Origin of the sequence: Bradyrhizobium sp. Mp19 (assembly GCF_029952935.1) — a bacterium.
Classification (GTDB): Bacteria; Pseudomonadota; Alphaproteobacteria; order Rhizobiales; family Xanthobacteraceae; genus Bradyrhizobium; species Bradyrhizobium elkanii.
The window spans coordinates 165,736-280,610 of sequence record NZ_JASAUT010000006.1; the positions used below are offsets into that span (position 1 = coordinate 165,736).

At 63.8% G+C, this 114,875-nt stretch carries 106 protein-coding genes and 1 tRNA gene (2 of these 107 only partly in view); 29 read left to right on the forward strand and 78 right to left on the reverse strand.

Annotated features, from left to right (window positions below; translation table 11 throughout):
* The 25 genes from rplO to rpsL all read right to left on the reverse strand — a co-directional run.
* Positions 1-204 carry the 5' end (the start) of a 50S ribosomal protein L15 gene (gene rplO / locus QJT82_RS10390; protein ID WP_028339310.1) on the reverse strand. Its footprint begins 282 nt before the window's first position, so 204 of the gene's 486 nt are visible here — the first part of the coding sequence; its start codon is at positions 202-204; its stop codon lies off the left edge, out of view.
* 21 nt (positions 205-225) lie between these two features.
* A complete protein-coding gene (rpmD, locus tag QJT82_RS10395) occupies positions 226-417 on the reverse strand; it encodes a 50S ribosomal protein L30 (protein ID WP_028335461.1) in 192 nt (63 codons plus the stop codon).
* Positions 418-456: 39 nt separating this feature from the next.
* Entirely contained in the window at positions 457-1,032 is a 576-nt protein-coding gene (gene rpsE, locus QJT82_RS10400) for a 30S ribosomal protein S5 (RefSeq protein ID WP_016843761.1), read from the reverse strand.
* 58 nt (positions 1,033-1,090) lie between these two features.
* A complete protein-coding gene (gene rplR, locus QJT82_RS10405) occupies positions 1,091-1,450 on the reverse strand; it encodes a 50S ribosomal protein L18 (protein ID WP_016843760.1) in 360 nt (119 codons plus the stop codon).
* Positions 1,451-1,461: 11 nt separating this feature from the next.
* Positions 1,462-1,995, reverse strand: a complete 534-nt coding sequence (gene rplF / locus QJT82_RS10410; RefSeq protein ID WP_028339311.1) for a 50S ribosomal protein L6 — start codon at positions 1,993-1,995, stop codon at positions 1,462-1,464.
* Positions 1,996-2,009: 14 nt separating this feature from the next.
* The gene (rpsH, locus tag QJT82_RS10415; RefSeq protein ID WP_018272133.1) at positions 2,010-2,408 is read right to left on the reverse strand and encodes a 30S ribosomal protein S8; all 399 of its coding nucleotides are present in this window, start codon (positions 2,406-2,408) and stop codon (positions 2,010-2,012) included.
* A gap of 15 nt (positions 2,409-2,423) precedes the next feature.
* Positions 2,424-2,729 carry a 30S ribosomal protein S14 gene (rpsN, locus tag QJT82_RS10420; RefSeq protein ID WP_016843757.1) on the reverse strand — a complete coding sequence of 102 codons (306 nt, stop codon included), beginning with the start codon at positions 2,727-2,729 and terminating at the stop codon, positions 2,424-2,426.
* Between the two features lie 46 nt (positions 2,730-2,775).
* A complete protein-coding gene (gene rplE, locus QJT82_RS10425) occupies positions 2,776-3,333 on the reverse strand; it encodes a 50S ribosomal protein L5 (RefSeq protein WP_016843756.1) in 558 nt (185 codons plus the stop codon).
* Entirely contained in the window at positions 3,326-3,640 is a 315-nt protein-coding gene (gene rplX, locus QJT82_RS10430) for a 50S ribosomal protein L24 (protein WP_016843755.1), read from the reverse strand. Before rplX ends, rplE begins: the two co-directional genes overlap by 8 nt.
* Entirely contained in the window at positions 3,640-4,008 is a 369-nt protein-coding gene (rplN, locus tag QJT82_RS10435) for a 50S ribosomal protein L14 (RefSeq protein ID WP_011473865.1), read from the reverse strand. The genes rplX and rplN overlap by 1 nt, the downstream gene beginning before the upstream one ends.
* Before the next feature lie 75 nt (positions 4,009-4,083).
* Positions 4,084-4,332: a 30S ribosomal protein S17 gene (rpsQ, locus tag QJT82_RS10440; RefSeq protein WP_016843754.1), complete on the reverse strand. Its 249-nt coding sequence runs from the start codon at positions 4,330-4,332 to the stop codon at positions 4,084-4,086.
* A gap of 10 nt (positions 4,333-4,342) precedes the next feature.
* Positions 4,343-4,549, reverse strand: coding sequence for a 50S ribosomal protein L29 (gene rpmC, locus QJT82_RS10445; protein ID WP_016843753.1), 207 nt, complete (start codon positions 4,547-4,549; stop codon positions 4,343-4,345).
* A 5-nt stretch (positions 4,550-4,554) separates the two neighbouring features.
* A complete protein-coding gene (gene rplP / locus QJT82_RS10450) occupies positions 4,555-4,968 on the reverse strand; it encodes a 50S ribosomal protein L16 (RefSeq protein WP_016843752.1) in 414 nt (137 codons plus the stop codon).
* A 30-nt stretch (positions 4,969-4,998) separates the two neighbouring features.
* Complete coding sequence (gene rpsC, locus QJT82_RS10455; RefSeq protein WP_016843751.1) at positions 4,999-5,700, reverse strand: 30S ribosomal protein S3; 702 nt, start codon at positions 5,698-5,700, stop codon at positions 4,999-5,001.
* Between the two features lie 20 nt (positions 5,701-5,720).
* On the reverse strand, positions 5,721-6,107 hold the full coding sequence (gene rplV, locus QJT82_RS10460; RefSeq protein WP_016843750.1) for a 50S ribosomal protein L22: 387 nt from the start codon (positions 6,105-6,107) through the stop codon (positions 5,721-5,723).
* A gap of 10 nt (positions 6,108-6,117) precedes the next feature.
* On the reverse strand, positions 6,118-6,396 hold the full coding sequence (gene rpsS, locus QJT82_RS10465; RefSeq protein ID WP_028335459.1) for a 30S ribosomal protein S19: 279 nt from the start codon (positions 6,394-6,396) through the stop codon (positions 6,118-6,120).
* A 12-nt stretch (positions 6,397-6,408) separates the two neighbouring features.
* Positions 6,409-7,242, reverse strand: a complete 834-nt coding sequence (gene rplB, locus QJT82_RS10470; protein ID WP_028339312.1) for a 50S ribosomal protein L2 — start codon at positions 7,240-7,242, stop codon at positions 6,409-6,411.
* Between the two features lie 12 nt (positions 7,243-7,254).
* A complete protein-coding gene (locus QJT82_RS10475) occupies positions 7,255-7,554 on the reverse strand; it encodes a 50S ribosomal protein L23 (protein WP_028339313.1) in 300 nt (99 codons plus the stop codon).
* Positions 7,551-8,171, reverse strand: a complete 621-nt coding sequence (rplD, locus tag QJT82_RS10480; RefSeq protein ID WP_028339314.1) for a 50S ribosomal protein L4 — start codon at positions 8,169-8,171, stop codon at positions 7,551-7,553. The genes QJT82_RS10475 and rplD overlap by 4 nt, the downstream gene beginning before the upstream one ends.
* Position 8,172: 1 nt before the next feature.
* Entirely contained in the window at positions 8,173-8,892 is a 720-nt protein-coding gene (gene rplC / locus QJT82_RS10485) for a 50S ribosomal protein L3 (RefSeq protein WP_028339315.1), read from the reverse strand.
* 54 nt (positions 8,893-8,946) lie between these two features.
* Positions 8,947-9,255, reverse strand: a complete 309-nt coding sequence (gene rpsJ / locus QJT82_RS10490) for a 30S ribosomal protein S10 (RefSeq protein ID WP_002712302.1) — start codon at positions 9,253-9,255, stop codon at positions 8,947-8,949.
* Between the two features lie 86 nt (positions 9,256-9,341).
* Entirely contained in the window at positions 9,342-10,532 is a 1,191-nt protein-coding gene (gene tuf, locus QJT82_RS10495; RefSeq protein WP_028339316.1) for an elongation factor Tu, read from the reverse strand.
* Positions 10,533-10,572: 40 nt separating this feature from the next.
* Positions 10,573-12,645 carry an elongation factor G gene (gene fusA / locus QJT82_RS10500; protein ID WP_028339317.1) on the reverse strand — a complete coding sequence of 691 codons (2,073 nt, stop codon included), beginning with the start codon at positions 12,643-12,645 and terminating at the stop codon, positions 10,573-10,575.
* Positions 12,646-12,674: 29 nt separating this feature from the next.
* Positions 12,675-13,145 carry a 30S ribosomal protein S7 gene (rpsG, locus tag QJT82_RS10505; protein WP_021081660.1) on the reverse strand — a complete coding sequence of 157 codons (471 nt, stop codon included), beginning with the start codon at positions 13,143-13,145 and terminating at the stop codon, positions 12,675-12,677.
* A 15-nt stretch (positions 13,146-13,160) separates the two neighbouring features.
* Entirely contained in the window at positions 13,161-13,532 is a 372-nt protein-coding gene (rpsL, locus tag QJT82_RS10510) for a 30S ribosomal protein S12 (protein ID WP_006611834.1), read from the reverse strand.
* 700 nt (positions 13,533-14,232) lie between these two features.
* Here rpsL and QJT82_RS10515 point away from each other — a divergent pair.
* Positions 14,233-15,441, forward strand: a complete 1,209-nt coding sequence (locus QJT82_RS10515; RefSeq protein WP_035631065.1) for an NAD(P)/FAD-dependent oxidoreductase — start codon at positions 14,233-14,235, stop codon at positions 15,439-15,441.
* A 48-nt stretch (positions 15,442-15,489) separates the two neighbouring features.
* Here the strand turns inward: QJT82_RS10515 and QJT82_RS10520 are convergent, their stop codons facing one another.
* From QJT82_RS10520 to rplJ, 6 genes are all read right to left on the reverse strand, one after another.
* A complete protein-coding gene (locus QJT82_RS10520) occupies positions 15,490-17,538 on the reverse strand; it encodes an ABC transporter ATP-binding protein (protein WP_028339318.1) in 2,049 nt (682 codons plus the stop codon).
* A 225-nt stretch (positions 17,539-17,763) separates the two neighbouring features.
* Complete coding sequence (locus QJT82_RS10525; protein ID WP_028339319.1) at positions 17,764-19,824, reverse strand: FAD-dependent oxidoreductase; 2,061 nt, start codon at positions 19,822-19,824, stop codon at positions 17,764-17,766.
* A 180-nt stretch (positions 19,825-20,004) separates the two neighbouring features.
* Positions 20,005-24,207 carry a DNA-directed RNA polymerase subunit beta' gene (gene rpoC / locus QJT82_RS10530; RefSeq protein ID WP_028339320.1) on the reverse strand — a complete coding sequence of 1,401 codons (4,203 nt, stop codon included), beginning with the start codon at positions 24,205-24,207 and terminating at the stop codon, positions 20,005-20,007.
* A 127-nt stretch (positions 24,208-24,334) separates the two neighbouring features.
* On the reverse strand, positions 24,335-28,453 hold the full coding sequence (gene rpoB / locus QJT82_RS10535) for a DNA-directed RNA polymerase subunit beta (protein WP_028339321.1): 4,119 nt from the start codon (positions 28,451-28,453) through the stop codon (positions 24,335-24,337).
* 441 nt (positions 28,454-28,894) lie between these two features.
* Positions 28,895-29,272 (reverse strand): 50S ribosomal protein L7/L12, encoded by a 378-nt coding sequence (gene rplL / locus QJT82_RS10540; RefSeq protein ID WP_028339322.1) that lies wholly within the window; start codon positions 29,270-29,272, stop codon positions 28,895-28,897.
* A gap of 53 nt (positions 29,273-29,325) precedes the next feature.
* A complete protein-coding gene (rplJ, locus tag QJT82_RS10545) occupies positions 29,326-29,844 on the reverse strand; it encodes a 50S ribosomal protein L10 (protein ID WP_028339323.1) in 519 nt (172 codons plus the stop codon).
* Positions 29,845-30,463: 619 nt separating this feature from the next.
* Here rplJ and QJT82_RS10550 point away from each other — a divergent pair.
* The 3 genes from QJT82_RS10550 to sigJ are packed head-to-tail and all read left to right on the forward strand — an operon-like array spanning position 30,464 to position 32,241.
* Positions 30,464-30,841, forward strand: a complete 378-nt coding sequence (locus QJT82_RS10550) for a hypothetical protein (RefSeq protein ID WP_264641796.1) — start codon at positions 30,464-30,466, stop codon at positions 30,839-30,841.
* A 16-nt stretch (positions 30,842-30,857) separates the two neighbouring features.
* Positions 30,858-31,379 carry a hypothetical protein gene (locus QJT82_RS10555; RefSeq protein WP_155258367.1) on the forward strand — a complete coding sequence of 174 codons (522 nt, stop codon included), beginning with the start codon at positions 30,858-30,860 and terminating at the stop codon, positions 31,377-31,379.
* Positions 31,357-32,241 (forward strand): RNA polymerase sigma factor SigJ, encoded by an 885-nt coding sequence (sigJ, locus tag QJT82_RS10560; protein ID WP_028339325.1) that lies wholly within the window; start codon positions 31,357-31,359, stop codon positions 32,239-32,241. The genes QJT82_RS10555 and sigJ overlap by 23 nt, the downstream gene beginning before the upstream one ends.
* Positions 32,242-32,249: 8 nt before the next feature.
* On the opposite strand, the gene QJT82_RS10565 is transcribed toward sigJ, so the two are convergent.
* From QJT82_RS10565 to QJT82_RS10595, 7 genes are all read right to left on the reverse strand, one after another.
* Positions 32,250-33,206, reverse strand: coding sequence for a 2-hydroxyacid dehydrogenase (locus tag QJT82_RS10565; RefSeq protein WP_028339326.1), 957 nt, complete (start codon positions 33,204-33,206; stop codon positions 32,250-32,252).
* Between the two features lie 154 nt (positions 33,207-33,360).
* Positions 33,361-34,053 carry a 50S ribosomal protein L1 gene (gene rplA, locus QJT82_RS10570; RefSeq protein ID WP_018272150.1) on the reverse strand — a complete coding sequence of 231 codons (693 nt, stop codon included), beginning with the start codon at positions 34,051-34,053 and terminating at the stop codon, positions 33,361-33,363.
* A gap of 6 nt (positions 34,054-34,059) precedes the next feature.
* Complete coding sequence (gene rplK, locus QJT82_RS10575) at positions 34,060-34,488, reverse strand: 50S ribosomal protein L11 (protein ID WP_028339327.1); 429 nt, start codon at positions 34,486-34,488, stop codon at positions 34,060-34,062.
* Between the two features lie 131 nt (positions 34,489-34,619).
* Positions 34,620-35,153, reverse strand: a complete 534-nt coding sequence (gene nusG / locus QJT82_RS10580; RefSeq protein WP_016840553.1) for a transcription termination/antitermination protein NusG — start codon at positions 35,151-35,153, stop codon at positions 34,620-34,622.
* Between the two features lie 20 nt (positions 35,154-35,173).
* Entirely contained in the window at positions 35,174-35,365 is a 192-nt protein-coding gene (secE, locus tag QJT82_RS10585) for a preprotein translocase subunit SecE (protein WP_016840554.1), read from the reverse strand.
* Between the two features lie 349 nt (positions 35,366-35,714).
* Positions 35,715-36,977, reverse strand: coding sequence for an ATP-binding protein (locus tag QJT82_RS10590; protein WP_196238130.1), 1,263 nt, complete (start codon positions 36,975-36,977; stop codon positions 35,715-35,717).
* A gap of 71 nt (positions 36,978-37,048) precedes the next feature.
* Positions 37,049-37,795 carry a response regulator transcription factor gene (locus tag QJT82_RS10595; RefSeq protein ID WP_051447755.1) on the reverse strand — a complete coding sequence of 249 codons (747 nt, stop codon included), beginning with the start codon at positions 37,793-37,795 and terminating at the stop codon, positions 37,049-37,051.
* A gap of 204 nt (positions 37,796-37,999) precedes the next feature.
* Here QJT82_RS10595 and QJT82_RS10600 point away from each other — a divergent pair, with 204 nt between their 5' ends.
* Positions 38,000-38,908 (forward strand): DUF3313 domain-containing protein, encoded by a 909-nt coding sequence (locus tag QJT82_RS10600; RefSeq protein WP_028339330.1) that lies wholly within the window; start codon positions 38,000-38,002, stop codon positions 38,906-38,908.
* Positions 38,909-38,913: 5 nt separating this feature from the next.
* Here QJT82_RS10600 and QJT82_RS10605 read toward each other — a convergent pair whose 3' ends face one another.
* Together QJT82_RS10605 and QJT82_RS10610 are read right to left on the reverse strand one after the other, a co-directional pair.
* Positions 38,914-40,527: an acyl-CoA synthetase gene (locus QJT82_RS10605; protein ID WP_028339331.1), complete on the reverse strand. Its 1,614-nt coding sequence runs from the start codon at positions 40,525-40,527 to the stop codon at positions 38,914-38,916.
* A gap of 60 nt (positions 40,528-40,587) precedes the next feature.
* Entirely contained in the window at positions 40,588-41,352 is a 765-nt protein-coding gene (locus QJT82_RS10610) for an FCD domain-containing protein (RefSeq protein ID WP_018272155.1), read from the reverse strand.
* Between the two features lie 184 nt (positions 41,353-41,536).
* Between QJT82_RS10610 and QJT82_RS10615 the strand changes: the two genes are divergently transcribed.
* Positions 41,537-42,742, forward strand: coding sequence for an ABC transporter substrate-binding protein (locus QJT82_RS10615; RefSeq protein WP_028339332.1), 1,206 nt, complete (start codon positions 41,537-41,539; stop codon positions 42,740-42,742).
* Positions 42,743-42,806: 64 nt separating this feature from the next.
* On the opposite strand, the gene QJT82_RS10620 is transcribed toward QJT82_RS10615, so the two are convergent.
* Positions 42,807-42,882 (reverse strand) — tRNA-Trp (locus QJT82_RS10620).
* A gap of 169 nt (positions 42,883-43,051) precedes the next feature.
* Between QJT82_RS10620 and QJT82_RS10625 the strand changes: the two genes are divergently transcribed.
* Positions 43,052-44,275, forward strand: a complete 1,224-nt coding sequence (locus QJT82_RS10625) for a serine hydrolase domain-containing protein (protein WP_028339333.1) — start codon at positions 43,052-43,054, stop codon at positions 44,273-44,275.
* Positions 44,276-44,412: 137 nt separating this feature from the next.
* Here QJT82_RS10625 and QJT82_RS10630 read toward each other — a convergent pair whose 3' ends face one another.
* Both QJT82_RS10630 and QJT82_RS10635 read right to left on the reverse strand, forming a co-directional pair.
* Positions 44,413-45,180, reverse strand: coding sequence for an SDR family oxidoreductase (locus QJT82_RS10630; protein WP_026192903.1), 768 nt, complete (start codon positions 45,178-45,180; stop codon positions 44,413-44,415).
* 76 nt (positions 45,181-45,256) lie between these two features.
* Positions 45,257-45,964: a histidine phosphatase family protein gene (locus tag QJT82_RS10635; protein ID WP_028339334.1), complete on the reverse strand. Its 708-nt coding sequence runs from the start codon at positions 45,962-45,964 to the stop codon at positions 45,257-45,259.
* 139 nt (positions 45,965-46,103) lie between these two features.
* Between QJT82_RS10635 and QJT82_RS10640 the strand changes: the two genes are divergently transcribed.
* Positions 46,104-46,889 carry an SDR family oxidoreductase gene (locus tag QJT82_RS10640; RefSeq protein ID WP_028339335.1) on the forward strand — a complete coding sequence of 262 codons (786 nt, stop codon included), beginning with the start codon at positions 46,104-46,106 and terminating at the stop codon, positions 46,887-46,889.
* Positions 46,890-47,320: 431 nt separating this feature from the next.
* Positions 47,321-48,490 carry an acetylornithine deacetylase gene (gene argE / locus QJT82_RS10645; protein WP_028339336.1) on the forward strand — a complete coding sequence of 390 codons (1,170 nt, stop codon included), beginning with the start codon at positions 47,321-47,323 and terminating at the stop codon, positions 48,488-48,490.
* A gap of 111 nt (positions 48,491-48,601) precedes the next feature.
* Here argE and QJT82_RS10650 read toward each other — a convergent pair whose 3' ends face one another.
* The 3 genes from QJT82_RS10650 to QJT82_RS10660 all read right to left on the reverse strand — a co-directional run bounded on the left by QJT82_RS10650 (position 48,602) and on the right by QJT82_RS10660 (position 52,298).
* A complete protein-coding gene (locus QJT82_RS10650; protein WP_028339337.1) occupies positions 48,602-49,516 on the reverse strand; it encodes a DMT family transporter in 915 nt (304 codons plus the stop codon).
* 355 nt (positions 49,517-49,871) lie between these two features.
* Positions 49,872-50,930: a phosphotransferase family protein gene (locus QJT82_RS10655; protein ID WP_018272167.1), complete on the reverse strand. Its 1,059-nt coding sequence runs from the start codon at positions 50,928-50,930 to the stop codon at positions 49,872-49,874.
* Positions 50,931-51,065: 135 nt separating this feature from the next.
* Positions 51,066-52,298 (reverse strand): acyl-CoA dehydrogenase family protein, encoded by a 1,233-nt coding sequence (locus QJT82_RS10660; RefSeq protein ID WP_028339338.1) that lies wholly within the window; start codon positions 52,296-52,298, stop codon positions 51,066-51,068.
* A 269-nt stretch (positions 52,299-52,567) separates the two neighbouring features.
* Here QJT82_RS10660 and QJT82_RS10665 point away from each other — a divergent pair, with 269 nt between their 5' ends.
* Positions 52,568-53,257, forward strand: a complete 690-nt coding sequence (locus QJT82_RS10665) for a TetR/AcrR family transcriptional regulator (protein ID WP_028339339.1) — start codon at positions 52,568-52,570, stop codon at positions 53,255-53,257.
* A 28-nt stretch (positions 53,258-53,285) separates the two neighbouring features.
* Here QJT82_RS10665 and QJT82_RS10670 read toward each other — a convergent pair whose 3' ends face one another.
* Both QJT82_RS10670 and QJT82_RS10675 read right to left on the reverse strand, forming a co-directional pair.
* Entirely contained in the window at positions 53,286-53,681 is a 396-nt protein-coding gene (locus tag QJT82_RS10670) for a RidA family protein (RefSeq protein ID WP_028339340.1), read from the reverse strand.
* A 243-nt stretch (positions 53,682-53,924) separates the two neighbouring features.
* Positions 53,925-55,151: a CaiB/BaiF CoA-transferase family protein gene (locus tag QJT82_RS10675; RefSeq protein ID WP_028335432.1), complete on the reverse strand. Its 1,227-nt coding sequence runs from the start codon at positions 55,149-55,151 to the stop codon at positions 53,925-53,927.
* Positions 55,152-55,423: 272 nt separating this feature from the next.
* On the opposite strand from QJT82_RS10675, the gene QJT82_RS10680 reads away from it, so the two are divergent.
* Positions 55,424-55,675 carry a hypothetical protein gene (locus QJT82_RS10680; RefSeq protein ID WP_155258369.1) on the forward strand — a complete coding sequence of 84 codons (252 nt, stop codon included), beginning with the start codon at positions 55,424-55,426 and terminating at the stop codon, positions 55,673-55,675.
* On the opposite strand, the gene QJT82_RS10685 is transcribed toward QJT82_RS10680, so the two are convergent.
* The 4 genes from QJT82_RS10685 to nirB all read right to left on the reverse strand — a co-directional run bounded on the left by QJT82_RS10685 (position 55,672) and on the right by nirB (position 62,295).
* The gene (locus QJT82_RS10685; protein ID WP_245288654.1) at positions 55,672-56,724 is read right to left on the reverse strand and encodes an amidohydrolase family protein; all 1,053 of its coding nucleotides are present in this window, start codon (positions 56,722-56,724) and stop codon (positions 55,672-55,674) included. The two genes, QJT82_RS10680 and QJT82_RS10685, sit on opposite strands and share 4 nt — an antisense overlap.
* A gap of 110 nt (positions 56,725-56,834) precedes the next feature.
* Positions 56,835-59,498, reverse strand: coding sequence for a nitrate reductase (locus QJT82_RS10690; protein WP_051447756.1), 2,664 nt, complete (start codon positions 59,496-59,498; stop codon positions 56,835-56,837).
* An 11-nt stretch (positions 59,499-59,509) separates the two neighbouring features.
* Positions 59,510-59,839 carry a nitrite reductase small subunit NirD gene (gene nirD / locus QJT82_RS10695; RefSeq protein ID WP_028335429.1) on the reverse strand — a complete coding sequence of 110 codons (330 nt, stop codon included), beginning with the start codon at positions 59,837-59,839 and terminating at the stop codon, positions 59,510-59,512.
* The gene (gene nirB, locus QJT82_RS10700) at positions 59,836-62,295 is read right to left on the reverse strand and encodes a nitrite reductase large subunit NirB (protein ID WP_028339344.1); all 2,460 of its coding nucleotides are present in this window, start codon (positions 62,293-62,295) and stop codon (positions 59,836-59,838) included. Before nirB ends, nirD begins: the two co-directional genes overlap by 4 nt.
* Positions 62,296-62,932: 637 nt before the next feature.
* Between nirB and QJT82_RS10705 the strand changes: the two genes are divergently transcribed.
* Both QJT82_RS10705 and QJT82_RS10710 read left to right on the forward strand, forming a co-directional pair.
* Positions 62,933-64,192, forward strand: a complete 1,260-nt coding sequence (locus QJT82_RS10705; RefSeq protein ID WP_028339346.1) for an MFS transporter — start codon at positions 62,933-62,935, stop codon at positions 64,190-64,192.
* Positions 64,193-64,255: 63 nt separating this feature from the next.
* Positions 64,256-65,929 (forward strand): bifunctional protein-serine/threonine kinase/phosphatase, encoded by a 1,674-nt coding sequence (locus tag QJT82_RS10710; protein WP_028339347.1) that lies wholly within the window; start codon positions 64,256-64,258, stop codon positions 65,927-65,929.
* A gap of 272 nt (positions 65,930-66,201) precedes the next feature.
* On the opposite strand, the gene QJT82_RS10715 is transcribed toward QJT82_RS10710, so the two are convergent.
* From QJT82_RS10715 to QJT82_RS10730, 4 genes are all read right to left on the reverse strand, one after another.
* A complete protein-coding gene (locus tag QJT82_RS10715) occupies positions 66,202-66,828 on the reverse strand; it encodes a hypothetical protein (protein WP_063607056.1) in 627 nt (208 codons plus the stop codon).
* Positions 66,825-67,367 carry a c-type cytochrome gene (locus tag QJT82_RS10720; RefSeq protein ID WP_050384815.1) on the reverse strand — a complete coding sequence of 181 codons (543 nt, stop codon included), beginning with the start codon at positions 67,365-67,367 and terminating at the stop codon, positions 66,825-66,827. The genes QJT82_RS10715 and QJT82_RS10720 overlap by 4 nt, the downstream gene beginning before the upstream one ends.
* Positions 67,368-67,450: 83 nt before the next feature.
* Complete coding sequence (locus QJT82_RS10725) at positions 67,451-69,223, reverse strand: PQQ-dependent dehydrogenase, methanol/ethanol family (protein ID WP_245288655.1); 1,773 nt, start codon at positions 69,221-69,223, stop codon at positions 67,451-67,453.
* A gap of 135 nt (positions 69,224-69,358) precedes the next feature.
* Positions 69,359-69,829: a copper chaperone PCu(A)C gene (locus QJT82_RS10730; protein WP_080583245.1), complete on the reverse strand. Its 471-nt coding sequence runs from the start codon at positions 69,827-69,829 to the stop codon at positions 69,359-69,361.
* 126 nt (positions 69,830-69,955) lie between these two features.
* On the opposite strand from QJT82_RS10730, the gene QJT82_RS10735 reads away from it, so the two are divergent.
* Positions 69,956-70,951, forward strand: coding sequence for a phosphotransferase (locus QJT82_RS10735; protein ID WP_259242612.1), 996 nt, complete (start codon positions 69,956-69,958; stop codon positions 70,949-70,951).
* A gap of 46 nt (positions 70,952-70,997) precedes the next feature.
* Here QJT82_RS10735 and QJT82_RS10740 read toward each other — a convergent pair whose 3' ends face one another.
* The 3 genes from QJT82_RS10740 to QJT82_RS10750 form a co-directional block, all read right to left on the reverse strand.
* A complete protein-coding gene (locus QJT82_RS10740; protein ID WP_245288656.1) occupies positions 70,998-71,180 on the reverse strand; it encodes a hypothetical protein in 183 nt (60 codons plus the stop codon).
* Between the two features lie 87 nt (positions 71,181-71,267).
* On the reverse strand, positions 71,268-71,723 hold the full coding sequence (locus tag QJT82_RS10745; protein ID WP_028339352.1) for a cupin domain-containing protein: 456 nt from the start codon (positions 71,721-71,723) through the stop codon (positions 71,268-71,270).
* 86 nt (positions 71,724-71,809) lie between these two features.
* Entirely contained in the window at positions 71,810-72,367 is a 558-nt protein-coding gene (locus QJT82_RS10750) for a hypothetical protein (protein ID WP_028339353.1), read from the reverse strand.
* Positions 72,368-72,990: 623 nt separating this feature from the next.
* On the opposite strand from QJT82_RS10750, the gene QJT82_RS10755 reads away from it, so the two are divergent.
* A complete protein-coding gene (locus tag QJT82_RS10755) occupies positions 72,991-74,829 on the forward strand; it encodes a caspase family protein (protein ID WP_028339354.1) in 1,839 nt (612 codons plus the stop codon).
* A 195-nt stretch (positions 74,830-75,024) separates the two neighbouring features.
* On the opposite strand, the gene QJT82_RS10760 is transcribed toward QJT82_RS10755, so the two are convergent.
* From QJT82_RS10760 to QJT82_RS10770, 3 genes are all read right to left on the reverse strand, one after another.
* Complete coding sequence (locus tag QJT82_RS10760; protein ID WP_028339355.1) at positions 75,025-75,672, reverse strand: DUF4384 domain-containing protein; 648 nt, start codon at positions 75,670-75,672, stop codon at positions 75,025-75,027.
* A gap of 20 nt (positions 75,673-75,692) precedes the next feature.
* Positions 75,693-77,441, reverse strand: a complete 1,749-nt coding sequence (locus QJT82_RS10765; RefSeq protein WP_281446637.1) for a caspase family protein — start codon at positions 77,439-77,441, stop codon at positions 75,693-75,695.
* 180 nt (positions 77,442-77,621) lie between these two features.
* Positions 77,622-79,346: a hypothetical protein gene (locus QJT82_RS10770; RefSeq protein ID WP_028339357.1), complete on the reverse strand. Its 1,725-nt coding sequence runs from the start codon at positions 79,344-79,346 to the stop codon at positions 77,622-77,624.
* Positions 79,347-79,517: 171 nt separating this feature from the next.
* Between QJT82_RS10770 and QJT82_RS10775 the strand changes: the two genes are divergently transcribed.
* Both QJT82_RS10775 and QJT82_RS10780 read left to right on the forward strand, forming a co-directional pair.
* Positions 79,518-79,799, forward strand: a complete 282-nt coding sequence (locus QJT82_RS10775; protein WP_028339358.1) for a hypothetical protein — start codon at positions 79,518-79,520, stop codon at positions 79,797-79,799.
* An 88-nt stretch (positions 79,800-79,887) separates the two neighbouring features.
* Positions 79,888-80,868: a DUF4424 domain-containing protein gene (locus QJT82_RS10780; protein ID WP_028339359.1), complete on the forward strand. Its 981-nt coding sequence runs from the start codon at positions 79,888-79,890 to the stop codon at positions 80,866-80,868.
* A gap of 8 nt (positions 80,869-80,876) precedes the next feature.
* Here the strand turns inward: QJT82_RS10780 and QJT82_RS10785 are convergent, their stop codons facing one another.
* From QJT82_RS10785 to tssI, 9 genes are all read right to left on the reverse strand, one after another.
* Positions 80,877-82,682 (reverse strand): serine/threonine-protein kinase, encoded by a 1,806-nt coding sequence (locus tag QJT82_RS10785; protein WP_028339360.1) that lies wholly within the window; start codon positions 82,680-82,682, stop codon positions 80,877-80,879.
* Positions 82,679-83,455, reverse strand: coding sequence for a protein phosphatase 2C domain-containing protein (locus tag QJT82_RS10790; protein ID WP_028339361.1), 777 nt, complete (start codon positions 83,453-83,455; stop codon positions 82,679-82,681). Before QJT82_RS10790 ends, QJT82_RS10785 begins: the two co-directional genes overlap by 4 nt.
* 6 nt (positions 83,456-83,461) lie before the next feature.
* Entirely contained in the window at positions 83,462-84,163 is a 702-nt protein-coding gene (tagF, locus tag QJT82_RS10795; protein WP_028339362.1) for a type VI secretion system-associated protein TagF, read from the reverse strand.
* Positions 84,160-87,711, reverse strand: a complete 3,552-nt coding sequence (tssM, locus tag QJT82_RS10800; RefSeq protein WP_028339363.1) for a type VI secretion system membrane subunit TssM — start codon at positions 87,709-87,711, stop codon at positions 84,160-84,162. The genes tagF and tssM overlap by 4 nt, the downstream gene beginning before the upstream one ends.
* Positions 87,712-87,756: 45 nt before the next feature.
* Positions 87,757-89,085: a type VI secretion system protein TssL, long form gene (tssL, locus tag QJT82_RS10805; protein WP_259242597.1), complete on the reverse strand. Its 1,329-nt coding sequence runs from the start codon at positions 89,083-89,085 to the stop codon at positions 87,757-87,759.
* A 194-nt stretch (positions 89,086-89,279) separates the two neighbouring features.
* Entirely contained in the window at positions 89,280-90,617 is a 1,338-nt protein-coding gene (gene tssK, locus QJT82_RS10810) for a type VI secretion system baseplate subunit TssK (protein WP_028339365.1), read from the reverse strand.
* Positions 90,618-90,665: 48 nt separating this feature from the next.
* The gene (gene tagH / locus QJT82_RS10815; protein ID WP_028339366.1) at positions 90,666-92,042 is read right to left on the reverse strand and encodes a type VI secretion system-associated FHA domain protein TagH; all 1,377 of its coding nucleotides are present in this window, start codon (positions 92,040-92,042) and stop codon (positions 90,666-90,668) included.
* Between the two features lie 12 nt (positions 92,043-92,054).
* Positions 92,055-92,618, reverse strand: a complete 564-nt coding sequence (locus QJT82_RS10820) for a hypothetical protein (RefSeq protein ID WP_028339367.1) — start codon at positions 92,616-92,618, stop codon at positions 92,055-92,057.
* A gap of 5 nt (positions 92,619-92,623) precedes the next feature.
* Positions 92,624-94,492 (reverse strand): type VI secretion system tip protein TssI/VgrG, encoded by a 1,869-nt coding sequence (tssI, locus tag QJT82_RS10825; RefSeq protein ID WP_028339368.1) that lies wholly within the window; start codon positions 94,490-94,492, stop codon positions 92,624-92,626.
* Positions 94,493-94,843: 351 nt separating this feature from the next.
* On the opposite strand from tssI, the gene QJT82_RS10830 reads away from it, so the two are divergent.
* From QJT82_RS10830 to QJT82_RS10870, 9 genes are all read left to right on the forward strand, one after another.
* Positions 94,844-96,157, forward strand: coding sequence for a type VI secretion system ImpA family N-terminal domain-containing protein (locus QJT82_RS10830; RefSeq protein WP_028339369.1), 1,314 nt, complete (start codon positions 94,844-94,846; stop codon positions 96,155-96,157).
* Positions 96,158-96,286: 129 nt separating this feature from the next.
* On the forward strand, positions 96,287-96,814 hold the full coding sequence (gene tssB, locus QJT82_RS10835) for a type VI secretion system contractile sheath small subunit (RefSeq protein ID WP_028339370.1): 528 nt from the start codon (positions 96,287-96,289) through the stop codon (positions 96,812-96,814).
* 16 nt (positions 96,815-96,830) lie between these two features.
* A complete protein-coding gene (gene tssC / locus QJT82_RS10840) occupies positions 96,831-98,333 on the forward strand; it encodes a type VI secretion system contractile sheath large subunit (RefSeq protein WP_028339371.1) in 1,503 nt (500 codons plus the stop codon).
* 52 nt (positions 98,334-98,385) lie between these two features.
* Positions 98,386-98,871, forward strand: coding sequence for a type VI secretion system tube protein Hcp (locus QJT82_RS10845; protein ID WP_028339372.1), 486 nt, complete (start codon positions 98,386-98,388; stop codon positions 98,869-98,871).
* Between the two features lie 68 nt (positions 98,872-98,939).
* Positions 98,940-99,488, forward strand: a complete 549-nt coding sequence (tssE, locus tag QJT82_RS10850) for a type VI secretion system baseplate subunit TssE (protein ID WP_028339373.1) — start codon at positions 98,940-98,942, stop codon at positions 99,486-99,488.
* Between the two features lies 1 nt (position 99,489).
* The gene (gene tssF / locus QJT82_RS10855; protein WP_028339374.1) at positions 99,490-101,457 is read left to right on the forward strand and encodes a type VI secretion system baseplate subunit TssF; all 1,968 of its coding nucleotides are present in this window, start codon (positions 99,490-99,492) and stop codon (positions 101,455-101,457) included.
* On the forward strand, positions 101,421-102,485 hold the full coding sequence (tssG, locus tag QJT82_RS10860) for a type VI secretion system baseplate subunit TssG (RefSeq protein ID WP_028339375.1): 1,065 nt from the start codon (positions 101,421-101,423) through the stop codon (positions 102,483-102,485). The genes tssF and tssG overlap by 37 nt, the downstream gene beginning before the upstream one ends.
* Before the next feature lie 98 nt (positions 102,486-102,583).
* Positions 102,584-105,220, forward strand: a complete 2,637-nt coding sequence (tssH, locus tag QJT82_RS10865; RefSeq protein ID WP_028339376.1) for a type VI secretion system ATPase TssH — start codon at positions 102,584-102,586, stop codon at positions 105,218-105,220.
* A gap of 5 nt (positions 105,221-105,225) precedes the next feature.
* Entirely contained in the window at positions 105,226-106,812 is a 1,587-nt protein-coding gene (locus QJT82_RS10870; protein ID WP_035631076.1) for a class I SAM-dependent methyltransferase, read from the forward strand.
* 89 nt (positions 106,813-106,901) lie between these two features.
* On the opposite strand, the gene QJT82_RS10875 is transcribed toward QJT82_RS10870, so the two are convergent.
* Positions 106,902-107,531, reverse strand: coding sequence for a hypothetical protein (locus QJT82_RS10875; RefSeq protein ID WP_028339378.1), 630 nt, complete (start codon positions 107,529-107,531; stop codon positions 106,902-106,904).
* A 129-nt stretch (positions 107,532-107,660) separates the two neighbouring features.
* Here QJT82_RS10875 and QJT82_RS10880 point away from each other — a divergent pair, with 129 nt between their 5' ends.
* From QJT82_RS10880 to QJT82_RS10890, 3 genes are all read left to right on the forward strand, one after another.
* A complete protein-coding gene (locus QJT82_RS10880; protein ID WP_028339379.1) occupies positions 107,661-108,539 on the forward strand; it encodes a hypothetical protein in 879 nt (292 codons plus the stop codon).
* Between the two features lie 285 nt (positions 108,540-108,824).
* Complete coding sequence (locus QJT82_RS10885; protein ID WP_028339381.1) at positions 108,825-109,031, forward strand: hypothetical protein; 207 nt, start codon at positions 108,825-108,827, stop codon at positions 109,029-109,031.
* A gap of 27 nt (positions 109,032-109,058) precedes the next feature.
* Positions 109,059-110,441, forward strand: coding sequence for a hypothetical protein (locus QJT82_RS10890; RefSeq protein ID WP_028339382.1), 1,383 nt, complete (start codon positions 109,059-109,061; stop codon positions 110,439-110,441).
* 220 nt (positions 110,442-110,661) lie between these two features.
* Here QJT82_RS10890 and dhaK read toward each other — a convergent pair whose 3' ends face one another.
* The 6 genes in view from dhaK to dhaL are tightly spaced (at most 36 nt apart) and all read right to left on the reverse strand, a layout consistent with a single transcriptional unit that may run on beyond the window.
* Complete coding sequence (dhaK, locus tag QJT82_RS10895; protein WP_028339383.1) at positions 110,662-111,645, reverse strand: dihydroxyacetone kinase subunit DhaK; 984 nt, start codon at positions 111,643-111,645, stop codon at positions 110,662-110,664.
* A gap of 36 nt (positions 111,646-111,681) precedes the next feature.
* Positions 111,682-112,104, reverse strand: a complete 423-nt coding sequence (locus QJT82_RS10900; protein WP_028339384.1) for a hypothetical protein — start codon at positions 112,102-112,104, stop codon at positions 111,682-111,684.
* On the reverse strand, positions 112,097-113,728 hold the full coding sequence (ptsP, locus tag QJT82_RS10905) for a phosphoenolpyruvate--protein phosphotransferase (protein ID WP_245288658.1): 1,632 nt from the start codon (positions 113,726-113,728) through the stop codon (positions 112,097-112,099). The genes QJT82_RS10900 and ptsP overlap by 8 nt, the downstream gene beginning before the upstream one ends.
* Positions 113,715-114,017, reverse strand: coding sequence for an HPr family phosphocarrier protein (locus QJT82_RS10910; protein WP_063607060.1), 303 nt, complete (start codon positions 114,015-114,017; stop codon positions 113,715-113,717). Before QJT82_RS10910 ends, ptsP begins: the two co-directional genes overlap by 14 nt.
* 31 nt (positions 114,018-114,048) lie before the next feature.
* Complete coding sequence (gene dhaM / locus QJT82_RS10915) at positions 114,049-114,441, reverse strand: dihydroxyacetone kinase phosphoryl donor subunit DhaM (RefSeq protein ID WP_028163196.1); 393 nt, start codon at positions 114,439-114,441, stop codon at positions 114,049-114,051.
* Positions 114,438-114,875, reverse strand: partial view of a dihydroxyacetone kinase subunit DhaL gene (gene dhaL, locus QJT82_RS10920; protein WP_028339386.1) — the 3' portion only. 186 nt of this gene lie beyond the right edge of the window; only the last 438 of its 624 coding nucleotides appear in the window; its start codon lies off the right edge, out of view; its stop codon occupies positions 114,438-114,440. Before dhaL ends, dhaM begins: the two co-directional genes overlap by 4 nt.

A 114,875-nucleotide genomic window follows, 5' to 3' on the forward strand; every position in this document is an offset into this window, starting at 1 on the left:
GATGTTGTTGAAGCCGCGCTTCGGCAGACGGCGATGCATCGGCATCTGGCCGCCTTCGAAACCCTTGATGCGGACGCCCGAACGCGCGGTCTGGCCCTTGCCGCCGCGGCCCGAGGTCTTGCCCTTGCCGGAACCGATGCCACGGCCGACACGCATGCGCTTCTTGCGCGAGCCGGCGTTGTCGGCGATATCGCTGAGCTTCATCGCCCTTCTCCTTATCTCTGCTTACTCGCCGACGACGCGGACGAGATGCTGAACCTTGCTGATCATGCCGCGAACTTCAGGGGTATCCTGCAGCTCGGCAACCCGGCCGATCTTGTTGAGCTTGAGGCCGATCAGCGTCGAACGCTGCGAGTGATGGCGGCGGATTGCGCTGCCGATCTGCTCGACCTTGATGGTCTTGCTGGCCTTGGCCATGACAGTAACTCCGAATAGCGCTTCGAGAAGCGCGCGTTGTTATTCCGCCACCACTTCGGCGTCGCCGCCGACGCGGCGCGACTGCAGGGTGGAGACCTTGATGTTGCGGCGTGCCGCCACCGAGCGAGGCGAATCCTGATGCTTCAGCGCGTCGAACGTCGCGCGAACCATGTTGTAGGGATTCGACGAGCCGATCGACTTCGCCACCACGTCCTGGATGCCGAGCGTCTCGAACACCGCGCGCATCGGGCCGCCGGCGATGATGCCGGTACCGGCCGGAGCGGCACGCAGGTAGACGCGGCCGGCGCCGTGACGGCCGGCGATGTCGTGATGCAGCGTGCGGCCTTCGCGAAGCGCGACGCGCGTCAGGTTGCGCTTCGCCGATTCGGTCGCCTTGCGGATCGCTTCCGGAACTTCGCGCGCCTTGCCGTGGCCGAACCCGACCCGGCCCTTCTGGTCGCCGATCACGACCAGCGCCGCAAAGCCGAAGCGCTTGCCGCCCTTGACGACCTTCGCCACGCGATTGATGTGGACGAGCTTGTCGACGAACTCGCTGTCGCGCTCCTCGCGCTCCCTGCTCCGTTCGCGTCCGCCGCGTTCGCGTTCACCTGCCATGGTGTTTTCCAATCTCTAGGAGGCCTTGCGCCTCTTTCCTCGTCATCGTTCGTAAAGTTTAGAAGCTCAATCCGCCTTCGCGCGCCGCATCCGCGAGCGCCTTGACGCGCCCGTGATAGATGTAGGCGCCGCGATCGAACACGACTTCCTTGACACCCTTCTGCGCCGCGCGCTCGGCGAGCAGCTTGCCGACCGCCTTCGCCGCATCGATGTCGGCGCCGGTCTTGCCGGCGTCGCGCATGGTCTTCTCCAGCGACGAGGCGGAGGCGAGCGTCTCGCCCTTCTGGTCGTCGATGACCTGGGCGTAGATGTGCTTGGACGAGCGGAACACCGACAGCCGCGGACGGCCGCCTGCCGAGCGGCGAAGCGCAAGGCGCACGCGCTGCTTGCGCCGGGCATTCGTAACCTTGAGTGACATGACCGGCTCCGTTACTTCTTCTTGCCTTCCTTGCGGAAGATGAATTCGTTGGCGTACTTCACGCCCTTGCCCTTGTAGGGCTCGGGCGGACGGTAGGCGCGGATCTCGGCGGCGACCTGGCCGACGCGCTGCGGATCGTTGCCGGTGATCGTGATCTCGGTCGGCTTCGGCACCGCGATGGTGATGCCTTCCGGGATCGCGTACACCACGTCGTGGCTGTAGCCGAGCGCGAGCTGCAGGTTCTTGCCCTGCATCGCGGCGCGGTAGCCGACGCCGGTGATCTCGAGCTTCTTCTCGAAGCCCTTGGTGACGCCCTCGACGAGGTTGGCGACCTGCGCGCGCGCGGTGCCGTACATCGCCTGCGCGCGGTTGGTCTTGATCCGCGGAGCGACCTTGACCTGGCCGTTCTCGAACTTCACCTCGACGTCGTCATGCACGACGAACTGAAGCTGGCCCTTCGGCCCCTTCACCTTGACGGTCTGGCCCTCGACGGTCGCCGTCACACCCGACGGGATCGCCACCGGCCTTTTGCCGATACGTGACATCGTAAAATCCTTCCTCAGAACACCGTGAAGAGAACTTCGCCGCCCACGTTGGCGTCGCGCGCCTGGTGGTCAGCCATGATTCCCTTCGGCGTCGACAACACCGAAATGCCGAGACCGTTGTTCACGCGCGGCAGGTTCTTCACCGAGGCGTAAACGCGGCGGCCCGGCTTCGACACCCGCTCGATCTCGCGGATGACGGGCTCGCCGTCGAAATACTTCAGCTCGATCTCGAGCTCGCTGCGGCCCGAGGCATGCTCGACGCTGGCGTAGCCGCGGATGTACCCCTCGGACTTCAGCACCTCGAGCACGTTGGCGCGCATCTTCGAGCCGGGGCTCGAGACCTTGGACTTGGAGCGCATCTGCGCGTTGCGGATGCGGGTGATGAGATCGCTGATCGGATCGTGCGTAGACATTGTTCCGACCCTCCCTTACCAGCTCGACTTCACGAGGCCGGGAACCAGGCCCTTGGAGCCGAGTTCACGCAGCGCGATGCGCGACAGCTTGTTCTTGCGATAGTTCGAGCGCGGACGCCCGGTCAGCTCGCAACGGTTGCGGATGCGCGTCGGCGACGAGTTGCGCGGCATCTCGGCGAGCTTCAGCGTCGCCGCGAAGCGCTCTTCCATCGGCTTGGTCTTGTCGGCGATGATCGCCTTCAGCTTCTCGCGGCGCGGGCCGGCGTTCTTCGCCATCCGCTTGCGCCGGTTGTTCTTCTCGACTGAACTCTTCTTTGCCATGCTTGGCTCCTGGGTATCCGCGTTTGAGTGGCTTTGGCTCAGCTACTCACTGCCGGAACGGGAAATTGAAAGCGGTCAACAAGGCACGCGCCTCGTCGTCGGTCTTGGCGGTGGTGCAGACCGTGATGTCCATGCCACGCGCTTCCGAGACCTTGTCGAAGTCGATCTCGGGGAAAATGATGTGCTCCTTGATGCCGAGCGAATAGTTGCCGCGGCCGTCGAAGCTCTTCGGGTTCAGGCCGCGGAAGTCGCGGACGCGGGGCAGCGCCACGTTCACCAGGCGGTCGATGAACTCGTACATATGGGTCTTGCGCAGCGTGACCTTGCAGCCGATCGGCTGGTTCTCACGCAGCTTGAAGGTCGCAATCGCGATCCGCGAATAGGTCACGATCGCCTTCTGGCCGGCGATCTGGGTCAGCTCGGCGGCGGCGGTCTCGGCCTTCTTGCGGTCGTTGACGGAGTCGCCCACGCCCATGTTGAGCACGACCTTGTCGAGGCGCGGCACCTGCATCACGTTGGCATAACCGAACTTCTCGGTCATCATGCCGCGGATCTTCTTGTCATACTCCGCGCGCAGACGCGGCGTGTAAGCTGTATCAGCCATCGATCTCTGCTCCCGAGCTCTTGGCAACACGAACCTTCTTGCCATCGGCCTGAATCTTGAACCCGATGCGGGTCGGCTTTCCGTCCTTGCCGACATACGCAATGTTGGAAAGGTCGATCGGCATCTCCTTGGAGATGATGCCGCCTTCCTGGGTCTGGGTCTGCTTCTGGTGACGCTTCACCATGTTGATGCCGCGAACGAGAGCCTTGTTCTCGTCCGGACGCACCTCGAACACCTCGCCGGTGCGACCCTTGTCGCGGCCGGTGAGCACCATCACCTTGTCGCCCTTGCGGATCTTGGCAGCCATCACAGCACCTCCGGCGCGAGCGAAATGATCTTCATGTGGTTCTTGGCGCGCAGCTCGCGCGGCACCGGCCCGAAGATACGGGTGCCGACCGGCTCGGACTGATTGTTGATCAGCACGGCGGCGTTACGGTCGAAACGGATGACCGAACCGTCGGCGCGGCGGATGTCCTTGCGGACCCGGACCACGACGGCCTTCATCACGTCGCCCTTCTTCACCTTGCCACGCGGAATGGCTTCCTTGATCGACACAACGATAACGTCGCCCACGGTGGCATAGCGGCGCTTGGAACCTCCAAGAACCTTGATGCACATGACACGGCGTGCGCCTGAATTATCGGCCACGTCGAGGTTGGTCTGCATCTGAATCATTGATGCACCTCGTCCTCTTTCTGCGCTTTAGCGCGCTCAAAATTTCCCTGAATTCCCTCGGCCAGGCCGAAGTAATCAGGCCGTTTTCTTGTGTTCGCCCCGGACCACGGTCCAGCGCTTCAGCTTCGAGATCGGCTTCGATTCCTCGATCCAGACCATGTCGCCCGGCTTGAACTGGTTGTTCTCGTCGTGCGCGTGGTAGTTCTTGGAACGGCGGATCGTCTTCTTGTAGATCGGGTGGGTGAAGCGGCGATCGACGCGCACCACGATGGTCTTGGCTTGCTTGTCGCTGACGACCACGCCCTGCAGAGTACGTTTCGGCATAGCTGGCCCCTTACTTCTTCTTCGCGCGCTGCTGGGCAGCGATGGTCTTGATACGAGCGATATCGCGGCGGGCTTCCCGCATCCGCGAGGTGTTCTCCAGCTGCCCGGTGGCGCGCTGGAAACGCAGGTTGAAGCGTTCCTTCTTCAAATTCAGGATCGCGTCTTCCCGCTGGTCGTCGCTCATCGCGCGAATGTCTTCAACTTTCATCTCGGCCATGGCGATTACTCCGCAATGCGCGCAACGAAGCGCGTCTTGATCGGCAGCTTGGCGGCGGCGAGCGACAGCGCTTCCTTCGCGGTCTGCACCGGCACGCCGTCGATCTCGAACATCACGCGGCCCGGCTTGATCCGGACCACCCACAATTCCGGGGCACCCTTGCCGGAGCCCATGCGGACTTCGGCGGGCTTCTTCGACACCGGCACGTCCGGGAACACGCGGATCCAGACGCGGCCGGCGCGCTTCATGTGACGGGTCAGCGCGCGGCGGGCGGCTTCGATCTGACGGGCGGTGACGCGCTCAGGCTCCATCGCCTTCAGGCCGAACTGGCCGAACGCCAACGTCGCGCCAGAGGTCGCAACGCCGTGGATACGGCCCTTATGCGCCTTCCGGAACTTCGTTTTCTTAGGTTGCATCATGGCTTTAAGCCCTCAAATTCCTGCTTTGCCTCAAGCGGCGTCGCGGCGCGAACGCGGCGTGCTGTCGCCTTCGGCCATCTTCTTGTCCTGGGCCATCGGATCGTGCTCGAGGATCTCGCCCTTGAAGATCCAGACCTTGACGCCGCAGGTGCCGAAGGTCGTGAACGCGGTGGCAACGCCGTAGTCGACGTCGGCGCGCAGCGTGTGCAACGGCACGCGACCTTCGCGGTACCACTCCATGCGCGCGATTTCGGCGCCGCCGAGACGGCCCGAGCAGTTGATGCGGATGCCACCGGCACCGAGACGCATCGCCGACTGCACGGCGCGCTTCATGGCGCGGCGGAACGCGACGCGGCGCTCGAGCTGCTGGGCGATCGATTCAGCAACCAAGGTCGCGTCGAGCTCCGGCTTGCGGATTTCGACGATGTTGATCACGACGTCCGACGAGGTGATGTCGGCAACCTTCTTGCGCAGCTTGTCGATGTCGGCGCCCTTCTTGCCGATCACGACGCCCGGACGGGCCGAGTGGATCGTCACGCGGCACTTCTTGTGCGGACGCTCGATCACGATGCGGGCCACGGCCGCCTGCTTGAGCTCCTTGTGCAGGATCTCGCGGATCTTGACGTCCTCGTGCAGCAGCTTGCCGTATTCCTGCTTGCCGGCGAACCAACGGGAGTCCCAGGTCCGGTTGATGCCGAGACGCAGCCCGATTGGATTGATCTTTTGACCCATCGTCTTCTCCTGCGCCCTTCTTAGGCGCTTGCCTCGGCCTCGACCTGACGAACCACGATGGTCAGGTGCGAGAACGGTTTGAACACACGGCCCGAACGGCCACGGCCGCGCGGAGCAAAACGCTTCATCACGATGCCATTGCCGACATGCGCCTCGGCGACGACCAGATCGTCAACCTCGAGGTCATGGTTGTTCTCGGCGTTCGCGATCGCCGATTCCAGGCACTTCTTGACGTCGACCGCGATCCGCTTGCGCGAGAACTGCAGATCGGCGAGCGCAGCGGACGCCTTGCGGCCGCGGATCAGCTGCGCCACCAGGTTGAGCTTCTGCGGGCTGACGCGCAGCATGCGGGCGACGGCCTTGGCCTCATTGTCCGCGAGGCTACGTTCGCGCTTTGGTTTGCTCATCGGTTAATCCTCAAGCCTTCTTGGCTTTCTTGTCGCCCGAATGGCCGTGGAAGGTCCGGGTCGGCGAGAACTCGCCGAACTTGTGACCCACCATTTCCTCGTTGATTGCCACCGGCACGTGCTTGTGGCCGTTATAGACGCCGAACGTCAGGCCGACGAACTGCGGCAGGATGGTCGAGCGGCGGCTCCAGATCTTGATGACGTCGTGACGGCCGGACGAGCGCGCGGCATCTGCCTTCTTGAGCAGAGAACCCTCGACGAACGGGCCTTTCCAGACTGAACGAACCATGTCCGGCGTTCCTTACTTCTTCCGCTTGTGGCGGCTGAGGAGAATGAATTTGTTGGTCGACTTGTTGGTGCGGGTCTTCTTGCCCTTGGTCGGCTTGCCCCACGGAGTAACCGGGTGGCGACCGCCCGAGGTACGACCTTCACCACCGCCGTGCGGGTGATCGATCGGGTTCATGACGACGCCGCGGTTGTGCGGACGCCAGCCGAGCCAGCGGGTACGACCGGCCTTGCCGATCGAGATGTTCATGTGATCCGGGTTCGAGACCGCGCCGATCGTGCCGCGGCAACGGCCGTGCACCAGACGCTGTTCGCCCGAGTTCAGGCGGATGATCACGTAGTCCTGGTCGCGGCCGACGATCTGGGCGTAGGTGCCGGCGGAGCGCGCCAGCTGGCCGCCCTTGCCGATCTTCAGCTCGATGTTGTGCACGATCGTGCCGACCGGCATATTGCCGAGCGGCATGACGTTGCCCGGTTTGACGTCGACATAGTTGCCGGCGACGACGGTGTCGCCTGCCGCCAGGCGCTGCGGCGCCAGGATGTAGGCCAGCTCACCGTCCTGATATTTGATCAGCGCGATGAACGCGGTGCGGTTCGGATCGTACTCGAGCCGTTCCACGACCGCCGGCACGTCCACCTTGTCGCGGCGGAAGTCGACGGTGCGGTAGGCCTTCTTGTGGCCGCCGCCGCGGAAACGCACGGTGATGCGGCCGGTGTTGTTGCGACCGCCGTTGCCGAGCTTGCCCTCGGTCAGGGTCTTTACCGGCTTGCCCTTGTAGAGCGCCGAACGATCGACCATGACCAGCTGGCGCTGGCCCGGCGTCGTGGGATTGTAGGTTTTCAATGCCATCGTCGTTGCGCCTTATAGTCCGGTAGTCACGTCGATGCGGTGGCCCTCTTCAAGGGTCACGATCGCGCGCTTGGTGTCCGACTGCGAGCCGAGATTGCCGCGGAACACCTTGGTCTTGCCCTTGCGGACGAGGGTGTTGACGCTCTTCACCTTGACGTCGAACAGCTTCTCGACCGCTTCCTTGATCTGCGGCTTGGTCGCCTTGCCGGCGACCTTGAACATCACCTTGTTGTGCTCGGAGGCGAGCGTCGCCTTTTCCGTCACGACGGGAGAGATGATGACGTCGTAGTGGCGCGGATCGATGTTCTTCATTTGAAGCGCGCCTCCAGCGCATCAACCGCAGCCTTGGTCAGCACCAGCTTCTGGCGGCGGAGAATGTCGTAGACGTTGATGCCCTGGATCGGCAGCACGTCGATGTTCGGAATGTTGCGGGCCGCGGTCGCGAAACCGGCGTTGAGCTCGGCGCCGTCGATGATCAGCGCGTTGGTGAGCCCGAGGCCGGAGAAGTGACCGAGCAGCGCCTTGGTCTTGGCGGCCTCGAGCTGCGCATTGTCGATCACGATCAGCCCGCCGTCCTTGGCCTTGGCCGACAGCGCATGCTTCAGCGCGAGCGCGCGCACCTTCTTCGGCAGGTCGGTCGCGTGCGAGCGAACAACCGGACCGAACGCACGGCCACCGCCGCGGAACTGCGGCACGCGGGCCGAGCCGTGACGGGCGCCGCCGGTGCCCTTCTGCTTGTACATCTTCTTGCCGGTGCGCCAGATCTCGGCGCGGCCCTTGGCCTTGTGGGTACCGGCCTGACGCTTGTTCAGCTGCCACTGCACGCAGCGCTGAATGATATCCTTGCGCGGCTCGAGACCGAAGATCTCGTCCGAGAGCTGGACCGAGCCAGCGTCTTTGCCTTCAAGGGTGGTGACTTTCAGTTCCATCTCACACGCCCTCCTTCTCGGCCACAGCTTCGGCAGCGTCGCCGCCGGCAACCTTGAACTTGCCGGGCTTCGGGGCTTCCTTCGGCAGCGGCTTCTTGACCGCGTCGCGCACCGAGATCCAGCCGCCCTTGGAGCCGGGAACGGCGCCTTCGACGAGGATCAGGCCGCGCTCGACGTCGGTCGAAACCACGCGCAGATTGAGCGTGGTGATGCGATCGACGCCCATGTGACCGGGCATCTTCTTGTTCTTGAAGGTCTTGCCGGGGTCCTGACGACCACCGGTCGAACCGATCGAACGGTGCGAGACCGACACACCGTGGGTGGCGCGCAGACCGCCGAAATTCCAGCGCTTCATGCCGCCGGCAAAGCCCTTACCGATCGAGGTGCCGGTGACGTCGACAAACTGGCCGACCACGAAATGGTCCGCCTGGATTTCCGCGCCGACCGGGATCAGCGCGTCCTCGGACACGCGGAACTCGGCGACCTTGCGCTTCGGTTCGACCTTGGCGACCGCGAACTGACCGCGTTCGGCCTTGGGCATGTACACGGTCTTGCGGGCGCCCGAGCCGAGCTGAAGAGCGACATAGCCGTTCTTCTCGGTCGTGCGGTGGCCAAGCACCTGGCAGTTGCCCAACTTCAGCACGGTCACAGGGATATGCTCGCCGGTCTCCGTAAAGACCCGCGTCATCCCGACCTTTTGTGCGATCACTCCGGAGCGCATCGGCGTGCTTCCTGTCTTTCTGTCCGCAAGCGGCGGACGTAAAAATCCAAAACCTTAGAGCTTGATCTCGACGTCGACACCGGCGGCCAGGTCGAGCTTCATCAGCGCATCGACGGTCTGCGGGGTCGGGTCGACAATGTCGAGGAGGCGCTTGTGGGTGCGCATCTCGAATTGCTCGCGGCTCTTCTTGTCAACGTGCGGCGAACGGTTGACGGTGAACTTCTCGATGCGGGTCGGCAGCGGAATCGGTCCGCGAACCTGCGCACCGGTGCGCTTCGCCGTGTTCACGATCTCACGGGTCGACGTATCGAGGATTCGATGGTCGAACGCCTTGAGACGGATGCGAATATTTTGGCCGTTCATTGCCGTATTCTTTCTTTAGTGAGTGGCGAGTAGCGAATAGCGAATGGAGTGACCCACTCGCTACTCGCCATTCCCTATTCGCGTAGTTACTCGATGATCGCGGCGACGACGCCGGCGCCGACGGTGCGGCCGCCTTCGCGGATCGCGAAGCGCAGCTTCTCTTCCATCGCGATCGGCACGATCAGGTGCACTTCCATTGCGATGTTGTCGCCCGGCATCACCATCTCGGTGCCTTCCGGCAGGTGCACGACACCGGTCACGTCGGTGGTGCGGAAGTAGAACTGCGGACGGTAGTTGGTGAAGAACGGGGTGTGGCGACCGCCCTCTTCCTTGGTGAGGATGTAAGCCTCAGCCTTGAACTTGGTGTGCGGCTTGACCGAACCGGGCTTGCACAGCACCTGGCCACGCTCGACTTCCTCGCGCTTGGTGCCGCGGAGCAGCGCACCGATGTTGTCGCCGGCCTGGCCCTGATCGAGCAGCTTGCGGAACATTTCGACGCCGGTGACGATGGTCTTCTGGGTGTCGCGGATGCCGACGATCTCGATTTCCTCGCCGACCTTGATCACGCCGCGCTCGACACGGCCGGTGACGACGGTGCCGCGGCCCGAGATCGAGAACACGTCTTCAACCGGCATCAGGAACGGCTGGTCGATCGGACGCTCCGGCTGCGGGATGTACTCGTCGACATTGCGCATCAGCTCGAGGATGGCGTCGTGGCCGAGCTTCTTGTCCTTGTCTTCGAGGGCGGCGAGCGCCGAGCCCTTGATGATCGGGATCTTGTCGCCCGGGAATTCGTACTTCGAGAGCAGCTCGCGGACTTCGAGCTCGACGAGCTCGAGCAGCTCCGGATCGTCGACCATGTCGCACTTGTTGAGGAACACGACGAGCGCGGGCACGCCGACCTGGCGGGCGAGCAGGATGTGCTCGCGGGTCTGCGGCATCGGGCCGTCAGCAGCCGACACGACCAGGATCGCGCCGTCCATCTGGGCAGCACCGGTGATCATGTTCTTCACGTAGTCGGCGTGGCCGGGGCAGTCGACGTGAGCATAGTGACGGTTCTGCGTCTCGTACTCGACGTGAGCGGTCGAGATCGTGATGCCGCGCGCCTTCTCTTCCGGCGCCTTGTCGATCTGGTCGTAGGCGGTGAACGTCGCGCCGCCGGTTTCTGCAAGCACCTTGGTGATCGCTGCGGTCAGCGAGGTCTTGCCATGGTCGACGTGACCGATGGTGCCGATGTTGCAGTGGGGCTTGTTACGCTCGAATTTTGCTTTGGCCATTTGACTCTCCGTTCAGTCGTCAGTTGCTAACCAACGACAATCAAGCAAACTTTTTCTGGACTTCAGCCGACACGTTCGCCGGAGCTTCGGCGTAGTGATCGAACTGCATCGTGAAGGTTGCGCGACCCTGGCTCATCGAGCGCAGGTTATTCACGTAACCGAACATGTTCATGAGCGGCACCATCGCGTTGATGACGTTGGCGTTGCCGCGCATGTCTTGGCCCTGGATCTGGCCGCGCCGGGAATTCAGATCGCCGATGACCGAACCGGTGTAGTCTTCCGGGGTCACCACCTCGACCTTCATGATCGGCTCGAGCAGAACGGACTTGCCTTTCGTCAGCGCTTCGCGGAACGCGGCGCGCGATGCGATTTCGAAGGCCAGTGCCGACGAATCGACGTCGTGATACTTGCCGTCGACCAGCTGCACCTTGACGTCCACCACCGGGAAGCCGGCGACGACACCCGAGCCCATGACGCTGTTGAGGCCCTTCTCGACGCCGGGGATGTATTCCTTCGGCACCGCACCGCCGACGATCTTCGATTCGAACTCATAACCTTTGCCGGGCTCGTTCGGCTCGACGACGATCGACACTTCGGCGAACTGACCGGTACCGCCGGTCTGCTTCTTGTGCGTGTACTTGACTTCGGCCTTCTTGGTCACGCGCTCGCGGAACGCCACCTGCGGCGCGCCGATGTTGGCGTCGACCTTGTAGGTGCGCTTGAGAATGTCGACCTTGATGTCGAGATGCAGTTCGCCCATGCCCTTGAGAATGGTCTGGCCGGACTCCTGGTCGGTCGACACGCGGAACGACGGATCTTCCGCGGCGAGCTTGGCAAGCGCCACGCCGAGCTTTTCCTGGTCGGCCTTCGACTTCGGCTCGATCGCGATCTCGATCACCGGCTCCGGGAATTCCATCTTCTCGAGGATGACCGGCTTGTCGGGATCGCACAGCGTGTCACCGGTGCGCGCTTCCTTCAGGCCAGCCAGCGCGACGATGTCGCCGGCATAGGCTTCCTTGATGTCCTCGCGGTTGTTCGCATGCATCAGCAGCATGCGGCCGATACGTTCCTTCTTCTCGCGGGTCGAATTCACCACGCCGGTGCCCGACTGCAGGACGCCGGAATAGATGCGGCAGAAGGTAATGGTGCCGACGAACGGGTCGTCCATGATCTTGAACGCGAGCAGCGCCAGCGGCTCCTTGTCGTCCGCCTTGCGCACGACCTCGTTGCCGTCATCATCGATGCCCTTGATCGCGGGCACGTCGATCGGCGACGGCAGGTAGTCGACGACCGCGTCGAGCAGCGGCTGCACGCCCTTGTTCTTGAACGCAGAGCCGCACAGCACCGGATAGAACGCGCCGGTGAGCACAGCCTTGCGGATCAAGCGCTTCAGGGTCGCCTCGTCCGGCTCCTTGCCGTCGAGGAACGCAGCCAAAGCGTCGTCGTCGAGCTCGACGGCGGCTTCCACCATCTTCTCGCGATATTCCTTGGCCTGCTCGATCATGTCTTCCGGGATGTCGACATAGTCGAACTTGGCACCGAGAGATTCATCGTTCCAGACGATGCCCTTCATGACGACCAGGTCGACGAGGCCCTTGAAGTTGTTCTCGGCGCCGATCGGAAGCTGGATCGCGATCGGCTTGGCACCGAGGCGGTCGACGATGTCGGACAGGCACTTGAAGAAATCGGCGCCGGTCTTGTCCATCTTGTTGGCGAAGACGATGCGCGGCACCTTGTACTTGTCGCCCTGGCGCCAGACGGTCTCGGTCTGCGGCTCGACGCCCTGGTTGGAATCGAGAACGCAAACGGCGCCGTCGAGCACGCGCAGCGAACGCTCGACTTCAATCGTGAAGTCGACGTGGCCGGGGGTGTCGATGATGTTCAGGCGCTTGCCGTTCCAGAACGCGGTGGTCGCAGCCGAGGTAATCGTGATGCCACGCTCCTGCTCCTGCTCCATCCAGTCCATCGTCGCGGCACCTTCGTGCACTTCGCCGATCTTGTGGCTCTTGCCGGTGTAATAGAGGATGCGCTCGGTGGTCGTGGTCTTACCGGCATCGATATGCGCCATGATACCGAAGTTGCGGTAGTTCTCTATGGCATGAACGCGGGGCATAGGCTGTTCCTTAAATTCCGTTGTTCGCCTTACCAGCGATAGTGCGAGAAGGCGCGGTTGGCTTCCGCCATCCGGTGCACGTCTTCACGCTTCTTGACGGCGTTGCCGCGATTGTTCGAGGCATCGAGCAGCTCAGCCGAGAGGCGCTCCGTCATGGTCTTCTCGTTGCGCTCGCGGGCGGCCGAGATCAGCCAGCGGATGCCGAGCGCCTGACGGCGCACCGAACGGACTTCCACCGGGACCTGATAGGTCGCGCCGCCGACGCGGCGGGAACGAACCTCGATGGTCGGCATCACGTTCTCGAGCGCCTGCTCGAACACGCCGAGCGGGGGCTGCTTGGTCTTGGCCTCGATCATGCCGAGCGCACCGTAGACGATGTTTTCGGCAACCGACTTCTTCCCGGCGTACATCACCGAGTTCATGAACTTCGTAATGATGATGTTCCCGAACTTCGGATCCGGAAGAACTTCACGCTTCTCGGCAGAATGGCGACGCGACATCTGATCGTTTCCCGCTTACTTCGGACGCTTCGCGCCGTACTTCGAACGGCGCTGCTTACGGTTCTTGACGCCCTGGGTATCCAGCACGCCGCGGAGGATGTGGTAGCGGACACCGGGCAAGTCCTTGACGCGACCGCCGCGGATCATGACCACCGAGTGCTCCTGCAGGTTATGGCCCTCACCCGGGATGTAGCCGATCACCTCGAAGCCGTTGGTCAGGCGCACCTTGGCGACCTTACGAAGCGCCGAGTTCGGCTTCTTCGGGGTCGTGGTGTAGACGCGCGTGCACACGCCGCGCTTCTGCGGCGACTGCTGCAGCGCCGGCACCTTCTTACGCGACTTCTGCACTTCACGCGGATTTGCGATCAGCTGGTTGATCGTCGGCATGCAGCCTTCACCCTTTAGTTCGCGCGAAAACCTTGAATGGCTCCGCAAATTTCTTCTCAGGACTAGCCGTCCCGCACGGCCCGCTCGGCACGGAACAAACAACCGCGCAAAGCGAAATCGCGCCAACCACTCATCGCTGAGCGGAAAGCGCATCGACGCCACAGAGGACCGCGATCCCGAACCGACCAGCGTTCGCTGTTCGGTCCGCCACCGAGGTCATGCATCCGAATTCACTCTCAAGAGGACGTGCTCAAGAGAACTAATATCGTCCTGGCATTGCCTAGCTATCATCGACAGCGTTTGAGCGGCATTCGTCGAGGTTGGTGCCCGTCCGGCTCCTCAAAAAGGGCCTTCGGGTGTTCCGTTCCGACGCTGGCGTAGCTCACCGCCTGTCGTTAAGTGGGCGCCTTGTATAATCGAGAGATAGTGAAGTCAAGCAAAACGACAAGCAAAGAAACGCCTCTGGCACTTGCAGATTTCGCATTTCGCCGAGGTTCGGCGCAAGGCGAAATGTGACGGCCGACCAACCTCCCCGCGCCTATCATCCGAATCTTCGGGCGCGTACGGAATCATATTATATCCGGGTAAAATATGAATAGAAACAACTCTCCCCAAGTTGTTCCCGAAGGCAAACTTCGAAACTAAGCCTTTATTTGCCATTCGCAGCGCAAAAATCGGGGTCACGGCCACGGAAACTCTTATGCGGTATACCGACATCGCGATCATCGGCGGCGGTCTTGCGGGCTCGACCGCAGCCGCCATGCTCGGCCGTGCCGGGATACCGACGGTCCTGGTCGATCCCCATCAGGTCTATCCGTTCGATTTCCGCGTCGAAAAGATCGGCGGCGACCTCCAGCTCGAGCGATTCGCCAAGACCGGCCTTGCCGAGTCGGTGCTCCGCTCGGCGACGCTGGACGGCGAGAACTGGATCGCGCGATTCGGCCACCTGCTCGACCGGCAGCCGAGCCGGCAATACGGCATCATGTACGACGCGCTGATCGCCGCGATTCGGAACGAAATCGCGGGGCCGGCGGAATTCATCTGCGACAAGGTGGTCGACGTCGCGACCAGCTCCGAGCGGCAGCGGCTCGTGCTTGCCAATGGCGAGGAGATCTCGGCGCGCCTTGTGGTGCTCGCCAACGGCCTGAATGTCGGGTTGCGCCGGATGCTCGGCATCGAGCGGCTGGTCACGAGCTTCTGCCACTCGATCTCGCTCGGCTTCGACTTCGTCCCCGTCGGCCGCCCCGCCTTCCCGTTCGCGGCCATGACCTATTTCTCGGAGCGGCCGAGCGACCGCATCCCCTACATCACGCTGTTTCCGGTCGGAGACCGGATGCGCGCCAACCTCTTCACCTATCGCAAGGCCGACGATCCCTGGCTGCGGGCGATGCGGCGCAATCCGGTCGAGACGCTGAACGCCGCGCTGCCGCGGCTGCGCCGGCTCGCCGGCGAGTTCGATATCGCGGGCGATATCAAGGTCAGGCCGGCCGACATCTATGTCAGCACCGGCTATCGGCAGGCCGGCGTCGTACTGGTCGGTGATGCCTTCGCCAGCACCTGCCCCGTCACCGGCACCGGCACCGACAAGGTGTTCACCGACGTCGCCCAGCTCTGCAGCGTCCACATCCCGGCCTGGCTATCGACCGACGGCATGGGCGAGGACAAGATCGCCGCGTTCTACGACGATCCGGTCAAGACCGCCTGCGACGCCTGGTCGAACGCCAAGGCATTCAGCTTCCGCGAGGTGTCGGTCGGCAGCGGGCCCAGCTGGCAGGCCCAGCGCTGGGCGCGCTTTTTCGGCTATCTCGGCAGGGGTTGGCTGCGCCGGCTGCACACCCCCGCGGCGGCGTCAACGACGCGGCCGGCCAATCACTTCCGGCAACGTCCGCAAGCCGCGGACCGGGCGTAAAGTAAAATCTAGCGCTCGTCGGCCATCGCCCGCGTCGCGGCGCGGGCCTCACGCCTCCTCATCCTCGTCTTCGTCCTCATCTTCATCATCGTCATCATCCGCGTCGTCGGCGTCCTCGTCGTGATTCAGATGTCCCTGGTCGTCCCACAGCTTGCGATAGACGCCATTGCGGGCCAGCAGCTCCTCGTGCGATCCGCGCTCGATCGCCCTGCCGCCGGAGATCACGATGATCTCGTCCATCTCGACCACCGAAGTCAGGCGATGCGTCGACCAGATCATGGTGCGGCCCTCGGCGACCTTGAGCAGCGTGCGGTTGATCGCAGCCTCCGTGGTCTGGTCGAGCGCCGAAGTCGCCTCGTCGAGCAGCAGAACGGACGGGTTGCGGATGATCGCGCGCGCGATCGCGATGCGCTGGCGCTGGCCGCCCGACAGGGTATCGCCGCGCTCGCCGACCGGCGTGTCGTAGCGCTGCGGCAGGCTCATGATGTAGCGATGGATCTCGGCCTTCCGGGCGGCGTCCTCGACTTCCGCGTCGGTCGCGCCTTCCTTGCCGAGCCGGATGTTCTCGCGGATCGACATGTTGAACAGCATGTTCTCCTGGAACACGACCGCCATACTCGCCCGAAGCGACTCGCGCGTCACCCGGCGGATATCGACGCCGTCGATGGCGACCCGGCCCTCGTCCGGCACGTAGAGCCGCAGGATCAGGTTGATCAGCGTGCTCTTGCCCGAGCCGCTGGGACCGACGATCGCAATGCTTTTGCCGGCATTGAGCTTGAGGCTGAGATTGTCGAGCACCGGCGTCTGCGCCCCCTCGTACTGGAAGGTGACGCGGTCGAAGGAGATGTCGTTGGTGATGCGCGGCAGATCCGGCGCGCCGGGACGGTCGGCGCCGCGGGTCGGCTCGTCGAGCAGTTCCTGGATGTGCCGCACCGCCGCCGCCGACTGGATCGACACCGGGATGAAATGCATCAGATGGGCGATGTTGTACGACACCTCCCAGAACGCACTCTCGAAGGTCACGAAGGTGCCGACGGTGATCTGCCCCTTGGTGGCGAGATAAGCGCCGATCGCCAGCACCACGAGGTGGAGCAGCAGCACCGCGATGGTGACGGTGCGCTCCACCATGGTCGACAGGAACATGGCTGACGCGGCCTTGGCCCGGACATCGCGGTTGCGCATCGTGAACCAGCCGAGCGCCCGGCGCTGCAGATTGAACGCCTTCACCACCGCCTGGGCGGCAACGTTCTCCTGCACCGTTCCGAGCAGCGCGGCTTCGTTCTGCTTCTGCTCGTAATTGGCCTGCACCGCCTTCGGCGTCAGGATGCGCGGCCCGATCAGGGTGATCGGAAACACCAGCAAGGCGACCACGGCAAGCTGCCAGTTCAGGAACAGCATCAGGATGATGCCCGCGACCAGCTCGAGGCCCGGCAGCGCCGCGCTGTTGGCAAAGGTCTTGACCGAACCCTCGAACGCCGACAGGTCGATCGAGAAGCGCGACAGGATCTCGCCGCGCTTGGTGCGCGCGAAATAGGCCGACGGCAGGTTCTGGACATGGTCGAACAGCCGCGTCCGCACGTCGGCGATGATGCCGGCGGCAAGCCGCGCATCCCAGCGCTCGTACCAGACGGCGATGATCGAGGTGACGATGCCGGCCACCGCCAGCACGCCGAGGATCTTGTAGAGGGCTCCGAAGTCCTCCTCGCCGAGCGCGTCGTCGATCAGGAATTTCAGGCTGAGCGGCATGATGACGTTGAACAACGTCTCGACCAGCACGCCGAAGGCGACGCAGGCGAACGGCTTCTTGTAGTTCGCCAGGATCGGCCTGACGAAGCCAAAGATCGTGGAGAGCGCGCCGGCGGCTTCCTTGGCGGTGAAGACGACGAGGTCCTCGTCATCATCGTCGTCATCGAGCTCGAACTCGTCGTCCGCGTCCTCATCCTCTTCGTCGTCAGCCGGCGCCGCGGCTGGCTTCGTGGAAACGGCCGCCGCGGGCGGACCGGACGCGGGCTTCTTCTTCAGCTCGGGATCGCCGGCCGCCGCTTTCGTCGGATCGTCTGATGCAGGAGGTCTTGATGAGGGAGGTCTTGGCGCCATGAAACCAACCGATGCTCCACGGCCGGCATGACCGCAAATCGAAACCGCAGCTGATAACACTGCGGCCGTAATCCTATGCGATCACGACGAATTCGGCAAAGCGTTTGGAACGGCCGACGCGCCGCCGCACGCTCGCGCGGATTCGCGGAGCGCAGCATTGCCGCCGTTTGACAGCTGGTTGACACAAGGCCGGTCGCCTGGCGGCAAAACTTCCGGTCGGTGCCGCTAGTCGTCGAGGTCGGCTTCGACCTTGTCGAAGAAGGAATAGCGCAGGCTGTCGGAGTCGGCGTACCACTGCCCCGGCCCCTTGTTGGCGGCCAGCGTCAATGTCCACAGCGCATCGGTGCAGTCGCGGCGGTGCATCGACAGGTCGAAGCCGTTGCCGAAGAACAATTCCGACCACTCCCACCAGGTGCCGAGCTTCTTCACCCCGCGCAGCAGGTCGTAGCGGTCGATCACCGCCGGCGCCATGTCGGAGGTCACCGACGCGAACACGACGCCGGTCTTGACCACGCGGTTGAGCTCGCGCACCCCGCGCACGACCTGCTTCTCGCCGAGATGGCACAGCGAGGTCTCGAACACGAAGTCGAACTCGTTGGCCTTGAACGGCATGTCGGCGATCGAGCCGAGCTTGTTGTACTTCTTGAGCGCCTTCGGCGTCTTGCCGTGGATGTAGCGGTTGTTCTCGATGCCCCAGGCATCGATGCCCCGTTCGCGCAGCGCGCCGACCAGTTCGCCGCTGGCGGAGCCGGCGATCAGCAGCTTGTAGCCCTTCGCCCTGCCCCACACCGTCTTGATCAGGTCCGTCAGATAGGCCGGGTCGGTGAAGTTGCGCCAGACCTCGCCGTAGGGCCCGGCGCCGCGATAATTGTCGAAATAGCTGCGGTCGATCTTGTCGGACAGCGCGCTCTCGTCCTGCGCGCGGGTACGGCGCAGCCGCATCATCTCGGTGAGGATGATGTCGGTCGCGGCATCGGAGGAATCGAGCAGTCCGTTCAGCGTCGAATCGAACAGATAGTCGCCGACCACCACGATGCCGGGGTGCTCCTTCGGCTCGGGCCGGTGGTTGGTCATGACGTCGCGCACCGGCAGGCCGCCCGGCAGCGCGTTGACCGACGACAGCCAGCGATGGATCTTGCCTTCCAGGAAATGCTCGCGCGCATCGCCGAGCGAGGCCGGCAGCGACTTCAAGGCGGCGTCGATCAGCTCCTGATCACTGAGATTGGCGAAGGCAAGCGCATCCGAGCCCGCGATCAGCCAGTTCAGCACGCCGTGCTTGCCGACATCGTGGCGCGCGCCCTCATTGTAGACGCAGCAGCCGCCGAACGCTTCCGACATGAACCAGGCGCCCGGGATCTTCTCGCCCCAGAACGGCTCGTCGAACAGGATCGAGACCCGCAGATAATGCGCGGGCCGGTCGAAATAGGCGACGTGCTTGACCATCGACTTGCGCAGCTGCTCGCCGTCCCAGCGCATGGTCGCGAGCCAGGAGTGCGGCAGGCAGACCAGCACGAGATCGAAGTCGCGCGTCTCCGGCCCCTTGCCGTTCATCATGTTGAGCTGGTAGCGGCCATCGGCGGTCTTGCCGACCTTGAGCACACGATGGTTGAGCTGGATGTCGGCGCTGACTTCCGAGCGCAGACAATCGATCAGCTGCTCGTTGCCGTTCTGGATCGAATACAGGCCGATATAGCCGTCGACGTCCATCACATAGTTCTTCAGCGCGTTGAGGCCGTTGGTGTTGTGGCTCTCGGTCGCAATGTCGGAACGCGCCATCACCTTGAAGAAGCGCTTGGCGGTCGCGTCCTCGACCTCCTCGTCGAGGACCTGCTCGGCGGTCTTGTAGGCCCACGGGTGCTCGTTGTCGTGGGCGCCGACGCCCTCGTAATATTCGATCGGCGACACCAGGTCGCTGCAGCGCTTGCGGAACGCCTCGATCGCCGACGCGGTCTTCGCCCCGTATTTGCGGCGCATGCCGGGAACGTCGGCGAGCAGCTCGCCGTCGAGCTGCACCTGCTCGGCATCCATCGGGATCGTCTGCAGGCCGAAATGCTGGATCAGCTCGCGCAGCGGGTCCGGCCCCGTCATCGAGTAATCATAGATCTCGGCGACGCCGGCCTCATACACCGCCGGCGCCGTGTCGAATTTGCGCGTGACGATCTTGCCGCCGAGGCGGTTCGACGCCTCGAAGATGGTAACGCGGCAGAGGTCGCCGAGTTTGCGCTTCAAATACCAGGCGCTCATCAGCCCCCCGGGGCCGCCGCCTACGATAGCCAAGTCGAGCATATGGATTCCGTCGTCTCCGGCGCGAGCCAAACAGCCGGTCTAAGTCACCCTAGCAAAGGCACTTTTTTGCCTGAAGGAAAGATGAACAAACTGCGTCCCTGCACCGCAGCAAGCAAAGAAAGCAGCAAAAAGGCCGGCTAAACGCCGGCCTTCTCGCCATTACCGTAGTCTTGCGGATGCCTATTCCGCGGGCGGCAGCGCCAGCGGCTCCGCTTCCGGAGCCGTCGGCACGATCGCCGCCTGCTGCTTCTCGCGCTCGTCGAGGATCAGCTTGTCGCGCTTGACCGCGACTTCGCGGATCCGCGCCATCGAGGCGCCGGTGCCGGCCGGGATCAGGCGGCCGACAATGACGTTCTCCTTGAGGCCCTCGAGCGGGTCCACCTTGCCATTGACGGCAGCTTCGGTGAGCACGCGCGTGGTCTCCTGGAACGAGGCCGCCGAGAAGAAGGAGCGGGTCTGCAAGCTCGCCTTGGTGATGCCGAGCAGAACCGGCGTACCCGTGGCGGGCTTCTTGCCCTCCTCCTTGGCCTTGGTGTTGAGCGCGTCGAACTCGATCTTGTCGACCTGCTCGCCCGAGATCATGTCGGTGTCGCCCTGATCGGTGACCTCGACCTTCTGCAGCATCTGACGGACAATCACCTCGATGTGCTTGTCGTTGATGAGCACGCCCTGCAACCGGTAGACCTCCTGGATTTCGTTGACAAGATAGGCAGCGAGTTCCTCGATGCCCTTGATCGCCAGGATGTCGTGCGGCGCCGGATTGCCTTCGACGATGAAATCGCCCTTTTCGACGATGTCGCCGTCCTGAAGGTGGATGTGCTTGCCCTTCGGGATCAGGTACTCGCGCGGCTCCTCGGTCTTGTCCATCGGCTCGATCGAGATGCGGCGCTTGTTCTTGTAGTCGCGGCCGAAGCGGATCGTTCCCGCGGTCTCCGCGATGATCGCCGCATCCTTCGGCTTGCGGGCCTCGAACAGTTCCGCCACCCGCGGCAGACCGCCGGTGATGTCACGCGTCTTGGCGCTCTCGGTCGAGATACGCGCCAGGATGTCGCCAGGCATCACCTTCCCGCCGGTGTCGACCGACAGAATGGCGTCGACCGACAGCATGTAGCGGGCATCGCCGCCACGCGCGAGCTTCATCACCTTGCCGTCCTTGCCCTTGACCACGATGGCCGGACGCAGATCCGAACCGCCGCGCGTCGTGCGCCAGTCGATGACCACGCGCTTGGCGATACCGGTCGATTCGTCGAGCGTTTCCGAGATCGACTGGCCTTCGACCAGATCCTCGAAACCGATCGTGCCCTCGACCTCGCTCAGCACCGGGCGGGTGTAGGGATCCCACTCGGCGATGCGCTGGCCGCGCTTGACCATGTCGCCTTCGTCAACGTGCATCTTCGAACCGTACTGGATACGGTGGGTTGCACGCTCGGTGCCGTCGGCATCGACGATCGCAACGACCATGTTGCGCACCATCGCGACCAGGCTGCCTTCGCTGTTGCGGGCGATCGCCTTGTTCCTGATCACGATCTTGCCGTCGAAGTTCGATTCGACGAACGACTGCTCGTTGAGCTGCGCGGCGCCGCCGATGTGGAACGTGCGCATCGTCAGCTGCGTGCCGGGCTCACCGATCGACTGCGCCGCGATGACGCCGACGGCCTCACCGTGGTTGACCGGCGTGCCGCGAGCGAGATCGCGGCCGTAGCACTTGGCGCAGATGCCGTTGATCAGCTCGCAGGTCAGCGCCGAGCGGATCTTCACTTCCTGGATGCCGGCCTGCTGGATCGCGTCGACATGGCTCTCCTCCATCAACGTGTCGCGCTTGATGACGACCTCGTTGGTGGCGGGATCGCGCACGTCATCGCAGGCCACGCGGCCCAGGATGCGCGAGCCGAGCGAGGCGACCACGGTGCCGGCGTCGACGATGGCGCGCATCTTGATGCCGAGCGTGGTGCCGCAATCGGTCTGCGTGATGATGCAGTCCTGCGCGACGTCGACCAGACGGCGGGTCAGGTAGCCGGAGTTCGCGGTCTTCAACGCGGTGTCCGCGAGGCCCTTGCGGGCGCCGTGGGTCGAGTTGAAGTACTCGAGCACCGACAGACCTTCCTTGAAGTTGGAAATGATCGGCGTCTCGATGATCTCGCCCGACGGCTTGGCCATCAGGCCGCGCATGCCGGCGAGCTGGCGCATCTGGGCCGGCGAACCACGCGCACCGGAGTGCGCCATCATATAGATCGAGTTGATGTCGGCATCCGCGCCCGCCGCCGTCTTCTTGGTGGACGAGATCTCCTTCATCATCGCCTTGGCGACTTCTTCACCGGCCTTCGACCAGGCGTCGACGACCTTGTTGTACTTCTCGCCATGAGTGATCAGGCCGTCATTGTACTGCTGCTCGAAATCCTTCGCCAGCGTACGGGTCTGATCGACGATCTTCCACTTCGACGCCGGCACGACCATGTCATCCTTGCCGAACGAGATGCCCGCCTTGAAGGCGTTGTAGAAGCCGAGCGCCATGATGCGGTCGCAGAAGATCACGGTCTCCTTCTGACCGCAGTGACGGTAGACCTGGTCGATCACGCCGGAGATCTCGCGCTTGGTCATCAGCTTGTTGATGATGTCGTACGAGATCTTGGTGCTCTTCGGCAGCAGGTTGCCGAGCATGACGCGACCGGCGGTGGTCTCGATCCAGCGCTTGGACTGCTTGCCTTCCTCGTCGAGGCCTTCCCACCGGTACTTGATCTTGGTGTGGAGGTGGATGACCTTCGAATGCAGGGCGTGCTCGAGCTCGGCCATGTCGCCGAAGATCTTGCCCTCGCCGGGCAGGCCTTCGCGCATGATCGAGACGTAGTAGAGGCCGAGCACGATGTCCTGCGACGGCACGATGATCGGCTGGCCGTTCGCCGGATGCAGGATGTTGTTGGTCGACATCATCAGGACGCGCGCTTCCAGCTGCGCTTCGAGCGACAGCGGAACGTGCACGGCCATCTGGTCGCCGTCGAAGTCGGCGTTGAACGCGGCGCAGACCAGCGGATGCAGCTGGATCGCCTTGCCCTCGATCAGCACCGGCTCGAACGCCTGGATGCCGAGGCGATGCAGCGTCGGCGCGCGGTTGAGCAGCACCGGATGCTCGCGGATCACCTCGTCGAGGATATCCCAGACCTCCGGACGCTCCTTCTCGACCAGCTTCTTGGCCTGCTTCACCGTGGTGGACAGACCCTTGGCGTCGAGCCGCGAGTAGATGAACGGCTTGAACAGCTCGAGCGCCATCTTCTTCGGCAGGCCGCACTGGTGCAGGCGCAGCTCGGGACCGACCACGATCACCGAGCGGCCGGAATAGTCGACGCGCTTGCCGAGCAGGTTCTGACGGAACCGGCCCTGCTTGCCCTTCAGCATGTCGGCGAGCGACTTCAGCGGCCGCTTGTTGGCGCCGGTGATGACGCGGCCGCGGCGGCCGTTGTCGAACAGCGCGTCGACGGCCTCCTGCAGCATGCGCTTTTCGTTGCGGATGATGATGTCCGGCGCACGCAGTTCCATCAGCCGCTTCAAGCGGTTGTTGCGGTTGATGACGCGGCGGTACAGGTCGTTGAGGTCGGAGGTCGCGAACCGGCCGCCGTCGAGCGGCACCAGCGGACGCAGGTCCGGCGGAATCACCGGCACGACCGTCATGATCATCCATTCCGGCTTGTTGCCGGAGACACGGAAGGCCTCGACGATCTTCAGACGCTTGGCGAGCTTCTTATGCTTGATGTCGGAGTCGGTCTCCGCCATGTCGGCACGCAGCGTCGCCTCGAGCTTTTCGAGCTCGAGCCCCTTGAGCAGCTCGCGGATCGCCTCGGCGCCGATCATGGCGGTGAAGGAATCCTGGCCGTACTCGTCCTGCGCCTTCAGATACTCGTCTTCAGACAGCAGCTGACGGTCCTTCAGCGCAGTGAGACCCGGCTCGAGCACGACGTAGTATTCGAAGTAGAGGATCCGCTCGAGATCCTTCAGCGTCATGTCGAGCAACAGGCCGATGCGCGAGGGCAGCGACTTCAGGAACCAGATGTGGGCGACCGGCGCCGCCAGCTCGATATGGCCCATGCGCTCGCGCCGGACGCGCGACAGCGTCACTTCGACCGAGCACTTCTCGCAGATGATGCCCTTGTACTTCATCCGCTTGTACTTGCCGCACAAGCACTCGTAGTCCTTGATCGGCCCGAAGATGCGCGCGCAGAACAGGCCGTCACGCTCCGGCTTGAAGGTGCGGTAGTTGATGGTCTCCGGCTTCTTGATCTCGCCGTACGACCAGGACAGAATCTTCTCCGGAGACGCAATCGAAATCCGGATCTGGTCGAAGACCTGGGCCGGCGTCGTCGGATTGAAAAGATTCATAATCTCTTGATTCATGGTCTTCTCCTCGCGTGCCGATCGTCACCGGCAGCAAATTCGAAACTTCTATTCAGCGCGCGCCCCGCCCAACGTCCGAGCGGAGTGCGGAGGCCCGGCGCGTTTCGCGCCGGGCATGATCACAGCGTTACTCGGCCGCTTCCGACGTCGACGCCGGTCCCACCTTGGAATTGTGCAGGTCGACGTTGAGGCCGAGCGAGCGCATTTCCTTGACCAGCACGTTGAACGATTCCGGAATACCGGCCTCGAAGGTGTCGTCGCCGCGCACGATCGCCTCGTACACCTTGGTACGGCCGGCGACGTCGTCCGACTTCACGGTCAGCATCTCCTGCAGCGTGTAGGCGGCGCCGTAGGCTTCAAGCGCCCAGACCTCCATTTCGCCGAAGCGCTGGCCGCCGAACTGCGCCTTGCCGCCCAGCGGCTGCTGGGTGACGAGCGAGTACGGACCGATCGAACGCGCGTGGATCTTGTCGTCCACGAGGTGGTGCAGCTTGAGCATGTAGATGTAGCCCATCGTCACCTTACGATCGAACTGATCGCCGGTACGGCCGTCATAAACGGTCGACTGGCCGGAGGCGTCGAAGCCCGCGAGCTTCAGCATCTCCTCGATGTCGGCCTCCTTGGCGCCGTCGAACACCGGCGTTGCGATCGGCACACCGTGGCTCAGATTGCGGCCGAGCTCGACCAGCTCGTTGTCGTTCAGCGACTTGATGGTTTCATCCTCGCCATAGATCTTCTTCAGGGTCTCGCGCAGCGGCTTGAGATCCTGCTTGTGATAATAGGCGTCGATGGTCTGCCCGATGCGCTTGCCGAGGCCGGCGCAGGCCCAACCGAGATGGGTCTCGAGGATCTGACCGACGTTCATGCGCGAAGGCACGCCGAGCGGATTGAGCACGATGTCGGCATGCGTTCCGTCCTCGAGGAACGGCATGTCCTCGATCGGCACGATCTTCGACACCACACCCTTGTTCCCGTGACGGCCGGCCATCTTGTCGCCGGGCTGGATCTTGCGCTTCACCGCGACGAAGACCTTGACCATCTTCATCACGCCGGGCGGCAGCTCGTCGCCACGCTGCAGCTTCTCGACCTTGTCGAGGAAGCGCTGCTCGAGGCCCTTCTTCGACTCGTCGTACTGCTTCCGCATGGCCTCGATCTCGGCCATCAGCTTGTCGTTCGGCGAGGCGAACAGCCACCACTGCGACTTCGGATACTCGTCGAGCACCGCGCGGGTGATCTTGGTATCCTTCTTGAAGCCCTTCGGGCCGGCGATGCCCTGGCGGTTCTCCAGAAGCTCGGCGAGGCGGCTGTAGACGTTGCGGTCCAGGATCGCCTGCTCGTCGTCGCGGTCCTTGGCCAGACGCTCGATCTCCTCGCGCTCGATCGCCAGCGCACGCTCGTCCTTGTCGACGCCGTGGCGGTTGAACACGCGGACTTCCACGATCGTGCCCTGCACGCCCGGAGGCACGCGCAGCGAGGTGTCGCGGACGTCGGAGGCCTTCTCGCCGAAGATGGCGCGCAGCAGCTTCTCTTCCGGCGTCATCGGGCTCTCGCCCTTCGGCGTGATCTTGCCGACCAGGATGTCGCCGGCGCGGACTTCCGCACCGATGTAGACGATACCGGCTTCGTCGAGGTTCTTCAGCGCTTCTTCCGAGACGTTCGGAATGTCGCGGGTGATTTCCTCAGGACCGAGCTTGGTGTCGCGGGCCATCACCTCGAACTCCTCGATGTGAATCGAGGTGAAGACGTCGTCCTTCACGATCCGCTCGGAGAGCAGGATCGAGTCTTCGAAGTTGTAGCCGTTCCACGGCATGAACGCGACCAGCACGTTGCGGCCGAGCGCGAGCTCGCCGAGATCGGTCGACGGACCGTCGGCGATGATGTCGCCCTTCTTGACGATGTCGCCGACCTTCACCAGCGGACGCTGGTTGATGCAGGTCGACTGGTTCGAGCGCTGGTACTTCATAAGCCGGTAGATATCGACGCCCGACTTGGTCGGATCGAGATCCTCGGTGGCGCGGATCACGACGCGGGTGGCGTCGATCTGGTCGATCACGCCCGAGCGGCGCGCGGCGATCGCCGCGCCCGAGTCACGGGCAACCACGCCTTCCATGCCGGTGCCGACGAACGGCGCCTCGGCGCGAACCAGCGGCACCGCTTGGCGCTGCATGTTCGAGCCCATCAGCGCGCGGTTGGCGTCGTCGTTCTCGAGGAACGGGATCAGCGCCGCGGCGACCGAAACCAGCTGCTTCGGCGACACGTCCATGTAGTCGACCTTGTCCGGCGTCACCGGCAGCACTTCGCCGGCATGACGGCAGACCACGAGGTCGTCGGTGAAGCGGCCCTTGGCATCGAGCGGCACGTTGGCCTGCGCGACGCGGTAGCGGCCCTCTTCCATCGCCGACAGATAGACCACCTCGTCGGTGACCCGGCCGTCCTTGATCTTGCGATAGGGCGTCTCGACGAAGCCGTACTTGTTGACGCGCGCGAACGTCGCCAGCGAGTTGATCAGGCCGATGTTCGGACCTTCCGGCGTTTCAATCGGGCAGATACGGCCGTAATGCGTCGGATGCACGTCGCGGACTTCGAAGCCGGCACGCTCGCGGGTCAGACCGCCCGGGCCAAGCGCCGACAGGCGCCGCTTGTGGGTGATTTCCGACAGCGGGTTGGTCTGGTCCATGAACTGCGACAGCTGCGAGGAGCCGAAGAACTCGCGCACCGCGGCGGCCGCGGGCTTGGCGTTGATCAGGTCCTGCGGCATCACGGTGTCGATATCGACGCTCGACATGCGTTCCTTGATCGCGCGCTCCATGCGGAGCAAGCCGATCCGGTACTGGTTCTCCATGAGCTCGCCGACCGAGCGCACCCGGCGGTTGCCGAGATGGTCGATGTCGTCGATCTCGCCCTTGCCGTCGCGCAGGTCGACCAGCGTCTTGATGACCGCCAGGATGTCTTCCTTGCGCAGCGTGCGATGGGTATCGGGCGCATCGAGCTCGAGGCGCATGTTCATCTTGACGCGGCCGACCGCGGAGAGGTCGTAGCGCTCGGCATCGAAGAACAGCGACTGGAACATCGCCTGCGCCGAATCCAGCGTCGGCGGCTCGCCCGGACGCATCACGCGGTAGATGTCGAACAGCGCGTCCTCACGCGTCATGTTCTTGTCGGCCGACAGCGTGTTGCGGATATAGGCGCCGACATTGACGTGGTCGATGTCGAGCAGCGGCAGGTCCTTGTAGCCCTGCTCGTTCAGCACCTTGAGCGACTTCTCGGTGATCTCCTCGCCGGCTTCGGCGTAGATCTCACCGGTCTTCGGGTTGACGAGATCCTCGGCGAGATAGTTGCCGACGAGTTCCTCGTCCGACATGCGCAGCGCCTTCAGGCCCTTCTCCTGAAGCTGGCGCGCCTGGCGCACGGTCAGCTTCTTGCCGGCCTCGAGCACCACCTTGCCGGTGTCGGCGTCGATCAGGTCGTTGACGGTCGAATAGCCGCGGAAGCGGTTGGCGTCGAACGGCACGCGCCATCCGTCCTTGGTCCGCTTGTAGGTGATCTTCTTGTAGAAGGTCGACAGGATCTGCTCGCCGTCGAGACCGAGCGCGTACATCAGCGAGGTCACGGGCAGCTTGCGGCGACGGTCGATGCGCGCGAACACGATGTCCTTGGCGTCGAACTCGATGTCGAGCCAGGAACCGCGATACGGAATCACGCGCGCGGCAAACAGCAGCTTGCCGGACGAATGGGTCTTGCCCTTGTCGTGGTCGAAGAACACGCCGGGCGAACGGTGCATCTGCGAGACGATGACGCGCTCGGTGCCGTTGACGACGAAGGTGCCGTTCATCGTCATGAGCGGGATGTCGCCCATGTAGACGTCCTGCTCCTTGATGTCCTTCACCGACTTGGCGCCGGTTTCCTCGTCGATATCGAACACGATGAGGCGCAGCGTCACCTTGAGCGGCGCAGCGAAGGTCATGCCGCGCTGGCGGCACTCGTCGACGTCATATTTCGGCTGCTCGAACTCGTAGCGGACGAATTCGAGCATCGAGGTGCCGGAGAAATCCGAGATCGGAAACACCGAACGGAACACCGCCTGCAGGCCCTCGTCGAGCCGACCGCCGGTCGGCTCGTCGACCATCAGGAACTGGTCGTAGGACGCCTTCTGAACCTCGATGAGGTTCGGCATCTCGGCGACTTCCTTGATGTGACCGAAAAACTTGCGTACGCGTTTGCGACCGGTGAATGTCTGCTGCGCCATCGTGGCCTCTCATTTTCGTCGCCTTTGTGGGGCGAACCTTCCGGGAGCGACTGCCATCGGCCCCGGGTTGAATTTCGAATCGTCTCGCAGGAACGAAGCGCAAAGTCAGGAATTAAATCCCCGTCCCGGCCCCGACCACCTCCAAAACGCAAAACAACGCGCGGGGCGCATCACTGCACCCGCTCGTCCAAACGCTCCGCTTTACGGACTGAAAAAGCCCGAAATCTGACTGTCTCCCAACGGCTTCCGCCGAGGACCCTGCCGTCCCCGCCGCCTACCGTGTTTTTCCGCTGCCAACCCGATATGGGATGGCAATAAAGGAGATTCGAGGGTTAAGTCCACGGATCCCCACACTTTTTTGTGTCCGGCGCGCCACGCGACAACCTGTCGCACGCCGTTTGCATGGCCCGGGAGCGCCCAGAGGCGCTCCCGGATCGCGCATTACTTGAGGTCGACCTTGGCGCCAGCCTTCTCGAGCTGGGCCTTGATCTTGTCGGCTTCTTCCTTGTTGACGCCTTCCTTGACGGGCTTCGGAGCGCCTTCGACGAGGTCCTTGGCTTCCTTCAGGCCCAGGCCGGTGATGGCGCGGACTTCCTTGATGACTTCGATCTTCTTGTCGCCGGCGGCAGCCAGCACGACGGTGAAGTCGGTCTTCTCTTCAGCCGGAGCAGCGGCAGCGCCGCCGGCAGCCGGGCCAGCAACCGCGACGGCGGCAGCGGCGGACACGCCCCACTTTTCTTCGAGGAGCTTGGCGAGTTCGGCCGCTTCGAGCACGGTGAGGCTCGAGAGGTCGTCGACGATTTTCTGCAGATCAGCCATTGTTCAGTTCCTTAAACGTTTGGTTCGAACCAGGTTTGAGATTAGCGAAGGGGTCAGGCCGCTTCGCTCTTTGAGGCATGAGCCTGAATGACGCGTGCGAGCTTGGCCGCGGGCGCGTTGGACAGCTGAGCAAGCTTGGTCGCCGGCGCCACGAGGAGGCCAACGATCTTGCCGCGCAGTTCGTCGAGCGACGGCAGTGAGGCGAGCGCCTTCACGCTGTCGACATTCAGGACGGTTTTACCCATCGAGCCGCCGAGGATGACGAACTTCTCGTTCGCCTTGGCGAATTCGACGGCAACCTTTGGCGCCGCAACCGGATCGTTCGAAGTGGCGATCACGGTCGGCCCCTTCAGCAGGGAGCCGATGGCTACGACGTCAGTGCCTTCAAGAGCAATTTTGGCGAGACGGTTCTTCGAGACCTTCACCGATGCACCCGCCTGCTTCATCTGCATGCGCAGCTTCTGCATCTGGGCCACGGTGAGGCCGGAATAGTGAGCAACGATCGCAACCGACGTGGTCTTGAAGACCTCGTTAAGTTGTTCGACCGACTCTTTTTTTGCCGCTCGTTCCACAGCAAGCTCTTTCCGGTTGGCGGCCTCTCCGCGAAGGCAGGACCGCCGGGTTGCACCCATCGTCCCGCCCTAAACCTGATCCGCAGGATGCAAGACCCTTCGGACATGCCGGGCAAGACGACATCTAGAAGCCTGCCCTCCCAGAGCCTTGCGGCCATGGGCTATCGAGGTTCGAACCAAACCAGCCTCTCAAGCCGCGAACGATCCGCGACCTGGAGTGCAAAATCCGGTCTTCACCCGTCTATGCAGGCCATACGATTAAGCCGTTGAAAACACGAAGTTCTCGCGGGCGCCTGCAGTCTTGGACAGGATCGAGGCGCTTCAGCATGCTGAAGGCCCCTGCTCTCATTCCTCTGGAGGCGACGGGTCTCCTTCCTTTCGAGCATCCTTGCGGGCATGCGGGAAGGAATGATCTCCTATCATCTCAGGTTTTCGGAATGCGAGCACAGACATGCCAGCAAGTGCCAGCACGCCCGGAAGGCGCTATGTAGCCGGTCCTGCCCTGCTTGCCAAGAGCAAATTTCAGACCAGTTCGGCGGTCTGGCGGCCCAGCAAAAAATTTCTTCCCGGACGGCGTCACGCCCCAATGCCCTCGCTCGTCTGGGCGCTGGAGGCTCGCATGAAACGATGGATTGCAGGAATTCTCGCCCTATTCAACCTCGCCAATGGGCTGGCGATGCTGTCAGCCGGTTCCCTCTGGTGGTCGCTGGTGCCCGGCGCCGCCGATACCGGTCCGTTCAACCCTCATTTGGTCCAGGACGTCGGCATCGCCTTCATCGCGGCCGGGCTCGGCGTGGCGGCGCGAGCCTTGTGGCCGGCGTGGTGGCCGGCAGCGGTCGCGGGCGCCGCGTTCCTGGCCGGCCACGGCGCGCTGCACCTCGTGATGATCGCCGGCGGCCACGACCGCCATGCCGCATACGATCTTGTGGCGGTCGTCCTGCCCGCGGCGCTCGCCCTCTATTCCGCCCTGCCAAATCAAGGAGACCGACATGCGTAGCTTCATCGCGCGCCGCTTGCTGCGCGCCTATTCCAGGCGCTACGGCTACGACACCACCTATCTCGAGATCATGCTTAAGGAATCGCCCGCCGCGTTCTTCAAATTCGCCGCCGCAATGAAGGCCGCCACCTACCGCGCGGTCGCGCCGGTTGAGGCCTTCTATGCCGCCAAGCTGACCGGCGCCCTGGCGGAAGATTGCGGTCCCTGTGCGCAACTGGTCGTCGACATGGCGATCGGAGCCGGAATGGCGGAGCGGCAGGTCACCGCCGTGCTCCGGCATGACGTTGCCGCCATGACCGCGGACACCGCGCTCGGTTTCCGCTTCGCGCAGGCGATCGTGCAGCGCTCGGCCGACGACGATGCCTGCCGCGACGCGGTTCGCGCGCGCTGGGGCGAAAAAGGCGTGATCGACCTTGCTTTGGCCCTACAAATCGGCCGCATCTTCCCCATGATGAAGCTGGCGCTGGGATATGCCAGGGAGTGTCGCCGCGTGACCGTGGCCGGCCATCAGATCGATGTCATCAAGCAGGCTGCCTGAGCGCGACCCGCTGGGTCCGTATCGGACGCGGCTGACCGGGCTCGCCTACCGCATGCTCGGCAGCCGCGGCGATGCCGACGACGTGGTGCAGGACGCCTGGCTGCGGTTCGCCGCGGCTGACGACGTTCGCAATCCCGAGGCGTTCCTGGTCACGGTGGTGACCCGGCTCTGTCTCGACCGGCTGAAGAGCGCGCGCGCCCAGCGCGAGGTCTATGTCGGCGCCTGGTTGCCCGAGCCGGTGTTCGACGAGGCGCTGTCGGCCGAGGCGGCAACCGAACTCGCCGACGATCTCTCTTTCGCGCTGATGCTGGCGCTCGACGCCCTGACACCGCTCGAGCGTGCCGCGTTCCTGCTGCACGACGTGTTCGACCGGCCGTTTGCGGAAGTCGCCCGCACGCTCGAGCGCAGCGAGGCGGCCTGCCGGCAGCTCGCCGCGCGCGCCCGCCGATCGGTCCGCGACAACCGCCCTGTTCCAGCCGAGCCGCCCGAAGGCCACGCACGGCTGCTGACGGCATTCTGCAAGGCCGCGGCCAGCGGCGACGTCTCCGCCCTCGCCAACCTGCTGCGCGAGGATGCCATTGCGATCACCGATGGCGGCGGCCGCAAGCTGGCGGCGCTGAAGCCGATCAAGGGGGCCGAGAAGATCGTCCGCTTCATCATCGGCATCGCCGGCAAGAACGCCAGCAGCGAGGTTCGCGTCGAACCGATGATGGTCAATGGCAGCGCGGGCGCGCTGATCTTCCTCGATGGCGAAGTCGACCACACGCTGAGCATGGCGATCGACGGCGAGACGGGCCGGATTGCGGCAATCTACATCGTCCGCAACCCGGACAAGCTGCGCCACGCGCCGCGCCGGAACTGAAGCTCCGATCAGGACGCCGTCGCCACCGGATAGGTGAGCGGCTTGCCGGCAAAGAACGCGTCGAGATTGGCCAGCACGCAATCCTGCATCGCGACGTGCGATTCCAGCGTGTGGCCGCCGAGATGCGGCGACAGCACCACGTTCGGCAATGCGGTCAGCGCGTCGGGGGCATGCGGCTCCCTGGCGAACACGTCGAGGCCGGCACCGGCGATCACGCCGTCGGTCAGCGCCGCGACCAGGGCCTGCTGGTCGACCACCGAGCCGCGCGAAATGTTGACCACGAACCCGTCGCCGCCGAGCCGCCGCAGGATGTCGGCGTTGACCGCATGCTCGGTCTCGGCGCCGGCGCGCACGGCGATCATCAGCACGCTGGACCAATCGGCGAGCGCCTCCAGCGTCGGAAAATATTGATAGGGCACGTCGTGCTTCGAGCGGCTGAAATAGCCGACCTCGGTCTCGAAGGCCGCGACGCGGGCGGCGATCTTGCGGCCGATCTCGCCCATACCGTAGACGCCGACCTTGCGGCCGCGCATGCCGGCCTGCGGCCGCATCATCGGCGACGGCTTTGCACCGGCCCAGTCCCCGCTCCGCACGTAATTGTCGGCCACCAGCAGCCGCCGCACCGACGCCAGCATCAAGGTTACCGCCGTGTCGGCGACGGAGGCCGCATTGGCCCCCGGGCTGTGGCCGACCGCGATGCCGCGCCTGGCGGCGGCGGCGAGATCGACGCCGTCATAGCCGGTGCCGTAGCAGACGATCGCGCCGAGCTTCGGCAGCATGTCCATGGCCTCGGCGCCGAGCGCGGTGCCGCCCGCGGTGATCATGGCGCGGATCTCGGCGAGCTCGGCCGCCGGGAACGCCTCGTCCAATCGCTTGCCTGCCGCGTTCAGCAGCTCATAGCGCTCGCCGAAGCGGATCAGCTGAGCCTTGGGAAAGCGTGAATAGACCAGGACCTTATCGGGCATTGTTCTTCTTTCCTGCGAGAGGCTTCAGCTGGTTGTTCTGACGCGTGTTCTTCACGCGAACCGGTACCCACTTCGCTGGAAAACGCTCCTGCAAAACAAAGGGCGGAACCGGTTGCCCGGTCCCGCCCCTTTTATCTCGTCACGGCCAAGGATCTCAGCCGAGGATCGTGCCCGGCTCGACCTTCACGCCCGGGCCCATGGTGGAGGAAACCGCCACGCGCTGGATGTAGGTGCCCTTGGAGCCTGCCGGCTTCGCCTTGGAGACCGCATCCGCGAGCGCCTTGACGTTCTCGACCAGCTTGTCCTCGGAGAACGAGGCCTTGCCGATGCCGGCCTGCACGATGCCGGCCTTCTCGACGCGGAACTCGACCGAGCCGCCCTTGGCGCCCTTCACGGCGTTGGTGACGTCCATGGTCACGGTGCCGATCTTCGGGTTCGGCATCATGCCGCGCGGACCGAGCACCTTACCGAGGCGGCCGACCAGGGGCATCATGTCGGGCGTGGCGATACAACGATCGAAATCGATCGCACCGCCCTGCACCTTCTCGACCAGGTCCTCGGCACCGACGACGTCGGCACCGGCGGCCTTGGCTTCCTCAGCCTTGGCGCCGCGCGCGAACACGCCGACGCGCAACGTACGGCCGGTTCCGTTCGGCAGGTTGACGACGCCGCGGACCATCTGGTCGGCGTGGCGCGGGTCGACGCCGAGATTGATCGCGATCTCGATCGTCTCGTCGAACTTCGACTTGGCGCGCTCCTTGACCATCTTGATGGCATCCGCGAGCGGATAGAGCTTCTCGCGATCGACGCCCTCGCGGGCCTTCTTCAAACGCTTTCCGATTGACATGGCCCGTTACCCCGCAACTTCCAGACCCATCGAACGGGCAGAGCCCTCGACCATCTTCATGGCCGATTCGATGTTGTCGCAATTCAAGTCCTTCATCTTCTTCTCGGCGATCTCGCGCACCTGCGCCTTGGTCACCTTGCCGGCCTTGTCACGGCCCGGCGCCTTCGATCCGGACTGGATCTTGGCGGCCTGCTTGAGGAAGTAGGACATCGGAGGGGTCTTCATCTCGAAGGTGAAGGACCGGTCCGCATAGATCGTGATGATCACCGGGATCGGGGTGTTCTTCTCTTCCTTCTGGGTCTGCGCGTTGAACGCCTTGCAGAACTCCATGATGTTGAGGCCGCGCTGACCAAGCGCGGGGCCGATCGGGGGCGAAGGATTCGCCGCACCGGCCGGGACCTGAAGCTTCAGGTATCCGGTCACTTTCTTTGCCATTTATCACTCCTGTTGTGCCGGACAGGGCCGGCGGTTTCAGGTTCCGTGGTTCGGTTGAAGGGGCTGGCGACCGCCTCCTCCCTCCCACGGCCTCTCTACTTGACGCGAGGCATATACCCCGCGCCGTCCGGTCAGACCACCTTTTCGACCTGACCGAATTCCAGTTCCACGGGGGTCGCGCGGCCGAAGATCGACACCGCGACCTTCACGCGCGAGCGCGCCTCGTCGATTTCTTCCACCACGCCGGAGAACGAGGCGAACGGGCCGTCGGCCACGCGCACGTTCTCGCCAATTTCGAACGACACCGACGCCTTCGGACGCTCCACGCCCTCCTGCACCTGGTGCAGGATCCGCATCGCTTCCGCTTCCGAGATCGGCATCGGCTTGTTTTCCGCGCCGAGGAAGCCGGTCACCTTCGGGGTGTTCTTGATCAGATGGAACGCCTCGTCGGTCAGCTTCATCTTCACCAGCACATAGCCCGGGAAGAACTTGCGCTCGGCGTCGATCTTGCGGCCGCGGCGCACCTCGGTGACCTTCTCGGTCGGCACCAGCACCTGCTCGAACAGCTCTTCCAGCCCGCGCTGCTTGGCCTGCTCACGGATCGATTCCGCGACCTTCTTCTCGAAATTCGAATAGGCGTGAACGATGTACCAGCGCTTGTCCATCAATTGAGTTCCCATGCTCATCAGTGGATGCCCAGTATCAGGGTGATGAGATAGCGGATGATCTGATCCGCGGCGAAGAAGAAGATCGAGGCCAGCGCCACCATCACGAACACCATGATGGTGGTGATGGTCGTCTCGCGGCGCGTCGGCCAGGTGACCTTGGCGGTCTCCGAGCGCACTTCCTGCAGGAATTTGAACGGGCTGAAAGCCATCGTGAGATCCGCGTCCGTTACCGGACGATTGCAACGTTTCAAGGAATCCGAACAGCCGACCTTGCGGACCCAGCCCTCGTTTGGAAGGTTGAGCCGATAAACGAGCTCGAATGTTCGGGGAATTAGGCCGCGCCGGATATCCGCCATCTAAGCGGGCCGGCTGCGAGTGCGGGGTATCTACTGCGAGACCGGCCAAACGTCAAGGTCGGCGGGGTCGCGCCCGGCGCCCGCCCGGTTCGGGCAGATCGGATATTGGTCTCTCCAAATCAAGGGCTTAGCAGGCGCCCTGCGACCCCCTGGCTTCCTGTCGAGATCAGGATCGTTCGTCTCGCCTCGTCTAGGCCAAGGTCTAGGCCAAGCCGGGTCCTGGCGGCAGCAGCATCGATACAAGCAGTCCGCTCGGCTCCCGCAGCCTCAACGCGATGCTGCCGCCATGACGCTTGGCAATATCCTGCGCGATCGATAGCCCCAGCCCGAAGCCCCCCTCCTGCCGCGCGCTGTCGGCCTTGAAGAAGGGCTCGAACACCTTGTCGTGCAGCGCCGGCGGAATGCCCGGACCGTCGTCGGCCACCTCGATCTCGATGTGGCCGGCCTCCGTGAGGCGAAGCATCACCGCGACCTTGCTGCCGTGCTTGACCGCGTTCTCCACGATATTGGTGACGGCGCGCGACAGCGCGCGGGGCCGACAGGCATAAGGCAGACGCACCGGCCCGGCATAGGATACCGCGTGACCCATGTCGGCGAAGTCCGAACAGATGGTCTGCAGGAAGCTCGGCAGGTCGATGAACGACGCCGCCTCCGAGCGGGCATCCTCGCGCAGATACTCCAGGGTCTCATTGATCATACGCGTCATCTTGGCGATATCGCCCAGCATCGCCGGGCGCAGGGTGTCGTTGCCGACGCGCTCGGTACGCAGCCTGAGCCGCGTCAGCGGCGTCCGCAGATCATGGCTGATAGCGGCGAGCATGCGGGTGCGGTCGTCGAGCAGCGCTGCGATACGCGTGCGCATGTCGTTCAGCGCGTCGGCGACCTGGGCGATTTCGAGCGGACCGCGCCGCCGCAACGCCTCGGGCGCCCGCGGCGAGCGGCCGAACGAGGTCGCGGCACGCGCGACGTCGGCCAGCGGCGCGATCACCCAACGCACCGCATAGATCGACAGCAGCAGCATGGATATCAGCACGATGATCGCGCCCCCGGCCGCCGGGCGGAGCAGAACGGACCAGAAGCCGCCCTTGACCGCGACGTCGGCCATCAACGCGTGGCCGTCGTCGAGCTTCACGACCACCTGCGACGACGAGCCCGCCGGATGGCGCAGCTCCTCCAGCAACTCAATTCCAGACTCGGCCGCCAGCTGCCGAAACGCTCTTATGGAAAACGGCCGCGTCTCGCCGACCGTCCGAGGCACGAGTTCGCTCAATGCGACGCGCCTGACGTCGAGACCGCCGCGCCTGGCTGCCCCCAGCAGTTCATCCGCGTCGGCTGGCGTCTTCGTGAAACGCAGAAGCTGCGTGAGCTCCGCGACCCGCCCGGCCAGAAACTTCTGCGTGTCGTTGACTGAGGGAGAATCAAACAGAAAGATCACGGTCGCCGCGGCGAGCGTGATGCCGATCAATTCCGAGAGCGCGACGAGGCTCATGAGTTGCGCAGCGACGCTGCGCGGCATCAGCCGCTGCGCCCATCCCATCATATCTGCTCGACCGCAGGCGTGAACATATAGCCGCCGAGCCGCACCGTCTTGATCATCGAGCGGTCCCTCGGATCCGGCTCGATCTTCTGCCTGATGCGGCTGATATGCACATCGACGCTGCGCTCGACCGATGCAATCAGGCCGCCGAAGGCCTGCTCGATCAGCTGCTCGCGCGACAGCACCTGCCCCGGATTGCGGCAGAACGCCAGCAGCAGATCGAACTCGGCACCGGTCAGCGTGATCCGGACGCCCGCGGGGTCATGCAGCTCACGGGTGGTGGGGTTGATGCGCCATCCGGCAAAGGTCAGCGGACGCGGCCGGGAGCGCGACGAGGCGCCGCTCTCGACCCTGCGCAGCAGTGCCCGGATACGGGCGACCAGTTCGCGCGAATTGAATGGCTTGGTGACGTAGTCGTCGGCACCGAGTTCGAGGCCGAGGATGCGGTCGATGTCCTCGCCGCGCGCGGTGACCATGATGATCGGAATCGAAGACGACATGCGCAGGCGCCGGCAAATGCTCAGCCCATCCTCGCCCGGCAACATCACGTCGAGTACGACGAGATCAAAGCTCTCGCGCTTGAGCAGCGCATCCATCTCCACGGCCGAGCCGACCAGCACCGGCCTGAAGCCGTTGTCCTCAAGCACCTCGGCCAGCAGGCGCGCGATATCGGCATCGTCCTCGACGCAGAGGACGCGTGCGTTGGTGACGGGGAAAGCCACGAGGTCATATTCCAGGATTTGCATCACGGCATTTTAGAGGCCTCGGCCCCAAATGCGCAGCGCGCAAATATAGCGTTTTGTTAAGCCTGCACGGCCAAATGTGGCTCAAATAGGTCGCGCGGTTTCGCGAGCTTCATCTGACTTAATATCTCTTAATCCCGACCCGGGCGGCCCTGCTCTATCGTGACGTTCGATCGTTCGTGGGGTGAGCGGTCGTTCGAGGGGTACATGAGAGTCGAATTTCTGCCGGACGCTGCGACTGATGCGCGGAGCACGGGCCGGGCGTCGCGCAATGGTCAGCCCAATCGGTCATCCCTGCTTGCCGGCGCTGCGGTTGCGGTGGTGGTGTTGTCGGGCTGTGCCAGCGCACCGATGACGCGGGGCGGATCACTGGCATCGTACGACAATCTCACGCCGTCCGACGGCGTGCTGGCGAAATCGCTGGTTCGCGTCAACAAGGACGAGGTCCTCGCTGCGAAGACGGTGCGAATCGTGCCGACGACCTTCGCGCAGGCGGCGTCGCCGACGCTGTCCCAGGAGCAGAGACACCTGGTGGCCAACGCGATCGATCGTTCGCTGTGCGTCGGCCTGAGCGAGCGGCTTCAGGTCGTTGGTCCCGATCAGCCCGCGGATCTGTCCGTACACGCGCTTGTCACCCAGGCGGCCCCCACCGACGAGGTCGCGGCGGGCACTTCCAAGGTGGTCAGCTTCCTGCCGAGCGCGCTCGGCGCGGGCGTGCCGGTGCCGGTGCCGCGGTTGCCGGTCGGACTTGGCAGCCTGACCGTCGAAGCCGAGGTGCGGGATCAGGCCAGCCGCCAGCAGGCGGCGATGATCTGGGCCCGCGGGGCGAATTCGTTCACCAACTCGCCGATGGTATCGAGCGCCGGTGACGCCTACGATCTCGCCCCTTCCTTCAGCGACGATTTCAGCAAGCTCGTCGTTACCGGCGCGACGCCATTCGGAAAGGCGCCGGGGCTGCCATCGTTCGACAAGATTGGCGCAACGCTCGGCGGCAAGCCGAAATACGCGGCCTGCGAGGCGTTCGGCCGCAGTCCCGGCCTGGTCGGAATGGCCGCCGGCAAGCTTGGCTTGCCGCCGGAATGGTCGGACAAGGCGCCGGCGACAGCTGGCCAATAGACAGCCTAGCCGGCGAAGCTCTTCTGCACCGCCTGGTCGAGCGTGGCGCCGCCGACATAGCGCTGGCGCAGCTCGCGCTTGAGCAGCTTGCCGCTCGGATTCTTCGGCAAGGCATCCACGAAGATGACCTGCTTCGGCACCTTGAAATGGGCCATCGACGCCGCGCAATGCTTGATGACGGCGTCGGCATCGAGGCTCTGGCCGGCCTTGACCACGACGATCGCGGTCACCGCCTCGATCCAGCGCGGATCGGGCAGCCCGACCACCGCAACCTCCGACACCGAAGGCAGCCGGTAGATCATCTCCTCGACCTCGCGGCTCGCGACATTCTCGCCGCCGCTCTTGATCATGTCCTTCACGCGATCGACGACGCTGATGTAGCCGTCGGCATCGACGATGGCGAGGTCGCCGGAATGAAACCAGCCGCCGGCGAACGCCGCCGCGGTCTTGACCGGATCATTGTAGTAGCCGGACAAGAGATGCGGCGAGCGGTGCACGATCTCGCCGACCTCCCCGACCTTGACGTCGGTCATATCCGGCCTGACCACCCGCGTCTCGACATTGATCGCGGGCTTGCCGGCCGAGCCGGCCTTCGGCAGCTGGTCCTCCGGCGTCAGCACGGTCGCGAGCGGCGCGATCTCGGTCTGGCCGTAGAAATTCCAGAACTTCACGTCGGGCAGCCGTCGCTGCAATTCGAGCAGCACCTCGACCGGCATGATCGACGCACCGTAATAGCCCTTGCGCAGGGTCGACAGGTCGGTGCGGTCGAACGCGCCCGAGCGCAGCATCGCGATCCAGATCGTCGGCGGCGCGAAGAACGAATTGATCTTGTGGGCCGCGATCAGCGCCAGGACATTGTCGGGCACTGGTTTGCCGGTAATGAGGCTGGTGGCGCCGAGATAGATCGCGGGCCCCAGGAAAACGTCGAGCTGCGCGCAGTGATAGAGCGGCAGCGCGTGCAGCACCGTGTCGTCGGTCGCCATGCCGCCGTCGATGATGCAGCTGACATACTGCCACATGACGGCTTCATGGGTGAGGATCGCGCCCTTCGGCAGCGACTCCGTGCCGCTGGTGTAGATGATCTGCGCGGGATCGCGGCTGTCCACCGACACATCCGGCGCCGACGCGTCGCCGTGCAACAGGCTGTCGAATGTCGTGATGCCGTCGGGCGCGTTGGCCGGATCCTCGCCCGGCAGCCAGATCAGGGTCTCGACCGCCGAGCCCTTGGCGGCCGCAGCCTGCGCCGTCTCCACGAAATCGGGGCCGACCGCGAGCAGCTTGGCGCCGGAATTGGCGAGGATGAAATTGATCTCGTCCGGATTGAGCATGAAGTTGATCGGCACCAGGATGGCGCCGATCCGCGCCACCGCAAAGCGCAGCGCGGCGAAGCCGTGCGAGTTGCGCGACAGCACCGCGACGCGATCGCCCTTCGCAACGCCAAGCGTAAGCAAGCCGCGGCCGAGCCGATTGCAGATCGCGTCCATCTCCGCAAAGCTCCAGCTCACCTCGCCGCAGATCAGCGCGGTCTTGCCGGGGTAGCGCTTCGCCGACCGGCGCAACAGATCGCCGATGCTGTGCTCGCGGGCGCGCTGGATGGTTGCTGCGATGTCTCCGCTCATTAAGTCCCTCCCGAATGTGCTTGTTGTCGTTGTTTTCGTCTTGTCTTGGCCGCGCCGTCCCTATTGCCGCGCGGCGTAAGCGTGTTCCATGTAGGTGTGCTCGACCGAGCGATCGAGCGAGGCGATCTTCTCGAAGCCGCGCCGCCAGTCCTGCAAATGCCGCCGCGTCCACAGCACGCCGGCCTCCTTGTCGCGCCGCTTGATCGCGTCGAGCAGATGATGGTGTGCCTCGACCAGCCGCGCGCCGCCCTCCGGCACGCCACCCACGATCATCTCGGTGGTCGGAAAGAACAGTTGCGCGGCGGGCTCGCGCGCCAGCTGCAGCACGCGGTTCTGCGAGGCCTTCGCCATCAGCACATGGAATTCCGCATCGAGCTCGGCAAGCGCAGCGGGATTGCCGACGACAGCCGCGCTGCGCTCGAGATTGCCGGCGAGCTCGGCGATGTTCTCCTCGGTCGCGCGCTCCACCGCACCCTCGACGCTCGCGACCTCCAGCGTCATCGAGGTCTCGAACAGTTCGCGGAACGTCACCTCGTGCAGGATCAGCGCGCGGGACAGGCGCGTCGCGAGCTTGTTGTAGCGCGGCAGGCAGGCCTGTAGCCGGCGGCTGGAATCGCGGCGGATCAGCCCGCCCTCCTCAAGCACGCGAATGCCTTCGCGCACCGTCGAGCGGTTGACGCCGAACTGCGCCACGAGCTGCTGCTCGGTGCCGATCGGCTCGCCCGGCTTGATCCGGCCGTTGATGATCTCGCGTTCGATCGCGTCGGCGACCTTCTGATAGGCCGGCGCGACATCGATACGCCGGAACAGCGGCGTGGTGGGCATCTTCAGCTCCCCCGGACCCCGATTGTCGTTTGTCCGACAAAGGATAGGCGAAGGCCCTTGAGGCGTCAAACCGGCGATATACGGCCTGATTGTCGCACCTAGGCAGCCGGAATTGACACCGGAACCGAGCAAATCTAGCTTTGTCGGACAAACTGATAAGAACACCTCGGGGAGGCACACCATCATGAAATCCATCGTCACGAATCTGTCCGCCGCCGGCCTGATAGCGGCTGTGCTGGCAGGGCCGGCGCTCGCGCAGCAGGCGCCGCTCAAGATCGGCGTGCTCACGGATTTCCAGTCGGTCTATTCGGACATCGGCGGCGCCGGCAATGTCGAGGCCACCAAGATGGCGATCGAGGAGTTCGGCGGGTCGATGTTCGGCAAGCCGATTGAGCTCGTCACTGCCGACGCCCTCAACAAGGCCGACGTCGCCGCCACCATCACCCGCAAATGGTACGAGGCGGAGAATGTCGACATGATTATCGACATGCCGACCTCGGCGACCGCGCTCGCCGGCATGGAGATGTCGAAGCAGTTCGAGAAGATCATGATCGTGACGGACGCGGCGAGCTCCGACATCACCGGCAAGTCCTGCTCGCCCTACACGCTGCACTGGACCTACGACACCTATGCCAACGCCCACACCGTCGGCAGCGCGATCGTGAAGAACGGCGGCGACACCTGGTTCTTCATCACCGCCGACTATCTGTTCGGCCATTCGATCGAGCGCGACACCGGCGACGTGGTCCGCGCCGCCGGCGGCAAGGTGCTCGGCAGCGCGCGACATCCGCTCAACACGCCGGACTTCTCGTCCTTCCTGCTGCAGGCGCAGGCCTCGAAGGCCAAGATCATCGGCATGGCCAATGGCGGCGCCGACACCATCAACACCATCAAGCAGGCCTCCGAATTCGGCATCGTCGCGGGCGGGCAGAACCTCGCCGGCATCGTGATGTTCATCTCTGACATCCACAGCCTCGGGCTGAAGCTGGCGCAGGGCCTGATCATCACCGAGGCCTACTACTGGGATCTCAACGACCGCACCCGCGCCTTCGGCAAGCGCTTCTTCGAGCGCATGAAGCGGATGCCGACGATGAACCAGGCCGCGACCTACAGCGCCACCCTGCACTACCTCAACGCGGTAAAGGCCACCGGCACCAAGGAGACCAAGCAGGTTTTGGCCAAGATGCGCGCGACCCCGGTCCGCGACGCCTTCACCGACAACGGCGTGGTGCGCGAGGACGGCCGCATGGTGCACTCGATGTTCCTGTTCGAGGTCAAGAAGCCCGAGGAATCGAAGGCGCCGTGGGATTACTACAAGGTGCTCGCCGAAGTGCCCGGCGACCAGGCGTTCCGGCCGCTCAAGGACGGCGGCTGCCCGCTCATCAAGTAGGCAAACATGATCATGGCCGGGGTCCGGGACCTCGGCCAACACCTTCAAATAATTGGGTAAAAGCTGGCAGGAGTGGCAGGGCTCGAACCTGCGACCCCCGGTTTTGGAGACCGGTGCTCTACCAATTGAGCTACACTCCTGCAGGGAACCAGCGTCGCCGCCAGTTCGCGCCGTTTCAAGCACAGGGCATGGCCGGTTTGCAAGGGCGAAGCGGTGAAGCTTCTGTTCATTGCAAAACTTCTGCGCCAGACTTCGGCGATCACCCCGTGTCGGCACCTCGCCGCAAGAATCAAGAACCAGGGAGAGACCATGAACGTCCAAACTGCCACCAAGCACGCCGCCAGCCCGGCCACCCCCTCCCTTCCCCTCGCCAAGCCCGAATCGATCGGGCTGTCGAGCGCGCGGCTGCAGGCGATGTCCGACACCTTCCGCCGCGAGGTCGACAAGGGAACCATGCCCGGCGCGACGGTGCTGGTCGCGCGGCGCGGCCAGATCGGCTGGTTCGACGCGATCGGCCGGCAAAGCCCGACCGCCTCGGCGCCGATGGCGCATGACACGATCTTCCGCATCTTCTCGATGACCAAGCCGATCGTCTCGGTCGGCATCATGCAGCTGCTGGAGGACGGCCACTTCCTGCTCAACGACCCCGTTGCGAAATTCATCCCCGAATTCGCCGAGACCAAGGTCGGCGTCGAGAACAGCGGTAAGCTCGAGCTGGTCGCGGCGAAGCGGCAGATGACGATCCAGGACCTGCTCCGCCACACGTCTGGGCTTACTTATGACCACACCGGCAACGGCCCGGTGCAGCAGATCTACCAGCAGTCGCGGCTGCGCAGCCGCAAGATCACCAATGCCGAGCACGCCACCATGCTCGCCGGCATGCCGCTGGTCTGCCAGCCCGGCGCCGAATGGAACTACAGCCGCTCCACCGACATCCTCGGCCGCATCATCGAAGTCGTCAGCGGCAAGACGCTCGGCGCGTACCTCACTGAGCGCATCCTCTCGCCGCTGCAGATGACCGAGACCGCCTTCCACACCGGGGAAGCCAATGCCGGCCGCCTCGCCGAGGCGTTTGCCAACGATCCCTGGACCAACGAGAAGGTGCAGCTGTTCAACATGCTGGAGAAGCCGGCGATGGAATCCGGTGGCGGCGGACTGGTCTCGACCACGATGGACTATGCGCGCTTCGCGCAGATGCTGCTGGGTGGCGGCTCGCTCGACGGCACCAGGATCATCGGCCGCAAGACGCTCGAATTCATGGCCTCCGATCACCTCGGCGCCGGCGTCAAGATCCAGGGCACGCTGGTGTCGCCCGGCCACAGTTTCGGCCTCGGCTTCGCCGTGCGCATGCAGCAGGGCATCGCGCCGTTCTCCGGCTCGGTCGGCCAGTATTTCTGGAGCGGCATGGCCGGCACGTTCTTCTGGATCGATCCGAGCGAAGACCTGATCGCGGTCTTCATGATGCAGGGCCCGGGCCAGCGCGAATATACCCGCTCGCTGGTGCGCAACGGGGTGTACGCGGCGGTGGAGTGAGGCGAGCACGCCTCCCCTTGCTCCGTCATGCCCGGGCTTGTCCCAGGCATCCACGTCTTTGGGGTCGCAAAGGAAGACGTGGATGGCCGGGACAAGCCCGGCCATGACGACAATGCGCGACCTCGGCGACGCCGGCGTCAGCTGATCGTCGCGCCGCCGTCGATCACGATGGTCTGGCCGGTCATGAAGTCGCCGGCCCGCGAGCCCATCATCACGGCGGCGCCCGCGATCTCGTCCGGCACGCCGATCCGCAGCAGCGGCGAGCGTGCGGTCGAGGCCTTCAGATTGTCCGGATTGTCCCACAGCGCCTTCGCGAAGTCGGTCTTGATCAGGCCCGGCGCGATGCAGTTCACGCGGATATTGTGCTTGCCGTATTCGCAGGCGAGGTTGCGCGCGAGCTGCATGTCGGCGGCCTTGGAGATCGCGTAGGCGCCGAGGATGGTCGAGCCCTTCAGGCCGCCGATCGAGGACACGATGATGATCGAGCCGTCCTTGCGCTCGATCATCTGCGGCACCACCATCGAGATCAGCCAGTTGTTGGCGACGATGTTGTTGTCGAGGATCTTGCGGAACTGATCGTCGGAGATGCCGGCGAGCGGACCGTAATAAGGATTGGACGCCGCGTTGCAGACCAGCACGTCGATCTTGCCGAAGGCGCGGTTGCTCTCGTCGACGAGGTTCTGCAGGTTTTCCTTCGACGAGATGTTCGCCGCGATCGCAACCGCGGTGCCCTTGCCGTAGCTGTCGTTGATCTCCTTCGCCACCTGCTCGCAGACGTCGGCCTTGCGCGAGGAGATCACGACCTTGGCGCCGTGCTCGGCCATGCGCTCCGCGATCGCGCGTCCGATGCCGCGCGTCGAGCCGGTGATGACGGCGACTTTTCCCTTCATGTCGAACAAGGTCATGTTTCTCTCCCTGATGTTACGGTGTTTGAATTCTGCGGTGAGCTTAAGCAGCGGCGTGAGGTTGCGATAGCAGCAATCACGCAAGCTTGCTCGCGGGCCTGACTTCAGGCCCGGACGGCTGATGCATCGCGGCGTGGCGCGGATCGGCAATCCACGGCTGCTGGTTCACCATCGGCAAGCGCCAGGTCGACAGGCCGGCGCTCGCGATATGATCGAGGCGCGTCACCGAGACGTTGTCGATGTCGAAGGACAATCCGCGGTCCGGCTGGCCACCGAGCGCCAGCCCGACCGCGGCCTTGATCACGCCGCCATGGCCGACGGCGATGATATTCCTGCCCGCTTCCGCCGCGGTGATCCGCACAATGGTGCGGCAGACGCGGGTATAGAGATCCATGTAGCTCTCGCCGCCGGGCGCGGGCTCGTTGACATCGGCGAACCAGGCCGTGCCCGGCGGACGGCTGGCGAGAAACGCGGCGCGGTTCATGCCCTGCCATTGGCCGAGATGCTGCTCGGCGAAGTCGCGTTCCTGCGTCATGCTGTCCGGCTTTGGAAACCCGGCAGCCCAGATCGCGTCGGCGGTCTTGTGCGTGCGTTTCAGATTGCTCGAATACCAGACCGCATCGCGCGGCAGCATCTTGGCGACCGCCTCGAACACTTCGGTGTCGCCGGTGTCGCAGTCGATATCCTCTTGTCCGTAAATGTTGCCGCCGTCGCTGCGCACCGGCGCGTGGCGAACCCACCACCACCGCGTCACCTTCACGTCAGGCTTGTCTGGATTGGACATCGGATGAGCCCTTCAATAGTGTCCCGTCTCGCTGTACGTCACGCCGCACATCGCCTCAAGTGCTTCGGACGTTTGAAATTTTGTTTGAATTCCGTCGCGCGGCAGACGCGTCGGGGATCATGTGAACAGGGAGAAAATCATGGGCCGCCTCGAAGGCAAATCCGTCATCATCACCGGCGCTGGCAGCGGCATCGGCCGCGCCGCCTCGCTGCTGTTCACCAGGGAAGGCGCCAAGCTGATCGCGGTCGATCGCACCGAGCGCGTGAACGAGACCGCCAAGCTGGTGCGCGACGCCGGCGGCACCGTTGAAGCCGTCACCGCCGATGCCGGCTCGGAGAGCGACGTGAAGGCCTTCATCGAGAAGGCGGTTTCGAAGTACGGCAAGCTCGATGCGATCTGGGCCAATGCCGGCGTCAGCGGCGGGCTCGTCCCGCTCGCCGACCAGACCGTCGAGCATTGGCAGGAAGTGCTGCGCGTCAATCTGATCGGCCCGTTCCTCGCGATCAAGCATTCGATCCCGCATATGACGAAGCAAGGTTCCGGTTCGATCGTCTGCACCGCCTCCGTCGCGGGCCTGAAGTCGGGTGCCAGCGGACATCCCTATGGTGCGAGCAAGGCCGGCGTCATCAGCCTGGTGCAGACCACCGCCTACTCGCTCTCCGGCACCGGCGTGCGCATCAATGCGGTGTGCCCAGGCCTGATCGAGACCGGCATGACCAAGCCGGTGTTCGATCGCGCCAAGGAGCGCGGCACCCAGGACAAGATCGGCCAGCTCAATCCGCTCAAGCGCGCCGGCCAGCCGCACGAGCTCGCCGCGATGGGATTGTTCCTGGCGAGCGATGAAGCGTCCTACGTCAACGGCCAGGCCATCCCGGTCGACGGCGGCCTCACCGCGTCGATGCCGTATACCGGCAAGCCGATTTAGCAAGGGCGCTCTCCGTTCGCTGGGCCTGCCAGTCCGTGTGACGCGACAACGGCACCACATTCACAACTGTCGTCCCTGCGAAAGCAGGGACCCATACGCCGCGGCGCGTGTTGAGAACGGGACTCGTCGTCGCAGCATCGTTCAACAATCAGCATTTGTGGTTATGGGTCGCTGCCTTCGCAGGGACGACACCGAATATGTGGATGGGAGAGCGCAGCGAAACCCACCATGCTTCCGCGCCGATCAAAGTCGATCGGTTCGCTGCGCTCTACCCAACCTTGCGCTGACTCATGGCCAGTGCCGTGCAATAACCGCCGGCAACGGTCCGAATATTGCTTGGCCTCGGCAGGCCAACCAGCTGTTATACTTCGCTGGCAGGATCGCCCGCACACTCGTAATTCCTCGCGCAATCCCTCGCAAACGAACAGGCAATGCAAAATCAACGTCCCGACCGCATCCGCAAACTATTGGCCGACCTCGTCGCCTTCGACACCGTCAGCGACCGCAGCAATCTGCCCCTGATCGATTACATCGAGCGTTACCTCGCCTCGCTTGGCCTCACGGGGCAGCGCATCGTCGATGAGACCGGGCAGAAATCCTCGTTGTGGGTCACGATCGGCCCCGAGGACAAGGCCGGGCTGGTGCTGTCGGGGCATACCGATGTCGTGCCGGTTGTGGGACAGGATTGGAGCCACAACCCGTTCGAGCTCGTCGAGCGCAATGGCCGGCTCTACGGCCGCGGCACCACCGACATGAAAGGCTTTGTCGCCGTCTGCCTCGCGATGGTTCCCGAGATGCTCGCGGCCGATCTGAAGACGCCGATCAATCTTGCCATCTCCTATGACGAGGAGATCGGCTGCGTCGGCGTGCGGCCGATGCTGCGCGAGGTCGCGCGCAAGCCGATCAAGCCGCTCGGCTGTTTCGTCGGCGAGCCGACCCAGATGCAGGTGATCATCGGGCACAAGGGCAAGCACGGCGTGCGCGCCACGTTCCGCGGGCTCGCCCGCCACTCCTCGATCGCGCCCGATGGCGTCAACGCCATCGAATATGCCGCCGACCTCATCACCGAAATCCGCCGCCGCGCCGCGTTGCTGGCCGCGGATGCCGAACAAGGCAGCCTCTACGATGTGCCGCACTCGACCCTGCTCACCAGCATCGTGCATGGCGGCGCCGCGCTGAATATCGTGCCCGACACTTGCGTGGTGGAATTCGAATGCCGCGGCATCGGCATCACCGAGTCGAGAGAAGTGACAGACGCGATCATCGCCTGGGCGAAGGCCGAGATCGAGCCGGCGATGCGCAAGCGGCACCCCGAATGCGGCATCGACTTCGAGGAAATCCTCGACTACCCCGCGCTCGACACCGCCGCCGACGCTGCGATCGTCACGCTCGCCAAGCAATTTGCCGGCCGCAACGACCACGCCAAGGTCGCCTTCGGCACCGAGGCCAGCCTGTTCGTCAGCATGGCGGATGTGCCCTCCGTCGTGGTCGGCCCCGGCTCGATCGCACAGGCGCATACGCCGGACGAGTTCGTCGAGATGTCGCAGCTCGAGGCCTGCGGCGCATTCGTCGCGCGGCTGATCGCACATTGCGCGAAGTGATTTGCAAATGACTGCGTAGGATGGGTAGAGCGAGCGAAACCCATCACCTCGTATCCGCGGCGCCATGATGGGTATCGCTGCGCTCCACCCATCCTACGGATCACGGATGCCTCACAGCCCGTCCGGCGGCAATCCCGGTCCGGTCGCGGCGGGGCGGAGCTTGTCGCGCTTGCGCTCGCGGTAGAAGGCATAGAGGCCGGAGGCGACGATGATCGCGGCACCCGCGAGCATTGGACCGTCGGGCTTGTGGCCGAAGGCGAGATAACCTGTCAGCATCGCCCACGGCAGTGCGGTGTAGCGGAACGGCGCCACCGCCGAGATGTCGCCTGTGCGCAGCGACACGATGATGCACTGGTAACCGATCAGGATTAGCACCGCGGCGAAGGTGAGCAGGCCGAGCGCATTGCCGGACGGCGGCCGCCAGCCGCCGAGCGGGACAAGGACGACAGCACCCGCCGTCGTCACGGTCACGGTGGTGAGCAGCGTGATGAACACGGTCGGCAAGTGCTTCGGGATGCGGCGGGTGGCGAGATCGCGTACCGCGCAGAATCCGACCGACGCCAGCGCCAGCAGCGCAGCCTGGCTAAAGCCTTCCGCGCCGGGCCGAACGATGACGAGGACGCCGATGAAGCCGGCGGCGATCGCCAGCCAGCGCCGCCAGCCGACCGGCTCGCCGAACACCAGCGCGGCGCCGAGCGTGATGACCAGCGGCAGCGCCTGGAAGATCGCCGAGGCGTTGGCGAGCGGAATCTGCGAGATCGCCGAGAGATAGGTCAGCGTGCCGCCGATCTCGCCAAGGACGCGCAGTCCGACCGGCCAGATCAGCAGCGCGCCAAAACTGCGCAACGCGTCGCGGTACCAGGCGAGCGCCGCGACCAGCACCATCGCGACCAGGCCGCGGACGAGCAGGATCTCGCCGATGTTGAGCTCCGCCGACACCGCCTTGGTGATGGTGTCGTTGACCGTGAAGCTGGCCATGGCCGCAGCCATGAACAGGCTGCCGCGAAGGTTCGAGGAGAGGGTCAAAATGAAAATGTCCGATCAGGACCAGGGCGGCCGTTGACCGGACTGACTTGCCAAAGCGGCAGCGCGAACTCAAGTCACAGATGGCTACAATGCGGAAACATGCCGCACCTTGCAGCGGCGGCGCGATCTTGCTCTCTCGCCCCGCTCTTGCGGGGTCGAGACGAGCGCAGCTCGCTCTTAGAGGGTTGGGGTGAGAGGCTACCTCGGCAAACCCGGTGACAGATGAACTCGCGGAGAGTCCCCCTCACCCGGATCGCATTTCGCTTCGCTGCATGCGTTCCGACCTCTCCCCGCAAGCGGGGCGAGGTGAAAGCAAAGCGGCGCGAACCCTGCGGGATCGCGCCGCGTTCCTGGATCAGGTTGCGCCGGCCTTCTGCGCGTATTCCCATGACGCCTGCGACAGCGGCACGGTGCGCTTGGCCGACTCGAGGGCCTTGGCATTCGACGCGGTGCCGTCGCGCACCCGCCCCGCAATGCCCTGCGTGATGCCCGCAAGGCGGAACAGATTGTAGGAGAAATACCAGTTCAGGTCGGGCACCGGGATGCCGGTCACGTCGCAGTAGATCTGCGCCGCCTCATCCTGGCTCGGAATGTTCAATGCCTTGAGGTCGGCATTGACGAGGCCCGGCATGGTCCACTGCATCAGCAGATAGGTGAAGTCGGCCATGGGATCGCCGAGCGTCGACAATTCCCAGTCGAGCACCGCCTGCACCCGCGGCTCGGTGGCGTGGAAGATCATGTTGTCAAGGCGATAGTCGCCATGCACGATCGAGACGCGCTTCTGCTCCGGAACGGTTTTCGGCAGCCACTCGGCGAGCTTCTCGAATTCGGGAATGTGCTGCGTTTCGGAGGCGCGGTACTGCTTGGTCCAGCGATCGACCTGTCGCGCAAAATAATTGCCGGGCTTGCCGAAATCGCCGAGGCCGATCGCCTCGGGATTGAACAGATGAAGCTTGGCCAGCGTCTCGATCTTGCTGGCGAAGATCTTGCGGCGCGCGTCGGGCTCCTGGGTCGGTAGCGTCGGATCCCAGAACACCCGCCCCTCCTCCATCGACATGATGTAGAAGGCCGAGCCGATCACCGCGTCGTCGGTGCACAGCGCGTAGGCTTTCGCGACCGGGAAATTCTGCTTGCCGAGCGCCGCGATCACGCGGAACTCACGATCGACCGCATGCGCCGACGGCAACAATTTACCGAACGGCTTGCGCCGCATCACGTAGTTGCGGCCGGGGGTCTCGAGCTTGTAGGTCGGGTTGGATTGGCCACCCTTGAACTGCAGGACCGTGAGCGGGCCCTGATAACCCTCGACGTGTTCCCTCATCCAGGCGTCGAGACTGGCCTCGTTGATACGATGGCGCTCCTCGACTTCCCTTGTGCCGGAAAATTCTTCGTCTTTCCTGACGCCGTCCGCCACGATGACGGTCCCTCAACTCGATTTTTCAAGGAGCGCGTCGGGGCGCTCCCTCAATCAGGCTGGCACGCCAGCCTGATCTCTCTTTTTCATTCTGAGCACGATGTGCGCGCGAACGCCATGCGTTCCGCATCATGCTCAGTGCGACGTGTTTGCATACTTCCGAAGTTCAAGTCTGGCAATGGCGCGATTGTGCACTTCGTCCGGACCGTCGGCGAGACGGAGCGTGCGGATGTGGGCATAGGCGCGGGCGAGGCCTGCTTCGTCGGAGACGCCGCCGCCGCCATAGGCCTGGATCGCCTGGTCGATGATCTTCAGCGCCATGTTGGGAGCCGCGACCTTGATCATCGCAATCTCGGCCTGCGCGGTCTTGTTGCCGACTTTGTCCATCATGTCGGCGGCCTTGAGGCAGAGCAGACGGTTCATCTCGATGTCGGCGCGGGCCTCGCCGATGCGCTGCTCCCAGACCGAGTGCTCGATGATTTTCTTGCCGAACGCGGTGCGCGAGGCGAGCCGCTTCACCATCTTCTCCAGCGCCTCCTCGGCCTGGCCGATGGTGCGCATGCAGTGATGGATGCGGCCCGGACCGAGTCGGCCCTGCGCGATCTCGAAGCCGCGGCCTTCGCCAAGCAGGATGTTTTCCTTCGGCACGCGCACGTTCTCGAGCAGCACCTGGGCGTGGCCGTGCGGCGCGTCGTCGAAGCCGAACACCGGCAGCATCTTCTCGACCTTGATGCCGGGGGTGTCGAGCGGCACCAGGATCTGCGACTGCTGCTGATGCTTGGCGGCGTTGAAATCGGTCTTGCCCATCAGGATCGCGATCTTGCAGCGGGGATCGCCGACGCCCGACGACCACCATTTGCGGCCGTTGATGACGTAGTGATCGCCGTCCTTCTCGATGCGGGTCTCGATGTTGGTGGCGTCAGAGGAAGCGACCGCCGGCTCGGTCATCAGGAAGGCGGAGCGGATCTCGCCGTCCATCAGCGGCCGCAGCCATTTGCGCTTCTGCTCCTTGGTGCCGTAGCGGATGAACACTTCCATGTTGCCGGTATCGGGGGCGGAGCAGTTGAACACTTCGGACGCCCAGGAGATGCGGCCCATCTCTTCCGACAGCAGCGCGTATTCGAGATTGGTCAATCCCGCGCCATGGAATTCATCGTCCTCATGCGAGGACGGCGGCATGAACATGTTCCAGAGGCCTTCGGCCTTCGCCTTCTTCTTCAGATCCTCGAGGATCGGGATCACCTTCCAGCGCGGGCCTTCGGCGTCCTGCTTGTCGTAGATCGGCACGGCGGGACGGACATGCGCTTTCATGAAAGCCTGAACGCGCTCCAGCCATTCCTTCTGCTTGGGCGACATCGTGAAATCCATGGGACGCTCCTCGTTTCCTAGACTTGGGCCGCTGACCTGGGTCGCTGACCTGGGCCGTAGCCATTTGTCGACATTGTTGACCCCGCCTCCGCGGCTCGCAAGGGCGTTCGCGGAAGGGCGGCGGTGCTGTGCCAGAAGACCGCCCGCAACGCGCGGATTGACATTTCCGGCTCTTCAAACGATAGTTTCATACAAATGTTTGAAATGCAACTCCCTGTCGTCTTCGTCATTCCCCGGCGTACCGCGGAATAACGGAAAGGCTCCCAGCCATGGCCAGCGACCAGACCCGATCCGCCATTCTCGCCGCCGCCGAGCGGCTCTATGCCGACCGCGGCTTCGGCGACGTCACGCTGCGCGACATCGTCGCGGAGGCGAACGTCAACCTCGCGGCGGTGAACTATCATTTCGGCTCCAAGGACGAATTGATCGCGGAGCTGTTCGTCACGCGCAGCATCCAGACCAACCGCGAGCGCCTCAACGAACTGCGCGCGGCGGAGGAAAAAGGCGGCGGCCGCGCCGCGATCGAGGACATCATGCGCGCCCTCGTCGGCCCCACCCTGCGCGGCTGCCTCGGGCCGGATCGCGAGGGCTCGACCGCGGCGCGCTTCATGATCCGCGCCTCGATCGAATCCGTGCCGCCGATCCGCCGCATCAAGAATCGCGAGGTCGATCACTTGCGCAAGTTCGCCGCCGCGATGCGCCGCGCGATGCCGGCCAGCAGCGACACCGAGCTCTATTGGGGCCTGCACTTCGCGCTCGCGATGGCGCACCACACCATCCGCGAGAAGGAACGCCTGCTGCGGCTGTCGGAAGGCAAGTGCGACCTCGACGACGTCCGCGCCATCATCGATCGCGTGGTCATGGTCTCGGTGATGGCGCTGACGATGGGCGACGTGCCGAGCAGGCCCGCCGCGCGGCCGGTCGCGATGCACGGCCGGCTGACGCGCCAGGATCTGTGAAGCGAGGGCGCCGCTGCGGCGCCCTGCCCTACACCATCGCGATGCAGTCGATCTCGACGTCGAACGGGCCGGTCCATTCCGGGATGCAGACGAAGATCCGCGCCGGCGGCTGGTGCGGGAAGTACCTTGCATAGACCGCATTGAAGGTGGTGAAGTGCTTTGCCGAGGTGCAGAACACGTTGCACTTCATCACATTGTCGAGCGTGGCGCCGGCCGCCTCGAGGCATTGCTTGAGCTGCTCCATGACCAGCTCGCTTTGCCGCTCCATCGACGCGCCGGCGGCGAACTCGCCGGTCGCGGGATCGAACGGCGGCAGGCCGGAGACGAACACCATGTTGCCGGCGCGGGTGACCGGCGATGCCGGCGCCTTCCAGCGCTCCAGCCAGCTCGAGATCGGCTCGACGCGGACCACTTCCCGTTTCATGATTGGCACCTTCGATGAGGGATCGATGGCGCCAACCTAGCAGGCGGATGTCAATGATGCTTCGATATCGATCGAAGTGTTATTGCGCGGGCTCCGCTGTCTAACCGTCATCCTGAGGAGGCCGCGCAGCGGCCGTCTCGAAGGATCGAGGGGCACCAGCCGGGCCGTTCATCCTTCGAGACGCGGCCAAGTGGCCGCTCCTCAGGGTGACGGAACGGTGGCCCGCGGCCTCGAAGTCAGCGCCTACAATATCCCCTGCGCCTTCAGCCCTTCGACCTTGGCGTCGTCATAGCCGATGGTCGCCAGAACCTCCTTGGTGTCGGCCCCTAACAGCGGCGGGGCGCGGTATTCGGTGATCGGCGTGCCCGAGAAGGTCAGCGCGTTGCGGATCAGCGACAGGTTCGGCTCGAAGGGATGGTCGACCTTCACCCGCATGCCGCGCGACTGCACGTGCGGATCGCTGAACACCTGCTCGAAATTGTTGATCGGGCCCGACGGCACGCCGGCCTCCTCGAGCTTCTCCAGCCAGTAGGCCACCGGATGCTTCAGGAACAGCCCGGCGAAGATCGCCATGATCTCCTTGCCGTGCACGACGCGGTCGTTGTTCTTGACGAAGCGCTTGTCGTTCGCGAGCTCGGGCTCGCCGAGCACGGCGCAGGTGCGCTGGAACTGGCCGTCATTGCCGACCACCAGCATCAGCTCGCCGTCGGTGCAGCGAAACACGCCGGCCGGCATGCCGCCATTGCCCCAGGTGCCGCGGCGCGGCGGGGTCTTGCCATTGACGAGGTAGATCTGCAGCCAGTGCGACAGCGATGCGATCACCGTGTCGAACAGGCAGACGTCGATATGCTGCCCTTCCCCGTTGTTGGCGTCGCGATGGTAGAGCGCCGAGAGGATGCCGATCGAGGTGTTCATGCCGGTCATGTAGTCGACGATCGAGGGGCCGACCTTCATCGGGCCCTCGCCCGGCTCGCCGTCGATATGGCCGGTGACGCTCATCAGCCCACCCATCGCCTGCAGGATCGCGTCATAGCCGGCGCGCGGCGCATAAGGTCCGGTCTGGCCGAAACCTGTGACCGAGCAATAGATGATGCCGGGGTTGAGCTGCTTGATGGTCTCGTAGTCAAGGCCGTAGCGCTTGAGGTCGCCGACCTTGTAGTTCTCCATCATCACGTCGGCCGTCTTGGCGAGCTCGCGGATGATCGCCTGCCCTTCCGGCTTGGCGATGTTGACGGTGACCGACTTCTTGTTGCGGTTGGCGCAGAGGTAGAACGAGTTGTTGTTGTTCTGCTTGCCTTCGGGGTCGGCGAGATAGGGCGGGCCGAAGGCGCGGGCGTCGTCGCCGCCGCCGGGCCGCTCGATCTTGATCACCTCGGCGCCGAGATCCGCCAGCATCTGGGCCGACAGCGGACCCGCGAGCACCCGCGTCAGGTCGAGAATCTTGATGCCCGAGAGTGGCAGAGCCGACATGAACGTTCCTCCAAAATCTTGCGATATCTTGATTGTGTCGCGCCGGGCCGCTGCCCGCGCGCGCTCAAGCCTGCCGATACACCATTTTGGTGTGACGAGCACTGCATTGTCGGCATGAAGCCATCCCCGGGCGGCCTATGTGCGGCGCACCGGCGGTATTTGGCCGGAACCGGCCGGCCCCCGCCCGGATTGCCGCCACGCGAAATTGTGAAGATGGCCGACACCGATTTGCCTTGGCGTCAGCGGTATTTTGCCGCGACGAGGAGGAAAAGATGCGGACGATCACGACGGTCGGGTTGCTGCTGACGCTGCTTGCGGCCGCGATGCCGGCGGTGGATGCGCGCGGCGGCCACGGCCATGGCGGCGGGCACGCGATGCATGGCATGCACTTTGGCGGCGCCACTGGCGCCGGCGGTTTTGCCGACGACAAGCACCACGGCAACCATGCCTTTACCAAGGCAGCTTCGGATGAGGAGGACCACCTGCTCAACAGCAAGCTGAAGAGCATCTGCCGCGGTTGTTAGGACGACGTCCAGCGAAGCCGCGCCAGGATCGCGCGGCCCATGATCCAGTCCTTGTCGCTTTCGCTGAGGAACGGAAGCTCCTCCGTGAATTGCGTCACCCGCTGCCGGTAAGTCGCCCGGGCGAATGAGTTGGTTAGATCCGTCCCCCAGTGGCAGCGTTCCGGGCCGTAGGCGTCGAACAGGCGGTGGATGTGCGGGATCACGTCGCGGAATGGATATGGCTCAGTCGAAATCAGCGGGATCGACGACAGCTTCACCGATACATTCGCATATTTTGCGAGCGCAGCCGCCTGGACGATAGCCTCCGGCACCATGTTGTTTTCCGATGAGCCGGGACGTGGGCGCAGGCCCGCGCCGACGCCCATGTGATCGATGATGAGCGTAAGTTGCGGATACCGCTCGGCGATGCGGGCGAACAGCGACGTCTGGCCCTCGGTGAGAAACATCACAGGCAGGCGGGCCTTCTCCGCCGCCGGCCAGAACCAGTCCGCGGTCCCGTCTGTCAGCCACGCCGCTTCGCCGGGGCCGAAGTTCAACCTCACGCCCAGTACGCCGGGCTGGTCGCGCCAAGTCGCAAGCCGTGCCGCGCGGTCGGGCTTGTCGAGGGCGACACGCGCCATGATGGCGAAGCGGCCCGGATACCGTCTGACTGCCTCTTGGGCATAATCGATGCGCTCACCTTCAAGCGACACTGGCGGAACGATGACAACGCGATCGACGCCAGCCTCGTCCATCAGTGGAATGACTCGCTCGATGGTGAATGGCTCCGGAAGCTGCGGTTTGGCGCCAGGGAGCCAGGGTCTTTCCGGAGTGCTTGCCGGCCACAGGTGAACCTGCGAATCGACGATCACTCGTTTTTGCGGCGCGACTGCTGCCGTGGCGCGTTGCATTGACAGCGCGACACCGGTCGCGACGGCGCCGGTCAGAAAATGACGGCGTGAAGGCATGTAATGTCCTTCCTGTTTAGCCTTGGTCACGACATGATGGTGATCGGCACGGCGCGCCTCAGCAGGGGTCACCGCAAACTGGCTCGCAATATTGAAGATCACATCAGGAAATTGCGGCCGTAGAAATACGGCTCAAGGTCAATTTGCGCCGCAACAATCTTGAACCGCGCATGTCTCGGTTGGACCCTGGCGCGGCTGCGATGCGCAGCGACTTATGACGCGATCGCCTGCCGCGGCTGCGCGGTGGCGCCGATCAGCTTGCCGATCTCGGGCTTGCAGCCGCCGCAATTGGTGCCGGCCTTCAGGCAGCGGCCGATCGCATCGACGCTGTCGGCGCCCTTTTTGATCTCGGCGGTGATCTGGTGCCGTCCGACGCTGAAGCAGGAGCAGACAATCGGGCCGACATCCTCGCCCGCGCCGAACGGCCGTCCGGCGAGCAGCGACATCCGCGCATTGGCCGACAATTGCTGTTCGGCGAACAGCCCGGTCAGCCACGCACGCGACGGCAGCGTGTGATCGGGCGCGATGAACACGCAGCCCTCGAGCCGGCCGTCGCGCACCGCCGCGTAGCGGAAGCGGCCCGCCGCCGGATCGCGATAGGCGATCCATTCGATCTCGACACCTTCGAGGCCGAGCTGCGCCCGCGCCCAGTCGCGCCAGCTCTCCGGGCGGGCATCGAGCGCAAGTTCGAGCCGCGTGCAATCGCCGGCCTTGCCGTAAACCCAATAACCGCTTGCCGGACGTCTGATCGCATCGCGGCTCAGGATGAAGGCGTGCCATTTCGGCGTATAGGGATCGGCCTTCACCGGCGTGTGCTTCGACTCCGGCTGGCCGGACAGCGGATCCGTTGCCGGATTGACCAGCGCGTTGACGCGTCCCTCGCCGGCGAACTCCGCGTTCCAGTGCATCGGCACGAACACGCAGCCGCGGCGCTGGTCGGCGCTGACCACGACGCGCGCGATCATCTCGCCCCAGCTGCTGGTCAGCCGCGCCAATCCCTCGTTTTGCAGCCCGGCCTGCCGCGCATCCTCGGGGTGGAACTCGGCATAGGGCTCGAACACATGCGCCATCAATCGTCCGGTTTTTCCGGTCCGGGTCATGGTGTGCCACTGATCGCGCACGCGGCCGGTGTTGAGCACCAGCGGAAAGTCGCGGCTGGTCGCGTTGCGCGCCGCGCGCGGCGCCACCGGCACGAAGCGCGCCTTGCGGTCCGGCGTGAAGAATTGCTGGCTCTCGAACATCCGCGGCGTGCCGGCCGGATGGTCTGACGTCACCGGCCACTGCACGGGCGCCAGCGCGTCATAGGCGTCATCATCCAGCGTCGCCAGCGCCGAGATGTCGAAATCGCGCCGGCCGCTATTCTCGAAGCCCGACAGTTCGGCGTGCTCGCGGAACACCTCGGCAACCGAAGCGTAGTCGAAGCCGGAATACCCCATCCGGACGGCGACGTCGCAGATGATGCGCCAGTCGGCGCGCGCCTCGCCCGGAGCTGCCAGGAACGGCCGCTGCCGCGAGATCCGGCGCTCGGAATTGGTGACAGTGCCGTCCTTCTCGCCCCACGCCAGCGCCGGCAGCAGCACGTCGGCATGGCGCGTGGTGTCGGTGTCGCGCATGCAATCCGTCACCACGACGAGCTCGCAGGCGTCGAGCGCGGCGCGCGCGCGATCGGCATCCGGCAGGCTCACTACCGGATTGGTCGAGATGATCCACACCGCTTTGATGCGGCCGTCGGCGATCGCATCGAACATGTCGACCGCCTTCAGCCCGGCCTTTTCCGCGATCACCGGCGCACGCCAGAACCGCTGCACCAGCGCGCGATGCGCGGGGTTGTCGATCTCCATATGGGCGGCGAGCTGGTTAGCGAGCCCGCCGACCTCGCGGCCGCCCATCGCGTTGGGCTGGCCGGTCAGCGAGAACGGCCCCATGCCGGGCCGGCCGATGCGCCCGGTCAGGAGATGACAATTGATGATGGCGTTGACCTTGTCGACGCCGCTCGACGACTGGTTGATGCCTTGCGAATACAGCGTGACGACGCGCTCCGTCCGCGTGAACCAGTCGAAGAACAGCCCGACCGCGCCTTCGGTCAGGCCGCAGGTCGCAGCGGTCTGCGCCACGGTCTGGCCGCCGACCTGCTTGAGCGCGTCGACGACACCCGTCGTGCAATTGCCGACAAAGCCGCGGTCGACCGCGTTGCTGCCGGCAAGAAAGGCGAACAGCCCGTTGAACAGCACGGAGTCGCTGCCCGAGCGCAGCGGCAGATGCAGATCGGCGCCCTCGCAGGTCGCGGTGCGGCGCGGATCGATCACCACGATCTTGCAGGCCGGGTTCTTCTCCTTCGCCGCCAGCATGCGCTGGTGCAGGATCGGATGGCACCAGGCGGCGTTGGAGCCGACCAGCACCAGCAAGTCCGCCTGCTCGAGGTCCTCGTAGCAGCCCGGCACGGTGTCGCTGCCGAAGGCGCGCTTGTGCCCGGCGACGCTGGAGGCCATGCACAGCCGCGAATTGGTGTCGATATTGGCGGTGCCGACGAAGCCCTTGGCGAGCTTGTTGATGACGTAATAGTCCTCGGTCAGCAGCTGGCCGGAGACATAGAACGCGACCGCGTCCGGGCCGTGCTCACGAATAATGCGATTAAAGCCATCGGCGACGCGATCGAGCGCGTCGTCCCATGCCGCCGGCGCGCCGTCCACCATCGGCTCGAGCAGACGCCCGTCGAGATCGATGGTCTCGGCGAGCGCCGAGCCCTTGCTGCAGAGCCGGCCGAAATTGGCCGGATGCTGCCTGTCGCCCGCGACGGTGACGACACCCGCCGCGTCCTTCGACGCGATGACGCCACAGCCGACACCGCAATAGGGACACGTGGTCTTGACGGACATTGCCTGACCGCTCAGCTCACCGCAGCCGCCTGCCGCACCGACAGCCAGACAACGCCGTTCTCGACCTTGGCCGGATGGGTATGGGTGCAACCTTCGTCGGGCGCGACCGCCTGCCCGCTCGCCAGCTCGATAACGAAGTTATGCAGCGGACAAGTCACGCGCTTGTTGTGCACGATGCCCTGCGACAGCGGCCCGCCCTTGTGCGGGCAGCGGTCGTCGAGCGCGAACACCTCGTCGCTCTCGGTCCGGAACACCGCGATGTTGCCGCCCGGCGTGCGCACCACGCGCGAGCCGAGCCGCGGAATGTCGGTCAATGCGCCGATTTCGATCCACTGGGTCATGCGAGCTCCAATTCGGCGAGAGGTGCGAACTCGTTGCGGTCGACGCCGCGGCTGGCACGCTCGGCCCACGGATCGGTCTGCGCGAACTGCTGCGAATAGGCAAAGCGGGCGAACAGCGCCTTGCGGTTCGCAACGTCGTCGACCACGCGCTTCCTGATCTGCTCGAGACCGACGCGGTCGCACCATTTGTACATGCGTTCGAGATACCAGCCCTCCTCGCGGTAGAGCTGGGTCAGCGCCACGATCACCTCGAGGCATTCATCCTCGGTCTCGACCTTGGTCAGGAACTCGGTGCCCTTGATGTGCAGTCCGGCGGCGCCGGCGAAATGGATCTCGTAACCGGAATCGACGCAGACCACGCCGACGTCCTTGCAGGTCGCTTCCGCGCAGTTGCGCGGGCAGCCGGAGACGCCGAGCTTGACCTTGGCCGGCGTCCACGATCCCCACATGAACTTCTCGAGCTTGACGCCGAGGCCGGTGGAATCCTGGGTGCCGAAGCGGCACCATTCGGAGCCGACGCAGGTCTTCACCGTGCGCAGGCCCTTGGCGTAGGCGTGGCCCGACACCATGCCGGCGTCGTTGAGGTCGGCCCACACCGCCGGCAGGTCCTCCTTCTTGACGCCGAGCAGGTCGATGCGCTGGCCGCCGGTGACCTTCACCGTCGGGATGCTGAACTTCTCGGCGACGTCGGCGATCGCGCGCAGCTCGCTCGGCGTCGTGACGCCGCCCCACATCCGCGGCACCACCGAATAGGTGCCGTCCTTCTGGATGTTGGCGTGGACGCGCTCGTTGATGAAGCGCGATTGCTGATCGTCGCGATATTCGCCGGGCCAGGTCGCGAGCAAATAGTAATTCAGCGCCGGGCGGCAGGAGTGGCAACCGTTCAGGGTCTTCCACTCCATGAAGCGCATGACGGCGGGAATGGTCTTGAGCTGCTGCTCGACGATGACGCGGCGAACGTCGTCGTGGCTGTGATCGGTGCATTTGCACAGCGGCTTGACCTTCGGCGCCGCCGAATAGTCGCCGCCGAGCGTGAACGCCAGCACCTGCTCGACAAGGCCGGTGCAGGAGCCGCAGGACGACGACGCCTTGGTGTGGGCGCGAACATCGTCGAGCGTGAACAGCTTCTTCTCGCTGATCGCCTTGACGATGGCGCCCTTGCAGACGCCGTTGCAGCCGCAGATTTCGGTCTCGTCGCTCATCGCGGCAACCGAGCTCTGGCCGCTGACGCCGCCATCGCCGAGATTGGCAGCGCCGAACACCAGGCGCTCGCGCATATGCGAGACGTCGGTGCCGTCACGCAGGTGCTGGAAGTACCAGGGGCCGTCGATGGTGTCGCCATAGAGCACGGCGCCGACGATCTTCTTGTCCTTCAGGATGATGCGCTTGTAGACGCCGCGGTTGGCGTCCTGCAGCACAATCTCCTCCTTGTCCGGCCCCGGCGCGAAGTCGCCGGCCGAAAACAGGTCGATGCCGGTGACCTTCAGCTTGGTCGAGGTGACCGAGCCGTCATAGGTGGCAAAACCCTTCATGGCGAGGTGGTTGGCGCAGACCTTGGCCTGGTCGAACAGCGGCGCGACAAGGCCGTAGGTCTGGCGGCGGTGCTGCACGCACTCGCCGACCGCGTAGATGCGACCGTCATAGGTCTGCATGGTGTCGGAAACGACGATGCCGCGCTCGCAATAGAGTCCGGCCTTCTTGGCGAGCTCGAAATTCGGGCGGATGCCGACCGCCATCACCACGAGATCGGCCGGCAGCTCGGTGCCGTCGCCGAAGCGCACGCCGGTGACGCGGTCCTCGCCCAGGATCGCTTGGGTCTGCGCCGGCATCTTGAACACCATGCCGCGCTCTTCCAGCGACTTGCGCAACAGACCGCCGGCCACCGGATCGAGCTGACGCTCCATCAGCGTGTCGAGCAGATGCACGACCGTGACGTTCATGCCGCGCTTCATCAGCCCGTTGGCGGCCTCGAGGCCCAGCAGGCCGCCGCCGATCACGACCGCATTGCGGTAGTCGGTCGAGGCCTTGATCATGCGATCGACGTCATAGATGTCGCGGAAGCCGATCACGCCCGGCAGGTCCTTGCCCGGCAGCGGCAGCATGATCGGATTTGAGCCCGTCGCGATCAAGAGGCGGTCATAGGGCACGCGCTCGCCGGCTTCGGTGACGACCTCGCAGGTGCGACGGTCGATCATGGTGACCGTCTCGCCCTTGCGCAGCGTGATGTTGTTGTCCTCGTACCAGTCGACGGTGTTGAGCATGATGTCGTCGACGGTCTTCTCGCCGGCGAGCACCGGCGACAGCAGGATGCGGTTGTAATTGCCGTAGGGCTCGGAGCCGAACACTGTGATGTCGTAGAGATCGGGCGCGCGCTCCAGCAGCGCCTCGACCGTCCGGATGCCGGCCATCCCGTTGCCGATCACCACGAGCTTCTGCTTGGTCACTTTGTCGAGCATGGTCTGCCTTTCAATTCCGACGGCGCTGCGCAGCGACGCGGCGTGCGTCGTTGATGTGCACCGATAAAGGTTTGGAGTTGTAGGAAGCCCAGCCGCGGGCGCAGACCGTCTTCGATGACGACCGATGTTCCGTTATTGATTGATATTCAAAACGCGTGCCAACTCGTGGCGGGCGAATCCGGCTGCAAAATCAACAGGTTTCCGGCCGACCAAAATCCGCCGGGTCGCCCGCGGCGCCGACAGCCGGCCGAAATTTTAGCCACGCCGATGATCTCTTGTGCATCACAGCATCGCCGGCCGTGATGGCGATCGCGAAGTCGCATTTGATGCGCGATCGCGCGGGCTTGGCGCACCGCACAAAAAAGCACCAGCGTGCGCGTTTGCGCGGCGGCATTTGCCGCAAGCCACGCCACGTGCGGCCGCGGAACGCTGTCCGCGATTGCGCGGCAACGTCTTGCGACTGCACGGCAAAGCGACGCGACGTGATCGATGGCACGGTAATTGCTGACCACAGCTGTTGACGGAGTGCGTCTCAACGACGAGCGCGCTCAGCATTCACCCACATTCCATTTGTCTGCGCTTGAGACGGCCGCGCTTTGTGCGGCTGCCTCCGCCGCATCAACGCGAGATGCTTGCGATGAAGCTAGCCGAGTTCAAGAAGGCAGGTCACTGGCCGACACTGCTTGCCGCGTTCCTGTACTTCGACATCAGTTTCATGGCGTGGGTCGCGCTCGGACCGCTGATCGTCTACATCGCGCGCGACATGAATCTGGCGGTGAACGAGAAGTTCACCTTGGTCGCCATTCCCGTGCTCGCCGGCGCGCTGCTGCGCGTGCCGATGGGCATTCTCGCCGACATCATCGGCGCCAAGCGCACCGGCATCATCGCCCAGCTCGTCGTGATCGCCGCGACCGCGGCGGTGTGGCATTTCGGGCTCACCAGCAAGCTCGCCATCGAACTGTTCGGGCTGGCGCTCGGCGTCGGCGGCGCCTCGTTTGCCGTCGCCCTGCCCCAGGCGAGCCGCTGGTATCCGCCGCAATATCAGGGCGTGGTGATGGGCATCGCCGGCGCCGGCAATATGGGCGTCGTGCTCGACACGCTGCTTGCACCGACCATTGCCGAGCATTGGGGCTGGCAGGCCGTGTTCGGCTGCCTCTTGATTCCGATGCTGATGGTGCTCGCCTATTACGCGTTCGCAGCCAAGGACGCGCCGGGCGAGCGCAAGAAGGTCTCGCTGCAGGCTTACGGCGCGCTGCTGAAGGATTCCGACAGCCGCTGGTTCATGTTCTTCTACTTCATCACCTTCGGCGGCTTCGTCGGCCTCGCCAACGCGCTGCCGCTCTATTTCACCGTGCAGTATCATGTCTCCGGCGTCGCGGCCGGCATGCTGGTCGCGCTGATCGTCGCGTTCGGCTCGGGGTTCCGTCCCGTCGGCGGCATGATCGCCGACCGGATCGGCGGCATTCGTTCGCTGTCGATCCTGTTCGGCGTCGTGGTCGCCGCCTATCTTGTCATCGCCTTCATGCCGGAGGGCCCGACCGCGCCGACGCAGGCCGGCTGGGCGTTGACCGAACTGCCGCGCATCGCCTGGATCTCGGTGCTGCTGTTCTCGATCGGCGTGCTGGCGCTCGGCATGGGCAACGGCGCCGTGTTCCAGCTGATCCCGCTACGCTTCCGTCACGAGATCGGCCTCATGACCGGGCTGGTCGGCTGCGCCGGCGGCATCGGCGGCTTCTTCCTTGCCCAGACGCTCGGCTTCGCCAAGGGCATGACCGGCGGCTTCGGCGCCGGCTTTCTGTTCTTCGGCGGGCTGGCGTTGCTTGGCTTCATCGGACTTGCCATGGTCAAGGTCCGCTGGCGCACCACCTGGGGCGCGGTATCGGGAGCGCGCGTCTGAGGACTCCGCTCCGCAATGTGACGGGGCTCGGACGTGGCGAACGGTTCGCAACGGGACTTGGGGGTGCGCGTCGGCTTCGCCAGCGAGACCGGCAAGCGCGCCGCCAATGAGGATTATGTCGCGGCCTGCCTCGGCCAGCCGGGCTCGGTCCATCGCGACGTCGTCGCCGCGGTCGCCGACGGCGTCGGCGGCCACAAGGGCGGACGCGAGGCCGCGGAGGTCGCGGTCCGCAGCTTCATCGACGCCTATTATTCGCTGCCCGAGACGCTCGGCGTCCGCCGCCGCGCCGCGCGGGCGCTGGAAGCCGCCAACAGCTGGATCTACGGCCAGGGCCGCGTCGATGCCGCGCGCAGCGGCATGGCCTGCGCGTTCTCCTCGATCATCCTGTCGCGGCGGCAATGCCATGTGATCCATATCGGCGACACCCGTGCCTATCGCCTAAGCGACGGCCGGCTGGAACGCCTGACGCAGGACCATATCGCCGGGCGCGGCGACCTCGCCCACATGCTGAGCCGCGCCATCGGTTTCGAGGAGTTCGCCCGCTTCGACTACACGTCCCTCGGGCTCCGGCAACACGACCGTCTCCTGATCTGCAGCGACGGGGTTCACGGCGCGCTCGGCGATTTGGGCCTCCAGCAATTGCTGGAGGAACGCACGCCGCCCGACGAGTCCGCGCGCAGCATCGTCGATGCCGCCCTCGGGGCCGGCAGCAGCGACAACACGACCGCGCTGGTGCTCGACGTCGTCGACCTGCCGCCGGCGGACCGCGACGATCTTACGCACGCGATCGCGACGCTGCCGATCCTCGATCTGCCGGTGACCGGCGATACGATCGACGATTTCAGCCTCGGCGACGTCTTGTCCGACGGGCGCTACAGCCGCCTGTTCAAGGCGACCGACAAGCGCGCCGGCCGCGAAGTGGTGCTGAAGTTTCCACATCCACGGGTCGCGAGCGAAGGCTCCTACCGCCTCGCCTTCGTGCGCGAGGCCTGGGTCGCCGCGCGCGTGCGCAGTCTCTGGATCGGCGAAATCATCGAGGTGCCGGCGGAGCGGCAGACCAGGCTCTATTCGGCGATGCCGCTCTACGAGGGTGAAACGCTGGAGCAACGGCTTGGCCGCGCGCCGCGGCTGTCGCTCACCGAGGGCATCGCGATCGCAACCAAGCTGGTGCGCGCGGTCACCGCGCTGCACCGCGCCGGCATCATCCATCGCGACATCAAGCCCGACAACGTGATCCTGCTGAAGGACGGCGGGTTGCGCCTTGTCGATCTCGGCGTTGCGCGGGTGCCGCTCTTGGAGGATTTTCCCGCCGAGGACATTCCGGGCACCGCGAGCTACATGGCGCCCGAGCTGTTCGGCGGCAAGGCCGGCGACGAGGCCTCCGACCTGTTCGCGCTCGGCGTCACGGTCTACCGCATGTTCACCGCGAACTATCCGTTCGGCGAGATCGAGCCGTTCTCGCGGCCGCGCTTCGGCAAGCCCGCGCCGCTGTCGCGCTACCGGCCGGACCTGCCGGCCTGGCTCGACGCGGTCATCGGCAAGGCGCTCAGCGTCGACCCGGCGCAACGCTTTGGCGATGCCATCGAGTTCGCGCACGAACTGGAAAACGGCGCAACCTGGGCCGGCCCCGCCGTCACCACCCGCAAATCGCTGCACGACCGCGATCCCGTGACCTTCTGGAAGGTGCTGTGCGCGATCCTGGCCCTGGTCGTCGTCGTGCTGCTGGCGCGGCACTGAGCATTGATGAGATCAAGTTGAAGACCGCCTGTACTCCCTCTCCCCGTTCTTACGGGGTCGAGACAAGCGAAGCTTGCTCTTAGAGGGTTGGGGTGAGGGGCCGTCTCCGCGTATTCGGAGATAGCTGCATGTGCAGAGACTCCCCCTCACCCGGAACGCATCTAACCATGCGTCATAGCCGAAGCTCTGGCTTCGGCGTTCTTGAAAACGGCCGCCGAAGGCGGCCTATGCCTCTCCCCGCACGCGGGGCGAGGTGAAGCGAAGTTCGCGGCTCAAGACCCGGCCCGACGGATCGTGATCCGGGTCTCGTCGGTCATGTCCTTGAGCTCCTTGTTCGGCTCGCGGTAGAGATGACGCTCGATCTCGACCGTGCGGCCGTCGATCGTCTTGGTGCATTTCTCGTCGACAAATACGCCGCCGACCTCCTGCTTGTCGGCGCCCGGCTGTGCCTTCGAACAGGTCCAACCGTCCTCGCCATAGCGCGACCTCGCCTGCAGGCCGAGCAGGAAGGCCTTCTTGCGCAGATAGAGCCGCGCCTTCGGATCGGTCTCGATCATGAGCGCCGCGATGTTGGCGTCCTTGTCGATCATGACGGTGAGGATCGCGGGATGGCCGCCGACCATGGTGCCTTCCCGCCCGCTCTCACGATCATACTCGAAGCGGATGCCGCGCAGCTGGTCCGGTCCGGCCTGGCAAGCCTGCCACTGCGCCCAATCAGCCAATCTGTGGGTCTTCTCTCCGACGCAGGTCAGGTTGATGTAGCCCGCGTCCGGCACGCTGCTGATCGCCATTCCGACGCTGATGTCGCGCAGGTCTCCCGCGGTCGCCATCGCCGGCACCGCTGCCGTGACGGTGACAGCGAAGACCAAGCCACGGATTGCCGATCCTTGCTTGCTCATGGCTTTGCCTTCTCGCTCTGGTCGGACGGCGCGGCGGCGTGGCCGGCCTCCTTGTAGATGTTGCAGACCCGCGAGCCATCGCCGAAGAACGCGATGCATTCATCGTAGGTCGGCTCGCCCTTGCCCTTGACACGGGCAAGCACGTAATCGGCGACGGCCTCGATCTCGTTCGGCCGCAGGAACACATTCGCCTCGGGCGGCATGCGGTCCGCGACATCCTGCCGGGTCATCTCGTAGCATTTGGTGGTGTCGTAGGAGCCGCGCACGAAGAACGGCATGCCGGTGCCCGGCCGGCCGCACGTCACGGTCTCGATGATCTGCTCGCGGGTCAGCTCGGTCTTGCGCAGCGACAGCGCATCGCCGCCATAGCCGCCGCCGCCATTGCCATGCCATTTGTGGCAGCCGACGCAATTGCCGCGCTTGAACACCGCCTTGCCCGCATCGGTCGGATCGCTCGCCGACTGCGCTTGCGCGGTACCGATGAATCCCATCACCAGCGCGCAGCCGAGCCACGCGCCAACCAGCCAATTTTTTTTCATTTGTCTTGTTTCTTGTCTTTTTTTGTCTTTCTCGGCCAAATCGACGCGGGAGGCCTCGGTGAGAGGCCTCCCGCGCTGCGACGTCAAAGGGCGAACACGTAGAGCATCGAGCCCGGCTGCATCCGCTTCAGCTCGGGCGTGGCATCGATGAACCACTTGTCCCAGGCACCGCCGAGGCCGACCAGGATCGCCACATACTGCTTGCCGTCCACCGAGAACGTCATCGGGGGCGCGTTGACGCCGCCGCCGGTGTTGAACTGCCAGAGCTGCTGCAGCGATTTCGCGTCATAGGCGATCACCTCGCCGGACGGCTGTCCGGAGAACACGAGGTCGGGCGTTGCCAGGATGCCGCCGAGGTTCGGGAATTCGGTCTCCGCCTTCCCTGCCACCTTGCCGGTGGTGACGTCGATCGCGGTGACGCTGCCGGTGATCTTGACCGGCTGGCTCGGTCCGCCGCCCGTGAAGAACTCGCGCTTCTTCAACTTGTCCGGCGTCGTCTCCTCGACCGTGATCCGGTTGCAGCTCTCGATCACCGGGATGTACCAGAGCTTCAGATTCGGATTATACGCGGTCGGCGGCCAGTTCTTGCCGCCCATGTTGCCGGGGCAGATGTCCGTCACCTTGTTGGTCCGGCTTGGCGTCACCGCCGCGTTGTAGCGCTGCACGCCCTGCTTCGGATCATACTCCACCGGCTTGCCGGATTCGGGATCGAGACCCTTGGTCCAGGTCACCTTCTTGACGAACGGCAGACCCCAGATGAACTTGCCGCTGTTGCGGTCGATCGCATAGGCAAAGCCGTTGCGGTCGGCCTCGAGCGCGAGCTTCTGCGTCGTGTTGTTCGGACCGGGGACGTCGACCAGCACGTTCTCCGCCACGCTGTCATAGTCGTAGGGATCGTTCGGCGTGTGCTGGTAGTGCCACTTGATCTTGCCGGTGTCGGCATCGAGACCAAGCGAGGAGTCGGTGTAGAGGTTGTCGCCGGGCCGATACTCGTTGTCCCAGTCCGGTCCGGGATTGCCGACGCCCCAGACGATGGTGTTGGTCGAGGGGTCGAAGCTGCCGGTGACCCAGGTCGATCCGCCGCCGCTCGCCTTGGCGTCCTTGTCGTCCTTCCAGGTCTCGTGACCCGCCTCGTCCTTGCCCGGGATGGTGTGGGTGCGCCACACTTCCTTCTGGCTCTTCAGGTCGGTCGCGGCGATCCAGCCGCGAATGCCGTATTCGGCGCCGGCCACGCCGGTGATCGCCATGTCCTTGACGATCAGCGGTGCGCCGGTGATCACCTCGCCCTTGTCGGGATCGGCGACCTGGCGCTGCCAGGCGACCTGCCCGGTCTCCTTGTTGGTCGCGATCAGGCGGCCGTCGAGCGTGTGCGAGACGACGAGGTTGCCCCACAATGCGACGCCGCGGTTGTCGACGCCGCAGCAGGCGACCGCGCCGGCCCAGTCATGGTCGGTCTTCGGGTCCATCTTCCAGAGCAGCACGCCTTTACCGCCATGCGCATCGATCTTGTAGACCGAACCCCAGCCGTCGGTGACGTACATGAAGCCGTTCTCGACGATCGGCGTTCCCTCCAGGCCGCCATGCGACCAGATTCCGCCGCCCTCGACGCCGCCGAGATGCATGGTCCAGGCGACCTTCAGGTTCTTGACGTTGTCCTTGTTGATATCGGCCAGCGACGAGAAGCGCGTCGCCGAATAGTTCTTGTGGTGGTGCAGCCAGTTGCCTGCTTCCTTGTCAGCATTGAGCAGACGGTCCTGATTGACATCGTCGGCGAGCGCCAAAGAGCCCGCGAAGGTCGCTGCGGATGCTACTGCCGCGGCGAGCATATGCGACTTTACCCAATTCAACCTTGTCATGAGTTCATTTCCTCCGGATCTAGCATTCTTCATTGATCGAACCGCCCGTCACACACGGGCGGTCACGCGAGAAGCCTTGAGTCCCGGCGCGTGGCTGTGCACCACCCGCCGCCTTCTTGAGTCACTTGTGTTAGGTCACTTCTGGACCTGTACCTCCGTCTCGATGGTGCCTGCTTTCTGAAAAACGATCGCGCATTTGAAGGTCTCGCCCGGCGTGAGCGCCTGACGCATCTGCAGAAGCATGACGTGATAACCGTCACGCTTCAGCTCGAGCATTGCCTTTGCCGGCACTGGTATATTGGATATCGAGCGCATCGCTGGTGCGCCCTCGCCGCGATCCACAGTATGACGCTCGGAAAAATTCGCAACCGGGCAGCGGACACGAAGCAGCGCATCGGCGCTGTCGGCCTCGTTCTTGATCGTCATCGTCAACGGAAGGTCCCCGCCCGCTTTGTCGACCGCCGGCACGCGCGCGTCCACAATCTGCAAGGACTCGTTCGCGGCGGCGTTATGCACCACTCCGAACGTGCTGATCAGGCAGAATAATGGCAACGCGATCCATGATCGGCACGCAACGGCGCAATGCAACCCCCGCTCGAACGACATCAAGTTCTCTCCCAGCATGATTTTTGCAGCATTGTTTCACGCTTCGTCGTGCGCTGCCAGCAATAGATCGCGAACGCTGATCAATGCGATTTCGGCACGCATGGCGGCCATGCTAACTTCTTGCGCATGAGTGCTCTCGATAAACTTCCGCCGATAGAGCGCGACGCAGCACATGCCGCACTGCGTCAGGTGATCGGCACCGCGGCGATCGACGCCGTCACATCCGTCTCGGGCGGCGCAACGTCGGCGCAATTGTTCCGGATCCATGCAGGCGGCGAGAATTATTTGCTCCGAATCGAAGGAATGCCGAGCCCGCTGCGCAATCCGTTTCAGTATGTGTCGCTCAGGATCGCGGCCGAGGCCGGCATCGCGCCGCGACTCCATTATGTCGACGAGGCCTCGCGCATCGCGGTGATGGATTTTGTGCAGCGGCAGCCGCTCGGCCGCTATCCCGGCGGCCTGCCGGCGCTGGCGAAGGCGCTCGGCGAATTGCTGGCGCGCCTGCAGGCGACGCCGACCTTTCCCGCTTTCGTGCGCTACCCCGACATCGTGGCCCGGCTCTGGGCCCATGTCGGCCGCACCGGCCTGTTCGCGCCCGGCGTGCTTGAGCGCTGCAACGCGCATCTCGCGCGGATCCGCGCGGCCTATGCCTGGGACGAGGCCAACTCGGTGTCGAGCCACAACGACTCGCTCCCCGCCAACATCCTGTTCGACGGCAACAGGCTCTGGATGATCGACTGGGAATCCGCCTATCGCACCGATCCGCTGGTCGACCTTGCGATTGTCGGCGACAGCCTGGCGCGCACGCCGGAGCTGGAAAACATCCTGCATCGTGCCTGGCTCGGCCGCCCGCTCGACGAGGCGCTGCGCGCACGGCTCGCACATGTCCGCGCGCTCACCCGGCTCTACTATGCCGGCGTGCTGCTCAGCGCATCCGCGACGGCGCCGCGCGCCACACCCGACACGAGCCTCGCAGCACCGACGCTTGCCGAGCTCGCAGAGGCTACACGCGCCGGCTTGCTCAAGGCCGGCACGCCGGCGGCCAAGCACGTGCTGGGCAAGATGTTCGTCGCCTCATTCCTGACCGAAATCGAGACGCCCGGCTTCGATCTTTCGGTCTGACGTTCAACCCGGCGGATCGAACGTCGACGGAAAACTGCGGCGCAGCTCACTGCGGCACCGGGTGCAGCCTTGCGAGCTGGTCGAGCGACAATTCGGCCTCGCGATCGCTCAGGGGAAAACGCACGATCACGTCCTGACGCGACAGCTGGCCCCACAGCCCGTCCGACGACCATTTCTGCGGCTCGGGTCCGCGCGGACCGTCGACCCAGATGAAATACCATTCCGCCATCGACGCGACCAAAGCTCCTCGCCGGAACATTGGTCCTTCGCCGGCCAATCCGCAACGCCCGATTTCGGGCGCGGCGCGGCAGGTGGGCTATTCGTACGGCGTGCCGTCCTTGTGCAGAAAGCGGCCGTCGGAGCTCGGGCTCATCATGTCGATGTCGGAGCAGGTGATGACGTCGGCGCGCGAGCGCGAGCCGACCTCGAGATAGGTCGCCGTCATCTGCGCCCTGTTGATCAGATGATGCCCGTTGCCGGAGTTTTTCGGAAATGCCGCGCAATCGCCGGCCCGCAGCACCGTCTCGCCGCCGTCTTCCACCAGCACCACTTCGCCCGCGAGCACATAGACGAACTCGTCCTCATCCGAATGCCAGTGGCGCTGGCTCGACCAGTTGCCGGGCGGCAGCCGCATCAGGTTGACGCCGAAGTCGGCGAGCCCGCCGGCATCACCGAGACGCTGCCGCGCCCGCTCGGCGCACGGCGCGGCGAACTCCGCCGGATAGCCGGTCCCCTTGCGTTCCGGCACGTTTGCAAGGTCGATCCTGGGCATGGCGTCTCTCCGGCGGTCGGTGGGCGAACGAGCGATCGGGCCGGCGGCAATCCGTCCATGGAAGGCGCCGGCAGCAGGTTCCGAGGTCAGCCGCCAAATCGCTTCACCAGTTTTGAACTTTTGGCCGTGCTGATCTGCTGACCGGTCAAATCGCTTCCCACGCTCAATCCCTTCGTCATCAAGTTGCTGCGCAGGGCGGCCTGCTTCTCATCGGCGTAATCTACGTCGACGTGGTCGAGACTCATCAAATGCCCAAGTTCATGGGCCCACGCGCGTCCGTTGGCAAAGTCATTGCCATACCATTGGACAAAGCTTGCCGGCTCGGGATCGCTATGAAGGTATGAGCTGCCACCGGCCGAGAGATTGACAATCGGGTTGACGAGATAAATGTGGACCGCGTTGTCGGGAGCATGCCGGAGACTGAGAACATCCAGCACGCGCTGGTCATTGTTGCGCGCGCTCTTCGCCATATCGAGCGGTTTATCTTCCACGTAATCATTGATCACGAACGCGATCTTGGCCTTCGCCCAGATCTTATTGACCACATCCAGTGCCTTCTTGGCGGCCTCGCCACTCCATTTTTGAGGCTCGGCGACACCTTTCTCGGCAAATGGCGTGACGTAGATTTTCAGCGGAATTGACATGTGCGTCTCCAACGCTAGAGATTTCCACGACACCTGCGGTGGGGGTCCACGCGTCGACGTCCGGATCCCGAGGACGCAGATTTCGATTCTTTCGGGACTCGCACGTCTCGGCTCGAGCGGATCGGCGTTGCTTCCAGATAGACGCAGTTCGCGCTCCTATGGAAGAGGCCCGCGGCGCGACAAACAGCCGAAACGAGCCGGCTGAACCTTGTCGACGCCACCGAGACTAACGACGCGGCCGCCACACCCTGACGATCCGCGCGAGCATCGCTTGAGCATGCGGGTCAATTCCGAGATCACTATCGAGAGATGGAACTTCGCTTGGCGAAGCCACCCGGATGGCGGCACTGCCAGCCATTCCGGCGCCAAAGATAAAAATCAGATATTTCAATATCTTACAGGTCAGCTGACATTTGTTCGGCCGTCCGCCACCGGCCCTACACGCTTCGGTGTATCCTTGAACATTCTCGCTTCCCCAAGCGACAACATCAGGAATGGATTGGACTCAGGATTGTTACCGTACGGAGGCATGCCGGCGCTCGTAACGCTTGACGCAGTGGAGTTTGCGCGCGGCCACCTTCGATAAAGCTGCCGTTGTTTTGAGCCGATTTTGGACGTTCGCCATGCGCTACACGCTCCTCCGAGTTCTTGTTGTTCTTGCTGCTTCAGTTCTCCTGGCGTCTCAGCCAGCCTGGGCAACGAAGCGAGTGGCTTTGGTGGTCGGAAATTCGAACTATCAAAATGCGCCATTGCTTCCAAATCCTGCCAATGATGCCACCGCAATCGCCGCGACCTTGAAGGGCGCCGGGTTCGATTTGGTGGAGTCCCGGCTGAACCTGACCTCGAGCGACATGCGGCGGGCACTGAGGGATTTCGCCGACCAAGCTCGCGATGCAGACATCGCCATCGTCTACTATGCAGGTCACGGAATCGAGATCGACGGGACGAATTATCTGATTCCGACGGATGCCAGGCTTGAGCGCGACACTGATATCTATGACGAGGCCTTCTCGCTCGATCGCGTCCTGCTGGCTATCGAGCCCGCGAAACAGCTCCGCGTCGTGATCGTTGACGCCTGTCGCAACAATCCATTCGCCGACACGATGAAACGAACCGTCGCTTCGCGCGCGATCAGCCGCGGGCTCGCCCGGGTAGAGCCCGCCGTATCCAATACGCTGATCGCGTTTGCGGCCAAGGCCGGACTGACCGCGCTCGACGGCAACAGCACGAACAGTCCCTACGCGACGGCACTGGTGAAATATATCGCAAAGCCTGGACTCGACCTGCGCAGGGCTTTCGGCTTCGTCCGCGATGATGTCCTGCAAGCCACGGGTAATCGACAGGAGCCCTACGTTTACGGATCGCTGGGCGGTGAGGACGTTGCGCTCGTGCCAAAGGCAGAGGAGCCGGCGCCGCCGCCGGCTAGCGCCTCGTCGGAAATTCGTCGCGACTACGAATTGGCCCTGCAACTGGGTAACAAGGCCGCTATGAGCGCGTTCCTCGCCCAGCACCCCGACGGCTATTACGCAAACCTGGCCAAGCTTCAGCTCAATCAGATCGACGCGGAGGACGCGCGCGTCACCGCGACCCGGAAAGCGCAGGAAGCGGAGCAGCAGAAGGCTCGGCTTGCGTCCGAAGGTGCCCAGCGAGCGGAGCAGGAAAAGGCGGCCGCAGATTTCAAGGCTGCGGAGGATGCCCGGATCGCGGCAGAAAGAACAAAGCAGGCAGCGCAGGACCAAGCTGCTGAGGCTGAACGCAAGCGAACCGCATCCCAAACCTCAACGGTCGCCATGCTTTCCGCGAACGGACCCGCGCCCGACAGCGCCAGGCCGGATAATATTGCAACCGCGACCCCATCGCAGAATAGCGAGGGCGCGAAGGTTGCCGCCTTGAACACGGCGTCGCCGCAGGAGGATCTTGCCAAATCGGTGCAGAGCGAATTGAGCCGGGTTGGCTGTTTCACGGGCTCCATCGACGGTGAGTGGAACGCGGCCTCGCGTCGCTCCCTGACCCTGTTCAACCGGCACGCCGGAACCAAATTTGACGTCAAGCTTGCAAGCCTCGATGTGCTCGATGCGATCAAGCTGAAGCCAGCCCGGGTTTGCCCGCTGATCTGCGAACACGGCTACAAAGCCGACGGCGACCAGTGCCGCAAGATCACCTGCGCCGAAGGCTCGTTCCTGAACGAGGACAACGAATGCGAGAAGCGGCGCGGGAAAAAGCCGGTGGCGAAGCGCAACACGGATGAGCGGCCGTCGCGTGCCGATCGTCCGGTCCGCGAGAGGCCCGAGCCGCAAGCCGACGTTCCCCGACGGCAGGCGACGGCCAGACCCTCGGGTGGCAGCGGCCAGATCGTGTGCGATGCTTATCTATGCCGCCCGGTCCGTCGCGGGTGTCATCTCGATTACCGTGGCGGCGGAGGTCCCGGCGGCGGTACCGGCAATGTCGAGGTCTGCAACTAGGACAGCATGCACGGCGGCGCGCTCGAGGTCGGGCCGCCGCCTCCTCCGCAATCGGTCATGCCGGGGCAACGGAGCCAAACCGCGGGGCCCTGCACGCAAGACGCCGGACAGCAGCCTCGGCCACAAGAATATTACATGATCGCGCCGGACGGTCTCCTCAACCGCCCGGGTAGCCGTAGCAACGCAATCGCTCACCTACTTGATGGAGTATGATTTGATGTCGAACGACCAATTGTTCGGCAGCAGTCTTCCGCCGCCGCTGTCCGGTATCCGCAGCTGACTGGTCCAATCCGACAGATAGCTCAACGTGTCGGCCGGCCCCTGAAGCTTGCGCTGAACGTCCGGCAAATCCAGCAATTGCACACGTCGCTCGCTCAGGATCGCAACGATCACGGCGGACCCGGCCGGCGGCGCGACGACATATTCAAATCCACGCTGCTGTGCCGCTGGGGTCGGAACAATGAATTGGACGCCGGGCTTCACAAGATTCATGTCGGGTCCGACCGACTGCGCCAATAGCTCGGCAGTCGGGAAGATCTGGGACATCCGCCCTTCCGCATCCACATCCACCAGCATCAGATAGCCGGGCTTCCTGGCGGTTACGCCGAATGACACCTTGCCGCCAATGTTGACCGTTGGACCCGGCAGGATCTCAAGCGCCACGCCGGCAGCATTTGCCGCGCCGCGCGAGGCCTGTACGCGCCAGAGCAATGGAACGTTTGTCGCACCTCCCGATGGAGAGGCCGATGGCGGCGGCGCCGCTAACGCGACGCCGCTTCCCGCCAGCAACAGCACGATCGCGAACCCTGATTGCTTCCGGGAAACCAGTTTCGCTGGCGACATGACCCGCTGTCACAGCTTTGTCAGGGAACGCTGAAAAAGCCGATTGACGCGATCCGCGCGTCCGCCGGCAGATAGCGCTCCAGACTCTTGATCACCTGCCCCGAGGCACGGCGCCGGTTGAGCTGCATCAGGACCGTCTCCAGATCAACCATCCGCTGCTGCGAGGTCACCGCGACGATCTGCTCGGCGCCGAACGGCTCGCCCACCCGGAGAGGCAGCCGCAGATTTGCCGATCGAGCCAGCGCGGCATCGGAACCCACCGGATACAGCATTTGGATGGTTCCATCACCGGACACGTTGAACAGCAGCACAGCCCGCGAACCGACGTCGGACAATTCGACCTCGACGGTCTGGCCGCTGCGCTGCTGTCGATCATCCGGCCAAATACGCATCAGCTGCGGCGATCGCGTCGCCATGCGCTTAAGCTCCCGAATTGCCGCGGTTCGGTTGACCACTGTCGTCAAACCGCCAACGTCAACGCCATAGGCGACCACGTCGCCCCAGGCGATCACGTCATGAGACACGGGGTCCCAGATCAGGTCGGGATTATCAGTCGGTTGAACTGCCTGCACGCTGGCGTCCTGCGGCTTGAGACTGGTGAAATAGTTCATCTTGCCGTCAAGCGCCGCCAAACGGATCGGCGTGGTGAGGCGGAACGGCGGCAGCGCGGCACTGGGCGCGGCCGGGGCGCTCGCAGCGGCACTGGTTGGAGCAGTTTCCGACTTAGCCGTAACGGCCGGCGACGCAGGAGATTGTTTCTCGGCGGACGCGACGTTAGCAACCTGGCCGGAGGCAGCTCTCGCGGCCGTCCCCTGGATCAGCACCACGCCGCGCGTCAATTCGAAGGCGACCTCGGTTTCCGGCATCTGTGCCGGCGACGAGACCGTCACGATGTTCTGGCGCTGGTCGGACAGTTGATAGACCACCTGCCGAACATTGCTGAAAAGCTCCTTCAGGGTCACCTTGCCATCATGATTGATGTCCGCGTTGCCCTCCACGGCCCGCGCAACGGCATAACTCAGAGCGCCGCGCAGGCCATCGATCCCGGGAATCCGCACTTCCGGAGCCTTGGTGTGACGATCGACCGCGGCGATGAACGCGGTGTGGTCGAGATCGAGTTCGGACTTCGGGTCGTCGCTGCTCGACACCGGCTTCAATTCATCGACCAGCAGCGTGTAGCGCGGCACCTGTCGAAAGCTCATCTCGGCCGCACGCGGATCGATATCGCGCACCATTCCGCCGCCATGGCAGGTATCCGCGACGAAGATCACCCTTGCGCCGCGCAATTCGAACTGCCGGATGAAATGATTGAATTCGCTTCCCAGAATGCGCTCGACAGATCCGGCCGGCGTGGTCGCGAATTCGGGCAGCAGGAACACGTTCTCCATTCCGTCCGGTTCCGAGCCCTTGATCCGCTCCGGCTCCTGCGTGCCGTGACCTGCGATCGACAGGAAGACGAGATCGTTGCTCTTGGTCCGCTCCACCAGTGAGCTGATCTCGCGCAGCACGCTTGCCCGGTCGGCCTGTGCATTGGTCAGCTCGACCACATCGCTGACGCCCATGGTCCTCAGGCTGGACACGATGTCGTTGGCGTCGGCGACCGCGCCCTTCAATTTGCGCACATGCTGGTAGTCGTCGATCCCGATGACGAGCGCCCGGAGCGCCGCACCGTCGGGATTGCTTATCGACAGCTCACCCGCCGCATGCGCGCGCTGGAGTGGCAGGCCGATCAAAGTCGGGAGGCCAAGCGGTCTTAGGAAGACAAATATGTCTGGCAACTCCTTGGCTCACAGAACGACATGGCTACGATCCGACTTCCTCGATATCAAGCAGGTCCGCCCTGGAACCACACCGGCAAGGCAGAGCGGCAGGAATGCCGTCCGGACCTCCAGAAACCAGCGCGCAGGCGGTGATCCATGTTCATCTGTAGCCTTGGCAAGACCTCAGGTTCAGCGCCGTTTATTCGCCGTCTTGCGGCCTGTTGGCGCCTCGGTCTCCTGATAGGCGTTCGCGGAAACGGTCGTCTGATCATCTGCGAATGCGCGAAAGCGAACCGGAACGTAACCGCGCGCGAGCAGGCTCGCGAGCGGATAGACGTTGCGGCAGACCCGACCGTTGCAGCCACCCGTCGAGGATTCCATGACCTCAGCCTTGCGATCGGGCGTGAACCGCAGGAACAACATGACGTGGGAACCCGGCTTGTTCAGGGCGTCGCCAGGCTTGAGGTCCCAGGGATTGGTCACGGGTGCGGCGATCGCGGGGATGGCGGCGGTCGTGTAGTGAACGGAAAGCCCCCACGTGGCACTGACGAATGCCGAACAGTCGACGCCGGCCACATCCGGCCGTGGCTCGTTACGGGTGCAGACATTACCCGCCAGCGTCCCGCTTTCGATCCGCTGCCGGAAGTTCGCGAGCGAACCGTGGCACCCCCAACAATAGGGCACGCCGCGCACTTCCTGGTTTACCTTGCCCTGCAGGTACCACGGCCGGCGAATACGGCTGAAACCGGAGCATTGGCTGTCGGGATCGCTGCCGTAGTTGGCCGGTGTCAGCTTCCACTGAATGCCCTCAAAAGCGAAGGCGGTCTCGATCGCCTGCTGACGATTGGACGGCCGCACGGCGGCGGTCGCGTTGAACTTGATATCCGGCCGCGCCGCCGCCGGCGCGGCCGCCGTGCGCGACGGCCTGACGTCAATGACGGATACCTTCCCCAGGGGGCGGAAGCCGACACCGACCACCTCGACACCATCCGGCTTGGTGCGCAGAAAATAGACGTCGCCATCGCCCGAAACGGTGACGAACCGCCGGGTCACGGGCGTGTTCTCCAGCGGCAGCTCGTAGATACCCTCAAGGCGTCCGTTCGCGGCATAGCGTGCGACGAAGGTGGAGGCATTCTTGCCTGACGGAGGAATGTCCTCGGCCAGCACGTAGAAGCGGTCGCTGTTGTCGATCTCGAGAAACTCAACGGTGCCGAGCTGGTTGCGGACGCGCAGGCCGAGCTGACCGATGGTCTCGTTGGATACCATGGTCTGGATTTCGACCCGAACGCCGGCATTGCCCTTGTCGGGAATGATATCGGCGATCACCGATCCCTTGCTGCGCGAGGCGATATATTGCCGGTCGGGCTGTCGCGTCGTCCTCACGATGGCCGCGCGTGTATTCTGATCGAGCAAGTCGGTCGGGCTGCTCAGCGCCTGCGAGCCCATCTGGGCGAAGGCCGAAATGGCGACCTGGTCGTCGGTTCCGCGGGATGAGACTTCCTCCAGCTGGATCTCGTCTCCACCCAACCCGCGTGTGGACTGTCCTGGTGCCGCCTTCAGCATCCGCACGCCGCCGTCCCACACCATGATGTCGTCGTTATGGACGACGAGGTCGGTGGGCTGGACATCGCCAGGCATCTTCAGGATGTCGGGAGCCGTGTTCGGTTGTTTGGGGTCGAACTGCAGAATGCGGCCATTGATTTGATCGAGCACAAACAGGTTTCCCTGTCCGTCAGCACTGAGCGCTTGCGGGCCCGCGAGTTCGACGTCCTGGCTGGCCGCGACGATCCCCACCATGGATGCAGCCGAACCGCCGGCAAAGCTTCGCACGACCGCATCGTCGGCCCTTGCCCCAGTGACCGCTATGGCCGCGCCGACGATAGAGAGCCAGATCCAGCTAGATCGACGAAGCATATCCGCCTCAATGTAACCGAACCGAATGCGGCGTCAGTCCGACTAATCCAAGACTGCCCAATCCAAGACTGCGCGAGTGCAGCGTCAATTAGTGGCGAGCAACCCCGATCCCGTTCAACTCTTTCACTGGACGGTGATAGTCCGAACTCCTTCAGCTTGCAGTGCAAAATCATGGCCAGAAACAGATTTGAGCAAGTCAGCGAAATCCAGCCAGACGCGATTACTCTGGTTTTGAAGCGCGACAATGCCGGCGCCTCCGGGTCAATCGTGTTGCCGGCCGCCGCAAGCGGGGGACGCCTGAACAGCGACCAGGTCAGCGCCCATATGCCGGCCCAGGATGCCTTTCGCGGCGCAATCCGTCTCGCCAATGACATGAAGCTCGCGATCGTGGTTTGCGACCCCGATGGCGTCTGGAAGCCGGAATGGGGCGACCTCTACCAGGCGATCGATTGACCCACACGGACAGACGCTGCGGCGCCGCATGGAGGCCGGCATGGCAAATGGAGCGTTAAGCGGGCTGTCGTTGAGGTCGCGAGCCTTGATGATCGTCCTGTTGGCCGCAACCGGCTGGCCTGCGCGGGCAAATGATTCCGCGGCCGAATTGTCCATCGGCGGGCTGCAATTCGTCCGCACCAAGGACGTGGCCATGGCGAGCGAGGAGCTTCATATCGGGCTGGACAGGGTCACCGTTCGCTACCAATTCGTCAACCAGACGAGCAAACCGGTTGCGCTCACGGTTGCCTTTCCGCTGCCCGACATCGATTTGTCCGAAGCCGAGAACATTGCCCTTCCATCGAGCGATCCGGTCAACTTCGTCGCGTTTGAGACCAGGATCGACGGCAACCCGGTGCCGCTGGCCATCGACCAGCGCGCCATGATCGGCAACAAGGATGTCACCGCCCTCCTCCGTCAGTTCAAGCTGCCTTTGCTGCCGCTCGGTGATCGGGAGATCCGGGTCGCCGACCTGCCGGCGACAACCCGCACGAAGCTGATCGATGACGGCCTTCTGATGCCTGCGGGCATGAGCGACAACGGTCGCCAGCAATACACGCCCGGCTGGATAACCAAGACATCTGCCGTTCGCGAGCAAGTGTTTCCCGCGGCGCGTACCGTCACGGTCGAACATCAATATCGCCCGAGTGTCGGCTCCAGCCCTGACACGGTCCTGCGCTCGGGTCTGCGTCGCAGCGCGGCACTGGGACCGGAAGTCGCGCGGTACAGGAGAGACTATTGCGTTACGGATGCGTTCCTTGCCGAATTGGACAAGCGCACAGGTGACAGCCAGGCCAATACCGCAAAGCTGCAGGAGCGGCGCATTTCCTACGTGCTCAAGACAGGTGCGAACTGGGCGGGTCCAATCCGGTCCTTCACGTTGACGATCGATCCCGGCGGCGACGACCGTCTGGTCAGTTTTTGTCCTGGCCGGCTCAAACCCTCATCTGCCGACAATGCACGTCAATTCACGGCGAGCGACTTCAAGCCGGATGCCGACCTGAAGATCCTGATGATCGGCAAGTTCTGAACAGCGGCTCAATTGGTGAGCATCACATAGCGTCCAGCCGCGGTGATGGTGACGTTGCCGCGTTGAGCTTCGCTCGTCGCCTGCAGGAAGAATGTGTCGGCAGCCATCGGTCGCGGCTGGCGCAATGAATCCAGAACCCGTGGGGCTGCGACGGCCAACAGGAGTTGCGGACCGGTCGTGCGCTCCATCGGCAGGGCAAAGGACAGCGAGTCGACGCCCGGCTTCAGGAGATAGGACAGGCTGCGCACCTCGCCGCGATCCGAGACCATGAGCAGTTCCACCACCCGGTTGGCAAAATTTTCGACGGTCCCGTTGAGGGTCTCGCCGGCCTTCAGCTCCGTCGCCGACAGGTTGATGCGCGGCGCACGCGCTTGATCGCTTCCGACCTGACTGAGGAATTTGACGGCCGGACATTGTGCCTGATTCACCTGCCTGACGCCGACCGAAGCCTCAAATCCCTGCTCCTTTCGAAACGCTTTATCGAAGGTATCGAACGGGGCGGTCGAAGCGCCGAAGCCTTCAATGACGGCTGCGCTTGAGCTCACGGCAACAGGCAGGATGAAGAAGCAGTCGCCGCCCGCATATTGGGCGACATATTTGCGGATGCGCTCGGCTCGACCCGGCCCGTCGGGGGACGGAGACGGCGTCAACGTCGGCTGAGACGGCAGCTTCACCGGCTCCTGACGTGTCGGGGGTGGCGGAGCAGGCTCGCTCGGCGGCGTGGATGTCCCGGCGAGTTTCGGAGGTGGCGGCAAAGCCGCCAAGCCCGATGTCCTCCAGACAAATTTATAGAATGTGTACCCACCGCCGCCCAGCAGAAGCAGCAGCGCCGCGACGCAGGCGCCGAGCCAGATGCGGCGGGAGTTCCGCGTGGTTGATGGCGCCCGCTCCTGCGGCGCAGACATACCAGCCTGCGACTTCGCCAATGGATCGAAGCCGTAGAGCGGTGCTGCGGACGGCTGCGCCGAACCCGCCGGCGTCCAGTTGGCGACCTCCGCCATGGTCGGGCGCAAGGCCGGGTCTGGCTGCAGCATCCTCTCGAGAAGTGGCCTGATGCGCATGTCGACTGCGCCGAGATCGGGCACACGCCGACGCTTCTCGACCAGTTGAAACTGGCTCCCGCCCATATCGAGCTTTTGTCCGGTCAAGGCATGGAACAGCACGAGACCAAAGCTGTAGACATCGGACTTCGCGGTGACATCATTGCCGTACAGGCCGACCTGTTCCGGAGACGCGTAATTGTCCTTGCCGGCGAAGCCGGAACCGATGATGGTCTTGTCACCCATCTGCGTTGACCGGGCGATCCCAAAGTCGATGATCTTCGCCCGCCTCACATCGTCGAGCGGCACGATGATGTTGTCGGGGGAGACATCGCGATGGACAATGCCGTGCTCGTGAGCGGCTTGAAGGCCCGATGCGACCCGCTGCATCAACTTGATCAGCGCTTCGAAGGTCAGCGGCCCATCGTCGAGCATGTTCGACAGCGAGCGTCCGTTCACAAACTCCATCGCCAGATACGGGCGCTGCAGTGCGGGTTCGACCGTGAACAGGAAGTAGCGAACGATTGCTTCGTGCGGAAGATTATGAAGTGCCGCTGCCTCCCGCCGGAACAGCGCAAGCGCCGCCTCGTTGTCGACCATGTCGGGGAGCAGCATCTTGACCGCGACGGGCGATCCGGTCTGGATCTCGCGGCAGCGGTAGACCTCCCCCATGCCGCCTGCCCCGATCATCGCCTCGATCTCGTAAATGCCGTTGAGCCGGGTGCCGGCCGGCACACCGCGGTAGGATGACCGAAACGGATCGTTCGCGGTCATGGTCGCGGCTCCTGATCGAGCGGCGTCCTCGTGGGCTCTGAGGACCGTGGCGCGAGCAATCGCACGATCACGATCGTGACGTTGTCGAGCCCGCCGCGCTCAAGCGCGAGCGCGAGCATGTCGTCGCAGGCTGTCTGGGCAAGGCGAGTGGCCGCGTGCTGTTCGATCTCGTCGTCCCGCACGTGTCGGGTCAAGCCGTCACTGCAAATCACGAAGATGTCTTCCGGTTCGGCCGGACCGGTCACCACCTCGAGCTCGGGGTCGGCGACGACACCAACGGCCCGGGTGATGGCGTTGCTCGGCCAATCCTGGACCTCTTCGCGCGATAGCGCGCCATCGGCGATCAGTTCCTCCAACTCGCTATGATCGTGCGACACCTGTGTGATGCCGTGGCAGTTGATCAGGTACACCCGGCTGTCACCCGCCCAGATGCAGGCATAATGGCCGTCGCGCACCAGCAGGACTGCCGTTGTGGTCCCGACAATGGCACCCTGCCTTTCATGGCTGAGGGCCAGGATCTGCTGGTTGGCGCTGAACAGACGCGCCTCGCATTGCGCCAACAGGTCCGCCGCGGAGTCCGGCGCGCCGATGGAATCAAGCGACTCCACCACGATGCGGCTGGCAAGATCGCCCGCCTCGTGACCGCCCATACCGTCGGCGACGGCCCACAGGCCGACGTCGGTTCTTACCAGGTATGAATCCTCGTTCCGCGCCCGCACCCGTCCGGCGTGAGTGACGCTGCCGACATCGAACAAGGATGGGACGTGTACCATCGCGCGTCATCCCGCCCCGGATACTTCGCGGCCAACGTCGCCGGTCAGCAGCGTGGAATAGTGAAACGGATCCGGCAATCCGCGGCAACAGAGTGCGATCGGCGAGAACCCCTCGCCCCCGGCGGTCCACCAGAAACTAGCCGCGGCATAGACTTGGGAGCTCGCGTCGCAGAGCGCTTCGAACGACTCGGCAAACCCATCGACCGTCGAAACCATTCCCAGCGTCGCGTCGCTCAGCGACACGACCGGCGGTCCGTCAGTCTCCCGCGTCCGCAGACGTGGAAGCGCGAGACGATCCAGTGCATCGGAGATCTGCTCGAAGGTCGCAGCCCGGTCCAGGGTCGAGAGCAGGAACGTCTCCACTTGCCCATACCACCCGTCCTGCGGATCGATGTGCGGCGGCGGCAGCGCGGCGTCGCCATCCGGCACCGCATGCAGCGTCAACGGATAGTATCGCCCCACGCCGTCAAGCGACGGCATGATCGCTCCTGCGACGGTGGTGCCGCAGATCGCTCCGCCAAGCCAGAATCGCCAAATCGGCGCGGTCAGGAATGCTTCCTGCCAGTCGGCGCCGAGTTGATGGCGGCTCGCGGAGATGGCAGCTTGCACCCACGGCTCCCAGACTTCCAGGAAGCTGCGCGGCGTCGCGATCGCGATGAAATCACGCTTCGCGCCGATCTTGCCGAATAAGCCGCATCGCATGGTCATATTCCGGTCGGGCAACGAAACTCGCGGAGCACTGACAGGTTTAGCGGATTGCGCAACGATCCGGTCGAAATCTGATAGTTGAGCTCACGTCCGGCAACAATGAACGTTGCGCTGGCGGATTCCGCCTTGGCGACCAGCGAGCCAGCCTCCAGCATTCGGAACAATGACCAGGGGCCGATGCGCTCGAGTACGGATGGCGAGCCGGTCTCGTTGCTGACCGAAATTGCCGTCCGCGGCGATGGGCCGGGCCAGAGCACCGTAGTCGGTGAATTGCTCTGCGGCGGCGGCGGCGGAGGAGCGGGTTGCGGCGCGCCAAACATGGAGGGAGCTGCGGCTGGTCCTGGTGTGGTTGGGCTCGTGATCGTCGTGCCGCCGATCTCGGTCTTGACTGTGATGCCCGGTCCGGCCGCAGCCGGCGGCCGGATTGCAAAGGACACTGCCGGCACACCGCCGCCAGTCTGGAAGAAGGCGTCGCGGATATAGGCGGCATTCTGGAACTGCTTCAATGTGTCGGGCGAGAACGATCGGCCGACGGGGCTTTCCTTCCGCCAGACCCATTCGGATCGCGACGTATCCGCATAAGGCGCCAGGAACTGACTGAAGAACTTGTCCATCACACCGTTCGGGCTGAACAGCTTGGCGAAATCCGCGAGCGGGACTTCCTGACCGCTGCTCCGGACGAACGGGTAGCGGTTGGTTACCGTCTGCTGACAGACCGGCGTGACCTGATCGCGCAACGACTGCAGGATCTGACCAGCCGTGGAGGCGGCGATGCTGCCTTCGAACTCCGCGGCCGCCGCCCGCAGCATATCGGAAAATGGCGGCGGCATACGCGAGGCATTGTTGCGTAGCGCTGCAACCTGGGTCTGAAGCCCCGCCGTTGCTTGCGCCGTCAGTTGCGGATTCTCGACCATCAGCGTCAGATTCTGCGCGATGTCGTTCAGGTTTGCGATCGTCGAGTCGATCGGCCGGCGGGTGCTCTCCCCTTCAAGGACTGCATGGTAGGGTTTGAACTGCGACTCGATCGCCGCGCCAGGCGTACCGTCCTGGGCATTGTTGAACAGCGCTGGCGTGGTCACCGCGGGCGGCGCGGCCGGCGTGCCGGCGTTCGCCGGCTTCGGGCGTTCCTTGGTCAGCATCGTCTCATCGCGCACCGACTCCAGGATTTGCCGCAGCGGCGAGGTCGGCGCCGAAAGCGCCCTCAGCACTTCGTATTTCGGTTTGTCCGCGAGTAATTTCTTCAGGCGCAGACTGCCGAGCGCAGTCCGCCACGTCGTCACAAATTCATTGGAGTAGATGCTGAGCAGATCGCCGGCCAGATTGTCATACTGCTGGTCGATTGCCGACTGCTGGCCGGCGTCGCCCAACACCCAGCGCTCCCGCTTCATGCGTTCCGACAATCCGGGCAGTCGAGCGATGAACTTCTGATTGAAGCCGTTGTAGGTGAAGAACTCGGGCACCCGCACATTGTCCAAGGGCTGCCCGGTCGTGGTTTCGAAGACAACTGCCACGTCCGGACCGCCTCGGCGGCTGGCGATCCAGTCGCCGGCGGTCGATCCACGAGCCTCCGACTTCAGGAACTCGTAGGCACGTTGCGAGACGCTGAGGCGCGCCAATGAATTCTGGGCCTGCTTGATCAGCCGTCCGTCAAGCTCGACCAGCGGCGGCTGCTCGGTTTCGAGGTCGAACATGGCGACGAGATTTTCATCGAGCAGACGCCGCCCTTCCGCGTTGGTCGCGCCAGGATACAGGTTGTCCGCCCAGTCGCGCTGCATCCAGGAACGGATCAGCTCGCGGTCCGGGGATTGCAGGCCGCCGAGCATCAGGTAGACCTTCAGCGCCTCATAGACGAAGGCAGGCTCGTTGATGCGCGCATTGAGCTGCTCTTCCAGGCGGTACAGCAAGCGAGGCCTGAACATGCGCTCAAGCGCGGTGTGATAGGCTGCCTTCGCGGGTGATAACAGGCGCGCGTGTTGACTGAGCCCGTAGCGCGCCGAAAGTGCTACCGACTCATTCCGTGAGGCATAGCCGGCCGGGGCGTTCCGCAACCGATAGAGCAGCGGCAGCACCTTGTCGAGATCATGATCGGCGATCAGCGTTTGCTTGATGAGCGGCGCACCGGCGGTTGCATACTCGTTGTCCGCCAGCAAGCTCTGCTCGATCAGCTCGGAGTTGCGCTTGTAGCTGGTCAGCCACGCACCGATCAGCCCGATCGCCACCAAACCTATCACCGACAGCGCCGCAGTCTTGAGGATCAGGGCGCGGCGGACCGCAGCACGATCGGTCGAGACCCAGTCGGCCTCGCCGATGATGACCTTCGAAATCAAATCGGCGAGGAAATAGCTCTTGCCGGTTCCGGAGTACGATCCGGCCCCGACTTCCTCCGCGCCGAACGTACGCGCCAACGATCCGATCAATTGATCGATCGGCGTACCCTGCTGGGTACCCGACGTGAAATAGAACCCACGCAGATTGGCGTTCACGTGATACCGCGTCGGCTCAAAAATCTGGTTGAGGAAATCGTGGATTTGCGGCTTGAGCCGCGCCATCTGCGCCGGGAAGCCGAACAACTGCACCCGGTGCTGCGGCGTCGGCTCGTCCTGCAGACGATCGAGCGTTTCCTCGCTCAGACGTTCCAGCAGGCGATCGAACTCGACCGGGACCTGCCCCACCAGATTCTGGGTCTTGTCGGCGGTCTGGAAGGTGGCCCCCCAGACCTGGCGCCGGCCGGCCTCGCCGAGATAGGCGAAATATTCGGTGAAACCGGCAACGAGATCGGCTTTGGTGAACAGCGCGTAGACCGGGAAGCTCACTTTCAGCCTTTGATGCAGCTCGAGGAGCCGCATCCGGATGGCATCGGCATGAAGCGCGAGCTCCTGCTTCGGCAGCGTCAGCACGTCCTCCAGACTGATTGCAACGAGAACGCCGTTGATCGGCTGGCGCGACCGATTTTTTTTCAGGATATCCAGGAAGGACAGCCAGCTTTCCTTGTCGGCCTTGCTGTTTGAATCCTGGGTTGTGTAGCGACCGGCGGTATCGATCAGCACCGCCTCCTCGGTAAACCACCAATCACAGTAGCGAGTCCCGCCGACCCCGGCGATCGCCGCCGGCGTCGCCCCGCGCGTGAGCGGAAACTTGAGCCCCGAATTGACCAGCGCGGTGGTCTTTCCCGCACCGGGCGGGCCGATGATGACGTACCAGGGTAGATCGTAGAGATAACCGGACTTCTTGCCGCTCGCGGTCTTGAGCGTTGCGAGCGCATCCTTCATGCGCTCCTTGAGCACAGGCTCGTCGCTGACAGCCTGGTCCGCACCGCTAACGCCGTCGGCGATCTCTTTGGCGTTCCTGCGTCGCTTGAAGAAATGAAGACCGGTGACGCCTGCTGCCGCGGCACCGAGCAGCAGGATCGCGATCTGGCGGACGATGTGATTTTCCAGCGGATGCCAGTCGCCGAAAGCAACGAAGGGACCGGCAAGGTAGATGACGGCCCCAAGCGAGCTGAGCCCGACGCCATAGAGAACGATGCGTAGTATGTCCTTAGCGAGCATATTTACCGGTACCTGTCGCTTATCGCGTGAGCTTCTGGCGTCCGCCTATTCGCTACGTTCGATGAAGATTTCGACCCGACGGTTTTTGGCTCGTCCCTCGGGCGTCGAATTGCTGGCAATCGGTGAATCCGATCCCTTGCCGTCGACATCGATGCGCGAACCATCGGCCAGGCCGGGCTTCAGCGCGGCGGCAACCGCCTTGGCGCGCTCGACCGACAATTCGAAATTCGAGGGGAAACGCACGGTGCGGATCGGCGAGCTGTCGGTATGGCCAACCACCCGGATTCGGCCGGGCTCCTTGTCGAGCGTCGCCGCAACGCGGGCCGCGATCGGCTTGAAACCATCCAGGATGGTTGCCTGGCCAGAGGCAAACAATGCGAGATCGCACACCCTGATCACGATGAAGCTCGCCGTCTGATCCGCCGTCATGGCGCACGCCATCTTCTCCTGTGCAAGCGCGTTGCGAATGCGCTGCAGCTGGGTGATGCGGTCCGGCGGTGGCGGCGGAGGCGGTGGCGGTGGCGGCGCAACGACGCGGCGCTTGAGCTCGATTGGATCGCCGGGATGCAGTGCCAGCGCGACTTGCGCAGCATTCTCTGCACGGCCGGCCAGCAACGTTCGCAGAACGAAATAGGATCCGGTCAGCAGCGCGGCGACCACGGCCGCCACCAGCCAAACCGGAATGCGCAAGTGCTTCCGCCGACCGGCCAAGGCCTGTCCGCGCCAGTGCGGCGACAAATCATTGGTCGGCTTGGGCCGAACCCGGCGCAGCGTTTCATAGAGGTTGCGCTGGATCACCTGGAGGTTCGCAAGCCCGCCCGGCGACGTCCGGTGGATGCCCTGGAATCCGAGCGCAAGGCAGGCGTGCTGAAGCTCGAGCACCGGATAGTTGACGAGCGGATCGGTCTTCAAATGGTCGAGAATCTCGAAGAAGCGTACGCCACCCACGCGCTCGCCGAAGAACCGGCTGAGCATCGAGTATTGGGCCCAGACGTGTCGATCGTCGGTCGGTATGTGTTGCACAATATCGTCGGCGGTCGCGCACAGGATATACTTCGCGGTATTGGCCTGGTGCTCGGAAATGCCGGCCGAGCGAATGTCCTTCTCGAAGAACTTGATGGCGTCGGCGACCTGCTCCATCAGGCTCGCGAATGACGCCCGCATCAACGCGACGCGCAGCCGGCCAAGCAACTGCAGCAAAGGGCCGCCGGCGCGCATCACCGGATTGGCGTTTGGCGCAACCAGATCGTCGACACGCAAGGGCGGACCGGGCGGCAGGATCGGTTGCGTCGCCTGAGCCTGCGCCGGTGTCGAAATCCATTCCTCTGAGGGCTGGCTGGTCGGCGGGGCGGCGTAGCTTGCGCTCTGCGGCACGGGAGAGAATGAAGGCGGTGGCGGAGGGCCACCCGGCGTAGCCATGGGCGATGGCGAGTACGCCGGACGGCTGGCAGGTCCCCCGCCTGCCGGAGGTTGAGGAGCCGGAGCCGGCGGCATCTTCCCGCCGGGGTTCGGACGGATGATGGTCCGCTCACCCCGACCGAAAGGATTAACCGGCTTGTCCCTGTCGGTCATGGCCGCTCTTCCAGGATGGCCCAAAGGTACAACTCAAGCTCCGGCCAGTCGCCGGAAAAATGCATCCCGATCGAGGCCGCTGTGCTGAACTCGGGCCACAGCGGCGACTTGCGATCGAGATAGAAATAGACGTGGTCAGTGATGGCTCGGATGTGCGGTGGCGGCGTCGGCAGATGCACCAAGGTCAAACCCGGCAGGTTTGCGTGCACGATCTCGGTCATTTTTGTGTTGGGCCCGACCTTGAACAGGTGCGGAAATTCATTCTGAATCTCCACGAGGGGCCGCCGCGCGGCGACCTCGAGCACCAAGGTCGCATTCCGGAACAGCGCGCGATCGCGGATCGGCGATACAAAAGCGTTCTGGGCGCGTTCGATGATCTCCAGACGGATCGCCCGCCTGCCCAGCCGCGCGCTCAGGAAATCCTGGATGTCGCGCACAAGGGGCGTGAAGACGTATTCGAGGTTGTCGTGATCATATGCCGGGTAGTCCCGTGCGCGTCGTTCGGTGGTCGCGAAGGTCGCAAGCTCACCGGCAAACCTCAGCAATTCCTCGTACAACCGCTCGGGATGTACGCTGCCGGACCGCTTGAAATGAGTCAGCACCGGAATGGTCCGGTTCAGCACCTGCAGCACCAGATAATCGACGCTCTGCAAGCCGCCGCCGGACGAAGGATCGACCGCGTAGCGCGCCAACTCGTCGAGCTTGGTCTCAACCCAGCCAATGATTCGATTAAGCCAGCCATCGACAACCGGATGCGCGGCGCAGACCAGCATCGGCGGCACAAACTTGTCGTCGAACAGGATATTCTTGTCGCGCACTTCGAGGATGCGAGCGATGCCGAGACCCATGTATCCCGGCTTGCTCGTCTTGCGCAGCTCGAACGAGAGCCGCGGATAGACAATGTCGATCTCTTCCTCGATGCGCAGCGCCGAGGTTGAATCGATAAACGTTTCGGCAGTCCGAACGTAGCGACTTGCGCTGTCGGTGCGATCCTCATCCACCTCCCGCGTATTGGGCGCCGCCACCGGCATCATCAGCCAGACGATCTGGCCTGCGGCCGAATCCGGCACTTCGATGGCTTCCGGGATCGGACTGTCGGCAGGAATATCGAACGGCGTTCCGTCCGGCATGACGCCGGTCGCACTGCGCACGGCGAATTTGCTCTGCTGGGTAAGATCGTTGTCGATCTCGAGCTGGGCAAAGCCCCAGGGGTACGGCGTTGTGTAACGAACGCGCTTTTCCAGCAGATGCTCGAGATAGCGATCGTTCTGCTGCAGATGATGCGGCCGCAGGAACAGACCTTCCGACCAGAAAACTTTGCTGTACCAGGACATTCCTACATCCACTCGGCAATGATCGGCGACTGCATCGTCACCGACAGTTCACTTTGACCCCGGCTTGTCTGCGCGGTCGTAATATTCGGAGAAATGCAGCATGAAGGTATCGATCGGCGCGCTCTCGTCGCGACCGAGATGCGCGTTCCAGCGCGTCAAAAATTCATCCCAGAGCTTGCTCTTGTTCGAGCCAAACAAGGACCTTGCGCCGCGCTGAAGCTCGAGCTCGCGCGCCATCAGCGTCGGATCGATACTGGCGATCAGTCCCCGGACGGCATGCTGCATTGCCGCATAGGTCTTCAATTGATGGGATTTGAGGTCCTTGAAGCCCTGAGCGAAGGCATGCGGCGCATCGAGGTAGCTGCGCGTCGGCGGCCCGAACAGGATACGCATCGCGTCTTCCGCGGTCGGCGAGAATTTCAGCGGATTGTTCTCGATGGCCTGGATGGTGGTTTGGCTGGTGCTGCGCGTCAGCTGCTTGGCCTGGGTCCGCGCCTGCAGCAGGGCCATCAGGTTTTCCACGGTCATGCGCAGGATGACGCCAAGCTGTTCCGCGAGTTCGGCTTCGGTCTTGTCGGCAAAGAAACCGTCCGGCAGCCCGGCAGCACGTGCGACCAGGCGCGCAAACTCGGGATTGCCGATCGACGCGGCCATGGCCGGTGCCGGCTCGGCCAGTTGCGGCCGCGGCGCTCCCACATGCCCTGCCGGTGAGGGAGCCGGCGGTGGCAGGACAGCCGCTTCGTCGTCGGCCCATACCGACGGTCGGCGCGGCGTCGGCATCGCGTGCAGCACATCGACCGGCGGTTTTGGCGTGGCGACCGGACCGGCTGCCCAGCTCATGTCGTCGTGCAGCGGCGGCTCGCGGTGAGGCATCTGCGGCGAATGGCGGACCGGATCCACACCCGCCGGCGGGACGCTCGCCGCCCAGTCCAGGAATTCCGGATTGACGGGCCGCGCGGCCTCGCGCGGTTTTCGCAACTGCTGCGGGTCGATTGGCGGCGGCACGTCGCGACCGGGAGCCCACAGTTCCTGGTAATCGGCGTGCTGCTGAGCGAGCGGAGCTGGCTGCTGCGCGCCATGGCTCGGAGTGCCCTCGGCAGGCTCATCCAGGTCCAGCGAAACGCCAATGACATAGTGGCCGATGACGAGCCGATCGCCGTTACGCAGCCGATGCGCTCCCCGTATGCGCTGGTCGGCACCATTGAGAAAGGTGCCGTTGGTCGAGACGTCGTGCAACCAGTAGCCGCCGTCGCGATAATGGATCTCGCAATGCTTCCCCGAAATCATCCGCGCCGGATCGGGCAATGTCCAGTCGAGATGGCGGTCCCGGCCAATGTCGACCGAACGCCTTCCGGTGACGGTAAATGACACAGGGCCGCCGTCTGGAAGGTTCGGCTCGTTCTCGATGTTAAAGCGAAGCACCATCACATCGTCTCGTCAGCGTGGAGGGCGCGGTTCGCCGCGTGCCAATTGAATACCATCCTCCAGGCAGGCCGTCATTATCCGGTCCCTGGACTCACGGGTAAGCCGGCAGAGGCCGATCAAAAGGGCTGCGCGAACCGCTCGCGCCGTCTGATCCGGCTTGGCTTCGACCGGTGCAAACTCCGCGGGAACCACGCTTCCGCCAGACCAACCCGCCGCCAGCGCCAGCCAGGTCGCCGGCTGCTCGGGATCGTTGGCATTGCCGACCGCCAAAGCCTTGTTGCGCGATTGCTCGTCCGGCTGCCGGACCCAGGTCTCGGCAAAATTGAGCGACCTGCCTTCATTGCCGTCGAAATGGTCAAACATCTGCCGCAACGAGCGACAGCCCCAGGCGACGGCCACGCGCCTGGGGAGCAGATACGCGCAGAAGGATACAGCCTGGTGCCACTTGCCCGCATCGGCCGCCTCCTGCAGGAAATCCAACGACAACTTGTCCGGAGCGGCTTTGCCGACGTCGTAGCGCGCCAGCGGATAGGCTTCAAACAGATCGTGGACTGTGCTGAACCGAACCTGATTCATGGCTGTCAGCCGACAATGGTTGGCGTGCCGTGTGCAACCAGCGGGCCGCCGGCCGCGAGCGCCATGGCGGCCTGCGCGGTCATGGTGATGGTCGGCGCGTTGATGACGATGCCGGCCGGAGACAGGATGATCTGGCTTGGACCAACCTGCAGGGTGATATTGACGTTGGCCGTGAGGGTGATGCTCAGGCCCGCATCGACGGACTGATCCAGCGCCAGCTTGATGTGCTGACCGCCCAATTGGATATCAAGCTTGTCGTTGCCGTTCTTGAGCGTGGTCTTGCGGGTATCGCCGCCGAACGCCGCCTCGCCGATGGTCCTGGTCTCGGTGTCGCGGACCGTGACGTCGTAGTCCTTCTCGGCGTGCACGGTGATCTTCTCGGACCCCTTCTTATCCTCGAAGTTCCATTCGTTGTAACCGCCGCCTCCCTTGGTCGAGTCGGACTTCAGACCCGCAATCGTCTTCTTGGACGGCAGGTCGTAAGGCAACTTGTATTCATCGTTGTAGACGGTCCCTATCACCAATGGCCGGTCGGGATCCCCTTCCAGGAATTCCACGACCACCTCCTGCCCGACGCGCGGGATGATCTGACCGCCCCAGCGCTTGCCGGACCAGACTTGCGCCACGCGCAATCGGCACGAGCGCTTCTTCTTCCGATCCCAGAAAAAGCGAACATAGATTTCGCCCAGCGACTCGACGTCGATTTCCTCGCTCGAATTGTCGTCCTTGGTCACCACCTTGGCTGTCTGAATGCCGTTGATCCTCGGCTTCGGCGTCGTCATGGGAGATCGAAACGGCCGATCGCTTGGCAGAAATTCGTAGCTGCCAAAGTAAACGTGCTGTCCGGCGTCGCCGGGGCCGCCAGTGCGATAGGATTCGATGGAAAACGAATGAGCGGCTCGCACCACGAGATATTCGACGTTCTGCGAGTCTTTCGAGTGCTTCTCGAGCTTGGTTAGTCCGCCGGGAAACAGATTAACGGCGTCGCCGTTGCCGCGGCGGCGCCGATCCATCGCCTGCTCGGCCTGAAGCTGGATCTTCGCGTATCGCTCGCCGTCGGACTTCTCCTTGAACTTGCCCGGGTAGTCGTAGAACTCCATCTCGGACCGTGTGTAGTGCTCGGAGCCCTTGGCGTCGCTGATCATCTGCGCGTTGGGCCTCTGGTAGTTGTAATCGTTGAGCTCGATCTTCCCGGTGCGGAACCGACGCTCGGAGGCCCATTCATAAATGTGCTGCTCGCCGCGACGGTCGGAGCCGGTGAGCGGGATGTAGGGGATCTTGGCGAGACCGTTGATGGGGCTATGCGAGGACTTGGAGTCAGCCAGCACCAGCGTATGCTTGCCGCCTTCATGCTTGAAGAAGTAGTAGATCCCGTGCTGCTCCATCAACCGGCACACGAAATCCAGATCGGTCTCGCGATATTGAACGCAGTATTCGAGCTTTGGACATGAGCCCTCTTCGGTAAGCTTGGACTCATAGTCCGTGAAACCGCGCTCGTTGAAGACCTCCTTGATGATGTCGGGCGCCTTCTTGTCCTGAAAGATCCGGCAATCGGTGGTCCGCGACAGCAGCCACAACCAGGGCTTCAGCACGATCCGGTAACTGAAATAGTCGTTCTTCACCCCCAGCCACTGGGCTTCCGTGAGAATGCCGCTGAACTCGCGTTCCTTCTCGTGCAATTTGATGGTGAGAGTGCACTGCTTGCCAATGGCCCGATCAAAGTCGAGATCGGCCTCCTCGCTGAGACACTCGATGCGATATTCGAACAGTTCACTCAGACCTTCGGCGGCCTCGAACCGGGCAAAAACCAGAACGTCCTTGCCAAGGGGGGTCTTGAGCTCGCAGAGGCGGGTATCCTGGGTAAGCTGGCCCATGTGGGCGTTAAACTCCCTCGTTGACCGCACCAGCTGCGCAACCGGCGCATCGGGCGGTCAAGCACGAACAACCGAAATCCGAGCCGGCCATCGGTGCGATGGCCGACAAGTCCGCCCGGCGTCGCCCTCACCTGACGCGGCAAAGCACCCGCCCGAGGAAACCGCTGCGGCACTCATGTAGTCGGTTCCAAGCGCTTGCTGGTTCACGGGAAACCGCCATCATGCCGGGAATGAACCGAGGCCGGCGTTGATCTGACCTAACAGTCAATCGGATCATGATCCCCCGCGTGATCCGCCAGATGTCACGGACCTGGTGGAGGGACCAGGGCCCCGCAGACGGATCCTCTTTGCATGCTCGACGTCGTATCCCTGACCCAGCCCATCGACCCGGACAATCCCTGCGGGCCTGACCTCGATGCGGCCGGCGACGTCCAGTACCTGAATTTCTTCGCAGCTGCGGAATCGCTGCTGCCGATGTCGTATTTCGAGGTCGTCAATGCGAACGGAGAGCGCGGACGGTTCGACCCGAAGGCCATCGATATTGCCGGCCAGTTCGCCGCTGCGCAGCCCCTGTTGGCTCGCACCCGCGATCTGCGCCTGACCATGCTGCTCGCCAAGTTTTCCATCCTGAACCGCGATCTCGATGGCTTCCTCGACTGCCTGAAGGCAACCACCCTGCTGCTCCGCGAACAATGGGAAGCGGTTCACCCAAGGGGCGAAGACGGCGACTATGCTTTTCGGGCCGTCACCATCGAGGCGATCGACGTGTTTCCGACGGTGATCAACCCGCTCCAATTCCTCCCCCTGATCGAAAATCGAAGGCACGGCAGCCTCAACTACCGTGCCTATCAGATTGCCAAGGGCGAAATTCCCGCCGCCGATGCCGATGTCGACATGCCAGATCTCGGAACCATCGAGCGCATCGTCGGCGAGACCGATCTCGACACCCTCAAGGCGGTGAGCGCCCGCTGTTCCGCGGTCGCTGCCGAGATCGCCGGCATCAAATCGGTTTGGCACGAAAAGTTGAACTCGGGGCAGCCCATCAGTCTCGACAGGCTGGCGGGTGTCGCGAATGGCATGGCCAGCTGGCTCGCGACTCTGGTCACCGCACGCGATCCGGCTGCAACTGCCCCATCCCCGGACGCGTCTACTCAAGACGGCCCGCAGCTTCCGATTGAAATCGCCGGCGCGGTGACGTCACCCGGACAGGCATCCGCGGCGCTGGCGGCGGCTGCCGACTACTTCGCTCGGAAGGAACCGTCGAGCCCGGCGCTGTTGCTGGTGCGGCAGGCGCAGGACATGGTTGGCAAATCGTTTATCGAAGTGATGCGGATGCTGATGCCGGCCCACGTGGAGACCGCCGCCATCAATATCGGTCGCGACAAGGTCTTCGACCTGCCGATCGAACGCATGGCGGAATTCGCCACCTCGCTCCCATCCGCGGCCGAAAACGAGGCTCAAGATGCTGTTTTTGCGGCAGAAAACAGAGCGCAGGCGTTGGACTTGCTGAGCAAGGTCGCGTCTTTCTTCCGGGCCGCAGAGCCGTCCAGCCCGATCCCGTTCCTGGTCGATCGCGCACGCGAACTCGCACAGCGAGACTTCCTCAGCCTGCTGAACGAAGTGCTGCCCGAGGGCGCTCTGAAGGCGATCGATAAATCGAATTGAACCCGCCTTCCGTTCGACGGGACTAACTGAACGGAAGGAAGCTCCGCCGACGAAAGACCGAGGCACTTCCCCTGCCTGCGTCGCGCAAGTCGGCTTCCGCAGAGATTTTTTTGTGAAGAGGGCAACCCAATGGCAACCGACAGCGGTCAAAAATTCATTCGCCGAAACCGCGCACCGCGCGTGCACATCACTTACGAAGATCCCTACGACGCCGAGCGGCTGATCGAGCTGCCGTTCGTCATGGGCGTCCTATCCGATCTTTCCGGCAACAACCCCGGCGTCGAAAAGACGAAGGTCGAGGAGCGCAAGTTCCTTGAGTTCGACATGGACAATTTCGACAACCGCATGGCGGCGATCCAGCCCGGCGTGACGGCGCGCGTCGCCAATCGTCTCAGCGACGGGTCTGACGAAAAGATCTCCGTCAACCTGCGCTTCAACAAGATCTCCGACTTCACGCCGGTGGCGGTGGCCCGCCAGGTGCCGGCGACGGCCAAGCTGCTCGAAGCGCGCGAACAGCTCGCCAACCTGCTGCGCTACATGGATGGCAAGGTGGGCGCCGAGGACCAGCTGAAGAAGCTCCTCGCCGATCCTCAACTGATGGCCGCACTGCGCGAGCGCGCGACCAGCCAGTCCACCGACGCCGACACCAACAGCTAAGGAAGGAATGGGGACCATGGCAAAAGAAGCAATCCATAAAGAGACCACCACCAAGGTCGGGACCGTCGAGGCTGACGAGTTTGCCGCCCTGCTGAAGCAAAGCTTCAAGCCGCGCACCGAACGTGCGGCAACCGAAGTCGAGAACGCGGTGTCCACGCTCGTTCAAGAAGCGTTGAAGGATACGAGCGTCATCAAGTTGGATGTGCTCGACACCATCGAGGAGATGATCGCGCGGATCGATCAGAAGCTGACCGCGCAGATGAACGAGATCCTGCACACGCCCGAATTCCAGGCGATCGAGAGTGCCTGGCGCGGCCTCCACTACCTCGTCTTCAACTCCGAGACCGACGCCAACCTCAAGATCCGGGTGATGAACGTCTCCAAGAACGAGCTGTATCGGAACCTGCGGCTTTATCCCGATGCGCGCTGGGACCAGAGCCCGCTCTTCAAGCAGATCTACGAGTACGAATTCGGCCAGCTCGGCGGCGAGCCGTTCGGCTGCCTGATCGGCGACTATTATTTCAGCCACCTTCCCACCGACGTGCAGTTGCTCCGCGATCTCAGCAAGATCGCCGGCGCCGCCCACGCCCCCTTCTTCAGCGGCGCCGAGCCTACGCTGATGGGAATGGACTCGTGGACCGAACTGTCCAACCCTCGCGACATCGGCAAGGTGTTCGACACGCCGGAATACGCCGCATGGAAAGGACTGCGCGATCAGGACGACTCGCGCTATCTCGGCCTGTGCATGCCGCGCGCACTGGGCCGCCTCCCCTACGGCGCCAAGTCGGAGCCGGTGGAAGAGTTCGCCTTCGAAGAGGAGACGGACGGGCACACCGGTGACAAATACGGCTGGATCAACGCTGCCTATGCGATGGCAGTCAACATCAACCGCGCCTTCAAGGAGTTCGGCTGGTGCACGCGCATCCGCGGCGTCCAGTCCGGCGGCGAGGTCATCAACCTGCCGACGCATACGTTCCCGACCGACGACGGTGGCGTCGACCTGAAATGCCCCACCGAGATCGCCATCAGCGATCGTCGCGAGCACGAGCTTGCAAAGGCGGGACTCATCCCGCTGATCCATCGCAAGAACACCGACAAGGCCGCCTTCATCGGCGCCCAGTCGCTCTATAAGCCGAAGAAGTATTTCGGCGACAAGGGCGTGGATGCAACCGCGTCCGACAACCTGTCGTCACGTCTGCCCTACATGTTCGCAGTATCCCGCTTTGCGCATTATCTGAAGTGCATGGTTCGCGACAAGATCGGATCCATGAAGGAAAAGGATGAGCTGACGGTCTGGCTGCAGACCTGGATCAACGAATACGTTGATGCCAATCCGGCCTTGTCGTCAGAAGCTCAGAAAGCGCGCAAGCCGCTGGCCGCTGCGAAGGTTGAGGTCATAGCAAACGAGGAGAACCCGGGATATTACAACGCGCGCTTCTTTCTCCGTCCACACTTTCAATTGGAAGCGATGGACGTCGGTCTCAGTCTCGTTTCGCGCCTGCCAGGCCCGAGCTCCTGACGCCGCGTTATCGCAATCGTCTATCATCAGAGAATTTTGAAAGGGCTATGCTATGGCTGTCGACATCTTTCTGAAACTCGATCCGATCAAGGGCGAGTCGCTCGACGACAAACACAAGGAGGAAATCGACATTTTGAGCTGGTCGTTTGGCGAGAGCCAAAGCGGCACGTTCCACAGCGGATCAGGCGGCGGCGCCGGCAAGGTCGCCGTTCAAGACCTCCACTTCACGCACTTCGTGGACAAAGCGACACCCGAGCTGTTCAAGGTCTGCGCGAATGGAAAGCACATCGACAGCGCCATCCTCACGGTACGCAAGGCCGGTGAACATCCGCTCGAATATCTCAAGATCGAGATGAAGCACGTTCTGGTTTCCAGCGTCTCGACGGGCGGATCGCACGGCGAGGATCGCCTCACCGAAAACGTCAGCCTGAACTTCCAGAAGGTCAAAATGACCTACAAGACCCAGACGGAAAAAGGCGGCGCCGGCGCGTCTCCGGTGTTCGGATGGGACGTTGCGGCCAACAAGGAATGGGCCTGATTGCAAGCTTCCTGCCCGGCGCCGGTTGCCAATAGCGGCAATCGGCGCCAGCTGTACGGGGACCGTCAATGACCGTTACGCCAAGGAAGGACCGGCTCTCTCCGCCATTGATGCTGGCCTTTCGTGCGGCTCATGACGCGCGCGATGCGCGCAAACCACTCGAACTGCGGGATCAGTTCGGCGAGCGAGTCATAGCGGGACGGCGCAGCGCGGGTCGGTTCCCGATCTCGGAGACGCTGCTGAGGCGCGAGGTTTCGCAGGACGTCGAAACACTCCTCAACACCATTGCCCTCGAATCGACGCTTGACCTGACGGGTCGCGGCTGCGTCCGCACCTCGATCTTGAACTATGGTTTCCCCGATATCGCAAACCGTTCGATCGACGAAGTCACCGACGAGGAGCTCAGCGATGCCCTGCGCATGTCGCTTACGACCTACGAGCCGAGACTCGATCGCAAGTCCATCCGGGTGCGGCGCGACACCTCCGTGGGCGCCGAGCAGCTCAAGCTGCGCTTCGTCGTGCATTCCGACCTGAAATGCGAACCGCTCAACGTGCCCGTGGAATTCGTCGCAGACGTCGACCTCGACAGCGGCGATATACAGATCAATCGATTATAGAATGAACCGCGAGTTCCTCGACTTTTACAATCGTGAACTGTCGCTGCTGTACGAGCATGCGGAGGGTTTTGCCGAGGAATATCCCGGTATCGCCGAGCGCCTCGGCGGTCTGGTCCGCGACCGCTCGGATCCGATGATCTCAGGCCTGCTGGAGGGCGCTGCATTTCTCGCCGCCCGTGTTCAGCTCAAGCTCAAGCACGAGTTTCCGGAATTCACGGCGAACCTGCTTGAGCAGTTGGTTCCGAACTATCTCGCGCCAACTCCGTCCGCCATGCTGGTCAAGGTTCAGCCGACCTACGCAGATCCGGCATTGCGCGACGGCAAGAAGATTGCGCGGGGCGCCTATTTCGACGCGAGCTATCGCGAAAGGGAACGGAGCCTCGCCTGCCGGTTCCGGCTTTGCCGCGATATCGTGCTTTGGCCGTTTGGCGTCACCGGCGCCGAATATTTTGCGACCGCGGGCGCGTTGCAGGCGCTCGGGATTCCAGTTGGCGGAGAAGTCATCGCCGGGCTCAGGCTCTCCTTGACGCACCGCACCGCCGCGCGGCTCGACGAGGAGCCGGCGGACGCGGAGACTCGCAGCAAGCCGGACACCTGGTTCGCCGGCTGCCGCACCAGCGAACTGCCCATCTACCTGACTGGCGCCGAGTCGGATGCCATCGCACTTTACGAACAACTGACCTCGAACTGCGTCGGACTCTATTTTCGCTATCTCGACGATTTCGGCGATCCGGTCGTCATCCGGGCTCCGAACGACTGTATTCAGCAAGTCGGATTCAGCGAGGACGAATCCCTGTTTCCGAACGACAACCGGGTCTTTCGCGGCTCGGAGTTGTTGCGGGAATATTTCGTGTTTCCGCGCAAGTTCCTTGGCGTCAATCTGACGCAACTTCGCGCTGTGATGCCGCGGTTACGCAGCAAGTCCATCGATATCGTCTTCGCATTCGATGAGCACAACTCGCGGCTCACCGCCTCGGTCCGGGCGGATACTTTCAGTCTCTACACCGCCCCGGCGATCAACCTGTTCGAGAAGACCAGCGATCGCATCCCGATCAAGTCGAATACCTACGAATACCACGTGGTACCAGACCGAAGTCGCTATCTCGAATACGAGCCGCACCAGGTGCTGGAGGTTTATGCGCACTTTCCGGCGGAAAAGGACAAGCGCCGCGTGCGTCCGCTGTACTCCGCCGCCGTCGACAGGACAGCCGGATCGGTCGAGGGACTTTACTTTACGGTTCGTCGGCTGCCGCGGCGCCGCACCGTCGAAGAGAAGACCTACGGCGCGGCCTCCGACTACACCGGGACGGACATGTTTCTTTCGCTGCTCGAGCCCGGCGACCCGAGCGGCGGCGGATCCGCTGCCGAACTGAGCGTTCGGGCGCTGTGCTCCAACCGGCATCTCACGGAACACCTGCCGGTCGGCCAGGGCGGAGCCGACTTTCGCCTGCTGGACGACACCTCGCTCGAGCTGATGTGCATCGCCGGCCCCACCCGACCACGCGAGCCGGTGGTGGCGCAGTTGCGCAGCCGCAGCGAAATCGCCAATAGCGGCGTCGTCAGCTGGCGCCTGATCAACATGCTGAGTCTGAACTATCTCGGCCTCGTGGAACGCAGCGGCGGCAAGAACGCCGGGTCGTTGCGCGAGATGCTGTCCTTGTTCGCCGATCAGTTCGACGACGCGACCGAGCGAAAGATTCGTGGCGTGCGCAGCGTCGAGAGCAGGCCCGTGGTGCGGCGGGTGCGTGAGCGTACCGGCAGTGGCGCAGCGCGCGGCCTGGAGATCACGGTCACGCTCGACGAGAAGGCATTCGAGGGCAGCGGCGTGTTCCTGCTCGGGGCGGTGCTGGAACGCTTCTTCGCCGACTATTCGGGCTTCAACACCTTCACCCAGACCGTCATCTCGACCCCGGAGCGTGGCGAGATCATGCGTTGGCCTGCCCGCATGGGCACCCGGAGGCCGCTGTGACGCTGATCGACCAGATGAAGGCCGAGCCCTGGCGGTTCGATTTCTTTCAGACGCTCCGCCAGCTCGAGCGATGCAATCCGGATCGGCCGCGGATCGGCGACAGTGCAGCGCGTCGCGAGGAGTTTGTCGACCTCGGTCAAACCCCCTATCTGGAATTTCCCGCTTCCAATCTGAGCTCGGTCGACGATCGCGATGGCAGGCTTAAAATTCTGGTCAAATTCCTCGGCCTGCTCGGACCGCAGGGCGCGCTGCCGCTGGCCACCACCGATGAGAGCGTCGGCTGGCAGCTGATGCGGGATGACGCTTTCCCTCGTTTTCTCGACCTGCTGAACGGACGCTTCCTGCAATTGTTCTTTCGAGCCTGGGCAGACGCACGGCCGATCGCCCAGCACGATCGCCCATCCGACGACCGATTCATCGCTTATGTCGGCTCCTTCGCCGGCCTCGGCTCCGAAATTTTTGCCAATCGGGATACCGTGCCTGACATGGCGAAGCTGAGCTTCGCCGGACTGGTTTCACCCAGAGCGAAGTCCGCATCACGACTGGCGCGGCTCCTGCAAGGGCTGTTCGATGTCAGGGCCGAGATCGACGAGTTCGTTGGCACCTGGCTCCCGTTCGACCCAAGCCATTGCAGCCGGCTCGGCGGGACGCACGCCAAGCTCGGTCACGACGCGCTCCTGGGCTCGCGCGTGTTCAGCGTCGAAGACAAGATCAGGGTTCGCGTGTTCGTGAAGGATTTTGCTCAGTACGAGCAGTTCCTGCCCACCGAAGCGCCGAACCTGTCCGAGCCCCTGGCTGACGCCGTCTACTTCTATATCGGCGACGAACTCGAGTGGGAGGTGGAACTCGCCATTCCGGCGGGAGCAGTCGTCCCGATGAAGCTGGGGCAGAGCGGACGCCTTGGATGGACCAGCTGGGTTTCGCCGAACTGGGCCTCGACCGAGGAGTACCGGCGCGATGCACGCTTTCACCTTGCCGAGCGTCTGAGAGCCCGACGGAGCGCTGCGACAGGTACGCCGCCGGTTTGAACCTAAGCATCGCTCGGATTGTCCTAACATCATGGGAATTCGAGCCGATTTCCGCGACGACCCCGGCATCGTCCAGGGATTGAGCAGGAGGCGCCATCGTGACCGACATCAGCCTTGAGGCCGTGACCGGCAAACTGAACCGGGCCGGCTACGACGCCTTCATCCAGGCCCTGCGCCACGCCAAGAGCGCCAGCAACCGTAACGTGGAGCTTGCGCACTGGCTGTTTCACATCCTGCAACAGGAGCGGACCGACCTCAGCCTGTCGGTGGATCACTACAAGCTCGACCGCGCGCGGCTGTTGTCGGACCTCGCGGGCGTTATCAACGGTTTTCGCAAGAACGAAACCGACATGCCGGGCGTCGCCAATTCGGTGATCGATATTCTCGACCGTGGCTGGCACTATGCCACGCTGTTCTTCGGCGAGACTCAGATCCGCTCCGGACATCTCCTGGTCGCCGGATTGAAATCGAACGAGATCCGTCGTGCGCTCAACAACATCTCGCAGGAATTCGCCAAGATAAATGTCGACGCATTGGCTGCGGAGCACCGCGCCATCTGGGCAGGCTCCGAGGAGGAGACCATGCGTCCGATGGACGGCTCCGGATTGGCCGGTGCCGGCACCGATGGTGCGGACCGGGCGAATGCCAAGGGGACAACACCGCTCGACCGGTTCTCCCAGGATCTCACCGCCAAGGCCAGATCGGGCCAGATGGACCCGATTCTCGGTCGGGACGACGAAATCCGCCAATTGATCGACGTGCTGATGCGCCGGCGGCAAAACAATCCGATCCTCACCGGCGAAGCCGGCGTCGGCAAGACCGCCGTGGTCGAGGGATTTGCCCAGCGTATTGCCGCAGGCGAGGTCCCGCCGCCACTGCGCAACGTCAGGCTCTGCGCACTGGATATCGGCCTGATGCAGGCCGGCGCCTCGATGAAGGGCGAATTCGAGCAGCGCCTGCGCTCGGTGATCGACGAGGTACAGAACTCGCCTACCCCGATTATCCTGTTCATCGACGAGGCTCACACGCTGATCGGAGCAGGTGGCGCAGCCGGCACCGGCGACGCAGCCAATCTCCTCAAGCCTCCCCTCGCCCGCGGCACGCTGCGGACCATCGCCGCCACCACCTGGGCAGAATATCGCCAATACATCGAAAAGGATCCGGCCCTCACACGACGCTTCCAGCCGATCCAGGTCGATGAGCCGGATGTTGAGACCTGCTGCATCATGCTACGCGGTCTCCTCGGCCCGATGGAGAAGCACCACGGCGTTCGCATTTCGGACGCTGCGATCGTGACCGCGGTCAACCTGTCGCATCGCTACATTCCGTCGCGGCAGCTGCCGGACAAGGCGGTCAGCCTGCTGGACACGGCTTCGGCCCGAGTAGCCATCAGTCAAAGCGCGACGCCGGCCCTGATCGAGGACGCTCGCGTCGCCATAGCGGCCCGCGAGGCCGAGCGATCGGCGCTGGTCAGCGACGGCGATCTCGGGGACGAGAACAGCGAGCGCATCACCGCGATCGACGGCGACATAGCGGCGCTGAAGGACAAGCTGACCGGCCTGGAGGCCGACTGGGCCAAGGAACAGGAGCTCGTCAAGGACATCCGCAGCATTCGCGAAATTCTCTCCGAGAACGGCGAGGAAGATCGAGCCACCAAACGCGTCGAGTTGCGCGGCAAGTTCGAGACACTGGAGGGTATCAATCCGGAAAAGCGGATGATCTATGCCCATGTCGACCAACAGTCGGTGGCCTCTGTCGTGTCCGACTGGACCGGCATTCCGACCGGCAGAATGATGCGCGACGAAATCGAAACCGTTCTGAAGCTGCCCGAGATTCTCAATCGCCGCGTTGTCGGCCAGTCCCACGGGCTGACGATGATTGCCAAGAGAATCGAGACCAGCCGCGCCAAGTTGGACAACCCGTCCAAGCCGATTGGCGTTTTCATGCTGGCCGGACCGTCCGGCGTGGGCAAGACAGAAACCGCCCTCGCGCTTGCCGAAACCCTTTATGGCGGCGAGCAGAACATGATCGCGATCAACATGTCGGAATTCCAGGAGGCCCATACGGTCTCGACCTTGAAGGGCGCACCTCCGGGTTACGTCGGCTACGGCGAAGGCGGCCGGCTCACCGAAGCGGTTCGGCGCAAGCCCTACAGCGTTATCCTGCTCGACGAGGTGGAGAAGGCCCATCCCGACGTCCACGAGATCTTCTTTCAGGTGTTCGACAAGGGAGTCATGGAAGACGGCAACGGTCGGCGAATCGATTTCAAGAACACGCTGATCATTCTGACCACAAACGTCGGCACCGATCTCATCATGAGCCTGGCGCGCGATCCCAAGTATCGCAACGAGCCGGAAGAACTCGCCAGGCTGCTGCGGCCGGAATTGCTGAAGGTGTTCCCCGCCGCGTTGCTTGGGCGCATCGTCTCGATCCCCTACTTTCCGCTTTCGGACGAGATGCTTGCCGGCATCGTCAGATTGCAGCTCGACCGGATCGCACAGCGCCTCCGCGATAACCACAAGGCTGCCTTCGGCTACGACGATGCAGTCGTCGAGCACATCGTATCCCGTTGCAACGATCCGGACTCCGGCGGGCGGATGATCGATAACATCATCACCAACACGCTGCTGCCCGAGCTGTCGCGCGAATTCCTGAGCAAGTCTCTCGCCAAGGAGGAGGTCAAGCAGACGCGCGTCTCGATCGTGAACGACAAGTTTGCATATTCGTGGAACTGACTGCGATGAACATCCAGACCGAACACCGCCAGCCGACCACCGGCACCACAGCATACGACGAGGTGTATTATCCCGGGCATGTCTACGGGCTCACGCACCCGAACCATCTGGCAACGATCGCTTCGGTCTATGGCATGCAGCCGGCTCCGGTCGAGCGCTGCCGGGTCCTGGAACTTGGCTGCGGCGTTGGCGGCAATTTGTTGCCGATGGCTTTTCAATATCCAGACAGCGAGTTCATCGGTATCGACCTGAGTGGCGTGACGATCGAACGCGGGCAGCGAAACATCGCCGCATTGGGCTTGAGCAACATCAGGCTTCTGCATTGCGACATCATGGATGTCGACGCTGCCTTCGGACAGTTCGACTACATCATCGCCCATGGCGTGTATTCATGGGTACCACCGATCGTGCGCGAGAAGATGATGTCCATCTTCAAGCGGAATTTGGCGCCACAGGGGCTCTGCTACGTCAGCTATAACGCGCACCCGTTCTCGCATCTTCGCGACATGGTCCGCGACATGATGCGCTACCACACCCGGCGCTTCACCGGAATGAAGGAGAAAGTGGGACAAGCTCGCGCCATCGTGAAATTTCTCAGCGAAGGATCGAAGTCCAACTCGGTGCACGGTACAGTCATGCGCGATCAGTGCACCCGCGTGCTCAACGCTCCGGACGAGTTGCTTTTTCACGACGACCTCGATCAGGGCGCGACGGCCTTCCTTTTGCACGAAGTCGTCGAAGATGCCGGCCGACATGGCCTGCAATATCTGAGCGACGCCGATTTCTCACGGCGCTATCTTGCCGGCTACACCGAAGAGGTCCGCGCCACGCTGCAGCGCTTTCCCGAAAGCGAGTTCATGGCGCGCGATCAGTACCAGGACTTCATCGACGGCAACGGGTTTCGGCGTACGTTGCTCTGCCACGAGGGCATCTCCCTTGACCGCCAGGTCGATCTCGACTTCATCACCCCGTTCTATCTGCTGAGCACCACCAGCCCACGTCGCCCCCACGCCTGCCTGACTGACGATTCCGAGATGGAATTTGAAAATCAGGACGGCAGTCGGATCACGGTGACCAATCCGCTCCTGAAGGCCGCACATCTTTGTCTCGGCCGGGCCTGGCCGCGCGCACTCTCCTTCACTGAACTGCTCGATGCCGCCCGGACGCTGCTGGAGGGCCGGCAAACCGACGACGACCAACGGATATTGACGGAAGCGCTCTATATCCTGGCCTGCAGCGGCGAGGTCTCCTTTCTGAAATCACGGCCGTTTCTCACGCAGGAAATCACGGACTGCCCGCAGGCCAGCCTGCTCGCCCGCAGACAAGCGCAGTGCGGCCCGCTGGTCACCAATCTGCTTCACCAGACCGTGCAGTTGGAGGACGACAGGACGCGCCATTTCCTGCAGTTGCTCGACGGCTCCCGGACGATCGAGCAGATCACGGCCGAAATGACGGAAACCTTCGGACCGACCGTCCGGGTCAAGCAAATGGATGATGCCGGGCAGCCCGCCGAGCCGTTGCTGCTGTCAACCCGACAAAGCGTTGACCGTTCGCTGGCGACGGTCGGCAAACTGGGCTTGCTGGTTGCCTGAGGCTTTCGACGGCGTCGACCTCGGTAAGGAAGTGGCGGCAGGGAGCCGGGCCGGCAGCCAGTTTGTGGGAGCGGACGCCCCGCGTCCCGTCAGCCGTCGTGGGTGTATTGTTGGCCGAGCAGCCATCCGGTGAGAATGCCGCCAGGTCCGCTGGCATAGACCGCACTAAGGCCGACACCGGCGCGCAGCATCCGCCATTCATGCTCGCCGACCCAGGGAATGCCGGGATCACCCTTTTGGTATTGCGCCAGCAGCGTTCGGGCAACCTCCGCGGCATTGGCGTAGATCGGGCCGTTCGCCCAGCGGGGCCGCGGTAGGCCTGTCATGCGGCAGTAGAGCGCCGTGCAGACATAGGCGGACGCCTCCTCCGCATTGCCGTCAAGGCCGGTCCGCAGCAGATCGTAAGCCGCATGCAAGGCCTCGTGGACGATATAGGCTTCGTCCATTCGCCCCGTCGCCGACACGACCTCCAGCGTATTCGCCGCGACGACCGTACCGTCCGCTCGGGTTCGCGCGACGTCGTTATATTGTGCCGCAACATTTGCCGCGAGGTCGGTCGGAACTCTGACACTGACCTGCCCCAACCGGATCGCGCGAGCGACGTGATGGAACGTTTGCGGTGCAATCGTCACGTGGCTGCCACGGATCGGAAACCGGAAGCGAATACGCGCGACCGCCGGGCCATTGAGTACGTCTAGCACCCTGCTCCGAAGTGACATCGGATCGTCCTTGCTGTTGACACTGCTCCACGAACGGTGGTCGGCGTTTCCGGTTGGGAGGTTCAGTTGAACCCGGCCCCGCCCGGACCAGACAAATCGGAGACTGGCTTTGACCCGGAGGGCGGACCCGTGACGACCACCAACCCGACCACGACCGACACTTACCGGAAGATCGCGGCGCGGCTGACCATGCTCCGGCCGCAGATCGATCTGTCGAAATATTTCGCGGGGCCGAATCCCAATGTCCGCCTTTATGACGAAAAGGCCTATATCCGACGCCAATTGGAGAAGTACGGAGTGGCGGCCGCGACGAGCACGCTCGACGGCGTCACCTTCCTGCCCAAGGACTGGGAAGACCTGATCAAGACGCTGCGCATTGCCAAGACCTCGGACGGATTTGACGCCTTCGCCGAAGGCAAAAGCCCGGAGAAACCGTCGCATTGGGCCCTCGACCTGTCGATGGCAGCCACCATCGGCAAGGGATTCCGGGAGATCTGGCGCCCAAAGCTATCCGACCGGCCGCTCTCTACGCGAGACCTTCCGGGCCGGCACGGCTTCGGGCTGGGGCGCGGTCGAGGGCAATGGAGCGACGACTATAGTGCGCAGTTCGGCAAGGACCCGCAGCCGCAAGACATCACGTCGCTGCATTTCGCGGTAGCGCCCGACCGGGTCAATGTTCATATCGACGAGACGGGCTTCGTGTTCGAGGGCGCGGACGGCGCCCTCACGGTCGGACCGAATTTCGGGCACCACGCCGTCAATGAACTGTTCTGGAAGAGCAATCCTCACCTGCCGCGCTGGGCGATCGATCACATCGACCTGATCCTGCCGAACAGCGCCAATGATTTTTCGCGATTTGGCGTTTCGGTCGACCTGTATCAACGCAAGGACTTGCGCGTCACCGTCACCGGATCCTGCGGCATTTTCGGGGGATTCGAGTGCTCGGGAACGTTAAGCGTCAGTGGGACGCACGATCTGCTTGGCTCCAAGCCGAAGGGCGCGCGCTGACGATCGCATTCCTGGGATCCAGGTAGCGGCTGCCTCATGCCCTTCGATGGATCTCACTGTGGTGAGGCCGATCAGGAGCGGCCGGCCGTTCTGGCCCATTTGCCTTGCAAGCGTGGCGAAGCGCATCGCCGACATCGTCGATGCATCCGTCCAAGTCGTGTGTTCGCGCCAGCGCCAGAGCAAGGTGGAGCTTGTATGGCGATATCGGGAGCCGCTTGAACCGGCGCTTCAGCAAACGCGCGCGCGACCATTCTGCAAGTTGCCGAAGCGTACGAAAACTATGCGGTGGTGATTGGATTTCAGTTCAGCTCTGCCAAGGACCTGAAATGGAAGCGCGAGATGGTCGCCAAGGGCTCCAAGATTCTGCATCAGTATGGATATTATTTCGGAACCGATCCGCAGGCGCTATTCGAGTACGAGTTCATCGACAAGCTTGCCTGGACGCTTCAGCCGACCACCAACGCGATAGTTGAACCCGCAATACGCCACTGAAAACGACCATATTGCTGGTGATTGGTCATGCCGCAATTGAAAGACAAAGTCGGTCGGTTTGCCGCGACGGGTCGCAGCTGCCAGAACTGGAAGCAAGACCAGGAGCTGGTCATCTCGCTGCTCAACAAGACCGCCATTTCCGACGGAGGCGCCGAGACCACGCTCAAACCGCAAATGATCGTGACGGGTCACGCCAGCGACGGCCTCTACAACTCGATCCTGTATTTCCAGCAAAAGAACTTCCCGGGCACGCCGGACGGCTATATTCGGCCCGGCGGACCAACATTCACTCGGCTCGTTGACCTCGCGACAAAGGCAGCCGCCAAGCCTCCTCCTCCCAAGGGTCAATGGGATGGGATCGCGACGCCATCCGTCGATGCCGCACTTCGCAAGGGCCTGCTCGACGATTCCAGGCTGGATTACGCGGAAGTGGTCGATATCATCAGGGCGACCGTCACGGACGGCATGGTCACCGCATTCGAGCTGGACGACCTGACCACCATTGCAAACACCTCCAGAACGCTTTCTCCGACTTCGAAAAAGCTCATCACGCTCTTCGTCGGCGACGAAAAGAAGAAGTGGCTCGGGGTTGGACCGTACGACCTCAACTCGGATCAAAAGAAGCTCGCCGCCGAGATGGTCTGCGATTTTCTCAAGAACACGAGGACCACGTTCTTTCCGAAGCTCGACCCGCACCGCGTCGGGATAGGCATTCTCAGGCGAATTGCGAAGCCGAGCCTCATAGATCAGGATCAGGCGAGCATGTGCGGCCCCTCCGCGCTGATGTTCAGCTACGCATCCGACAAGCCGGGGCAATATGCGCGGTTCGCTATCGACCTGTATCAGAAGGGGCAGGCGAACCTCGGCCGCCTGCTGATCAAGCCGGGAAAGGACGTGAAGAACTACACGCCGCCCTACTCGCTGGATCACGTTGATTGGCTGACATGCGCCTCCATTCGCGATTCCGAAAATTGGTTCCTCGATTTTGACGACACCGGCAGAATAAGCGATGCGGCGGGGATCACTTTGCCGAGCGAAATGGAGCAATGGTTCCGCAAGGCCGGATACCAGGACGTGCGCGAGGAGACCAATCTGAAATTCAGCAAAGGCCTCGACAGCGTCAACGAAGCCAACGCCCTGCTTGCCGGCGGATATCGCGTATGCCTGTTTATAAGCGCCAACATGATCGAATACGACGACCAGTCGGACGAAGGCTCCGTGTTGACGCGGCACTGGGTCGTCTTGCGTGACAGGATACAAGTGTCGAACGGAAACGTGACGACAACGATCTTCACATGGGGCAAGGGAGACTACGCGATCCCGCATCCGGGCAAGGGTGGCGCCCAAAAGCCTCTCTCAATTGGGGACTTCCTTATGAATTATTACGGGTATGTTGCCGCCAAAGCGTGAGTGGAGAACGAGCGCGCTCACCACGCGTTGATGAATCACTTGGCACTCACGATCATGGATCGTCGGAGATCCTGCTACTCCACACAAAATGATGCCGTGCCCGAAGGACACGGCAAGTTTCAGGGAGGATGAACCGCAGACTTCCGGGGCATGCCTGAGACCCCGGCCCCATCGCCGGTCAGGGCGCAATCTGAGAATCAGCGGCCGCTCGCCGCGGTGGTCACCATTTCAATGCGGCCGTGCGCACGGGATGATCCCAGAGCGCTGTGGACTCGCTGTCGAGCAGGCTCACGGTGAGCGAGCAGCCCGCCATGTCCAGCGACGTGACGTAGCTGCCGACCAGAGAACGGGCGATGCGCAGGCCCCGCTCCTCGAGCATCCGGCGCGCCGCGTTGTACATCAGATAGAGCTCGATCGTCGGCGTGCCGCCGAAGCCGTTGACGAGAAGCAGCGCCTCGGTACCGGCGCGCGCGCCAAGATCATCGGCGATCGCGGTGATCATCTCGGCGGCGATCGCGTCGGCCTGCGCGAGCTTGACGCGGCGACGGCCCGGCTCGCCGTGAATGCCGACCCCCATCTCCATCTCGTCTTCACCAAGTGCAAAGGTCGGCGTGCCCGCAGCCGGGACGGTGCAGCTGGTCAGCGCAACGCCCATCGAGCGCGTCTGTGCATTGATGCGCTCGCCGAGCGCCACGCAGGAGGTGAGATCGGCGCCTGTCTCAGCGGCGGCGCCGACGATCTTCTCGACAATCAACGTGCCGGCGACACCGCGGCGCCCGATGCTGTAGGTCGACTTCTCGACCGCGACATCGTCATCGGTCACGATGGTGGCGGTGCGGCCTTCGGCGATCTCGGCCGCCATCTCGAAATTCATGCGGTCGCCGGCGTAATTCTTGACGATGAACAGGACGCCGGCATCGCCCGCGACCGCCTGTGCGGCTTCGACGATCTGGTCCGGCGTCGGCGAAGTGAACACTTGGCCGGGACAGGCGGCATCCAGCATGCCGTAGCCGACGAAGCCCGCATGCAGCGGCTCGTGCCCGCTGCCGCCGCCCGAGACCAGCGCGACCTTCTTGCCGTTCAGCTCGCGGCGGCGAACGAATTTACGCTCGGCGCCCAGCGCGACCAGATCGGCGTGCGCGGCCGCGAAACCGTCGAGGCTTTCGCCGAGCACGTTGTCGACCGTATTGATGAACTTCTTCATGGTGTCCTCCCGCCTCGTCCGTTCGGCGTATCTCGCCTATTTTTCCCGCATGATGCCAATCAGGCGCCGTGTGAACTCCTGGAGCAGCGTGTCGAGCTCGGCGTTGCGCTTGGCGCTGCCAAGGTCCGGCAGATGCAGCGTCAGCGTCCGCTCGTGCGAGCCTTCGCTCAGCCGGCCGACGCGGCGCGGATGCGCGCGGGCATAGGCGCGAAGGAAGGCGCTCTTCGCCTGCGGCGGGAAGTGGCAGACATCGAAGATCGTGTTGAGATGCTGCACCGGAATCGGCACCGGATAGGCCGGGTTGCTGATCTGGCTGACGAAGCTGCGGTTCTTTCCCATGGCATGGGCGAGCCGCAGCCGCATGCCGGACGGGCGGCTCTCAAGCACTTCCTTGAAGATGCGCTTGTAGACCGCAACCGCGCCGGCCTCGGGCGCGTCATCGGCCGCCGTGTCAGCCAAGACCGCCTCCGCTGCTCAGCCGGTCGATGGTGTGCTTGATCTGCGCCAGCGCCGAGGCGTTCATGGACAATTCGCGCAGTCCGCAATTCAGCAATGCGGGCAGGCAGCGCGGATCACCGGCCATGTCGCCGCAAAGGCTGACACTAATGCCGGCGCGGCGGCCGTGCTCCGCGGTCCGCGCGATCAGTTCGAGCACTGCGGGATGCAGAGGGTCCATCAGGGGGGCGAGAGCTCCGTTGGAACGATCGCAGGCCAGGACATATTGCGCGAGATCGTTCGAGCCGATCGAGAAGAAGGCGGCCTTGAAGCTAGATACCGCGAGGGCCGCCGCCGGGACTTCGACCATGATTCCCAGCTCGGGAAGCATTGCGGCAATGCCGTCCGCCTGCAAGCGCTGCACGATATCGGCGAACAGCTTCCGTCCCGCTTCGAGCTCATCCGCCGAGGTGACCATCGGGAACATGACCTTGAGATTGCCACGCACCGCCGCGCGTGCCAGCGCGCGGAGCTGGACGGCAAAAATCTCAGGCCGGGCGAGGCACAGGCGAAGACCGCGCACCCCGAGGAACGGATTGGCTTCGCCGTCCATCGTGAAGCCCGGCACCGGCTTGTCACCGCCCGCATCGAACGTGCGGATGGTGACGGGCCGCTGGCCGGCCCAGCGCAACACCGCGTCATAGGCCTGGAATTGGGTCTCCTCGTCCGGCACGCTCCGGCCGGCGAGCAGGAATTCAGTCCGCATCAGGCCGATGCCGTCGGCATATTGCGCGTCGGCATGCTCGAGATCCTCGACGCGCTGGATGTTGATGAAGAGCTTGATCCGCTCGCCGCGCCAGGAGGCTGTCGGCCGCCGCAGGATCGCGCGCGCGGACGCCCTGCTCTTGAGATGGCTGTCGCGCCGCTTCTCGAAAGTGCGGACCTGTTCGGCATTGGGATCCAGCTCCAGCGTCGCGCCTTCGCCGTCGAGCAGCGCCGTGGTGCCGATGTCCGGAATGGAACCGAGCTGCACCACCATCGGGATGCCGCGCGCCCGCGCCAGCATCGCGACATGGCTGGTCGGGCTTCCGCGCAACAGAGCCAGGCCACCGCCGCCGGACCAGTCAATCTCGAGAAATCGCGATGGCGGCAGATCGTCGGCGCAGACCACGCCCCCGCTTGGGACCTTCAGCGGCTGCCCCTGGTCGCCACGCAGAATGTGGACCACGCGGTCGCGCAAATCCGCAAGATCGGAGGAACGCGCTCTCAGATAGTCGTCCGGTGCGGAATTGTAGTCGGCGATGTGCGCGTCGAGCGTCGAACGCCATGCGACGGCGGCCGGACGCCCCTCGCCGATCGACGCGAAGATGGCCTCGATCAGATCCTCATCCTCCAACAATGCGACCTGGAATTCGAGAATCTGCGCAGCTTCGCCGCCGGCGCTGGCGGCAAGATCCGCGATCTGGCCACTCGCGACGTCGATCGCATTGCGCAACGCCAGCGCCTCCTCGACCAGTGTGCCGGCCACACGCTCGCCGGCCGCGCCCGCGTCGACACGGACGAACGGGCCATGGGCAAAGCCGATCGAGGCGGTCCTGCCGCGGTAGGCCAGCCCTGCAGCGCCGCCCTGCATGCTATGGTGCTCCATCCGGGAAATCGCTTGCGATCAGATCGACCAACGCCGCGACCGCGGCCTCGGCATCGCTGCCGGAGGCCTTGATCTCGATCGTGCTGCCGTGTGCCGCGCGCATTGCCATGATCTTGGCCACGCTCTTGGCATTGATCCATTCAGGCGCGCCCGCGACCCGCACCGAGATCTGAGCCTGGAATTTCTTGGCGAGCTTGGTCAACTTGACCGCGGGGCGCGCGTGCATGCCAACCGCGTGCACCAACCGCACATTGCCGGTGAATATCTGTTCGTCCGCTTTATCAAGCATGCTCATCATCCATCATCGCTTCGCCGCCGCCTCAGTCGGCAGAGAGTTCCTCGGCCACGGCCCTGACCTGGGCCAACGAGCTGCCGCCCGCAGCTTCGGTCGCCGCCATGACGGCGCCCTCGACGATCGGCGCGTTGCAGACGACAACGAGATCACGCCGCGCCGGCTCCAACATCTCGACCGCCATTTCGCTGTTCGTCTCGGCGCCGCCGAGGTCGACAAGCACAGCAACACCTTTCGACGACCAGGCGTCGTTGATGGCGTCGATGATCAGCGGCACGCTGGTGCCGAGACCACCATCGGGATTGCCGCCGCAGAAGGCGACCTTGACCTCGCTGCCCACCATCTGCCGCACCATGTCCGCGGTTCCCTTGGCGATATCCCGGGAATGCGAGACGATCACGATCCCTACGGTGTCGGTCATTGCCGCGCCTCCAGGCCAGTGCATACAGCCTGCAGCAGAACGCAACTCGATCGTGCCCCGGGATCGACATGACCGACGCTGCGCGCGCCGAGGAACGACGCCCGGCCCTTGGTGGCTTGCATCGGCACCGTGCGCTCGACCGCTTCAGCCGCGGTGGCGCGCACCCGTGCGATCAGATCGGGTTGGCCGGCGCCCGCTTTCAGCGTCTCCAGCACCGGAACGAGCACGTCGAGCATCGTCTTCTCGCCGGCCTGCGAGCGGCCGCGCGCGCTCACCGCGTCCACTCCGCTGCCGAACACGTCGGCGAGATCATCAGGCAGATGCTTGTCTTGCGACAACGCCTCGCCCGCGGCGAGAAAGAAGCTGCCATAGAGCGGGCCGGAGGCGCCGCCAACCGTCATGACCAGGGTCTTGCCGATCGTCTTAAATGCCTC

Bases quoted from the DNA above. Each gene is read 5' to 3' on its own strand.
- tagH (WP_028339366.1), bottom strand. From the start codon at position 92,042: ATGGTGCTTCGCTTTAACATCGAGAACGAGCCGAACCTTCCAGACGGC.
- QJT82_RS10910 (WP_063607060.1), bottom strand. From the start codon at position 114,017: ATGCTTGATAAAGCGGACGAACAGATATTCACCGGCAATGTGCGGTTG.
- QJT82_RS10750 (WP_028339353.1), bottom strand. From the start codon at position 72,367: ATGTCAATTCCGCTGAAAATCTACGTCACGCCATTTGCCGAGAAAGGT.
- QJT82_RS10675 (WP_028335432.1), bottom strand. From the start codon at position 55,151: ATGTCGGCTCTGCCACTCTCGGGCATCAAGATTCTCGACCTGACGCGG.
- nirD (WP_028335429.1), bottom strand. From the start codon at position 59,839: ATGACCCAGTGGATCGAAATCGGCGCATTGACCGACATTCCGCGGCTC.
- tssK (WP_028339365.1), bottom strand. From the start codon at position 90,617: ATGTCCTGGTACAGCAAAGTTTTCTGGTCGGAAGGTCTGTTCCTGCGG.
- secE (WP_016840554.1), bottom strand. From the start codon at position 35,365: ATGGCTTTCAGCCCGTTCAAATTCCTGCAGGAAGTGCGCTCGGAGACC.
- argE (WP_028339336.1), top strand. From the start codon at position 47,321: ATGCAAAATCAACGTCCCGACCGCATCCGCAAACTATTGGCCGACCTC.
- QJT82_RS10830 (WP_028339369.1), top strand. From the start codon at position 94,844: ATGCTCGACGTCGTATCCCTGACCCAGCCCATCGACCCGGACAATCCC.
- QJT82_RS10790 (WP_028339361.1), bottom strand. From the start codon at position 83,455: ATGGTACACGTCCCATCCTTGTTCGATGTCGGCAGCGTCACTCACGCC.
- rpsL (WP_006611834.1), bottom strand. From the start codon at position 13,532: ATGCCGACGATCAACCAGCTGATCGCAAATCCGCGTGAAGTGCAGAAG.
- dhaM (WP_028163196.1), bottom strand. From the start codon at position 114,441: ATGACCGACACCGTAGGGATCGTGATCGTCTCGCATTCCCGGGATATC.
- rplD (WP_028339314.1), bottom strand. From the start codon at position 8,171: ATGGAACTGAAAGTCACCACCCTTGAAGGCAAAGACGCTGGCTCGGTC.
- nusG (WP_016840553.1), bottom strand. From the start codon at position 35,153: ATGGACAAGCGCTGGTACATCGTTCACGCCTATTCGAATTTCGAGAAG.
- rpsN (WP_016843757.1), bottom strand. From the start codon at position 2,729: ATGGCAAAGAAGAGTTCAGTCGAGAAGAACAACCGGCGCAAGCGGATG.
- QJT82_RS10720 (WP_050384815.1), bottom strand. From the start codon at position 67,367: ATGAAAAAAAATTGGCTGGTTGGCGCGTGGCTCGGCTGCGCGCTGGTG.
- ptsP (WP_245288658.1), bottom strand. From the start codon at position 113,728: ATGGAGCACCATAGCATGCAGGGCGGCGCTGCAGGGCTGGCCTACCGC.
- rpsG (WP_021081660.1), bottom strand. From the start codon at position 13,145: ATGTCGCGTCGCCATTCTGCCGAGAAGCGTGAAGTTCTTCCGGATCCG.
- QJT82_RS10690 (WP_051447756.1), bottom strand. From the start codon at position 59,498: ATGTCCGTCAAGACCACGTGTCCCTATTGCGGTGTCGGCTGTGGCGTC.
- QJT82_RS10635 (WP_028339334.1), bottom strand. From the start codon at position 45,964: ATGTCCAATCCAGACAAGCCTGACGTGAAGGTGACGCGGTGGTGGTGG.
- QJT82_RS10615 (WP_028339332.1), top strand. From the start codon at position 41,537: ATGAAATCCATCGTCACGAATCTGTCCGCCGCCGGCCTGATAGCGGCT.
- tssF (WP_028339374.1), top strand. From the start codon at position 99,490: ATGAACCGCGAGTTCCTCGACTTTTACAATCGTGAACTGTCGCTGCTG.
- QJT82_RS10820 (WP_028339367.1), bottom strand. From the start codon at position 92,618: ATGAATCAGGTTCGGTTCAGCACAGTCCACGATCTGTTTGAAGCCTAT.
- tssM (WP_028339363.1), bottom strand. From the start codon at position 87,711: ATGCTCGCTAAGGACATACTACGCATCGTTCTCTATGGCGTCGGGCTC.
- tuf (WP_028339316.1), bottom strand. From the start codon at position 10,532: ATGGCCAAAGCAAAATTCGAGCGTAACAAGCCCCACTGCAACATCGGC.
- QJT82_RS10780 (WP_028339359.1), top strand. From the start codon at position 79,888: ATGATCGTCCTGTTGGCCGCAACCGGCTGGCCTGCGCGGGCAAATGAT.
- QJT82_RS10740 (WP_245288656.1), bottom strand. From the start codon at position 71,180: ATGGCGGAATGGTATTTCATCTGGGTCGACGGTCCGCGCGGACCCGAG.
- rplA (WP_018272150.1), bottom strand. From the start codon at position 34,053: ATGTCAATCGGAAAGCGTTTGAAGAAGGCCCGCGAGGGCGTCGATCGC.
- QJT82_RS10595 (WP_051447755.1), bottom strand. From the start codon at position 37,795: ATGCAAATCCTGGAATATGACCTCGTGGCTTTCCCCGTCACCAACGCA.
- rpmC (WP_016843753.1), bottom strand. From the start codon at position 4,549: ATGGCCGAGATGAAAGTTGAAGACATTCGCGCGATGAGCGACGACCAG.
- QJT82_RS10735 (WP_259242612.1), top strand. From the start codon at position 69,956: ATGAGTGCTCTCGATAAACTTCCGCCGATAGAGCGCGACGCAGCACAT.
- rpmD (WP_028335461.1), bottom strand. From the start codon at position 417: ATGGCCAAGGCCAGCAAGACCATCAAGGTCGAGCAGATCGGCAGCGCA.
- QJT82_RS10730 (WP_080583245.1), bottom strand. From the start codon at position 69,829: ATGTCGTTCGAGCGGGGGTTGCATTGCGCCGTTGCGTGCCGATCATGG.
- tssC (WP_028339371.1), top strand. From the start codon at position 96,831: ATGGCAAAAGAAGCAATCCATAAAGAGACCACCACCAAGGTCGGGACC.
- QJT82_RS10600 (WP_028339330.1), top strand. From the start codon at position 38,000: ATGAGAGTCGAATTTCTGCCGGACGCTGCGACTGATGCGCGGAGCACG.
- rplL (WP_028339322.1), bottom strand. From the start codon at position 29,272: ATGGCTGATCTGCAGAAAATCGTCGACGACCTCTCGAGCCTCACCGTG.
- QJT82_RS10670 (WP_028339340.1), bottom strand. From the start codon at position 53,681: ATGAAACGGGAAGTGGTCCGCGTCGAGCCGATCTCGAGCTGGCTGGAG.
- QJT82_RS10745 (WP_028339352.1), bottom strand. From the start codon at position 71,723: ATGCCCAGGATCGACCTTGCAAACGTGCCGGAACGCAAGGGGACCGGC.
- tssB (WP_028339370.1), top strand. From the start codon at position 96,287: ATGGCAACCGACAGCGGTCAAAAATTCATTCGCCGAAACCGCGCACCG.
- QJT82_RS10770 (WP_028339357.1), bottom strand. From the start codon at position 79,346: ATGCTTCGTCGATCTAGCTGGATCTGGCTCTCTATCGTCGGCGCGGCC.
- rpsH (WP_018272133.1), bottom strand. From the start codon at position 2,408: ATGTCTACGCACGATCCGATCAGCGATCTCATCACCCGCATCCGCAAC.
- QJT82_RS10630 (WP_026192903.1), bottom strand. From the start codon at position 45,180: ATGACCTTGTTCGACATGAAGGGAAAAGTCGCCGTCATCACCGGCTCG.
- QJT82_RS10890 (WP_028339382.1), top strand. From the start codon at position 109,059: ATGCCGCAATTGAAAGACAAAGTCGGTCGGTTTGCCGCGACGGGTCGC.
- rplF (WP_028339311.1), bottom strand. From the start codon at position 1,995: ATGTCACGTATCGGCAAAAGGCCGGTGGCGATCCCGTCGGGTGTGACG.
- rpoC (WP_028339320.1), bottom strand. From the start codon at position 24,207: ATGAATCAAGAGATTATGAATCTTTTCAATCCGACGACGCCGGCCCAG.
- tssE (WP_028339373.1), top strand. From the start codon at position 98,940: ATGACCGTTACGCCAAGGAAGGACCGGCTCTCTCCGCCATTGATGCTG.
- tssI (WP_028339368.1), bottom strand. From the start codon at position 94,492: ATGGGCCAGCTTACCCAGGATACCCGCCTCTGCGAGCTCAAGACCCCC.
- rplP (WP_016843752.1), bottom strand. From the start codon at position 4,968: ATGATGCAACCTAAGAAAACGAAGTTCCGGAAGGCGCATAAGGGCCGT.
- QJT82_RS10565 (WP_028339326.1), bottom strand. From the start codon at position 33,206: ATGCCCGATAAGGTCCTGGTCTATTCACGCTTTCCCAAGGCTCAGCTG.
- sigJ (WP_028339325.1), top strand. From the start codon at position 31,357: ATGTCATCAAGCAGGCTGCCTGAGCGCGACCCGCTGGGTCCGTATCGG.
- QJT82_RS10845 (WP_028339372.1), top strand. From the start codon at position 98,386: ATGGCTGTCGACATCTTTCTGAAACTCGATCCGATCAAGGGCGAGTCG.
- tagF (WP_028339362.1), bottom strand. From the start codon at position 84,163: ATGACCATGCGATGCGGCTTATTCGGCAAGATCGGCGCGAAGCGTGAT.
- rplX (WP_016843755.1), bottom strand. From the start codon at position 3,640: ATGGCTGCCAAGATCCGCAAGGGCGACAAGGTGATGGTGCTCACCGGC.
- rplB (WP_028339312.1), bottom strand. From the start codon at position 7,242: ATGGCATTGAAAACCTACAATCCCACGACGCCGGGCCAGCGCCAGCTG.
- dhaK (WP_028339383.1), bottom strand. From the start codon at position 111,645: ATGAAGAAGTTCATCAATACGGTCGACAACGTGCTCGGCGAAAGCCTC.
- QJT82_RS10475 (WP_028339313.1), bottom strand. From the start codon at position 7,554: ATGAAGAACATCGATCCGCGCCACTACGACGTCATCATCTCTCCCGTC.
- QJT82_RS10605 (WP_028339331.1), bottom strand. From the start codon at position 40,527: ATGAGCGGAGACATCGCAGCAACCATCCAGCGCGCCCGCGAGCACAGC.
- QJT82_RS10680 (WP_155258369.1), top strand. From the start codon at position 55,424: ATGCGGACGATCACGACGGTCGGGTTGCTGCTGACGCTGCTTGCGGCC.
- QJT82_RS10760 (WP_028339355.1), bottom strand. From the start codon at position 75,672: ATGTCGCCAGCGAAACTGGTTTCCCGGAAGCAATCAGGGTTCGCGATC.
- nirB (WP_028339344.1), bottom strand. From the start codon at position 62,295: ATGCTCGACAAAGTGACCAAGCAGAAGCTCGTGGTGATCGGCAACGGG.
- rplR (WP_016843760.1), bottom strand. From the start codon at position 1,450: ATGTCACTCAAGGTTACGAATGCCCGGCGCAAGCAGCGCGTGCGCCTT.
- QJT82_RS10715 (WP_063607056.1), bottom strand. From the start codon at position 66,828: ATGAGCAAGCAAGGATCGGCAATCCGTGGCTTGGTCTTCGCTGTCACC.
- QJT82_RS10870 (WP_035631076.1), top strand. From the start codon at position 105,226: ATGAACATCCAGACCGAACACCGCCAGCCGACCACCGGCACCACAGCA.
- QJT82_RS10875 (WP_028339378.1), bottom strand. From the start codon at position 107,531: ATGTCACTTCGGAGCAGGGTGCTAGACGTACTCAATGGCCCGGCGGTC.
- rplE (WP_016843756.1), bottom strand. From the start codon at position 3,333: ATGGCTGATACAGCTTACACGCCGCGTCTGCGCGCGGAGTATGACAAG.
- QJT82_RS10625 (WP_028339333.1), top strand. From the start codon at position 43,052: ATGAACGTCCAAACTGCCACCAAGCACGCCGCCAGCCCGGCCACCCCC.
- QJT82_RS10665 (WP_028339339.1), top strand. From the start codon at position 52,568: ATGGCCAGCGACCAGACCCGATCCGCCATTCTCGCCGCCGCCGAGCGG.
- QJT82_RS10515 (WP_035631065.1), top strand. From the start codon at position 14,233: ATGCGGTATACCGACATCGCGATCATCGGCGGCGGTCTTGCGGGCTCG.
- QJT82_RS10755 (WP_028339354.1), top strand. From the start codon at position 72,991: ATGCGCTACACGCTCCTCCGAGTTCTTGTTGTTCTTGCTGCTTCAGTT.
- QJT82_RS10705 (WP_028339346.1), top strand. From the start codon at position 62,933: ATGAAGCTAGCCGAGTTCAAGAAGGCAGGTCACTGGCCGACACTGCTT.
- rplN (WP_011473865.1), bottom strand. From the start codon at position 4,008: ATGATTCAGATGCAGACCAACCTCGACGTGGCCGATAATTCAGGCGCA.
- QJT82_RS10775 (WP_028339358.1), top strand. From the start codon at position 79,518: ATGGCCAGAAACAGATTTGAGCAAGTCAGCGAAATCCAGCCAGACGCG.
- QJT82_RS10660 (WP_028339338.1), bottom strand. From the start codon at position 52,298: ATGGATTTCACGATGTCGCCCAAGCAGAAGGAATGGCTGGAGCGCGTT.
- rpsQ (WP_016843754.1), bottom strand. From the start codon at position 4,332: ATGCCGAAACGTACTCTGCAGGGCGTGGTCGTCAGCGACAAGCAAGCC.
- QJT82_RS10520 (WP_028339318.1), bottom strand. From the start codon at position 17,538: ATGGCGCCAAGACCTCCCTCATCAAGACCTCCTGCATCAGACGATCCG.
- QJT82_RS10725 (WP_245288655.1), bottom strand. From the start codon at position 69,223: ATGACAAGGTTGAATTGGGTAAAGTCGCATATGCTCGCCGCGGCAGTA.
- QJT82_RS10785 (WP_028339360.1), bottom strand. From the start codon at position 82,682: ATGACCGCGAACGATCCGTTTCGGTCATCCTACCGCGGTGTGCCGGCC.
- rplV (WP_016843750.1), bottom strand. From the start codon at position 6,107: ATGAGCAAACCAAAGCGCGAACGTAGCCTCGCGGACAATGAGGCCAAG.
- fusA (WP_028339317.1), bottom strand. From the start codon at position 12,645: ATGCCCCGCGTTCATGCCATAGAGAACTACCGCAACTTCGGTATCATG.
- rpoB (WP_028339321.1), bottom strand. From the start codon at position 28,453: ATGGCGCAGCAGACATTCACCGGTCGCAAACGCGTACGCAAGTTTTTC.
- QJT82_RS10550 (WP_264641796.1), top strand. From the start codon at position 30,464: ATGAAACGATGGATTGCAGGAATTCTCGCCCTATTCAACCTCGCCAAT.
- QJT82_RS10525 (WP_028339319.1), bottom strand. From the start codon at position 19,824: ATGCTCGACTTGGCTATCGTAGGCGGCGGCCCCGGGGGGCTGATGAGC.
- rpsJ (WP_002712302.1), bottom strand. From the start codon at position 9,255: ATGAACGGCCAAAATATTCGCATCCGTCTCAAGGCGTTCGACCATCGA.
- rplC (WP_028339315.1), bottom strand. From the start codon at position 8,892: ATGCGCTCCGGAGTGATCGCACAAAAGGTCGGGATGACGCGGGTCTTT.
- rpsS (WP_028335459.1), bottom strand. From the start codon at position 6,396: ATGGTTCGTTCAGTCTGGAAAGGCCCGTTCGTCGAGGGTTCTCTGCTC.
- rpsE (WP_016843761.1), bottom strand. From the start codon at position 1,032: ATGGCAGGTGAACGCGAACGCGGCGGACGCGAACGGAGCAGGGAGCGC.
- QJT82_RS10640 (WP_028339335.1), top strand. From the start codon at position 46,104: ATGGGCCGCCTCGAAGGCAAATCCGTCATCATCACCGGCGCTGGCAGC.
- QJT82_RS10610 (WP_018272155.1), bottom strand. From the start codon at position 41,352: ATGCCCACCACGCCGCTGTTCCGGCGTATCGATGTCGCGCCGGCCTAT.
- rplK (WP_028339327.1), bottom strand. From the start codon at position 34,488: ATGGCAAAGAAAGTGACCGGATACCTGAAGCTTCAGGTCCCGGCCGGT.
- rpsC (WP_016843751.1), bottom strand. From the start codon at position 5,700: ATGGGTCAAAAGATCAATCCAATCGGGCTGCGTCTCGGCATCAACCGG.